Genomic DNA, 115,343 nt, shown 5'->3' with positions numbered 1-115,343 from the left:
AATCACGCTGACACTCTTTCTCCCCTATTACAAAGAGCTGATTAAAGAGTCATTTCTAGCCGTTAGTCGCATGGCCGGCAGGATGAATGACCCCACCGCATTGGAACAATTACTACGAGTCAATCTGCTGATTTTCAGTAAATTTTTAGTCACACTGACCCCAATTCCATTGATCAGTATATTGGCAACCTTAATTCCTGGGGGCTGGAATTTCACCCCAGTAAAATTGCTGCCTGATTTTAAAAAGCTCAGTCCGTTGGCGGGTATTAAAAAAATATTTTCCGCCAGCAATGGGACTGAAGTACTGAAGATGTTGGCAAAGTGCAGCATTGTGCTTTACACCCTGTATCTGGTGGTCAGAAACTCACTGGCTGATTTATTGCGTTTACAAGCATTCCCCTTGCAGGAAGCTATTACTGAAGGCTTCAGCCTCTATCACGGTATTTTGGTGTATTTCATTACTATTATTGTGATATTTGCCGCCATAGATATTCCACTAAGCACTTATCTCTTCACCAAGAAAATGAAGATGACCAAACAGGAGGTCAAACAAGAACATAAAAGTAATGATGGTAATCCAGAAATTAAAGCCAGGGTGCGTCAATTACAACGGCAATTTGCAATGGGGCAGATTAATAAATCAGTGCCTAATGCCGATGTTATTATTACCAACCCAACACATTTCTCTGTTGCATTAAAATACGCGCCAGAGAAGGCCAGCGCTCCCTATATTGTTGCGAAAGGAAAAGATGATATTGCTTTATATATCAGGAGCGTGGCTAAAAAAAACAATATTGAAATTGTTGAGTTCCCACCTTTAGCACGGGCTATTTACCATACCACCAAGGTCAACCAACAGGTTCCAGCCCAGCTCTATCGCGCCATCGCTCAAGTACTGACTTATGTTATGCAGGTCAAATCTTGGCGCTCTGGTCTGGCCAATAAACCGGTATTAAATACCCGCCTTGGTATTCCCAAAGAGATGCAAAAATTCCATGATGAAAAATAAATTAAATAATCTTGCACATATATTGAAAGAGATACACATCACTGTTCCAATATTATTACTTTGTGTATTGGCAATGGTCATTTTGCCTCTATCCCCGATTGTATTGGATATTTTATTTACCTTTAATATTGTTTTGGCTGTATTGGTATTATTGGTCAGCGTAAACAGTAAACGGCCGCTAGATTTTGCAATATTTCCGACCATCCTGCTAATTGCGACCTTAATGCGTTTAACATTGAATGTAGCCTCAACCCGCGTGGTGTTACTCAATGGTCACGAAGGGCCAGGTGCTGCCGGTAAAGTGATTGAAGCATTTGGTCAGGTAGTGATTGGCGGCAATTTTGTGGTCGGCTTTGTCGTCTTTATCATTTTAATGATCATCAATTTTGTGGTCGTGACCAAAGGCGCTGAACGAATTTCCGAGGTCTCCGCCCGCTTTACTTTGGATGCCTTGCCTGGAAAACAGATGGCTATTGATGCCGATCTTAATGCCGGGTTAATTAATCAAGAACAAGCGCGTCTACGCCGTAAAGAGGTCGCCAGTGAAGCCGATTTCTATGGTGCGATGGACGGGGCCTCCAAGTTTGTTCGCGGTGATGCCATTGCCGGGATTATGATCTTGGTGATCAATGTTATCGGCGGTATTTGTATTGGTATTTTTAAATACGATCTCAGTGCCAGCCAATCATTTCAGCAATATGTATTACTCACCATTGGTGATGGCTTAGTCGCACAAATTCCCTCGCTGTTATTAGCCACTGCCGCAGCCATTATTGTCACCCGCGTCAGTGATGGTGGCGATATGACTGATGAAATTAAAGATCAGTTGCTGGCAAAACCGACCATTTTATATGCAGCCGCATTTGTGATGTTCATTCTCGCCATTGTGCCGGGGATGCCCCATCTCGCCTTTCTCAGTTTCACCGGATTACTGTTGTTCGCCGCTAGGCAGCAAAGTAAAAAAATACAGCAAGCGGATGTTGAACCCGATCTTACAGCCCTCAACCAAGCCATTTCTGATGATAATTCACTAAATATCAATTGGGATAATATTCCAATTGTAGAGCCCATCGGCTTAAATTTGGGTTATAAATTGGTAACACTGGTCGATGAGTCAAAAGGCCGGCCTCTGACCCAACGCCTACGTGGTGTGCGGCAGATTATCTCGGAAACCTGCGGAATTTTATTACCCGAAGTTAAAGTGCGGGAAAATTTTCGGTTAAAACCGTCGCAATATAGTATCAATATTAATGGTGTCAAAGTCGCAGGGGGAGAAGTTCATATTGATAAACTGATGGCAATCCCGACCGCAGAACAATATGGGGAAGTAGATGGTATTCTGGCGACAGACCCAACCTATGGCCTGGCTGTAGTATGGATAGAGCCGCAAGATAAAACGAGTGCCCTAAACTTTGGTTATCAGATAGTAGATTGCGCCAGTGTGGTTGCTACCCATGTTAATAAAGTAGTACGTGACCATTTACCCGTGTTATTTAACTACGATGATATAACTCAATTACAACAACGCCTTGAATCATTATCACCACGATTGGCCGAAGATTTAACCACCGCGCTTAATTTCAGTTTGCTGTTGAAAGTGTATCGCCAGTTATTAACCGATAATGTTTCGCTAAAGGATATTGTTACCATCGCCACCGCATTATTGGACAGTGCCACCCTAACCAAAGATGCTCTTTTATTGACCTCTGATGTACGTTACGCATTACGAACTGGGATCGTCAATAGCATCAATGGCGATGATAAAAACCTGGCGGTTTATACCATCAATAACGAATTAGAGAATATGTTACTTGGTTCGCTTAATCAGGCACAGCAAGCAGGAAAAGTCGTATTGGATAATTTCCCTGTCGATCCGAATATCTTGGCCCAGCTACAGCAAAATATGCCCATCATTAAAGAACAGATGAAAGCGGAGAATCACCAACCGATTTTGTTAGTAACACCGCAGTTACGGCCAGTAATTGCGCGTTATGCTCGGTTATTCTGCAATGGGTTAAATGTATTGTCTTATAACGAAGTGCCCGATGATATGGCACTGAATGTGATTGGTACGCTGGAATAAAGCTGGGCATCCCGAATCACTGACCTAACTCAGTGATTCGGATTTCAATGCAGCTTGCAGCGGCCTCGAAGAGAAAAATAATAGCGAGCAGCTAACAACCCTGCAGCTTCAAGACGCAGGAGGTAATCAAAAGTTATTGGAGTTGCAGGTAGGCAGCAAACAAGCAAATCCCGATGAGCTTACTCAAGTAAGTGATTCGGGTGAGCGTGAGCAGCTAACAACCCTGCAGCTTCAAGAACGCAGGATTTAATTATCGATAAACGTCTGCTGCCACTCCATAATTGTTTTTGGTCTTTTCTCTTTATTTTCAGGCACATTAGTAAAATAGTGAACACGTAAGCTGCCATCTTTTTCTGGCGCGACAAAGGCGGCCCATATTTGGCCCGTACGGCTGTACATAATTATCGATGCCCGTTTATTTGCGGCACCTCTCACCCAGGTCGATAGTACTTTTGCACCTCGGTTATCCAGGTCATGGCTATAAATGTAGACGTTTGCCGACGCAACAAATTGCTCATAATTCTCGCCGACTAAATCACGGAATGATTTATCGACAGCGGCATCCGTAAAAATACCAATGGAGAGTAAACTTGGTGCCTCTCTGGGATCTTTCTCTGCCCTAACATATTGACCATCAATAAAAACATCTTTTGGCATCGAAATACGACACCCCCAGCTACCGTTGCTATGGACCTGAATGGAGCCATCTTTTGTTGGAATCAACAGTAACCGACAATTCGTTGTATTTTCAATGACATCAACTACGGCCAGCCCTTCAACTTTACGGGCCTCTGCTCGGAAATTACCCGCATTTTCACCCGACCAGGCACTACTATCAATACTGAATCCCCACTCTGTGACTCGATTAATTTTGATAATACCGCCACGGTCATTCCCTTTGGTGATATTCCACCATTGACCACTCCAGCCGAAATTTTTATCAATATCAGACATGGAAGCAATGCCCTGAAAATAAGCGCGTTGAATACAACTATCACTGGTACAGCTATTTAGGGCTTTTTCCCATGCTCGCCGCTGTTGGTAAACAGTTTCAGTATCATATTTCACTAGCATTGCCTGATAAATGTCACTGAATGTCTGATCCAGCCAATGTAAATCCTCATCACTACACACAGTGTACTCAACCGGTGTCGCGGCACGTTGGCAGTTAATGGCAAAAGCGGATGATGAGAGAATCATCATCAACAGAAAGAAAATACCGCGAAAATAAGCCATATTTATTATTTAACCTGATGAAAAGTATGTTTTTTATTATTTATGAGATGACATAAAGCATGCTCACTATATCTTTTTTATGATCAAAAATCTTTAATAGACAATAAAAAGCCACCAGTGTGGGCTCAACAATCAGCACAATCTGGTGGCTTATACTCTTTATTACGACAGTAATTTCTATTACTTAATTTTAATCTCTATTTTTGACACTATTAAGACACTTGAGCATTATCTGACAGATTAAAAACAGCAACGGCCTCAGTTAATTGACGGGCTTGTTCTTCGAGTGAAGCTGCGGCGGCGGCTGACTCCTGTACCAGAGAGGCATTTTGCTGTGTCACACCGTCCATTTCTGCCACTGCCTGACCAATTTGGCTTATTCCTCGGCTTTGCTCATCAGAAGCTGAGGCTATTTCGCCCATAATATCCGTCACATTGGTGACGGCCTGAACAATACTGTTCATCGTTTCTCCGGCTTCTGAGACTTGTTTAGATCCTATATTGACCCGAGATACCGATTCACTAATAAGCCCCTCAATCTCTTTGGCCGCCTGTGCACTACGTTGCGCCAAATTGCGAACTTCGCTGGCAACCACCGCAAAACCACGTCCCTGCTCGCCTGCACGTGCAGCTTCAACCGCGGCGTTTAATGCCAGAATATTCGTCTGAAAGGCAATGCTGTTTATCACGCCAATAATATCGGCAATACGCCGCGAACTGTCGGTAATACTGCTCATAGTGGCGACTACATCATTGACAATACGCCCGCCATTTTGTGCCGTAGTGGAAGCATTTTCCGCCAGCTTACTGGCCTGATGGGCATTTTCTGCATTCTGTTTTACCGTTGCATTCAGCTGTTCCATGCTGGCCGCAGTCTCTTCCAGCGCCGCAGCTTGTTGTTCTGTACGCGAAGAGAGGTCGGCATTCCCTGCTGCAATTTCCCCTGCGCCGGTATAAATCGCATCGGTGCTATTGCGAATGGTTGATACTGTATTCACCAGGCTATTTTGCATTTCACGCAAATAAGGGATTAACTGCCCAACACAGTTGCGGCCAAACTCAGCCATTGGGCGGCCTAATTGCCCCTCAGCTAAACGCTTAAAGTGCAATTTAATGGAATTAAGCGGGCGCACCAAGTAGGCAACGATGTAACGGTCAGTTAAGAATAAAATGATCACCCCCGCAATTAGGGCCGCCAGTAGTGCTCGTTGGCACCATTCGACTAATAACTGAACCCGCACACTTGCCGCTTCTGTTGCCTCATTAACGGTAGAGTTATATTTCTCCACCGCTGCACCAAACTCGCGACTTAATGGCGGATAAACGTTATTAAACAGCTTGTTATAATCTTCAACGCGATTTTCGGTCACCGCCTTAAACATTGGCTCAATCCCTTTACTCAACAATATTGACCAGCTCTCGATGGTTTTATCCGTCAATGGAGGGTCCATACCTTCATGAGATTGCAGCTTAAACTTCTCCAGTGCTTCTTGAGTAATTTTAAAGGCGACACCTGCCGACGCTAATTCACGATCAGCATCTGCAACCGCCCCATTTTGACGATAAGCTGCTGCACGACTCAAACGTGTTACCACGCGGAAATATTGGTCATTACCACGATTAATAATATTAATGTTTTTCTGTTGGCTAGAACTCTGCTGTAAGGAGTGAGTCAATTGGTTAAGTGAAAATAATGTAAAGGTGGAGACCGCCCCCCAGAGTAACAAAAATATAACAAGAATAGATAATAACGCCATCCTGATGGTGATATGTTTTAGAAAATTCACGGGAATACCCCTGTGTTTTATTTTTTTAGTTTATTTCCTTGAGATTTCAAGGTGTTTATCGCTGATAATTTCCGCAAGGAAAAAGGCTTATTATCAGGATTAGGCATCAAAATAGCATAAAACCAATACAAAAGATCAAGATGACCGATCAATAATAACTAACTGATTGATTTCATCTATTAAAATGTAAATAACGATCGCTAATTTTGATCGAAAAATGATTAGCAACCCTCAGTGTTTACCGCAGAATATGTATTTATTATGAATATAAATACAGCACCAGAATGTCTATTAAGTGTTGGGATAGTTAGCCTATTAATTAATTTATTTACAGATAGCTCATTAGCTCTTTTTACAACAACAGAATTAAATATCTTATTAAATAAGATTGGGCGCGATAAATAAAAAACTAACAAAAATTCATATCAAACCATCAGGTGCGATATACAGCAGAATTTATCTATTTATTCATGTTGATTCTTTTGCCATTTTTTAAGTCAAGAAATACAACCGGGGGAATAACCATTTTATGCATTGAGCGACGACTAGATGCATACCTGTAAGGCCAATGAGGAACATTGAGAAAGATTGAGAGTAAAGCAGACAAGCAATGCCCTGCCGCTCAGTGGTTTGCTAAATACTCCGGCGTCAGTAGCCGCGCCTCATCCAGCTTGCCATTCGCCGTGAGTGGCATTTCAGTTAATAGATACAATTGATGTGGCACCAGATAGTCTGGTAACCGGCAAGCCAGATCGCCCAAAATTCGGCAAGGCTCCGGTGAGCATGATAGTGAGCAAGAGCACGTCGCAAAAGCCAATAACGTCTTCCCCTGCTGGCGTACCATCACCCTCACTTGTGAAAGCAAAGGACATACCTGACTAAGCTGAGATTCAATCTCATTAATATCAATCAGATAACCATTAATATGCACTTCATCTGCGATTCGGCCCAAAAAGCGGAATTCTCCCGTAGCCCATTGGCAAGCTTTATCCCCAGTGCGATAAAGACGTACTTGCTGACCATCGGGCTGCTGCCAATCAATAAAGCGGCTGGCGGTGAGTTGTGGCTGATTAAGATAACCGCGAGCCAAGCCAATACCGGTTAAACACAGCTCGCCAGCAGTGCCTGTTGGGCACGGAGCGCCCAGTTCATCAAGTATCCAAGCCTGCATCTGGCTGATAGGATTACCAATATTGACTGTCTTATTTGGTTTCAAGCGGGCACAAAGTGCGGTTACCGTACATTCAGCCGGGCCATACATATTGTACAGTTCAACTCGTCCGGCCCAGCGTTCGGCCTCAGTTTGAGGGCAATCTTGCCCCCCAACTATCATCACCGACAGTTTTTGCAGATCATTGGGATTTAAGCCTGTCAGCCACGCGGTCGGTAGTAATAAATGAGTCGCTGACCTAGCCTCAGCCTGATGAATCATACTGACGTCGGCCAGCGCAGAGATTAAACACGCCCCGGCAATCAGTGGCAGCAAGGTGGCCATATTACCCGCATCAAATGCCAGCGACAGTGTGTTATAAACCCGACTCTCCGCACAAACACCAAGGCGCTGCTGATGATCCAGTAAAACATTCGCCAGCGCGCGGTGCTCAATCATGACGCCCTTTGGGATGCCAGTAGAACCAGAGGTATAGACCACCATGGCCAGCTGTTCTGGGCGACGAATGAATACCGGCGGCTGTTCGGCAGACCAAGAATGCATTGCCCGACGAAAAGAAAGGGCAGAAATATCGAAATAGCGGCAATTAGGCCAGAGTAACAATTGCTCAGCAGAGCCGCAGCCCAGAATGACCGCCAAACGAGCATCCGTCATACAGTGAGTCAGGCGAGCCAATGAAGCATGGCTATCTAAAGGAACATAGGCCGCGCCAGCTTTCCAGATTGCCAATATGGCAACCAATAGATAGGGATCAGCCGAGGTTAACACCCCAATCAAGGAGTGCGGGCCGATGCCCTGTTGATGCAGCCAACCGGCAATACGGTTGGCATCCTGATTAAGCTGAGCATAGGTGACGTATTCATCATTAATATAATGCTGAGCAGCAATATGCTCCGGTACCTGTAAGCACTGTGCTTCGATCAAATCGGTCACAGTGAGCGCTGTCAGGTTATTCATTCCAAATATCATCCATCAAGCATTATTTTTAATACATTAAGGTCAAATAACCTGTGAGCAGAAAATAATGCCCATTACGCCGACAGTGTCGCACCACCATCCACCACGATATCTTGCATCGTGATATGGCTAGCTAAATCTGACGCCAGAAATACGACGGTATTGGCAATCTCTTGCGGTGTGGCAATTTTACCCAGAGGGATCCCTAACTTATATTGCAGCGGGAAACCGGCAATCGTCTGTTGTTGGGCATCTTCACTGTGCCACATACCGCGCTGCATCGGGGTATCGGTGGAACCGGGTGAAACCAGATTGCACCGCACCCCATACGCCGCCAACTCTAACCCGACACAGTGGCTCAAGCTGGTTAATGCGGCTTTAGATGCGCAATAGGCAGACATTTTGATACGTGGTACATGGGCCGCATTGGAGCCAAGAGTGACTACCGCACCATATCGCTGCTGTTTGAACTGCGGGATTAATTGACGTAAAAGATAGAAAGCACCGGAAACATTCACATTAAAACATTGTTGCCAATCTTCCAGACTCAGCTCCTCGGTATCAGCCATGCGCAGGATGCCGGCACCATTGACCAAGATATCGAGACGTGGAACTTCACTCAGAAGATGCTGGCACACCAATTCTACTTGCTGCGGGTGACTGATATCCAGCAATGCAGTGGTAAATGGGTAGCCCTGAGCAGCCGAAGTAGGGTCAGCATGGAAGCTTTTATCCAGCCCCACGACGTCCGCTCCTAGTGCAAAAAACTGACAGGCAATCTGATAGCCAATCCCCTGCCCGGCCCCAGTCACCCAAACACGTTTACCGGTAAAATCCAGCTGCGCAACCAACGTGGCGGCTGGCATACTTTTAGCGGATGAAATCTGATTTGCCGCCATTATTCTGCCCCTGCCAAGGTCAAATTATCAGTCCGGGTCGCTCGCTGCTGTTCCAGCAGTTGCCACCAAGCATTCAAGCTCGGATTTTTGGCTAAATCGACAAAGCTCAGCTCAATTCCCTGCTGACGCCATTGTGTAGCCAGCGCCATGATATGCACTGAATTCAAACCATAATCGATGAGGTTTTCATCTGCATCGAACTCTTCAGCGCTTTCATCAATTAGAGCCAACAACTGCTGTTTGAGCTCTTCTTTAGTGAAATTAGCGGTTTGCTTATTCCCATGAGCCACAATCTCCTCGGTAAAAATAACCCGCCCACTGCGCGTTGCCACATACTTAAGCGCCATCAAATGCTCATCCAACGAGAAATCAGCAACCGCATCAGCAACCATAAATGGCTGAATATCTTGCATAAAAGCATCTGTAGCCGTTGTTAGGCACCCGATATGACCATAAATACCGCAGATGACCAACTGATCACGGCCCTTGTCCGTCATGATTTGGCGTAATGGCGAGCGGTAAAATGCACTGTATCGCCATTTGACCAGCACTTCGTCATCTTCATCTGGGGTCAGCTCTGATACCACTCGCTGTTTCGCCGGATGATTATTTAAACCCGCGCCCCACATATCATTAAGCAGCGCGCGATCTTCAGCACTTTGATGATTGGGTTGGGCGGTGTAGATAACTGGGACTCCCTGCTGTTTGCAATAATTTCGCAACGCAGCAATATTAGCGATAACCTGCTGTATCAACGGGTTATTCTCACCATAAAAGCTGACAAAATAGTCCTGCATATCGTGAATCAGTAACACTGCTCGGGCCGGGTTAAACTGCCAATTCACTTTATTGGCCGGAAATTGCCCCACGTTAGGGAGGTCATAAGCAGGGAGAACAGGGATAGCCATGATAAAATCCTTATTTGCTAAGCGTACTGAGGCGGTCTTGAATATCCTGACGTAGCCGCTTTTTATCTATCTTGCCGACTGGCGTAACAGGCAGACTGGCAACCATTTCAAAACGGTCGGGCAATTTGAAATCAGCCACTCCCATCTCACGCAGATATTTGCGTAATGTGACCGGTTTCAGACCGGCATCTGTGGTGACAATAAAAGCACAGCTTTTCTCCCCCATTATTTCATCTGGCATTGAAACCAACGCCGCGTGAATAATGCCGTCATGGGCCACCAGCAAGTTTTCAATCTCTTCCGCGGCAATCTTTTCACCACCCCGATTAATCTGATCTTTCTCTCGCCCGACGACCCGTAAATAGCCTTCTTCAGTCATCTGTACCAAATCGCCTGAGTAGTAAAAACCTTCGTTATCAAAGGCATTGGCGTTGTGGGTTGGGCTACGGTAATAGCCACGGAAGGTATAGGGGCCACGAGTGACCAACGCGCCAACTTCACCGACAGCGACAGCTACCCCGGCGCTATCAACCACTTTGATTTCATCATCTTCACTGATAGGGCGGCCTTGAGTGGTGAACACCAGGTGGTCACTGTCATCAAAGCGGGTGTAATTCACCAACCCTTCCGCCATGCCCAGCACCTGCTGTAATTGGCAACCCAGAATCTGTGGAATACGTCGCGCCAATGACTCACTGAGCTTCGCACCGCCGACCTGCAATACCTGCAAACTGGCCAAGTCATTAGCAAAATGCTCCGCAGCCTGTAACCACAGGGCCACCGCGGGCGGAACCAAAGAAGTGAAGGTAATTTGATGACGTTTAATCAGTGGGAAGCAGCTCATGGCACTTGGATCAGGCGCTAACACTACACAGCCGCCCGCATAGAAAATGCCTAAGGCTCCCGGTGAACTTAGCGGATAATTATGGGCTGCCGGTAAGGCACAGAGGTAGCGGGTGTGTTCATCGAGCTGACAGATTTCCGCACTGGCGCGCACACTGTAGTAATAGTCATTGTGAGTGCGGGGGATCAGTTTTGGCGTGCCGGTGCTGCCACCAGAAAGCTGGAAAAAAGCCACGCAGTCAGCCGCTGATGGATGAAACTCTGCGGCTTCATCATCTGATTCATCGGCATACAGCAGTGCTTCCAGCGATTGGGCATAATCGGTATTTCCCGCCACAATCACCACGTCCAGCATTGGCACTTTTTGTTGTAGCTGGGTGCAATAATCCCCCTCAGCAAACAGACTATGACCAGCATGAGCAATCAGCAGTCGCGGCTGAATCTGTTCAATATACGCATTTAATTCCAATCGGTTATGGCTGAACAGGGCATTAACTGGCGCAACACCCATTTTTAATAATGCGAAATAGACCAGATAAAACTCGGCACAATTGGGCAGTTGAACCAAAGCCGTATCGCCACACCGCAAGCCAAGCTTTGTCAGGCGAACAGCCAACCGCTGGGCGGCCTGCTCGAATTGTGCATAGCTGATATGGCGCTCACCACAAATGATTGCCGTCGCATCAGGCCGTATCTGGCATTGACGGGCTAAAATCTCGGTCATCGGCTGATCAGTCCAATAGCCTTTTTCGCGATAACGGCGGGCAAATTCATCTGGCCAGCGGGTAAATTCGATGCTCATGGCTGCTCTCCTGAAGGTCTAATCGCCAGAGCATTGAGCATGGTGCCCAATTTGGCTTCGGTTTCTGCCCATTCCAGCGCGGGCTGTGAAGCTGCAACAATGCCCGCACCGGCAAATAATCGAACCTGAGTCGGATGCACAGTGGCACAGCGGATGATAACCGCCCACTCGCCATTACCCTGCTCATCACACCAGCCGACAATCCCGCTGAATAAACCGCGATCAAAGGGCTCCAGTTGGTTGATTAACTGCCGGGCTTTTTGTGTGGGTAAACCACACAAAGCGGGAGTCGGATGCAACAAATTCGCCAGTTCCAACACCGGCATATCCGGGTTTTCCAACTCACCACTGATGGCGGAAGATAAGTGCCATAGTGCAGCAGTGTTAATCAATGAAGGTTGTGAGGGAATATTCAGAGTGCGGCAATGCGGTGCCAGCAAGCGGCGAATTTCATCGATAACCAGACGATGTTCATATTGGTCTTTCGCGGAATCCAATAGCGTCTGACTGATAGCCAAATCATCCTGCGGATCAACCTGACGTTTTGCCGACCCAGCTAATGGATTGGTATAGACGCCAGATTGATGCTTACGTACCAATAATTCAGGGCTAGCCCCAAGCAGTACCCCACCATCAGCCAAAGGCACCCGGAAGTGGTGTGCTGCGCTGTTTTGGACCAGTAAATGATTCATAACCTGATCACTATCAACCGGGCTATCAGTATCAATTTCCAGAATGCGCGAAAGCACAACTTTATGGATTGCTCCGCGCTGGCAAGCCGAAACCGCCTCAGCAACACACTGTTTAAATTGACTTTCATCCGGCAAACTGCGCACTGCACCTACAGCCACGGGGCTGCGATGTACAACTTGCGCTGCATCGACCAAAGCTTGTCGATCACAAAGCTGATAATGTTCTGGTACAAATAAACACGATGCCTGACTGGCATCAAAAGGAATTGCCCCAACAATGATAGGTTGTTGCTGCCCGGCATGACGTGCACGCTGAAATGCCTGTTTTAAGGTATTTTGCAGAGAATTATCATTACCAGCATGACCTTGTGCTGCTTGATGAATTCGCTCGAAGATACCCTGAGTTTTGATACTCTGGTGTCTTGAAGTGAATAAAAATGCTGAGGGTACGGCTGAAAACGGCGAATTAACGGGCATTTCTTCAGAGCTGCCATGTTCTTCAGAGTTGCTGTATCGCACAGAGACCTCCACTGCGATGTGAATAGTAATCTAAATAATAATTACTATCATTCCCTTTCGTGCGTGATAAATTACGACTAAGTATTCACATTGTCAATCAATGTAAAGATATTATTATTAACCATTACTAATATGTACCTAATAGATTTCAGAGTGCAGGAAGGCAGTAAAGGGGTTATCCCGACGAGTTTGAATCAATATGTGGCTCAAACAACAGGGGCAACCAGCACACCTGCAACTTGAAAAATGACGGGTACAAATAGGAAGAGAAAACGCCATTATGTCCCTTGGTATCCATCATATTCAGCACAAAAAATTCCGTTCAGTATTGACTGGCTTGGGGATTTTGAGCCTTATTTTCTGCTTATCCGGCTGTAAACCGGCTGAAGAAACAACAGGTAAGCAAGCCTCTCCATCAGACAGTGAAAACACATCTACATGGTCGCGTACCGTGGAAACGGCGAAAGGCCCGGTGACACTGACACATCAGCCAATGCGTATTGTGTCCACCAGCATTACCATCACCGGTACTTTGCTGGCGATCAATGCGCCGGTAATTGCTACTGGGGCGACGGTGCCCGACACCACAGTCGCCGATCATCAAGGTTTCTTTACCCAATGGTCAGATGTTGCACAAGCTAAAAAACTCGTTCCTATGTACCAGACAGAACCTAATGCCGAAGCTGTTGCGGGTATGAATCCAGATTTGATTATCATTTCTGCCACTGGCGGAGATTCGGCATTGAAGTTATATGAGCAATTGTCAGCAATCGCCCCCACTCTGGTGATTAATTACGATGACAAAAGCTGGCAAGAGTTGGCCATAGCACTGGGACAAGCAACCGGGCATGAAGCTGATGCCCAGCAAGTGATTGATAATTTCACTCGTCGGCTCAATGAGGTAAAGCAGAATATTACTCTGCCACCACAACCGACTTCAGCATTTGTCTATCAGGCTGCGGGCAGCACCGCCAATTTGTGGACCGAAAATTCCGCACAGGGAAAATTGTTGCAGGAGCTGGGCTTCACACTGGCAGAAGTTCCTGACGCAGTGAAGGGCAACACCAGTATGGGGCACCGCAAAGATATCATCCAACTGGGCGGAGAGAAGCTAGCCGAAGGTCTTAACGGCGAGACTATTTTGCTGTTTTCTGGTGATCAACCGGCGATAGATGCCTTGAAAAGTAATAAATTTTTAGCTCATATCCCAGCAATTGAACACAATCGAGTTTATGCTGCAGGCTATGATACATTCCGCCTAGATTATTATAGTGCGAGTAATTTGTTAGCGCGGATTGAGACGATGTTTAAGGCAAAGCCATAATCTTGGGTATGGGAGGACGAATTTGTCCTCCTTACTATTTGCAACTGGCATGAAATATTTTTATAACGATCGACATAACTCACCACACATATACCGAAGCAAAGATTTAAATACCAAAATATAAATAGCACTCGACATTTATATTTATTTGGCAATTGATAAACAACGAAAAATATAACCAAGAAATATCTTATATTATGGCAATTAAATATCATCAGCCTTTATTGCTATAAATAAAAGAAAGAAAACAGGGTATAGGATCACGTCACCACCACGTTATCTCTTATAGTTATTGATTTAATTCTTCGCCACGTATCTAATAAAACCTCACATTACCCCCCAGCCCTTTATACTGCGGCATTGCTGGCGATTACAGCCACTGCTATGGATCAGTGCTTGGCAGTTCACTGGGGTGTGATAGGCCGTCTTGCGGGATTCATCGGGTATAAATTTAATGTTTTATGTGGAACAGCTGAATGACTGCTGAAAATAAAAACGCAGCGCCTGCTGCAAGGAAGAGCTTTATCAAATATGGACTTTGGGCTGCGGGAGCTATTTTGGCTGTCTCTGCTATTGCATGGGGAATTCAACGAATTGGGTTCGCTGAACATTATATTCAGCCGCCAAGTCAACTCGTTTGGCATAATAATCTGAAAGTTGATTTACATCATCCTGACGTGCTCATCGAAAGCGAATCTCTGAGTAAATTACCCAATGACTTACTCACTATTCCCTTCTTGCGAGCCACTCTTACAGAAGATTTTGTCTTCTATTATGAGAATAATGCTGACCGCCTAGGTTTAATTGGCAGCTTGCGCAGAATTGCCTTCGAGCATGATTTAACTCTGCGTGACAATTTCCTGGAAATGCTGCTCGACCAGCCAGCCAATATAGCCCTTTGGCATGATGATCTTGGCAAGTTGAATCACTTTATGGCAGTGATCAAGCGCGGTGGCCTGACACGCCTGCTAGAACCCTTGGCGAAGGCCGCAGCAGAAGATACACAACTGGAAATCACCGACTTTTCACAACTGAAAGTCGGCAGTGAAGCGATTCCCGTTTACCAGTGGCATTATGGGGGCAATAAACAGCTATTTTTTGCCAGCCACGGCGATAACCTTTTGCTGTTTTCCGATATCGACATGCTGTATGACCAGGATTCTCCTTCCAAGGACTCTACTCAGATAACCAGCATATTATTGAGTGGTACGAATCCGTGGCCTGAAAGTTTTGGCCTGAAAAATCGTGCAGGGGCAAGTGAGGCGGGATCAGAATCCACTAAAAATACCTCGCCTTTAGCCCACCGAATTTCGGTCAGTGCGAACTATCTAGGCTTTGGTTACCAGCGTTTTATTCCGGCATTTGCCGGTGTACGTTTCGAGATGGGGCCGCAAGGTTGGCAAAGCTATTTGGCGCTGAATGATAAACAACAAGGAGAAAATAGCAGTTTTGATCTCTCTCCGGTTTGGCAAGCCATGCCAATGGGGGCCAGCCTCTGTGTGGCGCTGCCTGTATCGCAAAGTGTGCCAGAGTATTTGTTCCAACGTATTGATGCCATCGACAGCAAAAGCGCGGCAGACTTCCCATTGGCATTAAATAGGGCCAGCGGCTTATGTTGGTATGCTGACTCGCATCTGTATACACCGTTATTTGTCAGCCAGTTAGAACAAACGGCCAATGCGCAAACCGATGAAACTTTGGCAGGCATGTTTACCAAGGTGATCGGCGCCAGAGAAAAACAGCCTATTCCCGTGGAAGCTACCGCAAATCATCACGGACATCTGTGGCAACGAGAAGTCAGTTCCCGCTATGGTCAGTACCCTGCGAGTGATGCCAAAGATCAAGACAGTCTGCTGGGCAGCCAGTTCTTCCGTGTCAGTCTGGCACGACATGGTCAAATCCTGTTGTTCTCTCTGGATGACAAACTGGTGAATAAGGCGTTGCAAACGCTAGATAAAAACTTCCCCCCCATTGCAGATGTGTTGCCACAACAAGCCGTGGTGCCGGTTTACATGGCCCCCGAAGCGCTGTCTGAATTATTTAAGCAGGAAGTATTCGCCAGCCTGCCAAAGAATGTCGAACCCATATTTTATAACGCCGCACAAACTTTGTTGTTACCCAAATTAAGTGCATTAGCCGCACAACAACGTTATGCCTTAATTCTGCCTGCTGATACCGAGCTCAATGAGTCTTGGCAGTGGTTGCCACTGAAATGGCAGGAACTATGACCGTCAAACCCGCCACTTTTGGCCTGTTATGTTTGCTTGGAATCATGCTTTTTAGCCGAAGTAGCTTGGCTGATGAGCCGGTTTCGCCACTGACGTCTGAGCAATCCAGCCTATTTCGTTCATGGTTTGTACGTATCGCTGAAGAGCAGTTGCGCCAGGGGCCAAGCGCTCGCTGGTATCAACAGGACTGTGCCGGACTGGTACGTTTTGCGGCCAATGAGTCACTGAAAGTTCATGACAGCAAATGGCTGCGGGCGAATGGTTTATCCAACCGCTACCTTCCCCCTGAATTGGATATCAGCCCACAGCAGCGCCTGTTTGCTCAACGCTGGCAGCAAGGCGGCAATAAGCAAGGCCCCTACGTGGATGCCATCAAGCTGATCCAATTTAATAGCCAACTGATCGGCCGAGAACTCAATCAGGCGCAGCCGGGCGATCTATTGTTTTTTGATCAAGGCGATGATCAACATTTGATGATCTGGATGGGGCGCTATATCGCCTATCACACTGGCTCTTCGACTTCGACAGATAACGGAATGCGTGCAGTGAGCATGCAACAATTGATGAAATGGAAGGATACCCGATGGATACCCGACGAATCGAACCCCAACTTCATTGGCATTTATCGCTTAGGTTTCCTATCACGATGAAAATTCTTTCGCATATGTGCCAAAAATGGCTGCTGGGGATGGCGCTGTTCATTCCCTTCACTGTGGCTTACGCCGAAGGCGAACTTCCGGCGAGCAATTATAATGTTCCACAACAATCTTTCTTTTTGCTCTCTGATAGCAGCTTTGCCAGTGATGAAGTTGCCAAAGTACGGCTGGAAGCTCCGGGGCGTGATTTTCGTCGCTTTGACGCCGAGCAATATGGCGGCGCTGATATCCGCTTATATCGTATTGATAAGCCGATGGAGTTTTTGAAAAAACAGAAAAACCTTCATCGCATTATGATCGAAAGCCAATATAAGGGAGAAGGCTTATCCAACACACTCTCTTATCTTTGGGATAACTGGTACGGCAAATCGCGCCGTGTCATGCAGCGCGCTTTTTCTTTTGATACCCGGCAAGAAGTTACGGACGCGCTACCAGAGCTGAAAATGGGCAATGTGCTGAATTCACAGCCTAAATTCACTGTACAACCGCAGTTCGCTCCGCTGAAAAATCTGCCATTAATCAGCCAGTTCCGTTACCCCATTTGGGAAGCGAAACCTATCCAGCCCCCTGAGCACACTAACGTACAGGGCTCATCCAGCAATTTTGTGGAGCCGGTACCGGGCAATGTCTACATTCCGTTAGGCACCTTAAAACCGGGGCTATATTTAGTCGAGGCACTGATAGGCCAGCATCGGGCCACTACCGTGGTGTTTGTCTCCAATACTGTCGCCATGAATAAAATTTCGGGCAACGAACTGCTGGTGTGGACGGTGGGCCGCAATGACGGGCAGGCCGTCGCAGGGACGCGAATTCTGTGGAGTGATGGGCTAGGTGTGATGAGCAGCGGCCAGACGGATAAAAGTGGCTTGCTGAGTTTACGTCATATCTCACCCGAACGTTCGTATGTGATGGGGGAAGATAGTGAAGGTGGAGTGTTTGTCTCTGAAAACTTCTATTACGACAGTGAGATTTATGACACCAAACTGTATGCCTTTACCGATCGCCCACTCTACCGCCCGGGTGATTGGGTTCAGGTTAAACTCGTTGGGCGCGAATTCAAAAATGCACTGGATTCCGTCGCACTGAAATCAGGTTCGCTGAGCTTAACCGTTTTGGATGCCAATGGAGCGACATTGCAAACCTTGAATTTACCTATTGATGGTCAATCCGGGGCGCAAGGACGTTTTCAACTGCCAGAGAATGCAGTGGCAGGTGGCTACGAGTTACGGTCAATCTACAACGGTCAGGTTTACAGCAGCTCATTCCGTGTTGCCAGTTATATCAAGCCACATTTCGAAATTTCACTGGTCACCGCCAAACCGGATTTTCGTACCAATGAACCGGTGAATGGCGAACTTGTTTTGCTCTACCCCGATGGCAGGCCGGTGGCGAATGCAGATCTGGAGTTGAGCTTGTATAGTCAGCAACTTTCGATGGTCGGTAACGATCTGCAATATCAGGGGAAATTCCCTGTTGAGCTGAAAACAGCGCAATTGACCACCGACAGTAAAGGTCATGCCAAATTGGATCTGCCTGCAGCGGATAAACCGAGTCGCTATCTGCTGACTATTTTTGCCAGCGATGGAGCGGCTTATCGGGTCAAAACCACGCGGGAAATTCTGATTGAACGCGGCGTTTCGCGCTACACCCTGAGCACACCAAAGCGCTTTAGCCGCGTCAATGAAAAGGTGTCATTCAGCTATGTCAATCAACTCTCGGGAGGCGACCATCCGGCGATTTTTGAGTGGATGCGTCTGGAAGACCGTAAAGTTGAAAGCGCCCAGTTGCAGGTCGAAAACCACCCGTTTGCCATTACATTCCAGCAACCCGGCACCTACACCGTCACCTTGAAAAGTGAACAAGGCATGATCTTGGGGGCCATCAGCCACTTTGTCAGCGGCCCAGGTGGGAAAGCAGTGCCAGGGAGTGTCGAAATCGTGATGGACAAGTCGCAATATCAGTTAGGCGAAGTGGCTCAGGCGCTGATCACCTTCCCGGAGCCGGTGGAGCAAGCTTTGCTCACACTGGAGCGCGACAAAGTAGAGAACATTGCACTGCTCTCAACTGGCGCGGAGTGGATTAAAGCGCAGCGCTTAAGCGATACCCAATATTTAGCGCAAATCGCAGTACGGGATAGCTTTGCGCCGAATATGACCTTCTCCGTGCTGTACAGCAAAGGCGGGCAATATAGTTTCCAAAACGCCGGAATCAAGGTGGAGATACCGCGTATCGATATCACGGTTAAAACAGACAAAAATATTTATCGCCCCGGCGAAAACGTAAACGTCACCTTAGATACTCAGTTTGCCGGCAAGCCTCTGTCGGCTCATCTCACCGTCAGTGTCGTCGATGAGATGATTTATGCCTTGCAGCCAGAGATAGCGCCCACTATCGACCAATTCTTCTATCACCCACGACGCAACAATGTGCGTACCAGTACCAGCCTGTCGTTTATTGCTTACGACTTGGCGCTACCCGGCGTGCCACGAGCGCCCGGTGCAGCAAATCGCAGCGATCGCAGTGTCAAAGTGCTTGAACGTCCACGGCGTGAAGATGTTGATACTGCGGCATGGCAACCAGATATTGTCACTGATGCCAATGGTAAAGCGACATTCAGCTTCCGCATGCCAGACTCTTTGACTCGCTGGCGCATTACAGTGCGGGCGCAGAATGCACAGGGGCAAGTGGGTCAGAAGCAGCATTTTGTCCGGTCGGAAAAACCACTTTATCTGAAATGGAGTGGCGCGACACAGTTCCGTAAAGGCGACCATCCACTGCCGGGCGTGTTTATCTTCAATCAGAACCAACAAGCAGAACAGGTAGAGCTGCGTACCCAATATGGTGATAGCAGCATGAGCCAAACGGTATCACTGCATGAAGGGGTGAACTACATATCTCAGCCGGTCGCTGCGATGCAATCTGGCCGCTGGACATCCGAAGTGGTGAAAAACGGCGAGGTACAAGATAGCCTGAGTGTTGACCTGAATGTGCTCGACAGCACTTGGCCAGTGCCGCAACAGCAGGATATTCGACTGCAGGCGGGGAGCAATAAACTCAATCTGCCAGCCAATACTGATGACATTCGTCTGCGCCTCAATGGCGATGCGCAATCCATGTTCCGTAACAGTCTGGATGACCTGCTCAATGAGCCTTTCGGCGGAGTGATTAATACCGCCAGCCGTTTGTTGCCTCTCAGCTTGGCTTACAACATGTTGGCCAAAGAAGATGCGCAGCGGGGGAATGTTTTACGACAAATCATGCAGAACAACCGCCAGCGGTTAGTACAGATGGCCGGGCCGGGAGCCACTTTCACTTGGTGGGGTGAGGACGGTGATGGCGATGCCTTCTTGACCGCCTATGCCTACTATGCCGATTGGTATGCCAGCCAAGCATTGGGCATGACATTACCGGCAGAACACTGGCAGCGAATCTTGGAGCTGTATGCGAAGCAGGCTGAAGAGATGCCACTGCTCCATCGCGCTCTGCTACTGACATTCGCCCATGATATGCATCTGCCAGTCAGCAGCTTGCTACAAGGATTGGCGGATTCGTTCCCTCACGCGCAAGCCGAATCAGGGGCATCACTGTCCGAAACCGATAGCTTGGTGATGACCGCGCCTAATTCCAAATTAGGCCTAGCCGTGGCGCAGGCACTGACCTATTCGTTATTACAACAGATGCCCGGTTACACACTGTCAGAGCAAGAGTTGCAAGCATTGCGTCAAAGCCAAGAGTTTATCTCGTTCAGTGAACATCCGTTTGCTTATGCCGCAATATGGCGGACTCGCAGTGCCGATGCCCCGCAAGTGGCCTGGTTATTGCAGCAACTGATGCCAGCACAGCAAGGGCCGGAGCGGGCATTGGCCTTGACGTGGATCTATAACTCACTCGGTACCACCGTACCACCGGTTCATTTTAATCCGGGTGAAGGCTGGCGGCTGCAACAGGCCGCGACGGGGGAACGTTACTGGCAGTGGCAAGGGCAAGGCACGTTAGCGGCGGTTGAGTTACCCGCGGATCAGGCTGAGCCGCTTGAGGCCTCGCTGAGCTTTAACTTGCCACTAACTGCCGCCGCCGATAGCCATAAACAGCCATTAAAGGTGGAGATCCAGCATCGCTTATTGCAATTGATCCCTGGGGATAAGGCCTTTGAGTTTACGGTGAAACCAGTCGCTGCAGGAGAGGCACTTTCCAGCGATGCGCTGTATCTCGATGAGGTGACGTTAGTGAATAAGTCTGCGACACCTCAGCGCTACATGCTATTAGAAGTGCCTTTGCCTCCGGGGGCAGATATCGAACGTACCACTTGGGGTATACAAGTGGCGGGTCTGAGTGACAAGGGCGCAGTACCGATTGAGAAAGCGCACAATGAAATGGGTCAGCTCTCTTATGTGGTACCGGTTGATGAATTGATAGATTCCAAGGTTTATCAGCATTTGGTGCGCTTCTCACAGAAAGGGCAGTTTGTGCTGCCACCCATCCGTTATTCGCGCATGTATGCGCCACAAGACGCAGCAACAGAAAGTGGCAGCGCCTTAAATACTCTGGTGGTGAAGTAAATGTTCCGTTGGTGGTGGCTGTTGTTGTTGATACCCGTGACGGTCTTTGGCGCAGAGTCGAGATTACAGTTGGCCCTGCGCGATGGTCAGCAAGATACTCTGCTGACCTTAAGCCAGAACCGGCAGCTTTCACAGCAACCGCTACCGGCTGAACTGACCACGCCATTGGGGAGCATCTGGAAGCTATTTGTTTATGCGTATCTGGTGGATACTCAGCAACAAGAAGCTGAGTATCAGTGTAATGGGAGCCAGCCACAGGAAGAAGTTTACTGCTGTAAAGTGGGTCAGACCATCACCCGCGATCGGGCTTTGGTGCAATCCTGCGGGCTTTATTTCAGCCCCCAACGCCTGCATTTGGAGCCACAGCAGTGGTCCAACTATTGGCAACAGCAGCAAAGCCCTGAGTGGTTACGGGACTTAACACAGCTACAGCCGAGCACCCAAGTTCCGGTCACTCAGTTGCTGACGGTATTAGCCTCACTGCCCGCACAGCAGCAGGCACGTAATGTGTTGCTCGATGTACTACTGGCTGCTGGTGGCAACTTGGTTGGTGCGCTAGGCAGCCGGCTGCGAATCAAAACCTGGAGCTGGCTGGATGACCAAGACCCCACTCAGCGTCAGGGTGGGTTTGCTGGCTGGTTGAACGATGGCACCCCGGTTTGGGCGGGCGGAGCTGGCACCAGTAAAACCATCGTGCAAAATTATGCAGACATATTGAATTCAGTGTTACCGCTGGCCTCTCCTACAGACCGCAAAGTCTGCGTGGTCGTGAAGCTGTTTGACCGTTATCCCATCGCCAGTCTGCGCCGCTACAGCGAGCAATCCCCGGTCTCGGTGGGTGTTTTACAAGGAAAGTATGACGTTGAGTTTCGCAACGGCAACCACTTGGCCATTGAGAGCCGCGGTGAACTTTTTCTACAAAAAAATGGTGATGATTTCATCCTGACTGCGCGTCTGGATCGCGAAGAGTATGTGGCGCGCGTGCTGCAACGAGAAGCCGCAGCGCAGCCCACCGAAGCAGCAAAAGCGTTGGCGATAGCGATCCGCAGTTATCTATTACAAAATGCCAGCCGCTCCGGTGATTGCTTGCTAATGACCGACAGTAGCGCCAGCCAGCGAGTGGCTCCTACCCCCGCCTCACCGGCAACATTAGCCATCGCGGCCTGGACTGCCGATCTGGTGCTGGCGGGATCACCGGTCAACTATCATCTCAATCAAGCGGGCAATAACCGCTTGTCTTGGCAATTAGCTGTCTCTCAGGCCCAACAGGGACTGCGCTATGACGCCATCCTCGCACAGGCTTTTCCAAGGGCTAATTTGGGGCGTTGGGATAAGCCGGAAATATTGTGCCAGCCGCTGAAAGAGGCTGAAGTCTGGTTAGCTGCACAGCAGCGGCGTTGGCGCGAGAAACTGTACAGTGAGCCGGGCTATACACCACTACAGCAGTTTACAGTCTGCCGTTTACTCTCAGGTAAACCCCATGTTGATCGTATGTATGGCCGTATCTATGTACGGGATCTTTACTCATTGCAAGATCGGTTAGATCTGGCCCATGAATACTTACACTTGGCTTTTGCGGCTCATCCTAATGGTCAGGATGAAGCCTTTGTTGAGCAACTTGCCCGTCACCTTTTATTGGAATAAGACGATAGCGCTAGGATCGTCATCAAAGGACTCTATGTTTTTCAGGATTACACTATGATTACTCGCTTGCTATACAGGATGTGTTCGCTAGTGTTGCTGGTGCCCGCTATATCGGCGATGGCAGCGCAAAATGTGGTGATTGATACGCCGGTCGCCGGGTGGCATGACACTTCAGGTGAAGGGGCCAATTTTACCCAGCAGGTTAACTATCCGGCCGCGTCAGTGAATACGCCCGCCAACCAGTCGGCACAAGCGCTGATCAGTGGTCAGATAAAAGGTTTTCAAAAGCCCAAGGATGAAGCCAGACAAGAGCCGGGTAGGCTGATTGTTAATGGCGTCAGTATGCCGCTCAAAATTGAAGACGAGGGCGATTTTAAACGGCCTTATATCTTCTCCCAAGGCAGTAACAGTGTCGAAGTTCGTAGCCCTGATCGCACTGCGGCACATCGTACCCAGTTTTATGCTAAAAGAGGCAGCGGCGCTATCCCTGCGCGCCTACGGATTGTGCTGTCATGGGATACCGATAACACCGATCTCGACCTGCATGTGGTCACTCCCGATGGTCAGCATGCTTGGTATGGTGGCCGACAGTTGCAAAATGGTGGGGCGCTGGATATGGATGTCACCACTGGTTTTGGCCCGGAGATTTTCTCTTCGCCAGCACCGGATAGTGGGCAATATCTAGTGTACGTAAACTATTACGGTGGCCGTGGTAGCGACATTCTGACCACGGCGCAAATCACTATCGTGACTGAGGAAGGGACCAGCAATGAGAAGCAGGAGATGGTGATTGTACCGATGCGTAACCCCGGCGAACTGACGTTGGTAAAACAGTTTAGTTATTCAAATCGCAGGTAAAGTTCGGTGCGATACCGACACTCGGGGAGTGAACCTTCCCCGAGTCTATTTCGCCGCAATATTATGCAGCGGGCGGTTAACTCAGTCAGCTAACATAGCGCCCAGACCGCTACCCTGTAAGCTAGTCCGTGACGACCTCATCCGCACTATTGTCTTCCCCCTCGCCCCCCATAGTCGCCCTACGTAATGTACCGCCGCAGACGGCGATTATGCCGCCCAATACCGCTGCCGCCGCACCAAAAGTCAGAGCGCTGAGCGCCGGCGCCATGACTTTCGCTAGCACACCTAGCCCCAAGGCACCGAATGATTCACCGGCAACAAACTGCACATTCCACAAGCTATTTACCCGCCCCAGTAGAGCATCCGGCGTATGGGTTTGTACCAAGGTATATTGCAGTAATCCGCTAATCGAACCCAGATAGCCGTACAGCAATAAACCGGGCAGCGCCAGATAGAAATTATGGGTTAATCCTAAGGTGCCGATAGCTAAAAAGGCGGCAATCGAACTGTACATCAATACCACTCCGGGGCGTCGAACCTGATTCACCCAGCCACTGGTGAAAGCCCCAATCGTCGCGCCGAGTGGCACGACGGAATACATCAAACCAATCTGTGAAGCCCCAACATGATAGGTATTTTCCGCCAGTGCCGGGAACAGAATTCGAATCGCCCCAATCATACTGACCAACGTCCCCAGCAACACCACGGAACCCACCACTTTATGGCTAAAAACGAACGAAATCCCGGTGGCTAATGCCCGTAGCGGGTGCTCATGCTGGTGAGTTGCCGGTTTCATTGCAGGCAGTCTCAATAGCGGCAACAAGGTTAACATCGTCCCCACGGCGGCAATGCCATAGTTCCAACCCACTCCGCCATACACAATAACCAAGCCACCAATCGCTGGAGAGATAACCGAGCCAAAGCGCACGGTTAACATGCTTAATCCCCCTGCGGCGGCCAGATTCTCGCGTCCGACCAATGACGGTGTAGCCGCCATCAGCGCCGTCATGCCCAATGCACCAAAGAACCCATCCCAGGCGGCTAATACATACAGTACCCACAGCGAAGGGGTAGCGGAAAACGCATTGAAACTTAAGCCAATAAAACCTAAACCACAGGTAAAGCGCGCGAATAAAATCAGCTTACGTCGGTCAAGCCGGTCTGCCAGCACTCCTCCCAGCAGCAGGCCAATAAACATCCCTATGCCATCTAAAGTCACTGCCAGCCCGACCTGCAAGGTAGATCCGGTCATCATTTGTATCTGTACCGGCACCGCAACCGTCAGCATCCCAAGCCCTAATATCGAAATAAAGCGGGCAAAAAATACGGCACGAAAGTTAGCGTTAGTCTTTAACAGGCTGAAATCTAAAAGAATTGGCGATTTTGCCATGATTGTTTAATCCGTTAATGTTGGTAAGAATTACCTGCCATGGTTATGAAAAATAGAAAGTTGAAAATATTGCTGCCAGAAATAGGGTAAGTCAGCTGATTTTGCCGATGCATTCCCATAATAAGTCGTGTTAACATACATCAAACAAATAATAATGATAATCAAAACGATAACAATAATCATTTGTTAAAGAAGAGTTACAATGTCAGCCACTGATTCCCCAAATCCATCTTCATTGAAATCGCTGAAACCCGCCCCGCCCCACCGTGGGTTTTTACTGTTACTCAGCATTGTTGTCTTGCTACTGGTGATGGCCGCCAGCCTGATGCTCGGTGCCAAAGCCATCCCTTTTTCGGTGGTCTGGCAGAGTTTGTTGGGGGAGCACAACAGCGCCGACAGTATTTTAATTTTAGAATCACGTCTGCCTCGCACGCTAATTGGGGTGCTTGCCGGTGCCGCGTTGGGGCTATCGGGTGCAGTGATTCAAGCACTGACCCGCAACCCGCTGGCTGATCCTGGAATTCTGGGCGTTAATGCTGGAGCCAGCTTTGCCGTAGTGATAGGGATTACGGTGTTCGGCGTTCAGGCCATTCATGGCTATATGATCTCGGCGTTTATCGGTGCCATGGTCACCACGTTGGTGGTGTATTGGGTGGGTACCCTGGGAGGTGGGCGAGTGAATCCCCTGCGCCTCACACTTTCTGGCGTGGCTATCGCCGCGGTGTTACTGGGGATTACCACCGGCATCTCACTGACTCATCCGCAGGTCTACGACAAGGTGCGCTTCTGGCAAGCCGGTTCTCTGGATATTCGCAATATGTCGGTGGTGATGGCGGTAGCACCAGCAATTGCTATCGGCTGCGTGATAGCCTTGCTGCTGGCTCGCCCACTCAATGCCATGCATATGGGGGAAGATTTGGCCGCCGCCATTGGCGCGCGCATTGCACAAACCCAATTTTGGACGGTAGTCACCGTGACCTTACTCTGTGGCGCTGCTACCGCCGCCGTCGGCCCTATCGCCTTTGTTGGCCTGATGGTACCGCATATTGCTCGCTGGATTGTCGGGCCGAATCAATGTTGGATTCTACCTTTCACACTGGTAATGACGCCTATTCTGTTATTAGTCTCTGATATTGTGGGCCGTTTTTTGGTTCCCGGGGAATTACGGGTTTCCGTCGTCACCGCGTTTATTGGCGCACCTTTGTTGATCTGGCTGGTTCGAAGTAACCAAAGGATGACCGCACTATGAAACCAGCCACTTCACTTTGGCTATTCGGCCGCCCTGATGGCCCGATAAATCTGCGCATCCAGCCTCGTAATCTGATAGTGAGCAGTTTGCTGCTTCTGGCCTGCTTATTGGGTGCCCTACTGGCACTGATGATCGGCACTTTATCGTTATCTCCTCAACAGGTACTTGATGCTCTATTCGGCCACACCAGTGGCGCGGCGAATATTATTGTCAACCAATGGCGACTGCCCCGAGCGGTAATGGCGCTAATTTTCGGCGCGGCTCTGGGTATCAGTGGCGCAATATTTCAATCATTAGTGCGTAACCCTTTAGGCAGCCCCGATATCATCGGCTTTAATGCGGGAGCCTATACCGGCGCGCTGGTGGCAATCACCTTGTTTAACGGCAACTATTTTGAGATTGCCAGTAGCGCCCTTGGCGGCGGTTTGCTGTCTGCAATTGCGGTCTATTTGTTAGCTTATCGCCAAGGGGTTCAAGGTTTTCGGCTGATTATTGTGGGTATTGCCATTGGCGCGATGCTGACGGCATTCAATACCTGGCTGACCATCACTGCATCATTGGAGGCCGCCATGACAGCCGCCGCTTGGGGTGCCGGTTCGCTGAATGGGCTGACGTGGGCCAAAGGCCTGCCATCGGTAATATTTATCTTGATAGCCACCGTGGCTGCCATGTTGCTAAGTCGGCGTATGCCATTGTTGGAGATGGGCGATGATGCTGCCGGTGCCTTAGGTGTTCCGGTTGAGAAAACACGTCTGGGCTTGATGGCTATTGGGGTAATTTTGATGGCAGCGGTCACGGCGGCGGCCGGGCCAATTTCCTTTATCGCCTTAGCGGCACCACAGATTGCCAAGCGCCTGGCGGGCACCTCCTCCGTCACCTTAACCACTTCGGCGCTGATGGGGGCATTCTTATTAATTGCTGCTGATTTATGCTCCCAACATCTGTTCGCACCGAATCAGTTGCCGGTGGGCGTGGTCACCATCAGCATCGGCGGCCTGTATCTTATTTGGCTTTTAATCCGGGAGTCCGGACGTTCATGAGTATTGTTAACCCAGCCACCACACCGGCTGCTCGCTTGCAAGCCGAAGCACTGACATTGGGCTATGACGGCAAAATCATCAGTGAGAACTTGAGTGTCGCCATCCCTGATGGGGAGTTTACTGTCATCGTCGGCCCTAACGCCTGTGGGAAGTCGACACTGCTGCGCGCCTTGAGCCGGTTGCTAAAACCGCAGGCGGGTCAGGTGATATTAGATGGCAAGAATATAGCCAGCGTTGATACCCGGCAGGTAGCACGCCATTTAGGGTTATTGCCACAAAGTTCGCAAGCACCGGACGGTATTAGCGTGTTGGATTTAGTGGCGCGCGGCCGCTATCCGCATCAGAAATTATTACAGCAGTGGACACAAGCCGATAGACTGGCCGTGAGTAATGCCATGCAAGCCACCGGAGTCAGTGAGTTAGCTGACAGGCCGGTGGATGCACTATCTGGCGGGCAACGCCAGCGCGTCTGGATAGCCATGGTGCTGGCGCAGCAAACGCCATTATTGCTGTTGGATGAGCCAACCACTTATCTGGATATAGCTCATCAGATTGATTTACTTGAGCTATTTAGTGATCTCAATCAGCAGCATAATCATACGCTGGTTGCTGTTCTACATGATCTTAACCATGCCTGCCGCTACGCCACCCATATTATCGCCATGCGCGACGGACAGATTGTGACCCAAGGCAAGCCGCGAGAGGTGATCACCGCCGATCTAGTGGAACAGGTATTTGGTATGCCGTGTTTGATCATTGATGATCCGGTTTCCCATACGCCGCTGGTGATACCCAAGGGACGGTTTTAGGTTTTGGTTGATCGAGTGTTGGAGTAGGTTTCGGTTGTTTGAATAGGGGAGTGCTGGAGTAAGTTTCGGTTGATAATCGTTCAGTGATCAACTTATCTCTGTCACCTCAACCGAGCAGGAGGGCTCGCCGGCCCTCCTGCACCTGCGGCTTGCGCGAAATATTGCCCTACGGGTAAACCTCCTGCGTCTTTCGGGCTGACGAGCCAGCGCGATTTGCATCCATGCTCAAGCGCGCTTTTCGCGGGCGTCCATGCCCGCTCACTCTACCCTCTATCCTCGTCGGCAATATTCCTGATTGCGCTCAACGTCAAAAGAGAAATTCAACATCAAAACCATAGATTTGAGGTTTTGAGGTTTTGAGGTTTTGAGGTTAAAAGCATATTTGTATTGCCACAAAGTATTCACGGGTGAAAACATATTGATCCGCCGATGAATCCAAGATATCAGCCCTCTTTACGCCCATTTTTCTCAATGTCTTAGGATTGAGATCCACCAGATGAAGATCTTCGTAGGGTTTCACTGCGGAATGTGCCAAGCCCTCTAATTTACCCAAATCATAGGGCGTGCCGACAGAACTTGAGGGTAAGTCATGAAAGATAGTCTCCATCACCGCCACACTGGTACTCGCTCCACCGTAAAGAGTGGGTACACCATTACTCATCGGGCTAAATCGTGCTCCGCCTTTACCCGGATTAAACTGAGTAGCAGCGAATTCCGCTGAATGTATGCGATAGATAGGTTTTCCTGCAATCCATGTTGTGAAGTTCACTTGTAAATCGGCCTTAGGTGCAGGCAATTTCCTGACAACAACATCCCTGTCGTCTAAATCAACCATGAATCCCTCCATCCAGTTCAGCCTGCGCAGCTAGCACAACTTGCTTTGGCATTGTTGCCAGCACGTCTTTCGGCTTCTTCCCACCTAACCAACTGTTTTCAGAGCCAAACCAGATGGCTAATCCCCAAGGTGTTTTCTTCTCACCAAACAGGGAAATAACTTGTTTAACCACAGGGATAGGGCGAAAGCCTTCATCTAATGCATATTCAGGATATTTATCTTTTCCGTTCAACTGAAGCGCAAAAATACGCCCAGCAGACTTCCAACGATTCGGCCCTGCACTTGGATTGCTATTATTGAAACTCGCTTTTTCTGACAACTCACGCGCTGTCAGCCATATAGAATCTTCGAGTATACGAGCATTCAGCTGCTCACGGCGATGAGCATTACGCTCCGCTCGCACCTGCTTATCTGCACTATCAATAGCCTCATTAGCGGGTTTAACTGCTTGAGGGGGATGAGTCACTTTACCTTTTTTCACTGCAGGAACAAGCTCAGGCATCGATGCCAGCACTGCATTCATTGCAGCACTCATGGCTACCTCCATGGTTTTATGGAAGTCTGAACGACGGCCTTTAGCATTCCCCAGATCGATGACCAAGTATTCAGAATCTGCATGTGTATTTAAGCTATGCAGCTCGTTCCCACTCACAGTCTTGATTTCATAGGGGGGCTCTTTACGCCTGACGGTATTCACTCTAGTCGTCATCATTCACCTCGCCACACAAATGGATATATTGGTTATATCCATTATATATGGCATGGGTGATTTGTCATCTGACTTGATTGTAATTTAAGCTCTTGGGTATAACGGGGTGCCCCCCTTAACCGGTTGTGGCTCGCGAAGTTAAGTAAACTCAGATACTTTAACAACCGAACCAATCACTCAATAAATATAAACTGGAGATGCCAATAATCCCGCTATGACAACGACTTAATCTCCCTAAATATCTGCTGCAAAATCGGCCCTAAAACTTTTAATGTCTCTGGTGACATCATCGTAATATGTGAGCAATCCAAATTGTAAGTCCGCAGCTGCTTCACATAAGGCCGCCAAATTTCTTCGGGGGTTTCTCCGGCAGGTAAGGTTTGAGTCGCGACAAACAGTGTGGTTTCACCGTCATAAACTGGTGTTTTAGCACCCGATAACAACCCAACAGCATCGTCATAGTTAGCCTGGATTTGTGCAAACATCTCGCGCTTCTCTTCCAGCTCATCCCCGGCCGCCGCCATAAATAAAGCTCGCTCACGTTCAACTTCGTCCAGTGCCTCGGCCTCAATCGGGGCGTTCCAGTCCTGCGTTTCCGGTGGATAGGTATCCAATAACCCCAAGAAAGCCACTTCCTCACCCTGCGCCTGCAATTTTACCGCCAGGGCCTGTGCCACGGTGCCGCCCAGTGAATAACCCATAAGATGGTAAGGCCCTTGCGGCTGTACCTGGCGTAACGTTGCCAGATGATGGTCACACAGGCTATCCATATCCTGACAGGTAGCAATTGCCCCATGTGGGCGCGGTGATTGAATCCCCAATACTGGCCAACTACCCGGTAAATAACGTGGTAATAAACTGAACTGCCAGGCAAAACCTGAGGCCGGATGAAGACAAAATAGCGGATTCCCCTTGCCGCTACGTAGGGGAAGTATTTCGCTGAAACCCGCTTTAACCGCAGGTTGCTCGGATGGCGGTAAGCTCAATGCTGCCGCCAATGTTGCTACTGTCGAAGCCACCATCACCTGCCCTACTGCGACGGGCTGTTGCAGCTCACGGCGCAAATCAGCCGCTAGTCTCATTGCCAGCAAAGAGTGCCCGCCCAGTGCAAAGAAATCATCATCGGCACTGACTAACTCAATTCCCAGCAAATTGGCAAATAACCCGGCAATCAAGCTTTCCAACCCCACTTGTGGCGCGCGTCCTCCACTGCCCGCCTGATTAACTGGGGCGGGTAATGCCTTGCGATCCAGCTTGCCATTAGCACTCAGCGGGAAAGCATTCAGGCTGATGATGACGACCGGCACCATATGTGCGGGTAAACGCTCACTGAGCTGGTTACGCAAGGTTTCCATATCCATGTCTTCTGCCCCAGCCACCGGCACAATGTAGCCCACTAACTGGCGAGTATCAGCACCCGCTAAAGCCCCCTCTTCTCCGACCAAAGTGCGGGCATGCACCACCGCTTGCTGAACGTGCGGCAACTCCAACAGTGCAGACTCAATTTCACCTAATTCAATACGTTGACCTCGAATCTTCAATTGATCGTCGCTGCGCCCCAGATACTCGACCGTGCCATCCGGCAACCAGCGAGCAATATCACCGGTACGATACATGCGCTGCCCGCGATCATAAGGATCGGCGACAAAACGACTGGCCGTCAGATCTGGGCGAGCATAGTAGCCGTGCGCCAGTTGCACGCCACACAGGTAGAGATCGCCCGCTATGCCGACAGGAACTTGGCGCAGCATGCCATCAAGAATCCGCAGTTGAGTATTCCAGACCGGTTTGCCGATCGGCACGCTATTGCCGGTCACCCGCGCTAATGCATCGCCATACGCAGGCTGATAAGTGACATCGACCGCCGCTTCGGTGGGGCCATATAAGTTATGTAATGGCGCAGTGAAAATATGCTGGTATAGCTGCGAAAGCTCGCGTGATAATGCCTCGCCGCTACAGAATACCCGTCGCAGGCTATGGCAAGGTTGGTGCTGCTCATGCATTGCACTGACAAAAGCTGCCAGCATTGACGGCACAAAGTGGGCCGTCGTGACGCCATAATCCTCAATAATGGCGCGTAATGCATCTGGGTCACGATGTGCTTCTGGCGGAGCCATCACTAATCTGGCTCCGGTTATCATTGGCCAGAAAAACTCCCACACCGAGACATCGAAACTGCACGGTGTCTTTTGCAACACCACGTCATCACTGCCCAGCGGATATTCATTTTGCATCCATAACAGGCGGTTAACGATAGCCGCGTGTGAAACCACAACCCCTTTTGGCCGCCCGGTAGAACCCGAGGTATAGATCAGATAAGCCGGATGATCCGGAGTGATCACCACTGCGGGTAATTGGGCCATTTGATCCGATGATGGCAATTGATCCAGCAACAATAGGGGGGCCTGAGCGGTAAAACGCTCAGCCAACGAATTGATTGTGATAATCAACCGCGGTTTGGCATCACTTATCATATAAGCCAAACGATCGTCAGGATAACCGGTATCCAGCGGTAAATAGGCGGCACCGGCCGCCAGAATAGCCATCAGAGCCAAACTCAGGTTAACTGAGCGCGGCAATGCAACTGCCACCCGATCACCGGGTTGCACCCCCTGCTGCCGCAGGCAGGTTGCCAGAGCACTAACTCGCTGATTTACCTGCTGATAAGTCAGGCTTTCGTTAACATCAAGCAAGGCGAAAGCCTGTGGTGTCAGTTGTGACTGCTGGTTCATCAAATCACATAACGTGAGCGCCGGTAGAGCAACGGCAGTGTCATTGACTGATGCTAACAAGGCTTTCTCACCGGGCGTCAGTAAATCCAGTGCAGATAACGGCAACTCTGGCTGCCAGACCAGATATTCGAGCAACATCACCAGCCGCTGGGCTAAGCGCTGCGGATCAGTGACTGCATCACGGTATTCAAGTTGCAGATGTAACTTCTCACCCGGCAACACTAATAAGGTCAGTGGATAATGGGTATAGCCACGATTATTCAGTGCATCACAGCGCAGGCCGTGGAAAGATTGCTGATGCAATTGGTTGTTTTCGGGGTAGTTCTCGACCACCAGCAAGGTATCAAATAAAGTATTTGTCCCCGCCAGGCGCTGGATCTCGCCCAAACCAAGGCCATCGTGCTCCAGTAACTGGATCTGCTGTTGCTGTAAGGCCGCCAACTGCGCTAACAGTGGCAACTGCGGCTGTAATTTCACTCGCACCGGAATGGTATTGCTGAACAGTCCGACATGCTGTTCAATACCGTCGAGGTCACTGAAACGCCCAGAAACCGGCGAGCCGAAGACCACATCATCACGACCACTTAGCACCCCTAATAAGGTGGCCCAGACACCTTGCAATAAGGTGTTGAGCGTGATGCCCTCGCGCCGTTGCAGGGTGGTGAGAGCAGCTTCCAGTTCACTGTCCAGCTCAATAACCCATTCGTGTACCGGGCCAGCGGCGTTAGCTTCGGGATAGAGAATTGTTGGTGTGACGCCACGGATAGCGTGCTGCCAAACCTGCCTATCGGGTTGCAAATCGCGCGCCGTCATGCGGCGAATCAAGTCACCATAACTGACGCTAAGAGGCGGTAATACCTGGTCGTTACCATACAGATGCAGTAAATCATGTAGCAGGATCGCCGAGGACCAGCCATCACCCACCAGATGATGAGCAATGATCACCAAGGAGTGGCGCTCGGCACTGTAGCGGATTAAGGTGGCGATCAGTAAAGGTTGTAAGGTTCCCGCGGTGTCACTCACCAGATCCCGCGCCAGCCCTTCGCGCTCAATTTGCTGCGTTTTAGCTCTCTGTTCATCAGCGGTCAGTGCGCTGAGATCATATTGCTGCCACGGCCAGCGGCGCGCCTCATTCTGGATCTGCGGCAAGATCTGTAGCGGCTCATGGTGCAGCTCACTGTCAAAAATCGCCCCCAGTTGCGGATAGCGTTGCAGCAAACTTTCCAATGCATCGCGCAAGCGCTCGATATCTAGCTCACCTTGAAGATCAAATCGGCTAATGGCGTTGTAATTATTAGCTTCTTGCCCTAGCTGAGCATGGAACAGCAACCCTTGTTGCAACGGCAATACCGGTAAAATATCCACTATTGGGCCATATTTTTCACTGGCTGCCCGCCATAGCGCTTCAGGTAAAGCCGCTGCCAATGGGGTTGATATTTCAGCCGTTATTATTCCGGCTGATGTTATTCCAGATAATGGCTGTAACGCCGGTGCCATCCGGGCTGGGGTGCGCAGAGCAAAAATCTCGCGTGGCGCTAATCGGAAACCCGCGCGGCGCAAGCTGCTACCCAGTGCCATGGCTGAAATACTGTCGCCGCCGAGTTGGAAAAAGTCATCTTCCGCACCGATGCTGTCGACACGCAGCAAACTGGCAATAGCTTCGCATAACAGTGTTTCTTGTGGAGTTTGCGGCTGACGGCCACCAGCTTGGTGCCGGTGTTGTGGAGCAGGTAGCGCCTGACGATCAATCTTGCCGTTCACTGTCAGGGGCATTTCATCCAATACGATCAGGATGGCGGGCACCATATAATCCGGCAAGGTCACGGCCAGTTGACTCATCAAGCGGGTGTTGAGGTCGTCACTGGCGCGCAGCTGTGCATCTGGTACAGCACAGTAACCAATCAACCGGTGCGTCGCGCCAATAGCTTCAGCGATAACCACGGCGCTGCTGACTTCTGCCAAGGCCACCAGCGCATTTTCTATCTCGCCCAGTTCAACACGGAAACCACGCACTTTAATTTGGTGGTCAATGCGACCAACAAAATCCAACTGCCCGTGCGCAGTCCAGCGCATCAAATCACCGCTGCGATACATCACTTCGCCGTGACGGAATGGGTTCGCCACAAAACGCGCCGCCGTTAAATCAGGCCGATTTAAATAACCGCGAGCCAAGCCAGGCCCGGTAATATATAGCTCACCGACGACACCAACCGGTACTTTGGCAAGTTGACTGTCGAGCAAATAGACTTCGGTGTTTGCCACTGGGCGGCCAATAACCGGTTGCTCCGATACTTTAGTGTTAGCGCCAAGGGTATCAATGGTGTATTCCGACGGGCCGTAGAAGTTGACGACATTCAGCTCAGGATGCTGTTTCAGCAGATGCCATAACCGTGGCGTCGCCGCCTCGCCGCCAATCATAATGAATGCTGGTCGATGACGCACTTGCTCCAACAAACCACTGTCGATCATTTGCGTGAAGAATGACGGAGTAATATCCATAGTGTCGATCGGCACTTGATCCATCATCTGCACCAAGGCGTAGGCATCACGGCGCATCTCTTCATCAAAGATGACCATTTCGCAGCCCATCATCATCCAGAACAGCGGTTCCCAAGAGGAATCAAAGGAAAATGACGCGGTATGTCCAGCACGCATCCGCCGCGAGTTATGCTGCTTAAATTCCGCCATGGCCGGGCCATACAGATGAGTACGATGCGCCACGAGCAAGTTGACTAACCCACCGTGAGTGCTCATTACCCCTTTTGGTCGCCCGGTAGAGCCGGAGGTGTAAATCATGTAAGCCAGATGATCACTCTGCATTGGCTGCCGGCGTTCTGGATCACTGATGGATTGAGTTGGGAAAGCGGCGCATTCACGCCGGAAAGTATCATCATCCAGACAGACTAGCGGCATCCCACTCGTGGCCGTCAACGGTGATAATAGGTTTTCGGTTGATTGATGGGCCAAGAGCAAACACGGACTGGCGTCTTCACACATCAGCATCAGTCGGTCCATCGGGTAGTCCAGATCCAGGGGCATATAAGCTGCACCACTGGCCAAGACCGCCAAAATGGCAACCAGCGAATCCACCGTTCGCGGAATACCAATCGCCACCACATCTTCAGCGCCAATACCTCTGGCAATCAGTGCTCTTGCCAGTTGAGCAACACGGGCTGAAAGCTGACGATAAGTCAGGTTTTGCTCACCACAACTCACCGCGATGGCATCTTGTTGTGCACTGACTTGCTGCTGGAAGATATCCAACACCGAAACCACACCGGCGGGCAGTGTTAATGCCGGGCCATTAGCCCAACTATCAATCAATTGCAGCTCTTTTTCTGGTGTCAGAATGAGCTCACCAACAGTGATTTCGGGCTGAGTCGCCAACTGCTGTAACAAGAATTGTATGCGCGCGCCATGCTCAAGCAGGCTGGCGTCGTCATAGCGCTCAGCGTTCGCCAGTATTTCCAGCGTTAACTGACCATTATCGAGGTAAATATCAATTTCTAAATCATCGACTGGGCCAGAGGCAAGAGTGTGGGTAATGCCGGTTATCTCACCAAAATTAAGGGCAAAATCGAACATTTTAAAATTCAGTACCGGGCCATACAGCGCCCGTTGGGAGCCCACCATCCCCAAATCACGTCGTAGTTGCTCCGCTTCATAGCGCTGATACTTGCGCACTGTTTTCAGCTCGTTAGCTACCGCCCGCGCCACATCAAGAATGTGCATTTCACGTTGTAAAGTTACCTGCAATGGCAGGACATTCACCACCGGTCCAGTGGCTGACAACGCCGCCGATCCCATGCGCCGCATAAACGGGCACCCCACTGATAGGCGCATTTCGCCACTCATACGGGCAAAATAAATCAGCAATAGCGCCATGGTCATATCCGCAGCGACAAAACGTTGCTCAGCACCCTGCTGTGTTAAGCGGCCAAACAACACCGGGTCGATAGCAATGCGCTGACGCAATACGCGATTATCAGTTTGCTCTACTCGAATAGGGGAATTTATTGATGAGAGCGAAATGGCAGCGGGTAAATCCGCAGTATGTTGTTGCCAAAATTGCTTATCACGCTGTTGGATTTCTGAGCCGGCATAAGCCAAATATTCACTGACTACATCACTAAATGGAGTAAACGGCGATTCCCCAATAGGTTTTTGTTGCAATAGCGCGGTGTAAATATCGGCAATACGGCGGGTAATTGCGGTGAAACTGAAGCCATCGAGCAATAAATGATGATAACGTTGATACCAGAACCAGACGGATTTTCCTTGCTCGTCCGGTACCCGGATAACCCAGTGCCGAAACAACAGATCCTCGCTATCCGCCGGTAAGTCTGCCGCGGTATCGTCCTGCATTAGTGTCAGTGCTACCAAACGCCCATCGGCGCGAGAGCTCAAATCCAGCCATGTAAGTTCTGGCATGTCTGCTGCATCGAGCTGTAGCGGGATACGCTGTATCGGGCCATCGTGACTATCATAAAAACGGGCATGCAGGGTATCAGCCTCAGCTAATCCTTGTCTGACGGCGGCGCTAAATAGTATTCGGTCCAATGGACCTGCCAGTTCAATGTAATGCGCCACGGTAAACAGGTTCTTTTGATGACTTAGCTGGTCGGCAAACCAGATCCCGGGTTGTGCTGCAATCAGGGGTAATTCAATAGCCGCAGCATCCGCGAAAATGGGGGTTGAATCCTTTGACACGATGGGTATTCCTTTTTTTGGCAACAAACGACTTATTGCGGCACCCGCGCCGACAATAATTCTCACCTACGACAGTTCGATAATTCCTTTCACCTACGACCGGCGTTATCGCTGGCCAGCCTCTGCTCGAATCAAGCTGGCCGGGCGCATGTCGGTCCAATTAGCCTCAAGATATTTCACACAGTCGGCTCTGGTTTGTGGGCCATAAACCGGTTCCCATCCGGCCGGGATCGCTGTAATTTGCGGCCATAAACTGTATTGCTGCTGCTCATTGATCAGTACCAAAAAGGGCAGATTTTCGTTATCAAACGGATTGACTTGCGTTTCATTGCTCATGGTTATGACTTCCTTGTTTTGAATCAGTAGAACCTAATAAACATTGCAGTCCATCAATCAAACCGCCGCGCCAACATAAGGCATCGTGCCCGCCCGCATAAATGCGGTAGTGCAGCCGATGCCCGGCTTGGCGCAGTGCCTCACTCATGGCTTCATTGACTTGATAAATCACATCTTCACGGCGACCGGCTTCCATAAAAATATCCAATGGATGGTTAGCACCCAGACCTTGATAAACCTGCTCCGTCAGCCAGCCCTGACGTTTGGCTGTTCCCGCCGTCAACGCCTTGAAATTGTCGACATCTGGCCACCAAAAAGAGCCAGACTGGCTCAGCACACAACCAAAACGTTGCGGCCAATGTAATCCGGCGTATAACGAAGCCAATCCCCCAAAACTTTGCCCAGCCACTACAGTACGCGAGGCCTTATCAGTGAAGGGTTGCAGCAAGGCAACTTGTGGCAATAATTCAGTTTGCAGTGCCTGCCAAAAATCTTGATTGCAGGGCAGCTCTTCCGAGCGATGCGGCTGGTCAATAATATCGATCAACACATAAACACTGGCTGGCAAACGACCGGCGGCAGTTTCATTGTCCAACACCCCCAAGATTGTCTGCCCCTGCGCCCAATACTGACCATCAAGCAAGATAGCCAGAGGCCGCTCGGCCTTATCCTCAGCACTAACGCATTGATTATCAAGGGTGTGGTAAATCCACACTTTGCGGCTGTTACCTAACAGTGGGCTGCTCCAGGTGATAAGTTGCAGTCGTTTTGGGTCGATGGGCAGTTTTTGTCCGGCATCAATCGGCTGCCAGGCAGCTTGCGGCAAGGCATCCGCTAAGTGCACTCCAGACAGCGGCATCCCCCGGTAGCTGCAATGCGCCGCCGTATGATTCAATGGGTCGTTTTCGGCCAAGTCCAGCAATGAAATCCACCAATTCCGCTGTGCCTGACGCCGCTCTTGTGGCGTGCCCTCGGGTAAATTTAAGCACTGCTCTGCGGTAACAGGAATAAAGCAATAACTGCCACGAAAATCAGACTCTACCTCGGCTTGCCAATACCACACGTCAGTCTGGCCCAAGCGCTGGAGGGTTTCCGGATTCACACTATGGTGGTCTGTCACACCATTGACGTCGATATAGACCCGGCTATAAACCGAGTCGTGCGCCTTGCCCTGCCGATCGCGCCAGAGAAAAGTCAGTTTTACTTTGCCAGCGGCTACCGGCTCCACCAACGGTGTTCCCCACTGCGCTATGTGCTGCCACCATGAATCACTGCCAGCCAAAGTGTCTGCTAACAAGCTCTGACTATCCGGATACTCATTTGTCCTGCTCACACTCAATCCTCTTAATTTTATTGCTCGAGTCTATTGACCACTCATCGTGCAAATTCATGTCCGGTAGCGGCTTGATAGAAAGTTAAATATATTCGTGATTCTTATGTGAATACAAATAGTATTGAGAACTATTATTATTTGCAATAACATAGTGCGCGTTCTCTCTAAGGTATCACCCCATTATCGCAATATTGGTATGGGTGCATTGTGGTGTCGCAACTGAGTGAATGGATAAACTTTTTCTTATAAGTCATTAAATCATACCGGGCAATAACAGAACCCGGATGGCATCAAAGCCCCACTTTATGGGCTTTAAATATTTTTATTATGTTTTAGGTAGGGATAAATCATGTTTGATATTTCTGGCAAGAAAATGTCAAGGACATTGCCATTCCGGGCAGGCTATACATCAAAAACCTTATTATTCACCTCAGCATTAATATTAATACCGACGCTCCCGGCTTTTGCTGCCACCACAGCCAAAGACGCGGCAGCGGCAAAAGAAGACAAATTAGTGGTTGTTGCCAAAGCGGGCAGCGGACAACAAGATGATGGCTTCGTCGCTAAAAATAGTTCAACCGGCACCAAAACCGATACCCCACTGATCCGCACTCCGCAATCCGTTGCCGTTATTACCAGCCAACAAATGCAAGATCAGGGCGCAACCTCAGTGGCTCAGGCATTGCGCTATACCGCAGGTGTGGTACCTGAATATCGTGGCGGCTCTAACATGAATGACGAAGTTATCATTCGTGGTTTCGGCTATGCACCGCGCTTTCTTGATGGCTTAAGTTATAACTCTCTGGGTGGCGCTCGTCGTGGTGGTCAAATTGATCCCTGGCTGCTGGAGCGAGTTGAAGTCATTCGTGGCCCCGCATCCGTGCTGTACGGCCAGGTCAACCCAGGTGGCCTGATCAATATGGTCAGCAAGCGCCCGACCGCAGAAAGTATTCATAAGGTACAGGTCGGTGCCGGTAATAATAGCCTGGCAGAAGCCGCCTTCGACTTCGGCGGTGTATTGGATGATGAAGGGAAAGTTCTCTATCGCCTGAATGGGATTGGCAGAAAACAGGACGATGCGGTTAATAGCTATAAACAAGAGCGTTTGGCTATTGCACCGGCATTAACTTTTATCCCGAACGAAGACACAACCTTTACCCTACTGACCAGTTATCAGAAAGAGCCCAAAGCCGGCTCGCGTAACTTCTTGCCAGCAACCGGCACCGTGTTTGGTACTGCGTACGGCAAAATCCCTTACGATTTTAACGTCAGCGACCCTTCATTTGATCAGTCTGAACGCGAGCAAACTTCTGTCGGCTATGCACTTGAGCACTACATCAATGACACGTTTAAATTCCGTCAGAACCTGCGCTACAGCTACAACAAGCAAGACTATAAATACTTAGTCTTTATGAATTTACTGGCCGATAACCGCACCATGACTCGCCGTCCACAAATTGAGCGCCAAACAACGGCTGAGTTTGCCGTTGATAACCAGCTGCAAGCCGATTTCTGGACCGGCCAATTGAACCACACGGTATTGACCGGGTTGGATTACAAACGTACTCGTATTGATAGCCAATTCTTTATGGGCACAGTGCAGACAAAATATAATCTGGACTGGGTGTCACCGGTTTATGGCCTGAATATTAAAGACAGTGATTTATCACTTAATAGCAGTGATCTGACCAAGCTCGATCAGGTGGGTATCTATTTACAAGATCAGATTGAACTGGATAAGTGGAACTTCCTGTTATCCGGGCGTTATGACTGGTCGCAGTTGAAAACTCTGAGCCGCAAAACCGTCACGCAAGATCAACAAGATGACCATGCTTTCACCGGCCGCGCTGGGGTGCTCTATGCCTTTGATTCCGGTATTTCTCCGTACGTCAGTTACAGCACCTCATTTGAACCTAGCACCGCCAAAGGCGCACCGGGTACCGGGGCATTGGATCCAGTAACCGCACGTCAGGTCGAGATTGGTCTCAAATACCAACCACCGGGCAGCAGTACTCTGTTGACCACCGCCTTGTATGATTTACGCCAGAAAAATATCAGCCAATACGATCAGGCGCTGGCCTACAACGTCCCCATTGGTGAAGTGCAATCCCAGGGGATCGAAACTCAGTTAAACAGTGAGATTAACGACAATATCAACCTGATTGCCGCTTATACCTACGCCAAAGGGAAAGTTCGCGAAACCAAGACACCGGCGGAATTAGGCAAAATGCCAGCCCGTACACCTAACCATTCCGCCTCATTATGGGGAATGTATACCTTCGATAAAGGTGTCGTCGATGGTTTATCCACCGGTGTTGGCGTGCGCTATATCGGCACCAGTTGGGGTGATGCGAAAAACAGCTTTAAAGTCCCGGCGGTAACGCTGTATGACTGGATGATGCGCTATGAACTGGGGCAAGCTTTGCCTGCAATGAAAGGCACCAGTTTGCAAGTTAACGTCAACAATGTGTTTAACAAAGAATATGTTGCCAGTTGCGCACAAACAGCGGCCTGTTTCTACGGTAGTGGCCGTGTAGCTACCGCGACAGTCAGCTATTCCTGGTAAGGTTAACGGATATTTAACTCTCCGCGCCGGTGTAAACTGGCGCGTTTTTTACTGCAAAATTATTTAAAGATACGTAAATTTTCACCCTTGGCCGACTCTCTTTTGGCACTTAGTTTAATGATAAAGTGAATAAATTCAGCCAACTAACGTTTCAGTAACCTTTCATTTCATTCAGTGCAACTGGACAAAACCATTCTAAAAACAGGGGGATAGTCCTATACTCGCTGACAGCATTATTTAATGCCGTCACTTATTCAGGGTAACCATGCCAGCTTTTAAGGGAATACCACAGCTTATGCACCGGATGCGCGCCAGTAAAATGCGCCTGTGCGGTATGCTGCTGGTTGCCTGCTGGCTGATCCTCAATGCACAATTGGCCATCGCCGGTCATCAATGCGATATAACCCCGACCGCCTCACCGGTATTTACCCAGCATCAAGGGCATTTACAGCCGGATAATGTGCAACACTCAATGCACGCCATGCCATCAATGATGGATATGTCGCATGGTCAGGCGCAAAACTCGCTGTGTGATAAACACTGCCTGCCAGATTCTATTCAATCTGATAGCGGGATGCTGGTGCTGGCAGCATTGCCGACCCACACCGAATTAGTGTTGGCGGATGTACAACAGACGCCACGTGTTCATCATTTTGACTGGCACAGCCCGCCCATTGTCGGCCCCCCCACTGAAATCGCCTTCTGCCGATTTAGAGAATAGATCCAGACATTTTTAACCACGTTATTCACGCCATTTTGTCGTGTTGTGTTTACTTTATGTTTTGGAGCTATTCCTATGAGTACCTTATCTCACGCTGTCTCCGCTACTGCGGGCATTATGCTCTGCGCTGCGGCGCTGTTCTCGACCCCTGTTTTCGCAGCCTCTACTCCTATGGCTGACAGCATGCCAATGTCCCATGACCACGGGGCGATGATGGCCGATACTGCAACTGCCAACAATGCTGCAACTGACAACCACAGTTACCACTCTCGCGGGCAAATAAAAGCCTGGAATGCCGCCAGTGTTTCCATCGCCCACAGTGCAATTGCGGCCCTGAACTGGCCCCCCATGACCATGACTTTCGACCTGCCGGATAATCTGGTGGCCGCCCCTCTTCCTGTGGGTGCCCAGGTCACATTCAGCTTCCGCCAGACCGAACAAGGCTATCAGCTCACCGCCATTTCAGCCCAGCAACCGTAAGGCGGGAGCCAAAATGAACCCTCAATTTAATCACCCTCAGCAGGTGCGGCCTTCGGCTACCTTGCGTTTGAGATTCGCCAGTCTATTGATGGCGGCAGCATTTAGTCTGCCCGCCATTGGCTATGCCGCCGATATCACACTGGAGCAGGCGCTGGTTTCCGCCGAGCGCTACTCTGCTGAATTATCGGCTAATCAGCATCAAGTCAATGCCTTAGAGAACATGGCAAGCTCTGCCACCCAACTACCGGACCCCAAACTGAAATTTGGCATTGAAAACCTGCCGGTAGGTGGCAACAATGCCCGCCGTTTTACCCGTGAGGGGATGACGATGCAGCGGGTGGGTATCATGCAGGATTATGTCAGCAGTGATAAACGCCAGAGAAAAGCCGATACCCTGAGTGCTGAAGCCCGTAAAACAGCGGCGGGCAGTGAAACCATTCGTACCCGACTACAAAAAGAGACGGCGCAAGCCTGGCTGGATCTGGCGCTGACCGAGCAAGCAGTGAGTGATGCCAAAATCTTGGTGCAGGAGAGTGAAAAACAGGTCGGGCTGCAACGTGCCGGCGTTGCCAGCGGCGGTACTTTACCCAGTAACGTGTTGGATGCACGTCTGACACTCTCTGCCATGCAAGACAGGCTAACCACCGCGCAACGCGATGTGGCTTTGGCGCAGACCCAACTGACTCAGTTGACCGGTATTGAGGTCCAGCACATCAATGGCCCACTGCCCTCTTTCACCCGCCTACCGGCTGATATCACTGTCTTGCGTGATGCCATCAAGCAGCATCCAGAAATCTTACTCGCCAGCCGTGAGGCCGAAGTCGCCAAAGCGCGCTCGGCACAATCGGCTATTGCCGCCACCCCCGATGTCGGCATTGAAGTCTATTACGCCAAACGTGCGGACGAATATGAAGATATGGCTGGCGTGATGATTACTGTCGATCTGCCGCTGTTCCGCTCACAGCGCCAGGATAAAGACTATGCCGCCGATGTCTCGCGCACGATGGAAGCCAATGACCAGCTGACATTACTGACCCGCGACCATCGGGCACAGCTCGACACTCTGCTGGCGCAGTATCAGGCCACGCAACAACTATGGCAGCGGCAGACTAATGAGGTTTTACCGCTGCAAAAACAACGTGTTGATTTGATGATGGCGCAGTACCAAGCCAATAAAAGCGATTTGAGCTCAGTGCTGGAAGCACGGCGCGCCCTACTCGACAGCCAGCTAAATACCAGCAATGCCGCCCGTGAATTGGCCCGCACCTGGGCCGCCATCCGTTATCTGACCCCGCAGGAGAGCGTGCGATGAAAAAGTTATTTAGTCTGACCTTAGTCGCGGTTGCCGTGATTAGCGGCCTCACTGGCTATCTATTAGGCAGGCCTGCGCCCCATGCCACATCTGCGCTTGCCACTGACGCCCCCGCGGAAAACAGCCGCAAAGTGCTCTACTGGTATGATCCGATGTCCCCCGGCCAACGTTTTGATAAACCAGGAAAATCGCCCTTTATGGATATGGAACTGGTGCCGCGCTATGCCGGTGAAACCGAAGAAGATGGCGGCGTGACGATCAGCGCCCGTCAGCAGCAAAACTTGGGGGTGCGAACCGCCCCGGCAGAGATGCGCGCACTCAACTATCGCCTTGCTGGCTACGGCACAGTGGCGACGGACGAACGTGGTGTGCAGGTTATCGCGGCGCGGGCCAACGGTATCATCGAGCAACTCTATGTTCGAGCCGACCAGCAACCGGTCACGAAAAACCAGCCATTGGCTCAGCTATGGGTGCCCGATTGGAGTGCCGCTCAGCAAGAATATCTGGCCATTCGGCAATTAGGCGACAGCTCATTAACCGCCGCCGCCCGTCAACGGCTACAACTGCAATTTATGCCAGAAGAGGTGATTCGTAGTGTAGAGAAAAGCGGCCAACCACAAACTCGAGTGACATTGCGCTCCCCTGCCGATGGTTATGTGAGTAAGTTGGATATTCGTGCAGGCGCACAAGTGACAGCGACCCAATCACTGTTTGAATTAGCCAGTCTCGATCCGGTGTGGATCGTCGTGGATTATCCACAGTCACAGGCCAGTTTAGTCTCTATTGGCAGTGAAATTTCCGCCACCACCGCCAGTTGGCCGGGGGAAACTTTCCACGGTAAAGTCAGTGAATTATTACCCAATATGGATCTCGCCACCCGCACGCTGAAAGCAAGGATCGTACTCGAGAACCCGCAACATAAGTTGAAACCGGGTATGTACCTGAATGTGCAATCGGCACAATCAGATAACCTTGAGTCAGTGCTGGCTATTCCGCAGGAAGCTTTGCTGATGACAGGCAACCGCAACCGCGTGTTGCTGGCGCAAGGAAATGGTCACTTTAAGCCAGTGGAGGTCAGTGCCGGACAAACTCAAGATGGCTGGGTTGAGATCAAATCCGGGCTGAGCAGTGGCCAACAGGTGGTGACGTCTGGGCAATTCTTGATTGATTCGGAAGCCAGTTTGCAAAGTGCTCTGCCACAAATGGATGACTTGCCAGAAACCCCAGATCCGGTCATGGATAACAGCACAGCGACCCCCGTCGATATCTATTCGGTACAAGGGGAAGTCAACGCCATTAACGGCTCCACCATTACCTTATCTCATGGCCCAATTGCGGCATTGAAATGGGGAGCGATGACCATGGACTTCCTCCTGCCTCCGGGCGATTTATCACCAGAGATTAGGGTTGGCAGTCAGGTTAATTTCACCTTTACCTTAAATGATGAAGGGGCACAGATCCGCCACATCAAGCCAGTAAAAACCAATAACAGCACGGATATTCATGGGAGCCACTTATGATTGCTGCCATTATCCGCTGGTCATTACGTAACCGGCTGTTGGTGCTATTGGGGGCAGTGATGATGGCGGCATGGGGGATTTGGTCCCTGCAACAGACACCGCTGGATGCCCTGCCGGATCTGTCAGATACACAGGTGATCATTCGCGTCAGTTATCCCGGCAAAGCACCACAAGTGGTGGAAGATCAGGTGACTTACCCGCTAACCACCACCATGCTGTCAGTGCCCGGAGCCAAAACGGTGCGCGGCTTTTCTATGTTCGGCGACGCCTATGTCTATGTATTGTTTGATGATGGGACCGATCCTTACTGGGCGCGCTCACGAGTGCTGGAATACCTTAGCCAAGTACAATCCACGCTACCAGCCGAAGCCAAGGCCTCACTGGGGCCGGATGCCACTGGCGTCGGCTGGATCTATGAATATGCCTTAATTGATCGCACCGGCAAACACAGTCTGGCGGACTTGCGCGCACTACAGGATTGGACACTGAAATTTGAGCTAAAAACCGTGCCAAATGTCTCTGAAGTGGCCAGTGTGGGCGGTATGGTGCGCCAGTATCAGGTGGTGCTTGACCCCGAACGGATGCGAGCGCTGAATCTCTCCCATCAGCAAATAGCCAGCGCCATTAGCGACAGCAACCAAGAAGCTGGGGGTTCAGTATTAGAGATGGGGGCCGCCGAATACATGGTGCGAGCCAGTGGCTACCTGAAAACTCTGGATGACTTCAGGAATATTGTGATAACTGCCCGTGATGGTATTCCGATTTTACTGTCCGATGTTGCCAGCGTGCGTATGGGGCCAGAGATGCGGCGCGGCGTGGCAGAGCTGAATGGCGAAGGCGAAGTGGCGGGCGGCATCATTGTGATGCGCTATGGCAAAAACGCACTGGAAACTATCAATGGCGTGAAAGAGAAACTGCAACAGATTCAGCGCAGTTTGCCCGCTGGGGTAGAAATCGTGCCGGTTTATGACCGCTCACAACTGATAACTCAGGCCATCGATAGCTTGTCGTTTAAATTATTGGAAGAATTTTTAGTCGTCGCCGTCATCTGCTCACTGTTTTTGTTCCACTTCCGCTCGGCGTTGGTGGCCATAATCACCCTGCCATTGGGGATCCTCGGTGCCTTTATTGTGATGCACTATCAGGGGGTTAATGCCAATATCATGTCCCTGGGGGGGATTGCCATTGCTATCGGTGCCATGGTCGATGCGGCGATCGTCATGATCGAAAACATGCACAAAGTATTGGAGCAATGGCGACGGGATCACCCCGGACAAACACCCGTCAGTCAGGATTATTGGCGCATTTCAGAACAGGCGGCAACCGAAGTTGGCCCAGCGCTATTTTGCAGTTTATTGATAATTACCTTGTCATTTATTCCGGTATTTACCTTACAGGCACAGGAGGGGCGCATGTTTTCCCCACTGGCCTTTACCAAAACCTATGCCATGGCGGTTTCTGCCGGTTTAGCCATCACACTGGTGCCGGTGTTAATGGGCTATTTTATTCGCGGAAAGATCCCTGATGAAAATGCCAACCCTATTAACCGTGGTTTGATTGCCCTTTATCATCCGGTGTTAACCGCCGTGCTGGCGCGGCCAAAAACCACCTTGGCGATTGCGGGCATATTGTTACTCGCGACGCTCTATCCGCTCAGCCGTCTGGGTAGCGAATTTATGCCCGCGCTGGATGAAGGCGATTTGCTGTATATGCCCTCGACCTTGCCGGGGATTTCCGTGCGGGAAGCTAGCCATTTACTGCAACAAACCGACCGCCTGATCAAAACTGTGCCGGAAGTGGATACGGTATTTGGCAAAGCTGGGCGTGCAGAGACAGCCACTGATCCCGCCCCACTCACCATGATCGAAACCACCATTCGTTTTAAGCCCAAAGAGCAGTGGCGGCCCGGCATGACCATGGATAAATTGATCGAGGAACTGGATGCAACCGTTAATATTCCCGGAATTGCTAATCTGTGGGTACCGCCAATCCGTAATCGATTGGACATGCTATCTACCGGGATTAAAAGTCCGGTAGGGATCAAGGTCAATGGTAAGAATGTGCAGCAGATTGAGCAGGTTGCACAACAAATTGAGCAAGTGGTGCGCAAAGTACCGGGCGTAACCTCGGCTCTCTCTGAGCGCTTGGCCGATGGGCGCTATGTGGATATTGATATTGATCGCCAGCGGGCTGCCCGTTATGGCGTTTCAGTCAAAGAGTTGCAATCACTGGTGGAAACGGTGATTGGCGGGCAAAACATCGGTGAAACCATTGAAGGGCGTGAGCGTTATCCCATCAACTTGCGTTACCCGCGAGAAATACGTGATTCACTACAGAAATTACGTGATTTACCGGTCGTGACTGCCAGTGGTGGGCAAGTGGCATTATCAGAACTGGCAGATATCAAGGTAGCTGAAGGCCCGCCAATGCTAAAAAGTGAAAATGCCCGTCTATCGGACTGGGTTTATGTTGATTTACGTGGGCGGGATTTGAAATCAGCCGTCACCGATATGCAACAGGCTGTCGCGCAACAAGTGAAGCTGCCAGAGGGAGTGTCACTCAGTTGGTCTGGGCAGTTTGAATATCTGGAGCGGGCCACCGCGAAACTGAAAATTGTGCTGCCGGTGACTCTGATGATTATTTTCGTGCTGCTGTATGTCACTTTCAGCAGTGTCCGCGATGCCGCCCTGATCATGGCAACGCTACCCTTTGCCTTAATTGGCGGGGTGTGGCTGCTTTATGGTTTGGGATATAACTTTTCAGTAGCTGCGGCGGTGGGCTTTATCGCTTTGGCGGGGGTCGCAGCAGAGTTTGGCGTGATTATGGTGCTGTATCTTAATCAGGCGGTGAAAAAAAATCAGCGGCCAGGAATGGCGATGACGGCCAGTGAGATGAGCGCGGCTATTCATGAAGGTGCGGTACTGCGCGTGCGGCCAAAAGCCATGACTGTCGCCACTATTATGGCTGGCTTGCTTCCCATTATGTGGGGAGGAGGAACCGGTTCAGAAGTCATGCAACGTATTGCTGCGCCAATGATCGGCGGGATGGTCAGTGCACCGCTGCTTTCGATGCTGGTTATTCCGGCGGTGTATATGTTGCTGCATAAAAAGGACCGCCAACAGCAGTAAAGATCTCAATAAGCATCATCTAGCCCTCAGTTCTGCCAGGCAGGACTGGGGGTTATCTATTTAGAACCTCATAACTTCTCAGCGTCCCGGTACAACGAAAGGTCAAATTAATCCGATACGCACCCGCCCCGGGAGAAAAACCCGGTTTTATGGGCAATACACCATGATAATTCAGACGAGACGGCCCGCCCCACACCACAACATCCCCTTCGGTCAGTAAAACTCGTTGGCATTTTGCCTCACGAGACAATCCACCAAACTGAAATATTGCGGGTAATCCTAACGAGACCGAAACAATGGGTTGGCGTAAATCCAGCTCGTCTTTATCTTGATGCAATGACAACTTAGCGCCGACTTCGTAACGGTTTATCAAGCACGCGTCGGGTTGAAAATGTGCAAAACCCGCATCGCGCGCAGCAGAAATAGCTAGCGCCATAAAACGGGGTGGTATAGCGGGCCAAGGATTTGTTGTTAATGGGTCAATTGGACTGTAGCGATAACCCTGTGCATCGCTGACCCAGCCCACCGAGCCGCAATTACTCATGGCAACCGACATTCGATAACCACCGGGGGTAATTAAATGCCGAAAAACAGCAAGTTCGGTAATTGCCGTAACTTCTGCTAACAATAGCGGCGCTTGCTCCTGCGCATAATGATGCAAAACCATTGCCCCCGGAGCCAACTCTTCAGTCCAAGGTTCGCCCGGTAACTGGGAAAACAGATCCATAGTCATAATGGCCCCACTCCAATTCAAGGTATTGCATAATTAAGGCTATTACAGTTTACCTCAATGCTCATAAGGTAGATATGCAACAACAGATTCGCCAACCATGCCACTTAATTAATAACAAAAATCATATTTAACATATTAAAATTAAAAAATATAAAAAAACATGAAAAATACAGAAGAGTAGTAAAAAGTCATCAATGATGATAAAGGATATAATATACAAATAAGAAATAGTGATAACTAAAAATAACAAATATTATATTTACGACCAATACCATCTTGTTAATTAAAATGGCATCATGCAGAATATGCCGAGTTACCATTACAGAAGATTGAGAATTAAAAAAGACAAATCAATAATAAATTAATAATCTTAATCTTGTTATCACATAGTAAAAACCAAATTCCCGATACAAAATATCAAAGAGAAATATTCATTCAGGATAAACTTAACTTACCCACGGCAAGATAAAATCTTAACGTACTCAAAGAATAAATAAACACCTTATACAGGATAGGTAGCAGTCAATATGGAGACAAATGAGATTGTGTTTAAATTAGAAGGAACGGTGCTATTTTCCCCCACACAACGTTGTTTAAATGGTCCTGATGGTTCAGTTGTCATATTGACTGAGAATAACCTGCGATTCTTGCAACTATTGCTTAATGGGGTAACTGAGAAAGAACAAATTATTAATCAGGTATGGAAAGAACAACGTGGGGCAGTTAGCGAAAGCAGCTACTACGGGCAACTCTATATGCTGCGTAAAGCATTTATTCAAGTCGGGCTTAAAGAGTCTCTTATCCATACTATTCCACGCAAAGGTGTGCGCTATACTGGCTCTGTTAGCCAGGTAGCAGTGGGTGAAAAACCACAAAACTTACAAGACGGTGGTGATCCTGGCTCAATAACAACTATGCCCGAACAACCGCAGGCAAATTCTCTTCCTCTACCGGCAAATAGTATGGTGACAGTGGCGACTCATACTCACACCAAGCAAAGTTTCTTGCAAAGTCATCGTTGGAAAAAATTGATCTCTTTACTCGCCCTCTTTTCTTTCTGCTGGCTCTCATTCCTCTCAGTCTTAGTCATTATTATCTTATTCAATGGAGATAAGCCTAATTATTAATACTCTCATTGAAACAAGCATGATTTTAAAAGATTAAATGATGATGATAAAAATGAATTTCGTAAAAAAAAACCGTTAAATAGCTACCACTACGAACGAGGCGAATATAAAACATATCTATTCGGGTAGTAGCGACATACCTAATCAGAACTTAATATAACGGGAAATTCCCAACATATTTAACAAGGAAAATAAGTCATGATGTTCTCAATCACCAAAGGCTGTGCAACTGTTCAACGTAAATCTCAAGAGTTTCTAAAAAACCAACGAGGCTCTATTATTGAATACGTGATGATTATTGCAATGGCGGGTATCTTTATCGGAATAGCAAAACCAGAACTAACCAAGATTGTAACTGCCACTATCGATAAGATTGTAGCTCTATTCCCTTAATGTTTTTATAATTTATTACATGGCAACTCATTGTTGCCATGTTTTATATTAGGAAAGTGATGGGTATAATTAAATTATTCTTATTAATACTATTAGTATTACAACTACTCTTAATTTGCTATACAGACATTCGCTATAGAGTTATTAGTAACATACATAACATGGCTATAGCCATCAATACATTAACTTTAGGTTTTGCTTTACATAATACATTTAGCGTTATTATTCCACTCATAGCCTTACTGGTTGGTTATGTTATTTTTAATTTCAAGCTTATCGGCGGAGGTGATGTAAAGTTCATAGTCGCTTTGTTATTTTCCCTCAGCCCAGGACAATCACTGGATTTTATTATTTATACTGCAATTATGGGTGGCGTCGTCATGATTATAGGTATGATAATTAATAAAAAAGATATTCAACAGAGAGGTGTCCCTTATGCTGTTGCTATTTCCAGTGGTTTTTTATTATCTCTATTTAACTAGTTGTGAAGTAAGCTATTTCAGCATAGCGAGAGGTGATTACTATGAATCGTAAATTTCTTTTATTATTTTCAATTCTTATTATTGCCATAGGAATTACCGGTATATCGGTAGATTTTGGAGATAATAAAAAAGAAACAAGCAAGTTAGTCATACAAAAGAAAGAAAAAGAAGTCATCATTTCACTAGTACAAGCAGCGCGTGATTTATCTGCAGGAACTCTATTAGAAAAAACTGATTATACTATAAAAAAAATAGCAGTTCCGGAATCAAGCGATCTAATAAAACATGCAATATCTGAAGCAACCAATATTAATAGTCACTTACTGAAAAACAATATTGTTATTGGATCTTATATTACTAAAGAGATGTTAGTGTCACCTGATAGTGATGAATTCATCCATTTGAGCTTACAAAAAGATCAGGTTATTTATAAATTCAGTATCTGGCAGCAAGATGAATATTTGTTAAACACATTAAAAATTGGTGATGATATTTCATTACAATTAAGAATTCTTGAAACTGATAAAAATAAAGGCGTGAGAAGCGAAATAACCATTAATACAAAGAACATGAATAATAACAGCAACTATTCATTAAATGAAATTATATCTAATATGAAAGTAGTAAGAATAAAAAAGCACTCTGCGGAGGAATTATCAGAAAAAAACAACAAAAATCAAAAGACTAATGAAACGTCAAAAGGTTATATTTCCGTCATAATAAAAACTAAAGATCTTGACCTAATACGTTTAGTAGAAAAATCAGGTGATATATTTTTAATACCAAGCTATAACATCGAAGATAACACCAAACATAGTAATTTATATGAAATTATCCCTAAACTTCGTACAACAAGAGAACTAAGAGGATGAAAAAAAACAGATTAGTCTATATAAGTTGGCATTTTTTATTCGCCACTATAGCTTGCTTGATAACCACGCAGGGAGCAAATGCTAAACCAGTGTATCTATCTGCTGGTGAGTCATACATTATTAATACGCAAGATGAAATAAATACAGTTTTTGTTTCTGCCGCGACCATCGCTGACTATGAACTTATTGGTAAAAATAGCGTTATTGTATACGCTAAAAATGAAGGGATGGCAGAGTTAACTTTGTTCAATCATGACCATAAAGCAATCACTAAATCCGTTGTAATGGTTAATAATATTATTACTGTAGCACATAAAAGAATACAGGCTGAATATCCAGGCAGCGATATAGATATTAATAAAATAGGCAACAGTTACATTCTGACTGGAACCGCAGAATCTGAAGAGGCTAAAGATACCATTGCTAGCATTATTGGTGAAGCTATGGGGAGTAAAAAAATAAATAGCAACAACCAACCCTTTGATAGTAGTAACTATGCAGGAATTATCAATAAAATTAAATTATCCCAGTCTAATCAGGTGAATGTGAAATTGACAATTGCAGAAGTCACCAAAGATTTCACTGAAAATATAGGGATAAACTGGAGCACTATCGGTGAATCTGTCGGTTCTTTTCAATTATTTAAATTTAATGCAAAAGGCATTAGTACATTAGTTCATGCTATTAACGATGATGCTATTGCTCGCGTCTTAGCCGAGCCTAACCTCTCGGTATTATCAGGTGAAAACGCATCCTTTCTCGTGGGCGGTGAAATACCCATTGTCAATACGACGCAAAATAGTACAGGGGTTAATTATAAAGAATTTGGGATCAAATTAAATATCGGTGCCAAAGTTAATGATAAAAAACGTATCCGTATCACTTTAAATGAAGAAGTTAGCAGCATAGGTAAGACATTCAATGTTAATGGTGGAGACTCTTATCCTTCCATAAGAACACGTAAAGCTGCAACAACACTAGAATTAGGGGATGGCGAAAGTTTTATATTGGGTGGCCTCATCAGTAGGAACGAAAGAGAATCACTTAAAAAAATACCATTAATGGGTGATATCCCGTTATTAGGCGCATTTTTTCGTAATGCGCAAACCGAGCAAAGTCAAACTGAACTGGTGGTCATCGCCACGGTAAATTTGGTCAATCCCGTTGCTGAAAAAGAAGTCGAATTGCCTGATTTTATGCATACCTCAACACTTGAACGATTTTTTAACTTTACACACATACTGGAAATAAAAAGACAGAAAGTTGCCAGGGAATTTTTACGTAAAGGAGGATTTATTAAATGAAGTTATTAATAATAGGTAGCATAATAGTTTTCTCAAGTACAACTCATGCAGCGCTAACAATCCAACCGAGTGATAATGAGCGATCATATATTCTAGTAAATAACTCACATTCAAAAATAAATACTTTATTAAAACACAAAAATAGCATTTGTGACATAAAACAGAAAGTCTGTAATTATAGTGTTAATGATTATCGTCATTTTAAAGACAGTGAAATGGGATGCGCTGTAAATAATAATAGGAAAAAATCCATTAAAGACGGTGGCATATGCAATTAATCCTAAACAAAGATTTAATAAACAAGAAAGACGGTAAAACAAAAAACACCATTGCAATTATATCTCAACGTGCATGGCTAATAGAAAAAGTATCTGAAAAAATACGGCTAGCTGACTTTAATAGTATTAAAGAGATCGATAAAGATATATTTATTACACTATCAGTTAATTTACCTGAACAAACTATCGGTATGATTATTGATATCGGAAATAATGATAATATAGAGAAAATACTAAGCTTAATAAAGAGTCATACACCGCGAGATTGTTGGTGTTTATTAGTTGGAGATATTGATTCAATTAGTATTGCACAACAGTTCACAGAGCGAGGGATATTATATCTAAATATACAATCACAATCATCAGAGATAACACAACTGTTACTTAAAGGTATTCAGATAGAATTAGAACGAAAAGCTTTTTTTATTAGTGTCCTTGGATGTAAAGGGGGTATTGGTACTACACTGCTTAGCTATCATTTAGCTAATGAGATTAATCAAATAAAAAAATCCCCCACTCTATTGTTACAAGGTAATCAGGGTTCTCAGGATCTTGACCTCATGACCGAAAAAAAGATGAATGCAGAGCTAACCGAGTATCAGAAAAATTTTGACCTCATGTTCTGTAAAGAGAAAAGATTCAGCGAGCTTGATGCCCGAACAAATAAAAAGCACAACTTTATTGTATTCGATCAATCTGTTCATAATGCATCAAAAGAAAATATAACAGAATATATTGAACAATCAAATTGCATCATTATATTACTTGATAATAGTATGATATCAGTTCGTGTAGCTAAAGAGTTTATTAGCATATATGACCGTTTCAAACGAGATAATAGGAAAGTAATTCGATTAATAGTGTGTCTAAACGAAAGCAGGCCAGTGACAAAGAATATGTTAGATACTGCTGACATACAGTTATTATTAGATCGCCCTATCGATATACATATACCTTATATACATAAAACAAAAAGTTCACTAAGTGACCAAAATTACTTTGGTAGAAGAAAAATAAAAATAAACACCTTGGCTAAAAATACATTAGGTATAAAAGTTGATTCCTCAATACGAAGTCAAGAATGGAAAGATAAAATAATATTATCACTAAAAGGTATTAAATAAATCATGAAAGTATCATTAACTATTCAAGAGTTAATCCGTGAAAAAATGCTGGCTAATATTGATATAGATGAAGTAGAGCATCTTGTTGATGACTACAATAAACTTAGTAACCTATTAACTCAGACATTTTATGAATTATTTAATGATAATGAATACCAGATAACCACTCAGGATCAGAAAAAAATCATTGCAATGATTGCTGATGAAATTACTGGCTTTGGGCCGTTAAGGGAGCTGATGGAGGATGATTCTATCAGTGACATTATGGTGAATGGCCCAGATAAAATATTTATTGAACGTTATGGATTGATATCCTTAACTGATAGCCGTTTTATTAATAACACTCAGCTGACGGATATTGCCAAGCGTTTAATGCAAAAAGTCAATCGTCGAATTGATGAAGGCCGCCCCTTGGCGGATGCTCGCTTAGTTGATGGTAGCCGGATCAATATAGCAATGAGCCCTATTGCTCTGGATGGTACAGCACTTTCTATCCGCAAGTTCAGCAATAACAAGCGGAAATTAGAAGACTTAGTTGATATGGGTGCAATGAGCAGTGATATGGCTAATTTTCTGATCATTGCTGCCGGTTGTCGGGTCAATATCGTCATCTCTGGCGGTACTGGCTCAGGAAAGACCACACTCCTTAACGCCCTATCAAGATATATATCTAAAAATGAAAGAGTGATTACCTTAGAAGATGCAGCAGAGTTAAACCTAGAGCAGCCCCACGTAGTGAGGATGGAAACACGACTAGCAGGACTGGAAAATACCGGACAAATCAGTATGCGAGATTTAGTCATAAACTCACTAAGAATGCGGCCGGATAGAATTATTATCGGCGAGTGCCGAGGTGAAGAAACTTTTGAGATGCTTCAGGCAATGAATACGGGTCACAATGGCTCGATGTCAACCCTGCATGCAAACTCCCCCCGGGATGCTATTGCCCGTTTGGAAAGTATGATCATGATGGGGCCAGTTAATATGCCGTTATTTACTATTCGGCGAAATATAGCGTCGGCGATCAATATTATTATACAAGTTTCACGAATGAGTGATGGCACCAGGAAAGTTCGACATATTAGTGAAATCATGGGAATGGAAGGTGATAACATCATATTACAGGATGTTTTTTCATTTAAACCAGATACAGGGCGCGACGAACAGGGTAAGATTCAAGGTGAGTTTATTAATCATGGATTACTGAGTCGCTCCTCCGTTAGAATAAATGCGAGTATCTATAACTTATCAGATGAATTAAATAGCATATTTTCTGTGGCGGAATAATGATTTACTATACAATAATTTTTTCTGGCATTTTATTGCTATTATTAACTAATTTAAAATGGATTAAAATAAAAAAGTCCATTATTAATACAAAAAAAACCAGCATCAAGAAAACCGAAAAAAAATATTTCCTTATTTTATCATATAGAAAAATATATATAGAGTGGATGCAGTACTTACACAATATAGTTAAAGATAAAAATAAACCTCATATATTTATTCCTATAGCCTATGCAATATTAATTTATACAATCAACTTTTTCACTCTTAAATTAAATGTTGCTATTATTTTTATTTTTATATCTGTAAGTATCATATATCTACAAATAACTCTATCAAGGAAGAGACATTACTCTCTTTTTAAAAAAGATTTTCCAGAAGTTCTCTTAATGATAAATATGGCATCAAGTAGTGGGGCTAGTATTAATCATATATTAGAACGCTGTGGACAAGAAGTTAGCGGGCCATTAGGCAATGAGCTTATTCTTATTTGTCGTAGGTTGAATCTCGGTGAGTCACCAGAAACTGTTTTTTATGATGCCTATCAACGCTTTAATTATCCTGAGTTTTATTTTCTCACCATGATTATTTTACTTAATATCCAACAAGGTGGACAATTAAGAGAATTAACTAGCAGATTATCCCAGGTAATATCAAAAAATAAAACGACTGAGCAGAAAAAATCTGTACTCACGGCTCAAACTCGGATGTCAGTAAATATTATATCTGCCATGCCGTTTGTATTCTCTTTTTTACTCTATTTTATTGATTCTAGTAGCATAGAGTCAATTTGGGATCACTCAACAGGAAGAATCATCTTTTACTATATAATTATTAGTGAAGCCATTGGAATTTTTATAATAAGAAAAATGCTAAGGAAGACACTATGAAAATATTTTTTATTTTGTTAATTATTTTAGGAATTTATTTTTTTTCCAGAATAAAATCAAGGGAAAACAAAATATCCATATATAATAGAGTAAATAACAACGATAAGTCACAAGAAAAGAGAGAAAATAAAAATGAAATAAACAATCAACACAAAGAAATTTCTCAATTTATAAAAATGCCATTAATTCTTGATAATAGCATTTATTCTAAATCACTTATTTTATTTGCTAGTTCTATCATTACAGCCATGTTGTTATTAACAAATATAATAGCTATTAATCTTAATACCTTCTTTACTATTGGATTAATAACTTTATTAGCTACTCTATATCTTCCGAAAATTATTATGAAGGATATTATCACCAGAAGAACTGAGTCTGTACTTAAATCACTGCCTTTCTTTATTGATATTACTGCAGCCTGTGTTCAATCTGGTATGACAATTGATAATTCACTAAGTTATGCAGCAAAAAAGTTTAAATTGATAAATTCAGATTTAAGTCTGATCATGCTTAAGATGATAAAGCGAGCTGAAATAAACGGGCTAGAGTTAGCAATTAAAGAGCTTCATCAGTCTTCTAGTGCAGTAGAAATAAGAATGTTTTGTAGTGCTCTTCAATACAGTATTAGTTTTGGCTCAAGTGTTTATGATCAGTTGATCAACTTATCTCAAGACATAAGAGAAATACAATTATTAGTAACAGAGGAGAAAATTAGTAAGTTATCAGCAAAGCTAACCTTTCCACTATTTCTCTTTATATTAATTCCATTTGTCGTTTTAGTTATATCACCTAGTATATTGGAGATACTCGCATATGTACAAGAAATTTAATACGGCCATTATTGTTTCAATTTTCACACTGCTAATAAATGGTTGCTCTTGGAGCGATAATATGAGTAAGAATGAATTTACTTATCGTGAAAGTATTTTGACTAAAGCAAATAATTATAGCGGGTTAATTACCTTATACCGTAATAAATTAAAAATAACAGAAGATGATGATATCAGATTAAAATTAGCAAATGCTTATTATATGTCCGGCGATAGTAAATCTTCTCTATATTATCTCAAACCAATAGCGCATAAGCAGAGTGACTCTATCCATTTATTGCAAGCCAAGAGTCTTATCAACGAAAATAATAATGCTGAAGCTCACATTGTTGTAAATAAACTATTGGCAAGTTCACCCAATAATGCTGAGGCTCATAATATGGATGGCATTATATTAGCAAGTAATGGTGAAATAGCTAAAGCTGAAAGTGCCATTGAGAAATCAAGAGCTCTATTTATTTCAGATGAGACAGCGATGAATAATCTTGCTGTTATCGCCATACTCGACAATCGTTATACGGATGCAGTAAGAATATTATTACCAAACTACCTTGCAGGTAAAAGAAACAGTCTAATGTTACATAATTTAGTATTTTCATTAATTAAATTAGATGATAAACAATATGCAAAAAAAATAATCATTGCTGAAAAAATGACTAAAAATGCAGATGAGCTGATATTAGCGTTAAGCCAAGTTAATAATCCTTATCAAGATAAAATTTCTGGCAGGCTAGAATAATGAGTAAAATAACTCGCTCTTTTATTCACTCAAGAAAAGGCTCAATTACTATAGAATTTTCAATAGTGTTTTTTTTATTTATAGTGACGCTATTGTTTAGTGCGGAGATTACTCGCCTATTTTATACCTCTGCCAGTTTAGATTTAGCTATTTCCGAAGCTGTAAAGTCAGCTAAAAATAAACAGAGAAATGACAGTGACAGTTATAATACCGTATTGAAAAAAACATTGTTATCACAGCAGGGAGTATTAGGTACTTTTATCACCGATGATAACTCAGTAAAAACAAGCGTTAAATTCAGTCTAAGTATAGATGACATTATCAATAATAATATGTCAGATGATAATAAATCACCATTGGCAAAATATACTGTCAGCTATTTATATCGTCCCGTTTTTTTCCCTATTCCATCAATTTGGGCTAATAGTCTATTATTACGAGAGGTTATTTTTGCACAAGAAATATAAATCAAAGAATATCATTATAAATACCTGTGGTGCAATGATAATTGAGTTCTCCTTGGTTTTTTTAATCATTGCACTTTTTATAAAGTCAATGATATCCATAGCCGAACATTACTCAACCATAGGAAAATTAGATCGTATTTCATATTCATTAGCAGGAATAATTAGAGAGAGATCACAGTTATATCATAGTGATAATATATTAACTCAGCAACAAGTTAATCAATTAAAAGATCTTGCTGAAAGCATGCTATTAAACTCCAATATTCCCAGTCATGATTTGGCACTAAGAGTAGAAACAATACATTTTAAGCAACCCCAGTTACCTGATATTGAAAATAGGGTAAGTGATGATATCAAAACCTTATCATTTAGTGTGGGTTCCTGTGAGCCAGACTCTCCCCTGAGAGGGTTAACACATTTATCATCCTTTAGTAATGCAGGAAGATGGATCCCCCTTTATCAAGTCACATTATGCTTTCCCGCTGCATCTTGGTACAGCACGCTATTAAACCAAAATGGACCAGCTATTGCCATAAAGTCATCTTCTATCACTGTGGAACGGTTATTAAATAATATTTCACACACAACAGAATAGTAAAGGCTATTTATGCTAAAAAAAAACACACTCTATATAAAGTTAAATACATTTTTTATTTTTATAAAAAATGAAAATGGCGCTATATTATTGTCATTTATTTTTTTTCTGCCTGTTATTATAGGATTATTTTTTTTATCTTTTGAAATTTCTCATTTTATACAAAAAAAGGCTCGACTCTCGGATGCTATTGAACAGGCAACATTAGCACTGACCATTGACAATGATGAACCACCTGATGGCGATAATATAAAAAAAGAAGAAAATAGAAATTTTGTCATAGCTTATGCAAAAGCATATTTACCCAATGAGACATTTTCAAAACCAGCAATAAATATAACCAGTCATTCAGACCATATTAAGTACCAGGTAGACATGACGATACATTACCCTACCAAAATATTAAATAAAATATTTCAGAAAGTCTCTTCTGAAGTTAGCATCAATGATAATTCTCGGGCCATAAAGTATATTGCTAAGGCTGCAGAACCAACCGATGTGGTATTTGTCACTGATTATTCAGGCTCTATGAAATTTAAATTCTATGATTCCAACAATGAACAAGTAAAAATAGAGGCTTTAAGAAAAGTATTTAATAATTTGTATAAAAAAATACAAAAAAACGACAATATTAATATCATTGGTTTTGTCCCGTTCTCATGGGGAACTAAGATATCTACTAGCCATATTGTTAATGACGAGGAAGTCGAAAAATATTGCCACTTCCCATTCGTTCCAAATGCAGCAACTCCCAATTTTGATTACTTAAAAAAATACACACTTTCTAGATTAAAACAATTTCCAGGGTTAGAAAATCTTGATAGTGTTGACAATATAAAATATGGTGAATGTCTAGATAAAGATCACAAAAAAATTAAAAATGAAATTAACGAAATATTAAAAGGAAACGTAGAAAAAAAGATATCTGAATACCTTGATACGTCATGTAAAATTAGTGAATCCCAAATTATACGTGAAGTTATTGAGAGTAATATTGATTACACTGCAACGATTAAATCAATAGGACTCGTTAATAAACCCGACCAGCTAATGAATATTAAACTCTCGGATTTACTTAATGGCGGCATATGTTTGAAAGGGTCTAGTGCCATTACTTTTGGCCATGAGATTACAAGCCTGTCACAAATATCTGATGTGTTAAACGCCGCCCCTTTAGGGGGGACATTAGTAAGTTCAGGCATTTTGGCTGCAAATAATATATTTCAGAATACCTACAGTAGCAGGGATAAATTAATGATTATCCTTTCTGATGGTAACGATAGTAATGATGATGAAGACAGATCCTCAAAAAAAGCTAGAAATGAAAATTACTTTTATATTACTCAGAAGCTCATTAATATGGGAATGTGTGAGAGAATTAAAGATAATAATATTAAAATGGTATTTATTGCTATTGGATATATACCAAAAGAAGATATAGATTGGAAAAAGTGCGTCGGAGAAAAGAATTTTTACTTAGCTAAAAATGTCTCTGAACTGAAGCTAAGTATTAACCAGGCATTAGCCAGGATTGATACTGAAGTGGGCCGTAATATACCGAAGAACTGATATCAGGCGCGGTAATCTCCACCGCGCCTGCCATTGACTATTTTGCGGCACCAGCCGCTTCCATACCGACTAACCCAACTTTGAGATAACCCGACTTACGCAGTGCATCCATCACACTCATCAAGGTTTCATAATCCACCACTTTATCTGCCTGGAAGAAAATAGTGGTTTCTTTATTAGCTTGGGTCACTTTATCCAGTGCGGCCGCCAATGTATCGCGGTCAACCTGCTGGTCACCGACATAAAGTTGGTTATCCGCTTTAACGGTCAGAAATACCGGTTTTTCTGGCCGTGGCTGCGGTACTGCTGAAGATGCCGGTAAATCGACTTTGATATCAACAGTGGCCAATGGTGCAGCCACCATAAAGATAATCAGTAATACCAGCATGACATCAATAAAGGGTGTCACGTTAATTTCGTGCAGTTCACCACTTTCATCGAGGTTATCGTTCATCCGCATAGCCATAAATCACCCCGCACGCAATTGGTGAGGCAGCTTAGGTGACTTTGCTTCAGCGCTGCTATTCAAATCAAGGTCACGGCTCAGCAGTAACAAAACCTGCGCGGCAACATCCCCAACCTGTGCACGGTAAGAGCCAATCAGACGAGCGAAAATATTATAGATAACCACAGCTGGAATTGCAGCGACCAAGCCCAGAGCTGTCGCCAGCAAAGCTTCGGCGATGCCCGGCGCAACAACCGCCAAATTGGTGGTCTGTGAGTGAGCAATGCCGATGAAGCTGTTCATGATGCCCCAAACCGTACCGAACAACCCGACAAAGGGTGAGATTGCGCCAATTGTTGCCAGGAAGCCGTTGCCTTTCCCCATTTGGCGACCAATTGCCGCCACTCGGCGCTCTAAACGGAAAGCGGTACGCTCTTTAATGCCGTTATTGTCGTTTGATTCTGCCGATAGCAGGCGCTCGTTTTGCGCTTCACGCAGTAATAGGCCGCTGATACTGTCGGTGGAGAAGGCCTCTGCCCGCTCAGATGCAGTATCAAGATCCGTTACCGCACCGATAACTTCATGCTCTTGCTGTAAGCGACGACGGGCGCGGAATAATTCAGTACCCTTGGAGAACAAAATGGTCCAGGTCACGATGGATGCCAATACCAGACCAATCATGACACCTTTAACCACCGCGTCAGCATGCTGATACATACCCCAGACCGAGAGGTCCATCGCCAGACCTTGCGGTGCTGGAGCCATCAACGGCTGAACCATCGGCGCAGGTGCGGTTGTTTCTGCATTGGCCGGTGTGGCTGCTACCGGAGTAATTTCCGGCGTTGGTAACGGTGTTGATGTTGCAGTTGTTGGTGTCGCAACAGATGCAGCAACTGCGCCACTGTTGCCAGGCGCGGCGAATGCATGGCCAGCTAAACCTGCCACCAGCAATAATGCCATCGCGCCTTTCATCACTCGGCCTTGCACGAATGATTTATCTTTAATCTCTTTGCCAGCTGTTTTCACGCTGTGCCTCCACCCAATATGCATATCAATTTAAGGACGAAATCAGCTGCCGATCATATCAAACAAATGGGGGATTGATAGTAATTATCATTAGTATTTGAGCCTATTTTTTGAGAAAAAATAAGAATTCCCCTGATATCAGGGACAACGCAGCGTGACAATCGGATAACTATTCTTGGCTGTACAGCTTGAGTGACATGGAATGTAAAGTTTGAGGCGGTTACTCTCTAATTATTATTCCTTAATAAATACCCTATTTCGCCACTTACACAGTATTTTTCCATGATAAACCCACAGAAAACAGCGGGTCACCCTCTTGAGTTTTTTTCATGGTGAAAGCCGCTCTCACAGCACAATCATCATGCTAACGTAAGGAATACATCCCAATAATGAATGCTGTCCAAAGAATAATGGACTCAGATTATAAAAAGGTGACAACGCAATCATGTCTGCAAATAAACCTACGACAGAAAAACTGGAAACAACCTTAGTTAGCGCGGGCAGAAGTAAGAGATTTACCCAAGGCTCGGTTAATACCGTTATCCAACGGGCATCTTCGCTGGTTTTTGACTCAGTGAAAGCAAAAAAGCATGCCACCATTAATCGCGGAAATGGCGAGCTATTCTATGGCCGTAGAGGCACGCTGACCCACTTTTCCTTGCAGGAAGCAATGACGGAATTGGAGGGTGGTGCCGGTTGTGTGCTTTATCCTTGTGGGGCCGCTGCCATTAGCAATGCCATTTTGTCATTTGTCTCAACCGGTGATCATGTGCTGATGACCGGTTCTGCTTATGAACCCGCACAAAGTTTTTGCGATAAAATTTTATCGCGCATGAATGTGACCACCACCTATTTTGATCCGATGATAGGGGCCGAAATAGCCGCGCTGATTACCCCGCAAACTAAAGTGGTGTTTCTTGAATCACCCGGCTCTATCACCATGGAAGTGCAAGATATTCCAGCGATTGTGAAAGCCATCCGTGCTGTGTCTCCCGAGATGATTATCATGATGGATAATACTTGGGCAGCCGGTGTGCTGTTTAAAGCATTGGATTTTGACATTGATATCTCCATCCAATCAGGTACTAAATATATTATTGGCCATTCCGATGCGATGCTGGGGATTGCAGTTGCCAATGCCCGATGTTGGGAGCAGCTGCGGGAAGACTCTTATCTGATGGGGCAAATGGTTGATGCTGACACCGCCTATCTTGCCAGCCGTGGTTTACGCACTCTCAGTGTGCGGTTAAAACAACATGAAAAAAGCAGTATTGAAATAGCGAACTGGCTGGCTCAACGCCCAGAAGTAGCTGCGGTCTATCATCCGGCGCTACCTGGCTGCAAGGGCCATGAGTTTTACCAGCGGGACTTCACGGGCTGTAATGGTTTATTTTCTTTTGAGTTAAAAGAAGAGCTCACTCAGCAGCAGTTAGAAGCTTATCTTGACCACTTTACCCACTTCAGCATGGCTTTCTCATGGGGCGGTTTTGAGTCTTTAATCCTGGGTTATCAGCCAAAGGATATCCGTGCAATCCGCAAGTTCGAAGCAGAGGGAATAAAAGGCACTCTGTTCCGTCTTCACATCGGCCTGGAAAATGTGCAAGACTTGCAGAACGATTTGGTGGCAGGATTTGAGCGCATTAAAGCAGTTGGATAATCGCTACTGCACAACCTGATTTGTTAATGCGCGGTGATAATGGCCGCGCATTAATCCTCTCTTACACAAATAGTATCAACGACACGTATATATCCGCCCAAAAATTTAATTATTGAGGATAAGATCAATGTGGATCTGCGCCATTACGGATACACTGTGTAAGACCTCACAACGATATCCTCACACGATAGGCAAACAGGAACAGAAATGGATGTATTACGCGAAATCCTTCATGCCTTATGGCAGCAGGATTTTAGTAAACTTGCCGACCCGAATGTGATTTGGGTCATTTATGGCATTCTCTTTACCACCCTCTTTTTAGAAAATGGTTTACTGCCGGCTTCTTTCCTCCCTGGTGATAGCTTGTTGCTATTGGCGGGTGCATTAATTGCCAAGGGTGTCATGGGATTCTTACCCACAATGATAATTTTGACCGTTGCCGCCAGCCTGGGTTGTTGGTTAAGTTACCTGCAGGGGCTGTGGCTCGGTGATACCAAAATAGTAAAAAGGTGGCTGTTGCAGCTACCCGTTCATTATCGACAGCGTGCACATAATTTGTTTGTTCGCCATGGTTTAGCGGCCTTGATTATCGGCCGGTTCTTGGCTTTTGTGCGGACTTTACTGCCAACACTGGCGGGTATTTCAGGTCTGAACAGCACACGTTTTCAATTCTTTAACTGGCTCAGTGGGCTGCTGTGGGTAGGCAGTGTCGTGGGGCTGGGCTTTGCTCTTAGCCATATTCCATTGGTTAAGCATTATGAAAATCAGGTCATGACGGCGCTGATGATTCTGCCGATTGTCTTACTCCTGATGGGGTTGGTCGGCACACTGGTTTTGGTTTGGTGTAAACGTAAGAGTGTCACTGAGTAGCGGCCCAGATCTGGGTTTACTCGCTAAACGGCGCGCTATGCGCCGTTTTTTTGTCAGCGTAAAAGCGGGCGCTACATCAACTAGCGCGCAGCTTGGCAAGCTCTTCACTGGGCGTCACGCCAAAATAGCGTTTAAACTCACGGCTAAACTGCGAGGCGCTTTCATACCCCACTTTATTGGCTGCGGTGCTGGCTTTTAGCCCATCGTGCAGCATCATCATTCTGGCACGGTGCAGTCGGTAAGATTTCAGATATTGCAGGGGCGAGGTGTTAGTCACGGCTTTAAAATTATGATGAAACGCCGAGACACTCATATTCACATCTGCGGCTAATTGTTCCACATTCAGGTTATCGGCAAACTGATTTTCGATACGCCGCAGTGTCTTGGTAATTTGATTGAAGTGCCCATGGCGGTTAACCAATGCTTGCAACGCCCCACCACACTGACCACACAGCACATAGTAGATAATTTCCCGCACAATTTGTGGGCCAAGTACTCTGGCATCACGCGGATTAGACATCACATCCAGCAGGCGCTCAGTGGCGCACAGCATCTCTTCAGTTAATGCCGATGAGTTGACGCCGGATGTATTACCGAAAGGTTTATCCAGCTCATCATCACCAATATCTATAATTAGATCCTGTAGCATCTGGTTATCTATATGAATATAAATTCCAGCCAGCGGTATTTCAGGGCTAGCAAAGGTTTCACATTCAAAGGGCAGAGGCACGGTCAGAATAAGGTAGTTTTTCGGGTCGTACTGAAACACTTTACTGCCCAAATAACCGACTTTATGCCCCTGAAATATAATCACCACACTGGGGGTGTACATTACAGGTGTGCGCGGCTGATGCACCGTGGAGTACAGAATCTTCACCTTGGGTACAGCGGAAGGGGTTAAGCCATTGCCCTGCGCCAGACCAGCAATTTTTCCAGCCATCTGTGCCTGAATATCAGTAACCTCAACCATGGTGCCTCACCTGCTTCTGTTATCTAAAACAATCTGACATAAATTGTGCAGTATTTCGGGCATTTTCTACAGTGATTTGGAGAAATAGGCAAGAGCTAGGCAGAAATGTGCATTGAGGTATAGCATCAGGTTACCGACAATGGCTACCAATAAAATTAGCAGCGTCATCATTGCTGTTTGTTCATCACCCAAAAGCTGGAAGACAAATCATCATGCAAAATTTTACCCTTCATACCCCAACAAAAATCCTGTTTGGTACTGGTCAGATAGCGCAACTAAGTAAAGTGATTCCTGCCGATGCGCGTATTTTAATCACCTACGGTGGCGGTAGCATCAAACAAAATGGCGTGCTTGACCAAGTTCATCAGGCACTAAAAGGCTTTGATTTTATTGAGTTTGGCGGTATTGAACCAAATCCAACCTACGAAACCCTGATGAAAGCCATTGAGGTTTGCCGCAAAGAGAAAATTAACTTCCTGCTCGCTGTTGGTGGCGGTTCAGTGTTGGATGGCACCAAATTCATTGCCGCTGGCGTCAATTATCCACAAGACCCATGGCATATTCTGGAAACCATGGGCCGCGATATTACTGAAGCCATCCCTATGGGCTCAGTGCTGACCTTACCTGCTACTGGCTCTGAAGCTAACAATGGCGCAGTTATCAGCCGCCGTAGTACCGGCGATAAACAGCATTTCTTCTCCCCACATGTGCAACCGCTGTTTGCTGTGCTGGACCCTGAAGTCACTTATACCTTGCCACCGCGTCAGGTCGCCAACGGTGTGGTCGATGCTTTTGTTCATACTATTGAGCAATATCTGACTTACCCAGTGGATGCAAAAGTACAGGATCGTTTCGCTGAAGGTCTGCTGTTAACACTGATCGAAGACGGCCCAAAAGCCTTGAGTGACCCGAAAAATTACAATGTGCGTGCCAATATCATGTGGAGCGCCACCATGGCATTAAACGGCCTGATTGGTGCTGGTGTCCCGCAAGACTGGGCAACACATATGCTGGGCCACGAACTGACTGCACGTCATGGGTTGGATCATGCCCAAACATTGGCGGTGGTATTGCCTGCACTGTTGGTCGCCAAGAAACAGCAAAAACACGCTAAATTACTGCAATATGCAGAGCGCGTCTGGGGTCTGCGTGAAGGGACTGAAGAACAGCGTATCGATGCCGCGATTGAAGCAACCCGTCATTTCTTTGAAACCATGGGTGTGGCAACTCGCCTGTCCGCTTACAAACTGGATGGCAGCTCCATTCCAGATCTTATCAAAAAATTGGAAGAGCACGGCATGACGGCGCTGGGTGAACACGGCGATATCACTTTAGCCGATAGCAAACGTATCTACGAAGCTGCGGTCTAATAAACACAGCTATAGCGACTAAACTTATCACATTGGTTATATAAATAGGCTGGTACAGCCCAAATCTATACCCAACGAAAATGGCGTTGCAGGGAGCGGGCTTCTTGCAACGTCAAGCACTAAGGGTATTCAGCTAAGGAGATAAACATGGCAACACAACCCATTATCAAACTGCACGATGGAAATCTGATGCCACAACTCGGCCTTGGCGTTTGGCAAGCAAGTATTGAAGAAACACAGCTTGCTGTCAGCAAAGCGCTGGAAGTGGGCTATCGTTCGATCGATACGGCGGCTATTTATAAGAATGAAGTCGGTGTTGGTCAGGCGCTGAAAACCGCTAATATTCCCCGTGATGAGGTATTCATTACCACAAAACTGTGGAATGACAGCCAGCGTAATCCAAAACAAGCTCTGGAAGAGAGTCTGGAAAAGCTTCAGCTCGATTATGTAGATCTCTATTTGATCCATTGGCCAGATCCTACACAGGATCGTTATGTCAGTGCCTGGCGTGAGCTTATCACCTTGAAAGAACAAGGTTTGATCCGTAGCGTAGGGGTTTGTAACTTCACAATTCCTCATCTGCAACGGCTAATTGATGAAACCGGCATTGCCCCGACCGTCAATCAGATTGAGCTACATCCGCTGCTACAGCAGCGCCAAATTCATGCCTGGAATGCTACACATCATATTGCTACCGAATCCTGGAGCCCACTGGCACAGGGTGGCAAAGGTGTGTTTGATCAGGCTGTTATTCGTCAACTCGCCCAGAAATACAACAAAACGCCGGCACAGATAGTCATCCGTTGGCATCTGGACAGTGGGCTGATTGTTATCCCTAAATCAGTCACTCCCGCGCGCATCAGAGAAAACTTTGAAGTGTTTGATTTTAAACTGCACAAAGATGAACTGACGGCAATTTCGAAGTTGGATAGCGGTAAACGGCTGGGGCCAGACCCGGATGTTTTCGGGTCTGACAGCTGATTCAGCTTAGTGATGCTTAGTCTTGCCTCTGGCGGTACCAGCAGGTTTATTTACCGGCGCTCTGTTTGCGCCGGTTTTGTTTGCACCCGTTTTATTTGCGCCAGTCTTGTTTGCACCAGTATGGTTTGTACCGGTTGGTTTAACTGACGGTTTAGCCGCAGACGCGCTATTGGCTGCCAGCGGTGTTTTAGCCGCAACTCGCCCAGTAGGCTGGCGTTGACGAGTGATTGAGGTGTGTTTGGTCAGCGCCGGGGTATGCTGGCGGAATGCGCGCCGTGCTTCACGCTGCTCTTCGAGAGTTGGAGCCGGAACCAAACATTCACGGCGGCTACCAATCAAATGTTGCAGTCCCATATCCTCTAATGCCGCACGAATCATCGGCCAGTTAGCCGGATCATGATAACGCAGCAATGCTTTATGTAACCGCCGTTGGCGATCACCTTTAGGAACAACCACATCCTCACTCTTGTAATCCACTTTCCCCAGCGGGTTCTTACCGGTGTAATACATGGTGGTGGAGTTTGCCAGCGGTGATGGATAGAAGTTCTGCACCTGATCCAAGCGGAAGCGGTTTTTCTTCAACCAAAGTGCCAAATTAACCATATCTTTATCTTCAGTCCCCGGATGGGCGGAGATGAAATACGGGATCAGATACTGCTCTTTACCGGCCTGCTTAGAGTAGGTATCAAACAGCTCTTTAAAACGCTGATAGCTTCCCATTCCCGGCTTCATCATCTTGGAAAGTGGCCCTTCCTCGGTATGCTCCGGCGCTATTTTCAAGTAACCGCCCACATGGTGGCTGGCTAATTCCTTGATATAGCGCGGATCTTCCACCGCCAGATCATAACGAACCCCAGACGCAATCAGGATCTTTTTGATCCCTTTCAAATCGCGGGCGCGTCGATACAGAGAGATGGTCGGCTGATGGTTAGTGTCCATATGTGGGCAGATTTCAGGATACACACAAGAGGCGCGGCGGCAGGTTTGCTCGGCACGTGGCGACTGGCAACGCAGCATATACATGTTTGCCGTTGGGCCACCAAGATCAGAGATAATACCGGTAAAACCGGGTACTTTGTCACGAATTTCTTCGATTTCACGAATAATGGAATCTTCGGAACGGCTCTGAATAATGCGCCCTTCGTGTTCGGTAATCGAACAGAATGAGCAGCCGCCATAGCAACCACGCATGATATTGATCGAGAAACGAATCATGTCGTAGGCTGGAATCGGTGACTTGCCATAAGCCGGATGCGGTACTCGCTGATAAGGCAGCGCAAAAACACTGTCCATCTCTTCGGTGCTGAGCGGAATCGCCGGTGGGTTGATCCAAATATAGCGATCGCCATGTTTTTGCATCAAAGCCCGCGCACAGCCGGGGTTGGTTTCATGATGTAAAATCCGCGACGTATGGGCATACAACACTTTGTCTGCTTTCACTTTTTCATAGGATGGCAGCAAGACATAGGTCTTCTCCCACGGCTTTGGTTTCGCCGCCCGCACCGTCACCGGCTTGGCTTCGGGTTCCGGCACAGTATCCGTGGCACAGGGTAAATCATCGCCATAAGGATTAGGAATAGCTTCAATACGGCCCGGTTTATCCAGACGGGTAGAATCTACCCCACTCCAGCCCGGCAATGCACTTTTGCGCATCACGACGGTATTACGCACATCCTGAATATCTGCAATTTTCTCACCATTAGCCAAGCGGTGCGCCACTTCAACCAGCGGCCGCTCACCATTGCCATACACCAGCATGTCAGCTTTCGCATCCACGATAACCGAGCGGCGCACAGTATCTGACCAATAATCATAATGAGCAATACGGCGTAAACTGGCTTCAATACCGCCGAGCAATACCGGCACATGGCTATAGGCTTCTTTGCAGCGCTGGCTATACACCAAGGTGGCACGATCTGGCCGCTTACCACTTTGATTATCCGGCGTATAAGCATCGTCATGGCGTAATTTGCGGTCAGCGGTATAGCGGTTAATCATCGAGTCCATATTACCCGCAGTGACTCCGAAGAACAGATTCGGCTCACCCAAGCGCATGAAATCGTTTTTATTTGTCCAATCTGGCTGAGCAATAATTCCCACGCGGAAGCCTTGAGCTTCTAACATGCGGCCAACAATGGCCATGCCAAAACTGGGATGATCCACATAAGCATCCCCAGTGATCACAATGATGTCACAGCTATCCCAGCCTAATATGTCCATTTCTTCGCGAGACATCGGTAAAAATGGCGCAGTGCCATAGCATTCAGCCCAATAAGGCTGATAAGAAAACAGGTCACGCTCTGGCTGGATCAGGCTGGTACTCATGGCAACACTCTTTGATTGGGGAAAGTTGAGGTGGTTCGGGTTAAGAAATCATCACCGGGCGGCGATTATACGCATTTATCCATGAAAAGAGGAAGGATATCTATTTTGCATGAGGGAATAAGGAGCAGTGATTCAGTTCGGTTGATATAAGATTGTCGCTAATCTTATATCAACCGAAACCCGATCCGGTTAAGGGCAGTAAAACTTTAACAACCGAACTTGCCCGCCCAAACCTTAACCAACCGTCGGTGCTGCCTGTGTCACCAACTGCCCTGCTGAACCACGGTCTGCCATCTCAAGGGTCTGGCTGTGGAACAAGAACGGGAAATGCGCGGAAGAAACCTGATTGAAATACACCAGTAACTCCACATCGCCATCAACCCAAACCGTGTCTTTCCAGCCGCGATCTTCCGCCATTGCTGGCGCGCCATTCACATTCTTCACTAGGAATGAAACGCCCTGAATATGGAATGCTTGTGGCATATCTGCATGCAACGTCCAGCGCTCCCAAGTACCTTGTTGGGCTTGAGCATCAACCCGGCTCATATCCCAGATAGCCCCATTAATACCTGGCAAGTCATCGCCCAAGCGGAACTCACGGGAACGCACCACACTGCCGTCCAAAATCTGGTCGGACAGCAGACGCATTGGCAGATTATCAGTCACCAACGGTAATAAACCGGTCGGTTTTAGTGTCAGCACCAAGGTGGAAATCAAAATGCTTGATGGCTCAAATAGCCCACGCAGACGGTCCATAATCCCGGCGGATTCGCCAGCGGTAATCGACACCTCGCTGCCTTGCGACATATCAATCACCACTTCACGTCGCTCACCCGGCGCGAGTGACAGTTGCTGTACGGCAACCGGAGCCGGTAAGAAACCCTGATCGCTGGCAACAACATGAAGTGGACGCCCATCACTGAGTTGCAAGGTATAGCGACGAGCATTGGAAGCATTCAATAAACGTAAACGCACCCAACCACGAGAAACCTCAACAAACGGGCTTTGCACACCATTAACCAGCAATGTATCCCCAATAAAACCGCCTTTCGCCGGTGGGTCATATTGCGGGACACCGAAGTTATCCAGCCGTTTATCCTGAATAATAATCGGGAAGTCATCCACCCCATAGTGACTCGGCAGCGGCATTGCTTTGCTGACTTCATCTTCCACCAGCCACATACCGGCCAACCCGTTATAGACATGGGGGGCCATGCGGTTCGGGGTATTAGCATGATACCAACAGGTTGCGGCGGGTTGTCGCACCGGTAATACCGGCGACCAATCACTCCCTGGGGAAATCATACGCGCAGCACCGCCCATCAAGGTGCCGGGCACTTGCAACCCACTGATCGTCATGGAGACCGGCTCAGTCAAACGGTTACTGTAAATGAGTTTAACGTCATCACCGCTGAAAACCCGGACTGTCGGCCCCAGATACATCCCGTTGATACCCCATACAGCGGCTTTTTGCCCACCACTGAATGCCCAATGTGCCCGTTGTAAAGTCAAAAACAGCGGTTGACCACGACGAGATTCCAGTATGGGAGGAACAGGTAAAGAGGGTTGTTGGGTACTATTAGCCTGTGCCCTCAATGGCAACGAGCCCGCGCCTAGCGCTAAACCCGTAGCCTGAATGAACTGGCGACGACTGAGTGACATATCTTCTCCGTGAAAACCACAATCAAACTTACTGCAAAATTTTGCCTGACTGCGAATAACGCTGAAGGACGGCAAAACGCTCACGACCAGAGTCGTTTAAATGAAAACTCACAATTTACTTCAAGCCAAATAATCAGCGCAGAATAACGAATTTATCTACACCAATAGATTATTTTTTAGCTGCGGCCTCTTGGGCTATTTCTGCATCGAGTTGCTCAATTTTAGCCAGCATCAAATTGCGGCAATGCTCTGACAACTCGCGCACGCGATCTTTGCCATAGCCGCTGGTATCAACTGGCGGCATGATTTCTACGATGACTTTGCCATTCGACCAACGGTTTAAGTTGATATGGTTAGTACTGGAAACACAGATTGGCACAATCGGCACTCCAGCGGCGATAGCGGCATGGAAAGCGCCGGTCTTAAACGGCAATAAGCCACGGCCACGGCTGCGAGTCCCTTCTGGGAACATCCAGATAGAAACATTTCTTTTTTTAACCTGTTCAACAACTTGGGCAATAGTGCCATGCGCTTTAGCACGGTTATCACGATCAATCAGCAGGTTACCGGTCAGCCAATATAATGGGCCAAATAAAGGTACCCACAGTAAGCTCTTTTTGCCCACCGTGACGGTACCTGACTGAACCACATTCGACATCGTGACCATATCGTAATTATTCTGATGGTTAGCGATGTAAATGCAAGTTCCGTAATTCGCTGTTTCTGGGGGAATTCGCTGCTCAACGGTAATCCCAAACAGTACTGACATCCGGCCAAAGAGATGGGCAAACGTCGCCAGATTACGTGGGTTTCGTGGGCTAAACAGGCAATAAATTGAGCCAAAGACACACACTAGAAAACAATATAAAACAGCCAGCACAGTGCGCAAAATTAATAGCATAACAACCTCTTAAACACTTACTTATAGACACGTAATCGGCGCTAGTATAACGGCTTCCAGGCAAAACACCGCGCAGATTCCTAACCATAATGATGTTACGCGACAGCGCACGCAAATTGCGCACGCCGCCTGTTACATTGACTCGCTGTGATTCTAATTACGTTGAATATTACTCTTCACTGTCTGTGGGTATTGCCCGTGCAGGCGCATCAACATCAACACGATCAATACGTTGCAAACCACGAGGTAGCGGTGAACCTTTCCGGCCGCGTTCAGCACGGAATTTCTGCAAATCCTCTGGTCGCAAGGTTAGCTTACGTTTACCGAAGTGAAGTGTAACCGACGTTTGCGGCGGCAAAACAAATAGCCACACCAGACGATCTTTGCCCGCTGCGGCATCTGCCGCCGGGATTGAGACTATCTTATTACCCTTACCTTTTGATAACTCAGGCAGATCTGCAACTGGGAACATCAGCATACGACCAGCGGCGGTGATGGATAACAGCATGTCATCCGGCCCATAAATTTCCAATGGCGGTAATACTTTGGCATTTTCCGGCAAAGTAATCATCGTCTTACCGGCACGGTTCTTGGCAACCAAATCATTGAAAGTACATACAAAGCCATAACCGGCATCTGATGCCATCAATAATTTCTGGCTATCTGGTGCCATCAATACCTGTTCAATGGTTGCACCCGGCGGCGGTGTGAGCTTCCCGGTCAACGGTTCACCTTGCCCGCGTGCTGATGGCAGTGTCAGTGGGTCTAAGGCGTAACTGCGGCCGGTTGAATCAATAAAGACCACCGGTTGGTTACTCTTGCCCCGCGCTGCGGCGCGGAAACTGTCACCCGCTTTATAACTTAAGCCAGACGGATCAATATCATGGCCTTTGGCACTGCGCACCCAACCCATTTCAGACAACACAATGGTTACCGGCTCAGAAGGCACAATATCATGCTCACTCATGGCCTTAGCTTCACCACGTTCAGTCAACGGTGAACGACGATCATCACCATAGGCTGCGGCATCTGCCTGAATTTCTTTCTTAATCAAGGTATTCAGTTTGCGTTCGGATGCCAGTAATGCCTGTAATTGATCACGTTCTTTGGCTAACTCATCTTGCTCACCACGGATCTTCATCTCTTCCAGTTTGGCTAAATGGCGGAGTTTCAGTTCGAGGATCGCTTCAGCCTGAGTTTCAGAAATCGCGAAGTGCTGCATCAGCAGCGGTTTTGGCTCATCTTCAGTACGAATGATATGAATAACTTCGTCGATATTCAGGAAGGCAATTAATAAACCTTCTAAAATATGCAGCCGTTTCAGCACCTTTTCCAGACGATAATTCAGGCGGTTACGTACTGTTTGACGACGGAATACTAACCATTCGGTCAGGATCTCCAGCAACCCTTTGACTGATGGACGATGATCCAGGCCGATCATGTTCATGTTAATACGGTAACTTCTTTCCAGATCCGTGGTGGCGAACAGATGGTTCATCACTTGATCCAGATCGACGCGATTAGTACGCGGAACAATTACCAGACGTGTTGGGTTTTCATGATCAGATTCATCACGTAAATCTTCAACCATCGGTAATTTTTTGGCGCGCATTTGGCTGGCAATCTGTTCCAGCACTTTGGCACCCGAAACCTGATGAGGTAAGGCGGTGATGACCGCGCTGCCATCTTCTTTCTTCCACAATGCCCGCATACGCACGGAGCCACGGCCATTCTGGTAAATCTTACGAATTTCATCACGCGGAGTAATGATTTCTGCTTCAGTTGGGAAATCAGGCCCTTGCACGAATTCCAGTAACTCATCCAGAGAGGTCGCTGGTTTATCAATAAGCGCAATCACCGCTTGTGCAATTTCGCGCACATTATGCGGTGGAATATCGGTTGCCATGCCGACAGCAATACCGGTCGTCCCATTGAGCAAAATGTTTGGCAGGCGCGCAGGTAGCATTTTCGGCTCCTGCATGGTTCCGTCAAAGTTCGGCACCCAGTCAACCGTGCCCTGCCCCAACTCGCCCAGCAAAACTTCAGCATATTTGGATAAACGAGATTCGGTATAACGCATTGCGGCGAAGGATTTAGGATCATCCGGTGCCCCCCAGTTCCCTTGACCATCAACCAATGGATAGCGATAAGAGAATGGCTGCGCCATCAATACCATAGCTTCATAACAAGCACTGTCGCCGTGTGGATGATATTTACCCAACACGTCACCCACGGTACGCGCAGATTTTTTAAATTTTGCGCTATTGTTTAGCCCCAGTTCGGACATTGCGTAGACAATGCGCCGTTGCACCGGTTTCAAACCATCGCCGATAAACGGCAACGCCCGATCCATGATGACGTACATGGAATAGTTCAGATAGGCGTTTTCAGTAAAGGTGTGCAGCGGTAAGCGTTCTGCACCGTCATGAGTCAAATCACTCATTACTCAATTATCCTCAGACTCTGGTGGCAATCACTGTTCGTCAAGATAGACACCGCAAGTTCATTGTAGATTTCTGCCCGCGATAGTACCTCATCTGCGGGGTTACTGTCACAACCCACAGATAATCTCAATCTTTCATCTCTGTAACATTGCCCCGCCTTTCTATCACCGGGGTAACAAAACGATATCATCATGTAGCCTACCGCTGCTTTTCCATTCATATACTGGCTATGCGCTGGACTTCCTTCCACTTTTTCACTTTCTCGATACGGTTGTCGGAACCACAGCGTGCCAATCAACACACAGAGACAATATCGTTTCGCTTGCAGTCGAAGTAGGAGAATACCCATGGCATCACCCAATATTTTGCTGTTACGCATCGATAACCGGCTGGTTCACGGCCAGGTTGGCGTGGCATGGTCCTCATCCCTGGGGGCAAACCTGTTATTAGTCGCCGACGACGGTGTCGCACAGGACAAACTTCAACAGCAAATAATGTCGATGACAGCTGAGTCTATGGGGCTGGGGATCCGTTTCTTCTCCATCCAAAAAACCATTGATGTCATTGGTAAAGCTTCTGCTGAACAGAAAATTTTTATCGTCTGCCGCACACCGGACGAAGCTCGCCGCTTGGTCGAAGGCGGGGTACCTATTCGCGATGTGAATGTCGGGAATATGCACTTTTCAGAAGGCAAACGCCCACTGACCAAAAAAGTGTATGTCGATGATAACGATCTGGCCAACCTGCATGCAATTCAACAGCATAACGTAAATGTCTTTATTCAGGACACACCGAGCGACGGCAAAGATAAAGTCCAGTAAATAGCCGCCGCATCAGGGTATAGCAATACGGTATGACGAAAACCGACAGTACCCTGCCCTACAACGCCTTTGGTGACGGAATTATTTATGCATGAAATAACAATGATGCAAGGTATTGGGCTGGCAATTATGGCCCTGATTGTCGGGATCGATTTCTGGCTGGAAGCGCTGTATATCTTCCGCCCGTTAATCGTCTGTACCTTAACGGGTGCTATTCTCGGTGATATCCAAACAGGTTTGATTACCGGTGCTTTAACTGAACTGGCCTTTACTGGCCTGACGCCAATTGGGGGTACTCAACCGCCAAACCCGGTGTTGGCGGGGATTATGACCACCGTTATCGCCCACAGTACCGGGGTTGATGCGAAAACAGCAATCGGACTCGGTCTGCCCTTTAGCTTCCTCATGCAATACATCATTCTGTTCTATTACTCAGCATTCTCCTTCTTTATGCAGAAAGCAGATTTGTATGCAGAAGAAGCGGATGGCGCGGCTCTCGGGCGGCTAAATTTGTTGTTAACCGCGATAGTGGCGGTGACTTACGCCGCCGTAACCTTCCTTTGTGCCTATGTCTCTCAGGGGGCGATGCAAAGTCTGGTGCGCTCAATGCCGGTGTGGTTAACCCACGGATTTGAAGTGGCGGGCGGCATCTTACCTGCAGTTGGTTTCGGCTTACTGTTGAAAGTTATGATGAAAACGCCGTTCACCCCTTTCTTTATCATTGGTTTCCTGTTTGTCACCTTTATACCGGTACAAAATCTGTTACCTGTCGCGCTACTGGGGACGGCTTTCGCTGTCTACGAATATTACAACCAACAGAAGAAAGCCGCCGCTGCTGCTGCACCTGAGGAGATGAATGATGGAATCTAACACCTTGCCCACTACCACAGATGCCAGCGCAGAACCGACCACCAAGTTGACACGCCGAGATATCACGCGGTTAGGTTTCCGTTCGGCACTGTTACAGGCCGGTTTTAACTACGAGCGGATGCAAGCCACCGGTTTTGCCAGCGCCCAAGTCCCACTGTTGAAGAAGATTTATGGCAATGACAAAGCTGCTCTGTCTGCTGCCATGAAAGACAATCTGGAGTTTATCAATACCAACACCAATGCCGTTGGTTTCCTGATGGGGTTACTGATTTCACTGGAGGAACGTCATGAAAGTCGCGACCTGATTAAGGGGCTGAAAGTGGCACTGTTCGGGCCACTGGCGGGTATTGGCGATGCTATTTTCTGGTTCACTCTGCTGCCGATTGTCGCCGGGGTTTGTGCCTCTTTTGCCAGTCAGGGCAGTGTGTTAGGGCCAATTATCTTCTTCGTTGTCTATCTGGCGCTATTTTTACTGCGCGTGGTGTGGACTCATCTGGGTTACACCTTGGGGGTAAAAGCCATTGATAAACTGCGGGCCAGTTCGGGGGCTATTTCCAGAGCAGCGACCATCCTCGGTGTGACCGTCGTTGGTGGGCTGATTGCTTCATATGTTCATATTACCGTAGCGGCGAAAGTCGCGGTGACGGCTGGTCATGAAGTCTCTATTCAAGAAGCTTTCTTTGACAAAGTCTTCCCTAATCTGCTGCCCATGGTTTACACCTTGCTGATGTATTACTTGCTGCGGGCCAAGAAAGTCAGCCCGGTAACACTCATTCTGGTGACATTTGTGTTGTCTATTGCCTTGTCATGGCTCGGCGTGTTGTAGCCCCCATCAGTATCAATCTTTAATGCGCTGGTAACTTGCCAGCGCTCAAGGACTTTCTATGATCAGCATAATCATCACCGGCCACGGGCGCTTTGCCAGTGGGTTATATAACGCCCTAGAGCAAATCATTGGCCCCCAACAACAAATTATTGCTATCGATTTTCCGGTCGGCATGAATACTCAACAGTTAGACCAAGCATTACAACAAGCACTGGATGCATTACCTGTGGAGCAGGGAGTCGTGTTCTTCACCGATTTACTGGGTGGTTCCCCTTTTCGCAGCGCTGTCCAATTGAGTGTGCAGCAACCTCAGTTTGAAGTTATTGCTGGCACCAATATGCAGATGCTGGCAGAAACAGTGTTAGATAGAGATGAAATCCCCACTGCGAGCGAGTTTGCCCAGCAAGCACTGGCTGCCGGGAGCAGAGGAATCGTTCATTTTGTGCTTGAGAGTGACACACCAGATAATGAGAGCAATGAGGAACCGGAAGGAATCTAGGAGTAACCCTCTGATATGTTGTGATTTCCCATTTTAAAGAAGGGCACTTCGCCCTTCTGCTCCATGAAAGCTGCAATAATCGAACCTGCAATATCCCTCTATAAACTCAGCCACTTTATTTGATGCGCCACTCTTAAGATTTCACCGCGATTAATGCAGTATTCAACTGTTGCACAGCCTGCTGCGGTGTCTGCTCTGGATGGGTAAAAAAGTAGTTCAGGACGTGGAAAAAAATCTCTTTAGTTTGGGCATCTGTCGCCATTGAATGCGCCATGCTCGGCAATAATTTGTCTGAGGCCTCCGCCTGACGGAATGCTTTGCCGGACTGTTGCGCACAGGAGTCAAAATCTTGCAAAGAAACATCCATACGGGCGGGGATCGAACCTTTTAATTTATTAAAAGTGACCTGAAACTGCTTATCCATCAAGACGTCAGCTAAATGGCGCTGCCCGGATACCATGACCGGATTACCATTCTGCTGCAAAATAGCAAAGCTGTCGGTGTTATAGATGAAGTAGCCCTGAGTCCCGGGAGCCAAGGCACACAGAAACTCTTTGCCGGGGTGGTCACCATCTTGCATCATCTCCCCTTTGGCCCAGTCGCCCATAATCATCATGGCTGCTTTGCCACTGCGCAGCATTTCTACCGATTCATGCCATGGCCGATTGGCAGCATCTGGATCGATATAACTTTTAATTTGGCGAAACTTTTCCAGCACCTGCACCATCTTCTCACTCGTGATAGCACTGCTGCGTTGCTCCATAAATACCTGACGGTAGAACTCCCCGCCCTCCATGCCTAGTAGGAGATTTTCAAACACCGTGGCGTCCTGCCATGCTTGCCCACCATGTGCTAAGGGGATGTAGCCAGCGGCTTGTAATTTGTCAGCGGCGGCAAAAAACTCATCCCATGTGGTGGGCACCGCGAGTTTCAATTTGGCGAAGGGTTTGGGGTTAATCCACATCCAATTGATACGATGTATATTTACCGGCACAGCAACATATTCACCACGGTATTTAATATTAGCCTCAATCGCCGGGGGTAAAACTTTATCCCATTCAACAGTTTGCTCCGGTGTATAAGGGCTGGAGAGAAAGCCTAATCTGGCCCACTCCTCTATGGCCTTACCTTCAAGCAGCGCTGCTCCGGGCGGATTGCCAGCAATAGCGCGAGTTTGCAGTACACTGTATGCGCTCTCTCCCGCGCCACCTGCAACAGCAAAATCTTGCCAGTTGTCTCCTTTTTCGGCCAATGCCTGTTTGACCGATTCAAGTGCGGCTTGCTCACTGGACGAGGTCCAATAATGCAGAACTTCAACGTTAGTGGCAGTGGCATGGGTCGCGACCGACAACAAGAAAATAAGAGATAGCGCCTTCAACATAGGTAATAGACTCAGTTATAACGTTGTAAACGGACTTCCACTATCAGGCCACTGCCGGGATGATTGCGTAATGTCACCTCGCCACCATGTGCTCTGGCAATGCTGCGCGAAATGGCAAGCCCCAACCCGCTGCCACGGTTATCTTGCTGTAAACGGTAGTAAGGTTTAAACACTTTCTCCCACTGATCCTCCGGGATCCCCGGACCAAAATCACGGATAAACAACATGATATAATCCCGATGATCTGACAAAGTTATCTCTACCTGCTGACCATAATTCAACCCATTTTCGACGATATTATTCAGCAGGCGCTTAATCGCCAGTGGGCGACCAAAAATGGGGCTGGCTTTGCCAGAAACACTGACATTGAGATAGGCATCCATCATTTTTCTTAGCAAATTCATGATATCGATGGATTCAAGATTCTCATGTAAATCAGTGTCTTTCATACTCTGTAGCGCGCCTTTAACCATCATTTCCAGGTCAGCAACATCCTGCTCGAACTTTTTCCCCAATCTTTCATCTTCCAGCATTTCTACCCGCAAGCGCAGCCGAGTAAGCGGCGTTTTCAAGTCATGGCTGATCGCGGTAAACAGCATCTCCCGATTATGCAGATAAGCCCTTAGGCGGCTTTGCATTTGATTGAAAGAACGGGTTGCCGTCACTAACTCTGCACTGCCTTCCTCCGGCAATGGCTCGCTGTCCAATGAGCTGTTAAGTTCAAGCGCACCATGGGCTAACCGCGCCAAAGGTTTCAGTTCACGGCGAATCAGCCACCAAGTGAAAAGTAGCACCAACAGCAAGCTACACAGCGTAAAACCAACCTGACGTAAGCTAAATAGCGGGCTTTCTAACTGATCGTAAGGGGGCGGCAGAGGAGCGGCGAGAAATAGCCATTCATTGGCATTTAGTTGTAATTGAATAACCAATACCGGCGCATCTTTATGGGAGGTGGTGATGCCAAAACGCGCCCATGCCGGAGGCAGATTTTCCACCAGAACCCCGGCATTAAATACTTTAAGTTGATCCGCGGGGGTCAGAGAGATGATTGCCGCTTGTCGCTCTCCTAATTGTGTCCGCAGTTCCTGTTTTGCCTGTGAGACTATCGTTCTGGCGGTTTGGCTATCCAGCAGTTGTACTTCGTCCAATACATGATTATTGATTGAAATAAAAAACTGAGAACCCCCGAGTGCCAGTTGCTGCTGCAATACCAAATGGCGGTAATTGTGCGGCAGAGAAGACATAAAGTTGTAGCTGGTCAGCATCCCTTGCACCAACCCTTTAATGGTACTTTCCAGGCTAGCCTGATTACGCAGACTGAACTGACGATACCAAATGGATCCGGAAATACTTTCAGCTAACAGCAGTGCAATCACCAACATGCATAGCATGCGGCTCAGTAGTGAACGAGGCCAAAGTGGCCGGAACATATCTTGTAGCCAGCGAACATAACGACCCGCATCAATATTCACGAGTCACATCGCAACACAGCATGTAACCCTGATTGCGCAGGGTGCGCAGTAGCAGGCGCTGGCTATCTTGCAGGCGCTGACGTAACCGGCTGATTTGTACATCAATCCCACGCTCTAAAGGGTTATTTTCCCGCCGACGAGTGATTTCAGAAATCTGGTCCCTATCGAGGATCTGGTTAGGATGACGTAAAAATAGCGAGAGCAACGTAAATTCAATTCCGGATAGCGGTTCACTCTGTTTATGTGGATCAATAAGCTCTCGCCGGACTAAATCCAGTTTCCAGCCGTTAAAACACAAAAAACGTGCTTCAGTACCGGGGCTTTGCACGATTTGATTGCGACGTAATAACGCCTTAACTCGCGCCAACAACTCACGAGCACTGAAGGGTTTAGCCAGATAGTCATCAGCTCCCAGCTCCAACCCAATTACTTTGTCACTTTCATCAGACGCCGCAGTCAGCATGATGATCGGCACCGCCGATACTTGCCGCGCTTTACGGCAAAGCGTGAAGCCGTCATCCCCCGGCAGCATGACATCCAAAATCACTAAATCCACAGACTCTTGCTTCAACGTGGTCAGCAAGTGTTCACCGTCAGGTAGCGAAAGCACACGAAAATTCGCCTTGGTGAAGTATTCCGTCAGCAAGCTGCGGATCTCTTCGTCATCATCAATTACAAGCAAAGTATGAGGGGACATAATGGCGCAGACCTGAATAAACGAGCGTCGCTGATAGGCAAGCAGTGTACCGCTATAACTCTGTTGGCAGCTATATGCTGCGCGGTATTAACTGCATTCTGAGAGCAGCTTCAAAACTATTGATCTGCGGTTTCGGTTATATAAAATTCAATGCGCGTTGCTTCGCACATTTGCGGCTAAAACGATTCAACCAAAGAGCTTTGTTGCTTTTTAAGCAACAGTGTTATGCATTATTGTGCATTTTTCTCTGGTACTGAAACCGTTAGCATACTCAGCATTCTGAGTTAGGTAGTTTCAAAACTCCCGCGTCAAAAGGATTATATTAATGAGTAACGTACTAATTATTAATGCAATGAAAGAGTTTGCGCATTCCAAAGGTCTGCTAAATCTCACTCTCACTAATGTAGCTGCTGATTTTCTTCAGGAAAACGGCCATCAGGTTAAAATCACGACTGTTGACCAAGGTTATGATATTGAAAGTGAAATTGAAAACTATCTGTGGGCTGATACGGTTATTTATCAAATGCCGGGTTGGTGGATGGGTGAACCTTGGATTTTGAAAAAATATATTGATGAAGTCTTCACCTATGGCCATGGTCGCTTGTACCAAAGCGATGGTCGTACCCGCTCCGATGCCACCAAAGGTTACGGCTCCGGCGGTTTGATTCAGGGTAAAACCTATATGCTTTCAGTGACCTGGAATGCCCCTGTAGAAGCCTTTACTGATCCAAAGCAGTTCTTCGAAGGTGTCGGTGTTGATGGCGTTTATCTGCATTTCCATAAAGCCAATCAATTCCTTGGCATGAAGCCATTGCCAACATTTATGTGTAATGATGTGATTAAACAACCTGATATTGAAGGTGATATTAGCCGTTATCGTCAGCATCTGGCTGAAAACTTTAACAATCAGGCGGTTTGATTTCACACCACCACAAGCTGCGTTATCACATAAGTTGGGACAATAATGATTACTGTTTTTGCCGAGATAAAAGTTAAACCGGGCCGCCGCCAGGCGGTATTGCAGGCCATTGAGAAGCTACAACCTGCCGTGCTGGCAGAAGAGGGCTGCGGTGGCTACGCCCCAATGATTGATGTGCCGACCCAGCTTGACTGGCAAAAGAAGTCGCCAGATTCTATCTTCATGATGGAAAAGTGGCAGAGTGTTCAGCATCTGGAGCAACATTTGCAGATGGAACATATGCATCAGCATCGTGAAGTAGTTAAAGACGATGTGCTGGATGTCGTGATTTATATTCTAGATAACGCTTAGTCTGCTTTGTTGAAGTTGCAGTACCTGCGCTGCAACTTCACTTAATTGAGCGAGGGCGAGATTACAGCGGGTTAGCGGCTATCTTTAAGCCAATGGCTCGTCTTGATCTGCTCACTGACATAATCCAGAAAACAGGTAATTCGCGCCGCAAGCTGGGTATTACGATAGTAAACCGCATTGATTGGCTGCCAAGTTTCCAGAATTTGATCGGCCATGACCTCGACTAAACGCCCGGTCAATTGATCTTCTCGGGTCATAAAATCAGATAACTCGACTATTCCCTCGCCCTGCAAAGCCAGTAAGCGCAGTGTTTCACCACTGGATGCCGCTAAATTAGGCGTGATTGACGAACGCCCGCCCGGCAAGTGGGGCAGTGACCACTGGTTAAGAAACTCCGGCTGAGTAAACCCAAGCAAGCTGTGATTTGCCAGTTCATCAATGGTATGAGGGGTGCCGTGGCGTTGTAGATAATCAGGGCTGGCAAGGATGCGTACGCGGCTGGCTCCGAGCAAACGGGCATGGATAGTCGAGTCACGCAGCGCGCCGATACGAATAGCGATATCGGTGCGTTGTTCGAGTAAATCGATATTGAGGTCGTCGGTATTCAGCTCAAGAATAATTTGCGGGTATAACGCGCGAAAACCGCTGATCATCGGCACAATCACATGCTGCATAAAAGGTGCCGCCGCATTGACACGCAGCCGCCCGGCAGGTTTTAAGCGCCGCAGGGCAATTTGTTCTTCGGCATCATCCACAGCACCCAAAATCTGCCGCGCATGGCTGAGGAACAACTCTCCCTCTTCTGTTAGCTCTAATCGCCGGGTGGTACGGCGCAACAATGTTGTAGCGAGCTTTTGTTCCAGCCGGCTCAAGGCGCGGCTGATACCCGATGTTGTCTGGCTGCGCTGTTCCGCAGCCGCCGTAATTGAGCCGCAGTCAACGACCGAGGTAAAAGCCTGCAACTCTTCTAACGTCACTTTCATCGATCAAACCTCGATTTCAGCGGTATCCCCTTTCTCTTGCAGCCAATTGCGGCGATCTTCGGAGCGTTTTTTCGCCAATAGCATATCCATCATTGCCATGGTCTTATCAATATCATCATCACCGATAGTCAACTGCACTAAGCGGCGAGTGTTCGGGTCCAAGGTGGTTTCACGTAACTGCAACGGGTTCATTTCGCCCAGCCCTTTAAAGCGCTGCACATTTGGCTTACCGCGCTTGCGTTTTAGTTGCTCCAGAACACCGGCTTTCTCTTCTTCATCCAGGGCATAAAACACTTCTTTGCCCAAATCGATGCGGTATAACGGCGGCATTGCTACATAAACGTGGCCATTGCGCACCAGAGCACGGAAGTGGCGCACAAACAGCGCGCACAGCAGCGTCGCAATGTGTAAGCCATCGGAGTCCGCATCCGCAAGGATACAAATTTTACCGTAACGTAATTGGCTTAAATCTTCGCTGTCGGGATCAATACCAATAGCGACTGAAATATCATGAACTTCCTGTGAGGCGAGGACTTCATCTGAAGAGACTTCCCAAGTATTCAGGATTTTCCCTTTTAGCGGCATGATCGCTTGATATTCACGGTCGCGCGCCTGCTTGGCAGAACCGCCTGCGGAGTCCCCTTCCACCAGAAACAGCTCCGTCATGCTCAAGTCTTGCGAAGTACAATCAGCCAGCTTGCCGGGTAATGCCGGGCCGCTAGTCAGTTTCTTACGCACCACTTTTTTGGCGGCCCGCATGCGGCGTTGGGCGCTGGAAATAGCCAGCTCAGCCAACTGTTCTGCGGCTTGCACGTTCTGATTCAGCCACAGGCTAAAAGCATCTTTTACCACGCCAGACACAAAAGCCGCGCACTGACGTGAGGAGAGTCGCTCTTTGGTCTGGCCGGCAAATTGTGGGTCCTGCATTTTTACTGACAATACGTAAGCACAGCGCTCCCAGATATCGTCCGCCGAGAGTTTGACGCCGCGTGGCAAGATATTGCGGTATTCACAAAACTCGCGCATGGCATCAAGCAAGCCCTGACGTAAACCATTAACGTGGGTGCCGCCCTGCATAGTTGGAATCAGGTTAACGTAACTTTCAGTCAGCAGCTCGCCGCCTTCCGGTAACCATAATAGCGCCCAGTCGATAGCTTCGGTATCACCGGCAAAAGAGCCAACAAACGGCACTTCTGGCAGTGTAATCAAGCCATTCACCGCTTCCATCAGATAGTCGGTCAGGCCATCGGCATAGCACCAACGCTGCTCGGTATTATTCACCTGATCTTTAAAGACGATTTCTACGCCCGGGCACAGTACTGCTTTAGCTTTCAGCAAATGCGACAAGCGGGACACAGAGAAACGCGGGCTGTCGAAGAAAGAAACATCTGGCCAGAAATGCACGCTGGTGCCGGTATTACGTTTACCGCAGGTGCCAATGACCTGTAAATCCTGCACTTTATCGCCATTTTCAAAAGCGATACTGTAGATTTGGCTATCACGACGTACGGTAACTTCTACCCGCTTGGATAAGGCATTAACAACTGAAATACCGACGCCGTGTAAACCACCAGAAAACTGATAGTTTTTATTAGAGAATTTGCCGCCTGCATGTAAACGACACAAAATCAGTTCAACCGCAGGAACACCTTCTTCTGGATGGATATCAACCGGCATCCCACGGCCATCATCAATCACCTCAAGTGATTGATCGGCATGCAAGATCACGTCAATGCGGCGAGCATGTCCTGCCAGAGCCTCATCGACGCTGTTATCAATCACCTCTTGACCAAGGTGGTTTGGTCGCGTGGTATCCGTGTACATTCCCGGACGACGACGCACTGGTTCTAAACCGCTGAGTACTTCAATGGCATCAGCGTTATAGCTGGATTCAGTCATGGTTTGATTAATATTCGGCTAATGGTTGGAAGGCTAGACATGCCCGACAGACCATCATGGCCTGCGGTACAATACCCACTGTTTGGGTGGAGCTTAAACCACCAGATATCAAGCGGTTGCTAGCCCTAAAAAAGTCACAATCGGGGAGAAATAATGATCAAAGCCAACAAAGGCGTGATTCCCACCTGATTCTACTGTTTGCCGACAAGGGGTGTAATAGGCAACCGCTTGACGGTAGTCGAGGATCTCATCCCCGGTTTGCTGCAATAACCAGAGTAAATCCGGTGATGCCAGCTTTTCAATCTGCATGGCTTTCAGATCATAAATATGTCGAGACTCTAACACATATTGTTGCCCGGTGTAGGGGTTCTCATTCTCGCCCAGATAATCGTTGAGCAGCTCAAATGGACGCACTGCCGGGTTAACAACCACCGCAGGAATACTAAAACGCTGGGAAAGCCAGGTGGCAAAATAACCGCCAAGGGAGGAGCCAACAATACCAATAGATTGCCCGGCTTTATCCATCACAATGCTCTCCAGCATTTCTGCTGCCTCCGCCGGATAAGGCGGTAATTGTGGGGTCAGCATCTCAATGTGAGGATGGTGCTCCTGCAACCAGCTTTTAAACGTGGTGGCTTTCGCTGAGCGGGGGGAGCTATTAAAGCCGTGAATATATAGAAGCGTACTCATCAATAACCATCCGAGTCCATGTCCGGGCAGAACTCATCACTGGCTAACCGACGAACCTCAGTTTCAAGTATTCCATCAGGCAGTAAATCGAGATAGCGCCATCCCGGGGCCACAGTATCAAGCGTAAAATTAGTACAGTGTGGTTTGAACTGCACACAAGTAGAAGGGCTGGCGAGCAAGCGCTTACCATACCAATCGAGATCCAAGTCCTGATGAATATGGCCGCACAGCAAAGTGGTAACTCGCGGATAGCGCGTCAGCACCGCCGCGAGCATATGGGCATTACGCAGGCTGTGCTGATCGAGCCAGGTACAACCAGACGGCATTGGATGATGGTGCAATAATACCAAGGTATAGCGTTCTGGATGTGCCACCAGACAACGCTCCATCCACTCCAACTGATAGTCACTCAGTTCACCGTAAGGAACACCAAAAACTTGGCTGTCTAATAGCAGAATTTGCCAATGCTCACCGACCAGAACATGCTTTGAAGGCGCAATACTCGCATCCGCCAAGGCATCAACCATAGCGGGTTGAAAATCATGATTACCGGGGAGCCATACACAAGGTGCAGGCAAGCGTGAGATGCCCTTCGCAAAATTCTGATAAGCAGCAACAGAATGATCCTGAGCCAAATCACCGGTCGCAACAATGAGATCAAATGGGCGCTGTTCAGCAATAATCGCATCCAACACAGCGCGATAGCTGCGGGATGTGTTTACACCCAGCAAGGTCTCATGTTCCCCCGCAAAGAGGTGGGTATCTGTTATTTGTAAAATTCTGGCCTTGGCCCCACTTGCCATAGGCAGTTTAAACAGGCTTTCCAAATGGTGTCCTTGTTTTTGCACCCTTCCCAACCAGATTTATCAGGTATCTTTACCCTCTGTCGGTCAGGCTATAAGTCTGTCTAACAAACCGGAACTGCCACTGCTCCATGCGCCAAACAATAGCGCAACCAGTCAGCAAGAAACTGGTTAATTTGATGCTTTTCGTCCCGCTGATGCAACTTTTTATTCGGATAATCATAACTTGCTTTGAAGCGGGAGATCTGCTGACTGGCACACACTTCCGCGACCTGCGCATCATGATAGAGCCGCACCACCATAGAAGGCAGGCTCCAGTGACTGACAGCGGGTTCAGTCTGAACTATCTCAACGACAGAAGTGTAGCGGGTCGATTCAATAATTGTCAGTTGATAACTGGCGCCATTAACCTGATAAGCCACGCTTTCACCCACTTCATCGACGCGCGGTATCAAACGACGCAATTGCGCGAAATTAGTTTCGCATACTCGCATCATTTCAGGAAAATCAGGGGTGTAGCGCTTAACCATTATTATGCTCGCTTTTTTTACGACTGCCATTCTTCTCTCAGGGACTGATGGTGCAACGCCAACCATTGTAATGCAATGATCGAAGCTGCGTTATCAATAGCACCTTCTTCAACCCAACGACAAGCCTGCTCGCGGCTGACAACATGAACCCGAATATCTTCATTTTCATCCGCCAGCCCATGAATACCACTCGCGGTAGTTGCATCGACTTCACCCACCATAATGGATAAACGCTCACTGGTCCCACCAGGACTGGCCAGATAACTGAGCACCGGCTTACAGCGGCCAATATGAATTCCCGCCTCTTCCTCAGCCTCACGACGCGCCACGTCTTCGACACTTTCGCCGTCTTCAATCATCCCGGCTATCATCTCTAATAACCAAGGTGATGGGCTGCTGTCAATGGCGGCAATCCGCAACTGTTCTATCAGCACGACTTCATCTCGCACCGGGTCATAAGCTAATAACACCGCAGCATGACCGCGCTCAAAAATTTCGCGTTTAACCTCCCCACTCATTTCGCCATTAAACAGACGATGGCGAAACCGGTACAAATTCAGTGAAAAAAAGCCACGGTACAGTGTTTCACGTGCAATAATTTCCACATCATTCTTGTCGAAGGTCACCGGTGAGGGCTTTGCTGAAGATGGTGCTGATGTCATTGGATGCTCTCCTTACTTAAGTATCTAGCCTGAATTGTGATTTTTGATGACACCTAAATGACATCATACAAGGCCGATAACGGTGCAATCATACTTTTATTAGTCATGCTTTTTTATTAAAAGTATCACCACGTCATGGACTTCACGCCATATCCTGACAGACTTAACGCAGGCTACAAGATTTTAAAATAACAGGCATCATTAGTTGATAAAAATCGGCTAGTAGATAGAAATGAGTTTGCGAGCTGAGATTGGCGGTTTTATCGCGGTGGCTTGATAAGCGATAGTTTGATAATAGATTATTTGATAAACATAGCGCGAGACAGATTAGTTGTCTGAATACTCATTTAGGTTTGTGATAGATTTAAGTAAATTTAGGCGAGATGGCACAATCAGCCACCTTATCCCATTGGCAGACTCTGATAGAATCGGCAACAATTCGTCTATCGACAGCTACCATAGTAATATTGCCGCACAACTGCTGCACAACAAGGACTGCAAATGAAGAAACTGCTCCCCCTTCTTATCGGGCTGAGTCTGGCTGGTTTCAGTACCATGAGCCAGGCAGAGAACTTGCTGCAAGTTTATAAGCAAGCCAGGGATAGTAACCCGGATTTACGCAAATCAGCGGCTGACCGCGATGCTGCATATGAAAAGATTAATGAAGCTCGCAGCCCGCTGTTACCACAGCTTGGTTTAGGCGCAGGTTATACCCATACCAATGGTTTCCGTGATGCTTCTGATAGCCCTGATAGCAATGCGACGTCAGGCTCACTGCAACTGACCCAAACTATTTTCGACATGTCCAAATGGCGTGCGCTGACCTTACAAGAAAAAGCCGCAGGTATTCAGGATGTTACGTTCCAGACCAGTGAACAACAACTGATTCTGGACACAGCAACAGCTTATTTTGCCGTCCTGAACGCCATTGATACTCTGTCTTATACTGAAGCACAGAAGCAGTCTGTCTATCGCCAGTTAGACCAAACAACCCAGCGTTTTAATGTGGGTTTAGTCGCCATCACTGACGTACAGAACGCCCGTGCCAGCTACGATACAGTATTAGCGGATGAAGTAACTGCCCGTAATAACCTGGATAATGCGCTGGAAAATCTGCGCCAGATTACCGGTGTTTATTACCCTGAGCTGGCATCACTGAATGTGGACCGTTTGAAAACTGAACGCCCGCAAGCCGTCAATAACCTGTTGAAAGATGCTGAAAAACGTAACCTTTCGTTGCTTTCTGCCCGTTTGAGCCAAGATTTGGCGCGTGAGCAGATTAAATCAGCAGAAACTGGTTATATGCCAACTATCGATTTGACTGCATCATCTTCAATCACCAATACCCGTTACAGCGGTGGTACACCAAGCACTCAACAGGTGAACAATGATGCGGGTCAGAACAAAATTGGCGTGCAACTGAGCTTACCGTTGTACAGCGGTGGGGCGACCAATTCTGCGGTAAAACAAGCACAGTATAATTTTGTTGGGGCCAGTGAGCAGCTAGAAAGTGCCCACCGTAGTGTGGTGCAAACCGTACGTTCCTCATTCAATAACATCTCAGCCTCAATCAGCAGTATTAAGGCTTATGAGCAGGTCGTCATTTCTAACCAAAGCTCATTGGATGCAATGGAAGCCGGTTACCAAGTGGGGACTCGTACCATTCTGGATGTGTTGACTGCAACAACCAACTTGTATCAGTCGAAGCAGCAACTCGCCAATGCGCGTTATACCTATTTGATTAATCAGTTAAATATCAAATCTGCATTGGGTACGCTGAACATGAACGACCTAATGGCGCTGAATGGTGTACTGGATAAACCAGTCCCAACTTCAGCCACCAGCCTGGCGCCGGATAATGCTAACCAGAATGCTTATGCTGATGGTACTGGCACTCAGTCAGCACCACGTGCCACTACAGTGAGTCAGCCGACTACCGCAGCGACACGTAACGGTAATCCATTCCGTAACTGATTTTTAGTGATTTAAACTCTCCGGGCGCAGTCTCAAAAAGCTGCGCCCGACTTATTTTCCCCGATTCCATCATGCTGCTACCCAGCATTTTTCAGCAATGAAAAAAGCGCGGTAACCCCCAGCTTTTCGTATAACTTTGTAAAGTCTCCTCCTCACTGTCCCTCACGCTTTAATTTCATACACATTTCCCCTATTCTTAGGGCACTTACTGGGAATGGGCATTGAACGCCCGGAAATGAGACAAATAATGATGAAACGGACTCAAAACATCAATCAAGAGACTTTCCGTAAATCCTGGCGCAGTTACCGCCTTGCGCCAGTAGCTTTAGCCGTCAGTGCCGTATTTATGCTGGCTGGCTGCGAAAAAACCGATGAAACCGTCTCTTTGTACCAAAATGCTGACGATTGCTCTCAAGCAAATCCATCAAAGAGCGCGGAATGCACCACCGCTTACAATACCGCGTTGCAGGAAGCGGCTAAAACAGCCCCTAAATATGCGACTCGTGAAGACTGTGTTGCTGAATTTGGTGAGTCACAATGTACTCAGGCTCCAGCTCAAGCGGGCATGGTGCCTACATCGTCATCTTCTTCTGAAACCACAGCAGCAGCACCACAGCAAAGTGGCAGTATGTGGATGCCATTAATGGCCGGTTATATGATGGGCCGGATGATGGGCGGCGGAGCAAGCCAGCCATTATTCACCTCTAAAGCCCCAAATAGCCCAGCCAATGGCAAGTTTGTCGATGCGACCGGTAAAAACTTTGGTTCAGCGACCACTGGCCGCACCATGACGGTACCGAGAACCGCCATGGCACCGAAACCTGCTGTGACAAATACCATCACCCGCGGTGGTTTTGGTGAGTCAGTAGCTAAGCAATCTTCTATGCAACGCAGTGCAGCAACATCATCTAAAACCAGCACGCGCAGCATGGGTGGCTAAGGTCTGATTAATGAAACGTTTAGCGATTAGCGAACGCCCGGACTGGCGCGAAAAAGCCACCGAATTCGGTTTCCGTTTCCACACCATGTATGGCGAGCCGTACTGGTGTGAAGATGCCTATTACGAATTCACTCTGGCACAAATTGAAGAGCTGGAAGATACCACCGCAGAATTGCATCAAATGTGCCTGCAGGTGGTTGAGAAAGTGGTCAATAGCGACCAACTGATGGCAAAATTCCGCATTCCTAAGCATTGCTGGGATTTTGTCCGCAGCTCGTGGCGAACCAACCAGCCATCGCTCTATTCCCGGCTTGATCTGGCCTATGACGGTGTGAACCCAGCAAAATTACTGGAAAACAATGCGGATACCCCAACCTCATTGTATGAAGCCGCCTTTTTCCAATGGTTATGGTTGGAAGACCAGATCAACGCAGGCAATTTAAGTCAGGATTCTGACCAGTACAACAGCATGCAAGAAAAGCTGATTGAGCGTTTTGCTGACTTGCGTGATAACCATGGTTTTAGTCTGCTGCATCTGGCCTGCTGTCAGGACAGTGAAGAAGATCGCGGCACCGTGCAATATCTGCAAGATTGCGCACTGGAAGCCGGTCTGCCGACTGAATTCATGTTTATGGAAGAGATCGGTTTAGGAGAAAAAGGGCAATTTACCGACCTGGATAATCAGGTTATCAGTAATTTGTTCAAGCTTTATCCGTGGGAGTTTATGTTCCGCGAAATGTTCTCCACAAAGTTGGAAGATGCCGGCGTACGTTGGCTGGAACCAGCATGGAAGAGCATTATATCCAATAAAGCATTGCTCCCTTTGCTGTGGGAAATGTTCCCTAATCACCCTAATCTGTTACCTGCTTATTTTGCTGAAGATGACCATCCTGCGATGGATCATTATGTCACCAAGCCGCTATTCTCGCGGGAAGGTGCCAATATTCAGATAGTAGAAAACGGCAAAGAAGTGGCACGGGTTGATGGGCCATACGGCGAGGAAGGCATGATTGTTCAGCAATTCCATCCATTGCCTAAGTTTGGCGACAGCTATACGTTGATTGGCAGTTGGCTGGTTAACGATCAACCCTGTGGTATTGGTTTGCGTGAAGATCGCGAACTGATCACCCAAGATCTATCGCGTTTTTACCCCCATATCATTTTAGGGTAAAAGCACGCCATTAAAGTAAGGGAAAGCTTCGGCTTTCCCTTAACATTTCTAGCACGTTGCTTTTATTGTTCGGTGACTGGTGGGATTACTGCCCCAATAGCTCAACGTAGCACTCGAGGGGACCGATAGCTAGGCAGCAAGAGAGTGAATCCCGCTGAGCTGACTCAAGTCAGGGATTCGGGTGAAAGAGCGTAGCTAACAACGCTATAACGTCAAGGGCGCAGGGTATTTAGCCGACTTGTACCGACAACATACTCAACGACCCCATCTCAATCCCATCTGTCGGAATAGAAATCGGCTCTTTACCATCCCAGCTTCCCAAGACATATAACAGTGGCAAATAATGCTCGGGTGACGGATTAGATAACGCGGCCCCTTCATGCTGCATAAAGTTGACCAATGGGTGATTATCACCTTGATAACTCAGGTTATCTCGTACAAATTGGTTGAAGGACTCTGCCCATGGATACGGGCTACTTTCCCCTTGCCATCTGACCATACGCAAGTTGTGCACCACGTTACCGCTGGCGACAATCATCACGCCCTGCTCACGTAGCACCGCCAGTTTACGGCCTAATTCATAGTGATATTCTGCCGGTTGCGTGCCATCGATACTCAGTTGCACAACAGGAATATCAGCCTCAGGATACATCTTAATCAATACCCCCCAGCTCCCGTGGTCCAATCCCCATTCGCTGGTATCGGCTCGCACGGCAATCGGTGCCAGCAATTGCTGAATTTGCGCCGCCAGTGCCGGGGAACCCGGTGCCGGATACTCGGTATCAAACAGTGCCTGTGGGAACCCACCAAAGTCGTGAATAGTCCGCGGTTTCTCCATAGCGGTTACTGCGGTTCCAGGAGTATACCAGTGGGCAGAGATCGCCAAAATCGCCTTAGGGCGTGGTAATGACTCACCCAGCGCACGCCATGCCTGAGTATAACTGTTTTCTTCCAGCACGTTCATCGGGCTACCGTGGCCGAGAAACAGTGCAGGCATACGAGAGGTGTTCATAAAAAATCCTTACTGTTAATAAAAAGGGTGGCGTTAAACCATAAGCAGTAGATTACGCGCTTTTTTTTCATTACACAGCCGGATAACAATGATGAAGATATTCAATAAATTTGAATGGATAAAATAGGAGGGAAAATACGTTGAAGATACTTTAGTGATGGAAAATAACCGGGCGGCGACCTATTCAAGAGAATAGTGGCAACCCGGCCTGTAAACCACTTTATCGGCTGGCAATATCAGCAGATATCGCCATCAGAAATCAGCTGGCTTTTTTGGCTTGGGACTGAAGATACTCAGCTAAGTCATCAATTGTCACGACTGGCATATCATGCAATTTGGCGAACTCAATCACTTCTGGCGCATGTGCCATGCTGCCATCATCATTGGTCAGTTCACACAATACACCGGCAGGTTTGAAGCCAGCCAGTGTGGCTAAATCGATGGATGCTTCGGTGTGACCACGGCGAGATAATACGCCACCCGGTTGACCGCGTAATGGGAATACGTGGCCTGGACGATTAAGGTCAGCAGGTTTAGCGTTATCAGCAATTGCAGCACGGATAGTCGTCAGACGGTCAGCAGCAGAAACCCCAGTTGTCACGCCTTTAGCCGCTTCAATTGTCACGGTAAATGCAGTTTGGAACTGGCTGGAGTTATGGGAAACCATCATTGGCAAATCAAGCTGTTGGCGGCGTTCGTCAGTGATACACAGACACACAATGCCACTGCCGTGGCGGATAGTCAGTGCCATTTGCTCAACAGTCATTGCTTCAGCGGCAAAAACCATATCGCCTTCGTTTTCACGACTTTCGTCATCCAACACCATAACACCACGGCCATTACGCAGAGCGTCGATAGCACGTTCTACACGCTCAACAGGCGTGCCAAAATCTGATAAAAGGGTCTGATTCATGGTAAGAAACCTCATTAAAATTATGGATTACCAGAATCAGGGCGGTCTTGAGGAGTAATTGGCCAATTTTTCTATATCAATTTCTCTATATCAATAGAAATAGCCGAAATAACGCAAGCGAGCCATAGGCCCGGCAAATACCGTTACTCTCTCCCATCCGGACTATAACCGTCGGCCCCGGAATTACACCGGGTCTGCTGACCTCTACCCCGCTCTCTTTAACCAGAGAAACAGCGTGAGCGCTCGCGGGCTTTTGCACCACGACACAGGAATGCCGCAACACAATTTACCGCCGGTGGGGACTTGCACCCCGCCCTGAGAATAAGCTCTATGACTATAGCGCTATTGATTCGTTGGAGCAATTACCAAAATGGTGATGTGCGGAGGTTTATACAATTAGCATCAGGCATTACACTAGAGGAGGTAACTACACATCTAATTAGGGAAACACCATGATTGACCCGAAAAAAATTGAACAAATCGCCCGCCAGGTGCATGAGTCTATGCCGAAAGGTATTCGCGAATTCGGGGACGATGTCGAAAAGAAAATCCGGATGGTGCTGCAATCGCAGTTAACCCGCCTGGATTTGGTTAATCGTGAAGAGTTCGACGTGCAAACTCAGGTATTGCTGCGCACCAGAGAAAAGCTGGCTTTATTGGAACAACGGATGGGCGAGCTGGAAGCCAAATTCAACAGTGCGCCAGTTGCTGTTGATACTCCTCAAGCTGTCGACGACAAAACGGGCGAGTAATATGCCCCGTTATGACTAGGGCGCCCTGTGGCGCCCTTTGTTTAGTGCTGTATCACTGATACCCGCGTTCGCGACATTAATATCCATAACAGCGCAAACATCAGTAAGGCGTATAAGCTTTTCCAGCCAATCATGACCAGTAATACACAGCACAGAATACTGCCAATTACTGACATCACCCGCGAGCGCCCACTTAGCAAGCGAATCCCTGCCAACATGCACAACAAATAGATCAGTACGAAAATACCGTTGGCATAAACAATGAGTATATCCAAGGGCAAAGATAGCCAGTAAATCAGCAGCGTGAAGGCCAGGCAGCTACCGACTACCGCGGTGAGAGCATTCACCGGTGTTTTCCCGGCAGAGAGCTGCGCCAACTTACTTTGCGGGCGAACCTGAGCTTGCGACCACACCATGCGAGCAAAGCTTTGGGTATAAATATTCACACTGGCAAAGCAGGCTAAATAACCAATGATGCAGGCGACCCACAGCGCATGCGCACCAAACAATTGAACCACAATCCCCGGTAATGAAGCTGCAGCGGCTTGTTGCTCGCCATAGGCATGGAAATGCAGCACAGCCACGGTACATCCCCAGTAAACGGCACCAGCAACCAGTAGCCCAACCATGAGGGCGCGGGGGAAATCACGTTCAGGATGACGAAATTCTGTTGCCAGATGCGCGAAAGCTTCCAACCCAACAAAGCACCAGAACATCACAGCCAGCGCACTGAACATATTGGGTGGGGAAATATCGTGTAATGCCGGCCAAGGTATCTGTGATGGGTGAATATCCCCCTGCCACCAAATTGCCACCACCAGCGCGATCACCAGCAAGGCAATCAAAGTTTGCACATTGGCACTGGAGCCAGCACTACGGGTTCCCAACAACCAGATGACCAGCAAAGTCACCAATTGCACCATCAAGAGCCCGGTGTCACTCCAGCCAAATGTCGCTTGCCAAAAACCGGCAGCAATTTGTAGAGCAGCCGGTAACCCCACCGGGATCACCGATAAAAATAGCCAGCCGGTCACTTTCCCAAGCTTAGGTCCAAAGGCCATAGTGACGAAATGTGCAGCGCCACCCGCACTGGGGAAGTGACGGCCTAAAGCGGCAAAAGCGATAGCAATAGGGAAAACCAGCACAATCAACACCGGCCAGGCCCACAGACTGTCGTCACCTGCCAGCATTGCCGCCAACGCGGGGACGGCAAAGACACCGGTTCCCAGCAGTGAGGTGGATAGCAACCCGACGCCTTGTGCCAGGCTTAACTCCTGTTTTAGTCCCACTTCACCGCCTTTTTCTATACCTAATCTATAATACCCAAAGTCATTGGAGTGGCAGGTAGGCAGCAAGCAAACACATCCCGATGAGCTTACTCAAGTAAGTGATTCGGGTAAGTACGCGCAGCTAACACCCCTGCAACTTCAAGGCCGAAGGGTATTTAGCCGCGGCCATTCTTGATTGACTGAATAATATTGGTGGTAGAAACACCATCTTCAAAATTCAGCACTTTAACTTCACCACCTGCGGCCCAAACTTCTGCGCTACCGGCGATTTCATCAGGTTTATAATCGCCGCCTTTCACCAGCAGATCCGGCAAAATATCAGCAATCAAGCGCTGTGGAGTGTCTTCTTCAAATGGCACCACCCAATCTACCGCTTCCAATGCACCCAAGACAATCATGCGCTGATCCAGCGGATTTACTGGGCGTTTTTCGCCTTTTAATCGTTTGGTCGATGCATCACTGTTAACTGCGACAATCAGGCGATCACCCAACTTGCGGGCATTGGCCAAGTAGGAAACATGACCGGCATGCAGAATGTCAAAGATACCGTTGGTCATCACCACTTTTTCACCGCGCTGACGGGCCTGCATCACCGCTTTTTTCAGCTGCTGCTCATCCATCACGCCGAAACCGGTCTCAGCACGGCCACGGATAGCATTTTCCAGCTCAATTGGCGACACCGTTGAGGTACCCAATTTACCGACCACAACGCCAGCTGCGGCATTCGCCAAGAAGCATGATTCTTCGAGAGTATTTCCCGCCGCCAATGCCGCCGCCAGCACACCAATCACCGTGTCGCCAGCCCCGGTCACATCAAAGACTTCCTGTGCCTGAGTGGGCAAATGTAATGGCGGTTTGCCCGGCTGAAGCAGGGTCATCCCCTGTTCAGAGCGAGTTACTAGCAAGGCTGAAAGTTCAAAGTCAGCTACCAACTGCATACCCCGGCTAACCAACTCTTCTTCATTTTTACAGTGACCCACCACTGCCTCAAACTCAGATAGATTCGGTGTCAGCAAGGTTGCGCCGCGGTAACGCTCAAAATCGCTACCTTTAGGATCGATAAGAACTGGAACTTTTGCTTTGCGGGCCAACTGGATCATTGTCTGCACGCTGTTGAGCGCGCCTTTGGCATAGTCGGACAGTACCAACGCGCCAATTTGCGGCAGCGCTTGTTGAATGCGCTCAAAGATAGGTTGCGGATCGACACCATCAAAACCTTCTTCAAAATCCAGACGGATCAGCTGTTGGTTGCGGGACAGTACCCGTAATTTGGTAATGGTCGGGTGCGTCGGTACCGAAACAAAATCACAGCGCACCTGAACTTCATTCAGTTTGCTGGTCAGTGCTCGTGCGGCATCATCAATACCGGTTAAACCGACTAAGCGAGAAATAGCGCCAAGGGAGGCGATGTTCATCGCCACGTTCGCAGCACCACCAGGGCGTTCTTCGATGGTATCCACTTTCACGACCGGCACCGGTGCTTCTGGTGAAATTCGGCTGGTTGGGCCATACCAATAACGGTCTAACATGACATCACCAACGACTAATACACCGGCGCGGCGAAAATCAGGCAGCGTGACTTTCATACGTTAGCCCCCCAAAGTGAGCTGTTATTAACCCCGAAAACACACATCCCTTCGCTCCAATTTTGTATTTGTTATACCCAATAGATTTTAAGTTGCAGCCAACGCTCTGCGACTCGAAAGATGACCGGTATAGATGGTGCTGGATAATATCACAGACACCTTATATCCCATTAATAACTGGAATTTATACGCTCGTTGGCGCAGCAACCAGCCATTTACGCCAACTGGCGGCCACTTGTTCTCTTTCTGTGATAAAGCTATCAACCGGGACTTTGCTTGACTGCTCCTGCAATGCCAGATGATGAATTTCATCACGCATGGTGACATAAGCGCGCGTCAATGCCGCAGCCTCCTCGGGCTCCATAATGTCGTAATTGGCCATTAGCTCAAAAATTCGCACATTATCAGACCAACGGGTCAGACGTGGTTCAGTAGCGGCATAGCGCAGTACCAGATATTGCGCGATGAACTCAATATCGGTGATCCCACCTTCATCTGCTTTGATATCAAAGATATCGCGCTGTTTACTGCCCAAATGGGTGCGCATTTTCTCGCGCATTTCGCGCACTTCCTGCTGTAATTGTGCCGCTTCACGAGGGCGGCAAAGGATTTGCTGGCGGATAGCATCAAATTGTTGGTGCAGCGCCGGGTCGCCATAAACAATGCGGGCACGAACCAGTGCCTGATGCTCCCAAGTCCAAGCTTCATTCTGCTGGTAATCAGCGAAAGCCTCGACGGTGCTGACCAACATGCCCGCTTCACCGGATGGCCGTAACCGTGCATCGACCTCATACAAAATGCCCGATGAGGTGCGGGTACTGAATAAATGCATCACGCGCTGCGCCAGCCGCAAATAGAACTGGCAGCCATCAATACTGCGCTCACCGTCAGTCATCACATCTAGCGGGCAATCGAGCAGAAATACTAAATCCAGATCTGAGCTATAGCCCAGTTCCCAACCGCCCAGCTTGCCATAACCAATCACGGCAAAACCGCGGCCTTCGCGCTGCTGTAAATGGCTTGGTTGACCATAGCGAGCCACCATCTGCCCCCAAGCTTGCTGGATAACGGCATCAATAATGGCTTCAGCCAGATAGGTTAAGTGATCGCTCACTTTCATTACCGGCAGTGCCTCGGTGATATCACCGGCAGCAATACGCAATTGTTGGGCCTGCTTAAACTGGCGCAAAGCCTCCAGTTGCTGCTCTTCGTCATCTTCTGGCACCCGCAGCAAATATTGGCGCAATTCATCGCGGTAAGCACCGGGTTCCAATGGCTGATAAAACGACTGCGGGTCAAGTAACTCATCTAATAACAACGGGTAACGCGCCAATTGGCTGGCAACCATCGGAGAGGCCGAACACAGGCGAATAACATGTTTTAGTGCCGCATGGTACTCCACCAGCAATTCCAGATAAGTGGTGCGAGTAACAATACTTAGCAGCAATTGAATCAAGCGACTCAGCGCAACATTGGCATCTGGACGCGGACAAACTTCAGCAAACAGCCTTGGCATCAGTTGGTCCAATACCTCACGACCGCGCGGGCCAATGGTGCGTTTATCAACGTCGTGGCGGAAATCATTCACAGTGGCCAGTAACTGACGACGAGCGGCTTCGTCTAAGTGCGGCGTCAGTGGCGCTAAATCCTCTTCTTCCAGCGCATCCTGCCACAAGCTTTTATACAAGCCATGGCAAGGATCTTCGCCGATATCAGGGGTATCGTCGCCAATCAAGTCATCAAAAACTACCCGTACGGCCTGCATATGCTGTTCTAAAGCACTATTCATCGCCGCCCAATCGGCATACCCCATGCCCCAAGCCAATCTGGCCTGATTCAGTGCATCGCTGGGTAAGGTCTGGGTTTGCTCATCACCAATGGCTTGCAGTAGATTCTCTAAACGGCGCAAAAACAGGTAGCTGCCACTGAGAGAGCTCACCTGTGCTTCGGGCAGCAAACCTAGTTCTGCCACGGCCTGCAAGGTCGGCAACAAAGCTCGCTGTTGTAACCGAGGTTCACGACCCCCACGAATAAGCTGAAAAACTTGCGTGATAAATTCTATTTCACGAATCCCGCCCGCACCCAGCTTAATATTATCTTTCAAGCCGCGACGCCGAACTTCACGAGCAATCATCCCTTTCATATTACGCAGCGATTGGATCACACTGAAATCAATGTAACGACGGAAGACAAAAGGCCGCAAAGTCTGGCGCAACTCTTTGCTGTAGTGGTCTTCAGCCCCGCCCATTAGGCGAGCCTTAACCATGGCATAACGTTCCCAGTCGCGCCCCTGCTCTTGGTAATAATCCTCCAGCGCCGCAAAACTCAAAACCAATGGGCCACTATCACCAAATGGACGTAACCGCATATCCACCCGGTACACAAAACCGTCTATCGTTTGCTGGTCCAGTGCCTTAATAAGCCGCTGCCCTAAGCGCGTGAAAAACTGGGCATTATCGAATTGGCGACGTCCGCCTTGGGTCTGGCCGTTCTCCGGATAAACAAAAATCAGATCAATATCTGACGAGAAATTAAGCTCGCCACCACCTAATTTCCCCATGCCCAGAATCAACAGCGGCTGCGGCTCGCCTTGGCTATTACTCGGGGTGCCAAACTCCCGACAACAAGCCTGATATAGCCAATCACGCGCGGCAATAATCAAGCTTTCAGCCAGCCAACTTAGCTGCTGCAAAGTGTCCGTCGTGCTGCTGGTTTGCAGCGCCTGTGACCAAGCGATACGCACCATAATCCGGCGACGAAACAGCCGTAAAGCCGCTAATAGCGCGGCTTCGTCTGACACGTCAGCCAGTGCCTGGCTTAGCCATTGGGGATAAAATTGCCACTCATCGGGTTGCGGCGGTTGCTGATGCAACTCGTCCAGCCATTCAGGGTGAATCAGTAACATGTCACTGACAAAATCACTCAGCGCTAATACCGCAATATCTTCTTCACGTAAGCTCGGTGGAGCCGGTAACTCACCAAAGCGCTGTTGTACATTCTGCGCCTGATGCTGTAATTCCGAAGAGAGTGGCAACATATCAAATTCCCTTAACGAGCAGAGCCATTACGCCAAAAAGCGGGCTGAGATAAGGCTTCCTTGCGGGCGGTATCACGCCAGTGGCCCTGACGTTCCATAATGGCCAACTGCAAACCAAACCAGCCATCAATGTATGGATGCCATTCATTCTGTGGATAGAAGCCAGAAAGCAATTGGAAAGACATAATCTGCCGGTTTAAGCGCGGAAGCTGTGCCAGATAGCCATCGTCATCCAGATTGTGAGCAAAGGCCTCTTTCAAGTCAGCGGCACTGCGGCTCAGCATAATGTCGCAGAAACGCTTAAATGAACCGTCAAACTTGGCCTGCGCTTTGGCATCCATAAATGGCCGCCAGCCAGAGGTAACCAGCCACGATGTGAGCGCTAACTTACATTTCAGGTAATCGACGCTGTAGCAGAGTAACTCGGCATTGACATTTTTCGGCTCTAACTGTGGCTCCAACGCAATCAACAAAGCCCGTAATTCGGTGCTGGCTTTGCGTGGCACCAACCCACCGAAGATAGCCAATGACTGGCGTATCAGCGCTAATGCTTCAATAATCATAGCCTTGGCTGCAGGCTCGCCGCGCAACCATAACTCTTCGTGGTATTGCCAGTGATCCAGCGCCATTTCCAGCCCGGCGACCATTCCCTGCTCAACAGTCGATTTTGGCGCTGGCTGCAAGACTAATAATGGGCGCAATTCTCGTGGTGGATTGCCTTGCGCTAAATGATAACCACGAGCTGCTTTGCTCAAATTACCCTGACGTAAACCGCCGATTTGTGCCAATTCAGCCGCCAGTGCCAGCAAATCTGCCTGATTGCCTTGTTTCAGCTCCAGCTCAATTTCACTCAGTGGCTCCGACAGTTCGACAGTTTTATCTGCACTGTTAGACGAAATAGTTCCTTGGTCGAGAGCAAGCTCTATCTCACTCTCACCGTAAGTAATTACCCACTTCTCACGCGTGAAATCCGTGCGGAACAGAGGATGTAATTCAGCTTGTAGTGCTTCAATATCCCAACCTTCAGGCCAGATATCGGCAGGGAAACGCGCCAAATCTAATTTGTCGCTATCAATATCGACATTATATTCAGGCCGCTGATGCAAACCGCCGACCACTTTACCGCCGGTCTTCACCGTCATTTCATAACGGCCATCATAACCACGAATGCGTAAGCCAATATCATTCTGGCGCAGCCGGTTATCCGCCGTTTCAAAGTAGATATTGGTCAAGGTTTGCGGAGCTGAATGCTGGCTCTGCCAAGAGGTGATTCGCTCCGGCAAAGCGGCAATGGCCGCAGGAGTAGCAATAAATTTTAATTCTATTTCAACGGTCATAATTTCATTCACACCGGTATGTTGCGAGATTACGGGCATTATGCCTCTTTCGCAGTGATTTGCCTGTTTTACACAGATAAACCCGCGCGGCAGCCCCAAGTCAAACCCTATTTTAACCTGTTTTGGCAGGTCTACCCTAAGGCTTCATAAGACAAATTTTCACCGCAGTAAAAATGAGCAATAAAATGGCTAAAGCCGCGCTGGCTATGAGAGTAAGATAGTTCTCATTCCGGTTTATGCGTTGCGTCGGCAAACTGAACACACTACTATCGTCACATATATTCACTCATAAATGACTCTCTAATGCAGAAATTACGCCTAATTTGCCTCGCCGTGCTAAGTCTCACTCTTTCTCTGAGCGCTTATGCAGAAGAAAAACGCTACATCTCTGATGAGCTGGATACCTACGTTCATAGCGGCCCCGGTAACCAATACCGTATTGTCGGCACGCTAAAAGGTGGGGATGAAGTTACCCTGATAAGCGTTAATGACGAGACAAATTATGGTCAAATCCGCGACAGTAAGGGTAAAACAACGTGGATCCCGCTGGATCAACTGAGTGAAACACCCAGTTTGCGTGTTCGGGTGCCAGACCTTGAACAGCAGGTCAAAACACTGACCGACAAGCTGGCTAATATCGATAATAGCTGGAATCAGCGCACCGCAGAAATGCAGCAAAAAGTGGCAGCCAGCGACAGCGTTATCTCCGAATTACAAAAAGAGAATGAGTCCCTGAAAAATCAGTTAGTGGTGGCTCAGAAGAAAGTCAGCGCAGTGAATCTGCAATTGGATGACAAGCAGCGCACCATTATTTTGCAATGGTTTATGTACGGCGGGGGTGTTGCAGGTATTGGCTTGCTGTTGGGCCTGATACTGCCGCATCTGATCCCAAGTCGTAAAAAGAATAATCGCTGGATGAACTGATACCCACGTTACGCAAAGAATTTATATCGGCTGCCCATTGGGCAGCCTTTTGCTCAGTCTGTTCTCATCCCCAACTATACTGAACTGATTGCTGGTAATTTTGGCGGCCAGTTATAGAATCGTCGTCATCTCCGCTTTATCTCCAGCGCTATAACACCAAGAACGAAGGGTATAACCCAAAGTCATTGATGTTATAGATAGGCAGCAAACGAATGAATCCCGATGAGCTTACATGAGTAAGTGATTCGGGTGAACGAGAGCAGCTAACAACGCTATAACATCAAGAACGAAGGGTTAGTTAATATGGAAATCTACCTGGTCGGCGGCGCCGTCCGCGACAGCTTATTAAACCTGCCAGTTACCGAACAGGATTGGGTCGTTGTGGGGGCTACTCCAGAACAATTGCTGGCACAAGGCTACCAACAAGTTGGTAAAGATTTCCCGGTATTTCTTCATCCTGTTAGCCATGAAGAATATGCGCTGGCTCGTACCGAACGTAAATCAGGCCAAGGTTATACGGGCTTTACTTGCTACGCCGCACCCGATGTAACGCTGGAAGAGGATTTACTGCGCCGTGATTTAACCATCAATGCGATTGCCCGCAGCAGTAATGGCGAGCTATTCGATCCTTACCATGGCCAACAAGACCTAGCAAACCGAGTGTTACGCCACGTCTCTGACGCTTTTGGTGAAGATCCACTCCGTGTGCTGCGTGTCGCGCGTTTCGCCGCTCGTTTTACTCACCTCGGTTTTACTATCGCCCCAGAGACTCAATCATTGATGGCAGCAATGGCCGAAAGCGGTGAGCTTTCTGCTTTAACGCCAGAACGGGTCTGGAAAGAAACCGAGAAAGCGCTGAAAACACAAAGCCCGCAGATCTATTTTCAGGTGCTACGTGATTGTGGCGCATTGGCGGTGCTATTCCCAGAGATTGAGCGCTTGTTTGGTGTTCCGGCCCCGGAAAAATGGCATCCGGAAATTGATACTGGCATTCACACACTGATGACACTGGCCATTGCTGCTCAGCTCAGCCCTGAAGTTGACGTGCGCTTTGCCGCCCTTTGCCATGATTTGGGTAAAGGCCTGACACCAAAAGAGTTTTGGCCTCATCACCACGGCCACGGCCCGGCGGGAGTCAAATTAGTCGAGCAATTATGCCAGCGCTTACGAGTGCCGAATCCAGTGCGAGATTTAGCAAAATTGGTGGCGGAATATCATGACCTTATCCATACGGTGAATAAGCTCCGCCCTGAAACTCTACTTAAGCTATTTGATTCTATTGATGTGTGGCGCAAACCAGAGCGCCTTGAGCAGATGATTATGACCAGCGAAGCAGATGCCCGAGGCCGCACCGGTTTTGAAGAAAATCCTTATCCACAAGGCGATTATTTGCGAGCAGCATTCCATATTGCAAACAGTGTCTCGGTGCAGGAAGTCGTGGCCAGTGGGCTACAAGGCTTGGCAATCCGCGACGAACTAAAGCGCCGCCGTCAATTGGCGCTGGCCCAATGGAAACTCACTCAAGAAGTGATTCCGCAATAAATCACTATCATACTGACACAAAAAAGCCCTGATTATTCAGGGCTTTTTTATAGCACTCGATGACTAAACCACTACATAAAGACCCAATACACCGCCGCCGCAACAACAAAACGATAAATGGCGAAAGGCACAAAAGAGATGCGCTTAATCAGTGACAAGAAGGTTTTGATAGCAATCAGTGCAACGATAAATGCGGTGATAAACCCAACAGCAAACATCGGCACGTCGCCCAACGTCAGGAAATGCAGGCTTTTGTATAAATCTAATGCGCTGGCCCCAAGCATCATTGGAACTGCCAGAATAAAGGAGAATTCAGAGGCGGCGTAGCGGTTCACCCCGACCAACATCCCACCAGAAATGGTGGCTCCCGAGCGAGAGAAACCCGGCCACAATGCCAGGCATTGGAAGCAACCAATAGCAAAGGCTTGGCGGTAAGTAATATCATCCAGCCCAATAGCTTTAGGATTTTTAGGTTTAAACCACTCTGCGGCCAACAATAGCAAGCCGCCAGCCACTAATGCATACATGACACTGTGCGGGTTAAATAACGACTTGATGACATCGTGGAACACTAATCCCAAGCCAACTGCCGGGATCATCGCCAGTAAAATATGGCCCAATGTCAGGTGACCGCTGGTTTTCCCCTCGTGAGGGACTTTACCAAAATGGATGCCAATCAGGCCGAATAAGCGCCGCCAGAACACCACCACCACAGCCAAAATCGACCCTAACTGAATGATAACTTCAAAGGTTTTTGCTTTATCGCCAGTAAAGCCTAATAGCTCACCAACAATAATCATATGCCCAGTAGATGACACTGGCAGAAACTCGGTAAGCCCTTCCACCACACCCAAAACAAAAGCCACAAACAGCGAATACATATCCGTCATCTACGATACCCATGCCAAGTAATAGAGATCACAAAAAAACGGCAGTGCTGAAAACTGTATCGATAGTGGTTAAAACAATATCGATAGTTAACAAAACAATGCCGTTTAAATTCAATATTAATTAATTTATCACGTCATACGATGCAATCAGACCACATTATCGGTTCAGGGTTGCACTTTTATGTCACTACAGCGAAAAATTATGCCATCAATATCACAATGAATCAGTTAGGCCGCAAACCGCGCTCAATCACTACGCCAACATTCCTCGCCTGGGCGACAGCTCCCGGCTTGCTGACTTTAATCCGCACCCAAGGTGAGTTAAAGCGCTGTAATAATAGCTCGGCAATCTCTTCAGCTACCCGTTCTACCAAAGCAAAACGCTGCGACTCGACGTGTTTTATGACGGCATCACTGATATCAGCATAGCTCAGGCAATCCTTTACATCATCACTGACGGCTGCCTTACGGTTATCCCAGCCCATTTCGATATCGAACACCAGCTTTTGCTGAATGGTCTGTTCCCAGTCATAAACACCGATGGTGGTTATGACACTAAGTTCCTCAATAAATACGATGTCCATCACGTCATTCTCTGTTTTTGCGCCTGCCGGATACCACTTCCAGCCGAATATGCGTATTATCCACTGATGTTGCGATTAAAACGATCATTATTCAACAGGGCGGTGTTATGAGTGCTATCGCGCTTGGCATGATTATCTTCGCGTATTTGTGTGGCTCTATTTCCAGTGCAATCCTGGTATGTCGGGTTGCCAAGCTGCCAGATCCGCGTGTGCATGGCTCCGGTAATCCCGGTGCCACCAACGTACTGCGCATCGGTGGCCGTGCCGCAGCGGCAACAGTACTGATTTTCGATGTGTTGAAAGGTATGTTGCCGGTTTGGATAGCTTATCTGTTGCACGTCTCGCCACTCTATCTTGGTCTGACCGCCATTGCAGCCTGCCTTGGCCACATTTACCCGGTATTTTTCCACTTTAAAGGCGGTAAGGGTGTCGCCACTGCGTTCGGTGCCATCGCCCCTATTGGCTGGGATCTCACCGGCTTGATGACCGGTACTTGGCTGCTGACCGTGTTACTGAGTGGTTATTCATCTTTAGGGGCTATTATCAGTGCCCTGATAGCGCCCTTCTATGTCTGGTGGTTCAAACCTCAATTTACCTTCCCGGTCGCCATGCTTTCCTGCCTGATTTTGATGCGTCACCACGATAATATCCAACGTTTATGGCGCGGCAAAGAAAGTAAAATCTGGGATAAACTCAGAAAGAAAAAACAGAAAACCCCAGCCGAAGAAGCCGCAGAGTTGGAAGAAAAAGAAGATTAATTTTATTGGATGGGCCTCGCAGCCCCGCCAAACTCAGAATGACTAAGCGGGAGCGAGGCAAGGCGCAAGACATTGAGGGCGCGGAGCATACATCAGTATGTGAGCATCCCGAAATGACGCGGCAACACAGCCGCAGCCCCGCTTAGCCTTTCTGATTAGACTTTCGGTAACTCACTCAAAGGCCAGCGCGGCCTTACCGACACCGCCAACTCGCTATTCACACCACTTTTCAGCCGAATCAAACCCGCATAGGCGATCATCGCCCCATTATCGGTGCAAAATTCTGGTCGGGCATAAAATACTTCGCCGCCGCGTTTTTGCATCATTTCTGCTAGTTTTGAGCGCAGGGTGCGGTTAGCACTCACACCGCCAGCAATAACCAAGCGCTTAAAGCCGGTTTGATCCAATGCTCGTTTGGATTTGATTGCCAAGGTATCAACCACTGCATCTTCAAAGGCGCGGGCAATATCGGCACGTGTTTGGTCATCATCGCCATTGGCGCGAATAGTATTCGCTGCAAAAGTTTTCAGACCAGAAAAACTAAAATCCAGCCCTGGGCGATCAGTCATTGGACGAGGGAAAGTAAATCTCCCCGCGGTACCCTGCTGCGCCATACGCGACAACATGGGCCCACCAGGATAATCCAGCCCTAACAATTTAGCTGTTTTATCAAAGGCTTCCCCAGCGGCATCATCAACAGACTCACCGAGCAATAGATATTCACCAATACCCGTCACACTGATTAACTGTGTGTGACCACCAGAGACCAGCAGTGCAACAAACGGGAACTCGGGTACGTTATCTTCCAGCATTGGAGCCAACAAGTGGCCTTCCATATGATGAACCGGCACTGCGGGAACACCCCAGGCAAAGGCGAGTGCGCGGCCGACAGTGGCTCCAACCAACAATGCACCGACTAACCCCGGGCCTGCGGTATACGCCACACCATCAATGTCTTTGGCGCTCAGATTAGCTTCTTTCAATGCAGCCTGAATCAATGGCACAGTTTTGCGCACATGATCACGGGAAGCCAGTTCAGGCACTACGCCACCATAATCAGCATGCAATTTAACCTGACTGTACAGTTGGTTAGCTAATAGACCGGTTTCATCGTCATACACTGCAATTCCGGTTTCATCGCAGGATGTTTCTATACCCAAAACTCGCATTACATTTCCCATCATTCACGTGCGGCCGATAGTTTAGCATAACCCAGCTGCTCGTCATGATTTCTGATCCGAAATTGAACGCAAAAGCGCCATTTTGGCGCATCAATAACGTGAATGTTGTTGATAATTGTCGCATTTGAAAAGAATGTTGATAAATTCGCTCAATGGCCCTGTTTAGTATATAATCAGCGGCCGTCGCACTCTCGGCACCAACTTTCTTGTAAAGAACGGGGGCGACATCACAGGGGCGTGCCTGTTTCAATTTGCTGTGGTGCTTTACAAAGCAGCATCCATTGAAGTAAAATTCCGCACCATTTTGAGAAGGCTGGCGATTGGCCAGCAGCAAACCGATTTCTATTGAGGTGAGAGGCACATGCCGGTAATTAAAGTACGTGAAAACGAGCCGTTCGACGTAGCTCTTCGTCGTTTCAAACGTTCCTGCGAAAAAGCAGGTGTTTTAGCTGAAGTTCGTCGTCGTGAATTCTATGAAAAACCGACTACCGAACGTAAACGTGCTAAAGCTTCTGCTGTAAAACGTCACGCGAAGAAATTGGCTCGCGAAAACGCACGCCGCACTCGTCTGTATTAATTCTTCGGGGGTAACCCCACCGCGTAGTTTTTTATGTTCTAAGAACGCGCAGATCGAGTAGTTGCATACGAAGGCCGTGCTTTCCGAAAGGAATGCGCGGCTTGTTCTCGTTTATGGACTGACCGAATAGGGGCTTATGGCTGGACGAATTCCACGGGTATTTATCAATGACTTGCTGGCTCGTACCGACATCGTCGATCTGATCGATGCTCGGGTAAAGCTAAAGAAGCAAGGCAAAAATTATCACGCGTGCTGTCCGTTCCATCATGAGAAAACTCCCTCATTCACCGTTAATGGCGAAAAGCAGTTTTATCACTGTTTCGGCTGTGGTGCTCATGGTAATGCTGTTGATTTCTTGATGAATTACGATCGACTTGAATTTGTCGAGAGTATCGAGGAATTAGCCACTATGCACGGGCTGGAAGTGCCTTACGAGGCAGGAACCGGCACCACACAGATTGAGCGTCATCAACGACAAAGTCTTTATCAACTGATGGAAAGCCTGAGTGCATTCTATCAACAGTCACTCAAAGGCCAGACAGCCAATCAGGCGCGCGAATATCTTAAACGTCGCGGTTTGAGTGAAGAAATCATCCAACATTTTGCTATCGGTTTTGCCCCTCCTGGTTGGGACAATGCCTTAAAACGTTTTGGTCGTGATGGTGAGAGCCGCACTGCGCTGAACGATGCTGGGATGTTGGTGACTAATGATACAGGGCGAACTTACGATCGTTTTCGTGAGCGCGTCATGTTCCCTATCCGCGATAAACGCGGGCGGGTTATCGCCTTTGGTGGGCGAATTCTGGGTGACGGAGTGCCGAAATACCTCAACTCCCCAGAAACAGAAATTTTTCATAAGGGCCGCCAGTTATACGGCTTGTATGAAGCGCAAGTGAACCACCCTAACCCAACCCGGCTACTCGTGGTTGAAGGTTATATGGATGTGGTGGCACTGGCGCAATTTGGTATCGATTATGCTGTTGCCTCACTGGGTACAGCCACGACCGCGGAGCATATTCAATTATTATTCCGCGCGACTGATAACGTAATTTGTTGTTATGACGGAGATCGGGCCGGTAGAGATGCAGCCTGGCGTGCGTTAGAGACGGCACTGCCCTATCTAAATGATGGACGTCAGCTACGCTTTATGTTTTTGCCCGATGGCGAAGACCCGGACACTCTGGTACGTAAAGAAGGGAAAGATGCATTCGAACGGCGGATGGAGGAGGCGCAGCCACTCTCAACTTTCTTGTTCGAAACATTGATGCCGCAGGTTGATTTGAGCAGTCCAGACGGGCGCGCCAAATTAAGCACGCTGGCACTCCCTTTGATAAGCCAAGTACCAGGTGAAACTTTGCGTCTTTACCTACGCCAACAGCTAGGTAACAAGTTAGGTTTGCTCGATGACAGCCAGCTTGACAAGCTGATGCCGAAACAGGCTGAAAACATAAATAGCTACCAGCCGCCCCAGCTAAAACGCACAACCATGCGTATACTTATAGGGCTACTGGTACAAAACCCACAACTGGCTACACTTATCCCCTCATTGCAGGGTGTTGAGCAAGCCAAGTTAGCCGGTTTACCGTTATTTATTGAGTTGGTTGAGACTTGCTTAGCCCAACCGGGGCTGACAACCGGTCAGTTATTGGAACTGTATCGTGATAATAAATTCAGCCAACAGCTTGAAACTCTCGCAACATGGAACCACATGATTGTTGAGGACATGGTCGAACAGACTTTTGTCGACACGCTAACCAGCCTGTATGACTCCATATTGGAGCAACGTCAGGAAACACTAATAGCGCGTGATCGTACACATGGATTAAACGCCGAAGAACGTAAAGAGCTTTGGTCTTTGAATCTGGCTTTAGCCAGAAAAAAATGAAATACCTAACGGCTTAAGTGCCGATAAATGTGGGGGCGAATCCCCACAATATGCCGTCATAGCGGGCAGCGGCGACAAAAAAAACAGCCCCAAATGCTATTGTTGGCGGTTTCGCCGACCGACACCAACCCAAATACTCTGAAGTGTGGATACCGTCTTATGGAGCAAAACCCGCAGTCACAGCTGAAGCTACTTGTCACCCGTGGTAAGGAGCAAGGCTATCTGACCTATGCTGAGGTCAATGACCATCTGCCGGAAGATATCGTCGATTCCGATCAGATCGAAGACATCATCCAGATGATTAATGACATGGGCATACAGGTGCTGGAAGAAGCGCCTGATGCCGATGATTTAATGCTGGCCGAGAACACCACTGATACCGACGATGACGCGGCTGAAGCTGCTGCACAGGTGTTGTCCAGTGTTGAATCCGAAATCGGGCGTACAACCGACCCGGTGCGTATGTATATGCGCGAAATGGGTACCGTTGAGCTATTGACGCGTGAAGGCGAGATTGATATTGCCAAACGTATCGAAGACGGTATCAATCAGGTGCAGTGTTCTGTTGCTGAATACCCTGAAGCAATTACTTATCTGCTGGAACAATATGATCGCGTCGAAGCGGGTGAATCCCGTTTATCTGACCTGATCACCGGCTTTGTTGATCCAAATGCCGAAGAAGATATTGCACCGACAGCAACTCACGTTGGTTCTGAATTATCCACCGAAGAGATGGATGATGACGACGACGAAGATGAAGAAGACGAAGAAGAAGAAGACGACAACAGCATCGATCCAGAGCTGGCACGTCAGAAATTCAGCGAATTGCGTGAGCAGTATGAAAACGCACGCATGGAAATCAAGAAAAACGGCCGCAGCCATGCTAATGCTGCTGCTGAGATTCTGAAGCTTTCTGAAGTGTTCAAGCAGTTCCGCCTGGTACCGAAGCAGTTCGACTATCTGGTCAATAACATGCGTGCCATGATGGACCGCGTTCGTACTCAAGAACGTATCATCATGAAGCTGTGTGTTGAACAGTGCAAAATGCCGAAGAAAAACTTCGTGACTCTGTTTGCTAGCAATGAAACCAGCGATACCTGGTTTGCGGCTGCAATTGCCATGGGTAAACCATGGTCTGAAAAACTGAAAGATGTGTCGGATGATGTTCAACGTAGCTTGCAGAAACTGCGTCAGATCGAAGAAGAAACCGGTCTGACAATTGAGCAAGTGAAAGACATCAACCGCCGTATGTCTATCGGTGAAGCGAAAGCGCGTCGTGCCAAGAAAGAAATGGTTGAGGCTAACCTGCGTCTGGTTATCTCTATTGCGAAAAAATACACCAACCGTGGTCTGCAATTCCTTGATTTAATTCAGGAAGGCAACATCGGTTTGATGAAAGCAGTAGATAAATTCGAATACCGTCGCGGTTATAAGTTCTCAACTTATGCCACTTGGTGGATTCGTCAGGCAATCACCCGCTCTATCGCGGATCAGGCACGCACCATCCGTATTCCGGTGCATATGATTGAGACTATTAACAAACTCAACCGTATTTCACGCCAGATGCTGCAAGAGATGGGCCGTGAGCCAACGCCAGAAGAGCTGGCTGAACGTATGCTGATGCCGGAAGACAAGATTCGTAAAGTGCTGAAGATTGCGAAAGAGCCAATCTCAATGGAAACCCCAATTGGTGATGACGAAGATTCACATCTGGGCGATTTCATTGAAGATACCACTCTGGAGCTGCCGCTGGACTCTGCAACCTCTGAGAGCCTGCGTTCTGCCACTCACGACGTGTTAGCTGGCCTGACAGCGCGTGAAGCGAAAGTTCTGCGTATGCGCTTCGGTATCGATATGAACACTGACCACACATTGGAAGAAGTGGGCAAACAGTTCGACGTAACCCGTGAACGTATCCGTCAGATCGAAGCGAAGGCATTGCGTAAACTGCGCCATCCGAGCCGTTCTGAAGTGCTACGCAGCTTCCTTGACGATTAATCGTCAGTTGCAGTGACAAGCACACAAAAAACCCCGGCATGCCGGGGTTTTTCTTTTTAGCCAAGTAGCCAATATTTAGCTGATATCTGCGCCACCAACCTGCTATGCCCGTAAAAAACCTTAATTTTGTGCATAAAACACCCATCTGATTCTTCAGCTCTAGACCGCAGGATAAAAACTACCGTATAATCAGCGCCCAAGTCTGGCCCCTTAGCTCAGTTGGTTAGAGCACGCGACTCATAATCGCTTGGTCACTGGTTCAAGTCCAGTAGGGGCCACCAAATTTTAGCTGTTAAATCAGTATATTAAGCCAACTTTCGAGTTGGCTTTTTTATTGACTGAAATGGCGATGGCGATAAAATGGCGATGGATATTATGGTGATCGATTCTTAGGGCGAAAAAAAACCTGCTTTCGCAGGCTTATTCTATATCCACAACACACCTTGATTCGTTCGACTTGGATGTGGTGGAGCTGGTTTTGTTTCCCCCGGCGACACAATGATTCTGTCTACCGTTTCGTGCGTGGCAAAAGTACAACTGCAATTTATATTCTGGCACTGGTGATAACGTTCTTTCGTTTTTTCACTCAGGTAACGGCTAGACCGAGCATGTGCAGCGGTCTTACAAAGCGGGCAATGCATCATACTCGTATCCCCTCCTCTCTCTGCTTATGCAAATATGATAGCACTACAAACACACAAAAATTAGCTTTAAGTGAATTAATTTATTAAAGATTCACTAATTGAGCAAATCACTCAGCATCATACGTCACATCTGACAACAACACTTCGAGGGACAGTTGCGTGGTGTAGCCGCTACTACTCAGGCTGTGCGATACCTTACTGATTATCCAGCTTTGTTGGTCTATCACTGATTTAAAGCCGCTGACAGCAATCGGCGTTTCAGGAAACAAATCGGCGCGCCCCATAGCGAGGGTGATACTGAATTCAGCAACACCCCGCTGTAACTTCTCCCATTTAGATTGAGCAGCACGCATAGCCGCTTTTTGCGTGGCGTAAACCGTCGTGATAGCAAAAACGTTATCCTCTGACCCCACCAGATAATCCCCTTGCTTTTCCTCCACCGGTTTTTTTACTGTCGCCGCTTTGGTGCGGGTTGGTTTGGCTTTCGGGTGTTCCAGTGCGCGGAGCTGTTTAAACTTCGGCTTACGTTGCAGCTTAACCTTTTTCGGCTTGGCCGG

91 protein-coding genes, 1 tRNA gene, 1 pseudogene and 1 riboswitch (1 of these 94 running past the window's edge) are annotated in these 115,343 nt (G+C 47.7%); of the genes and pseudogenes, 52 read left to right on the top strand and 41 right to left on the bottom strand.

Going from position 1 to position 115,343, the window contains the following annotated elements; genetic code table 11:
• Window positions 1-1,009: the 3' portion of a flagellar biosynthesis protein FlhB gene (gene flhB, locus FTA96_RS17645; RefSeq protein WP_145574441.1), read on the top strand. Its footprint begins 125 nt before the window's first position; the window shows 1,009 of its 1,134 coding nt (coding positions 126-1,134); the start codon falls outside the window, past its left edge; its stop codon occupies window positions 1,007-1,009.
• Window positions 996-3,092, top strand: coding sequence for a flagellar biosynthesis protein FlhA (locus tag FTA96_RS17640; protein WP_145574438.1), 2,097 nt, complete (start codon window positions 996-998; stop codon window positions 3,090-3,092). The genes flhB and FTA96_RS17640 overlap by 14 nt, the downstream gene beginning before the upstream one ends.
• 246 nt (window positions 3,093-3,338) lie before the next feature.
• On the opposite strand, the gene FTA96_RS17635 is transcribed toward FTA96_RS17640, so the two are convergent.
• The 7 genes from FTA96_RS17635 to FTA96_RS17605 all read right to left on the bottom strand — a co-directional run bounded on the left by FTA96_RS17635 (window position 3,339) and on the right by FTA96_RS17605 (window position 12,864).
• On the bottom strand, window positions 3,339-4,328 hold the full coding sequence (locus tag FTA96_RS17635) for a lysozyme inhibitor LprI family protein (protein ID WP_375541933.1): 990 nt from the start codon (window positions 4,326-4,328) through the stop codon (window positions 3,339-3,341).
• Between the two features lie 212 nt (window positions 4,329-4,540).
• The gene (locus tag FTA96_RS17630; protein ID WP_050123447.1) at window positions 4,541-6,115 is read right to left on the bottom strand and encodes a methyl-accepting chemotaxis protein; all 1,575 of its coding nucleotides are present in this window, start codon (window positions 6,113-6,115) and stop codon (window positions 4,541-4,543) included.
• Window positions 6,116-6,737: 622 nt separating this feature from the next.
• Window positions 6,738-8,243 carry an amino acid adenylation domain-containing protein gene (locus tag FTA96_RS17625; RefSeq protein WP_145530878.1) on the bottom strand — a complete coding sequence of 502 codons (1,506 nt, stop codon included), beginning with the start codon at window positions 8,241-8,243 and terminating at the stop codon, window positions 6,738-6,740.
• 74 nt (window positions 8,244-8,317) lie between these two features.
• Complete coding sequence (gene dhbA, locus FTA96_RS17620) at window positions 8,318-9,094, bottom strand: 2,3-dihydro-2,3-dihydroxybenzoate dehydrogenase (protein ID WP_301280299.1); 777 nt, start codon at window positions 9,092-9,094, stop codon at window positions 8,318-8,320.
• Between the two features lie 47 nt (window positions 9,095-9,141).
• The gene (locus tag FTA96_RS17615; protein WP_145574436.1) at window positions 9,142-10,050 is read right to left on the bottom strand and encodes an isochorismatase; all 909 of its coding nucleotides are present in this window, start codon (window positions 10,048-10,050) and stop codon (window positions 9,142-9,144) included.
• Window positions 10,051-10,060: 10 nt separating this feature from the next.
• A complete protein-coding gene (locus tag FTA96_RS17610) occupies window positions 10,061-11,695 on the bottom strand; it encodes a (2,3-dihydroxybenzoyl)adenylate synthase (RefSeq protein ID WP_050145382.1) in 1,635 nt (544 codons plus the stop codon).
• On the bottom strand, window positions 11,692-12,864 hold the full coding sequence (locus tag FTA96_RS17605; protein WP_050108727.1) for an isochorismate synthase: 1,173 nt from the start codon (window positions 12,862-12,864) through the stop codon (window positions 11,692-11,694). Before FTA96_RS17605 ends, FTA96_RS17610 begins: the two co-directional genes overlap by 4 nt.
• Before the next feature lie 322 nt (window positions 12,865-13,186).
• Between FTA96_RS17605 and fepB the strand changes: the two genes are divergently transcribed.
• The 6 genes from fepB to FTA96_RS17575 all read left to right on the top strand — a co-directional run bounded on the left by fepB (window position 13,187) and on the right by FTA96_RS17575 (window position 24,175).
• The gene (gene fepB, locus FTA96_RS17600; protein ID WP_050108524.1) at window positions 13,187-14,230 is read left to right on the top strand and encodes a Fe2+-enterobactin ABC transporter substrate-binding protein; all 1,044 of its coding nucleotides are present in this window, start codon (window positions 13,187-13,189) and stop codon (window positions 14,228-14,230) included.
• A gap of 476 nt (window positions 14,231-14,706) precedes the next feature.
• Window positions 14,707-16,458 (top strand): DUF2138 domain-containing protein, encoded by a 1,752-nt coding sequence (locus FTA96_RS17595; protein WP_134957227.1) that lies wholly within the window; start codon window positions 14,707-14,709, stop codon window positions 16,456-16,458.
• 44 nt (window positions 16,459-16,502) lie between these two features.
• Complete coding sequence (locus FTA96_RS17590; protein ID WP_050108728.1) at window positions 16,503-17,108, top strand: DUF1175 domain-containing protein; 606 nt, start codon at window positions 16,503-16,505, stop codon at window positions 17,106-17,108.
• On the top strand, window positions 17,042-21,673 hold the full coding sequence (locus FTA96_RS17585) for an alpha-2-macroglobulin family protein (protein WP_186372890.1): 4,632 nt from the start codon (window positions 17,042-17,044) through the stop codon (window positions 21,671-21,673). The genes FTA96_RS17590 and FTA96_RS17585 overlap by 67 nt, the downstream gene beginning before the upstream one ends.
• A complete protein-coding gene (locus tag FTA96_RS17580; RefSeq protein ID WP_145574432.1) occupies window positions 21,674-23,317 on the top strand; it encodes a DUF2300 domain-containing protein in 1,644 nt (547 codons plus the stop codon).
• A 54-nt stretch (window positions 23,318-23,371) separates the two neighbouring features.
• On the top strand, window positions 23,372-24,175 hold the full coding sequence (locus FTA96_RS17575) for a YfaP family protein (protein WP_145574430.1): 804 nt from the start codon (window positions 23,372-23,374) through the stop codon (window positions 24,173-24,175).
• A 121-nt stretch (window positions 24,176-24,296) separates the two neighbouring features.
• Here FTA96_RS17575 and entS read toward each other — a convergent pair whose 3' ends face one another.
• Complete coding sequence (gene entS / locus FTA96_RS17570; protein WP_145574428.1) at window positions 24,297-25,565, bottom strand: enterobactin transporter EntS; 1,269 nt, start codon at window positions 25,563-25,565, stop codon at window positions 24,297-24,299.
• Window positions 25,566-25,767: 202 nt separating this feature from the next.
• Here entS and fepD point away from each other — a divergent pair, with 202 nt between their 5' ends.
• Genes fepD through FTA96_RS17555 form a run of 3 tightly spaced genes read left to right on the top strand, consistent with a single transcriptional unit; the run spans window position 25,768 to window position 28,663 of the window.
• On the top strand, window positions 25,768-26,814 hold the full coding sequence (gene fepD / locus FTA96_RS17565; protein ID WP_145574426.1) for a Fe(3+)-siderophore ABC transporter permease: 1,047 nt from the start codon (window positions 25,768-25,770) through the stop codon (window positions 26,812-26,814).
• Window positions 26,811-27,854 (top strand): iron-enterobactin ABC transporter permease, encoded by a 1,044-nt coding sequence (gene fepG, locus FTA96_RS17560; RefSeq protein ID WP_134957231.1) that lies wholly within the window; start codon window positions 26,811-26,813, stop codon window positions 27,852-27,854. Before fepD ends, fepG begins: the two co-directional genes overlap by 4 nt.
• Entirely contained in the window at window positions 27,851-28,663 is an 813-nt protein-coding gene (locus FTA96_RS17555) for an ABC transporter ATP-binding protein (RefSeq protein ID WP_050108535.1), read from the top strand. Before fepG ends, FTA96_RS17555 begins: the two co-directional genes overlap by 4 nt.
• A gap of 370 nt (window positions 28,664-29,033) precedes the next feature.
• On the opposite strand, the gene FTA96_RS17545 is transcribed toward FTA96_RS17555, so the two are convergent.
• The 5 genes from FTA96_RS17545 to fes all read right to left on the bottom strand — a co-directional run bounded on the left by FTA96_RS17545 (window position 29,034) and on the right by fes (window position 39,318).
• A complete protein-coding gene (locus FTA96_RS17545) occupies window positions 29,034-29,498 on the bottom strand; it encodes an RES family NAD+ phosphorylase (protein WP_235896007.1) in 465 nt (154 codons plus the stop codon).
• Window positions 29,491-30,210, bottom strand: a complete 720-nt coding sequence (locus FTA96_RS17540; RefSeq protein ID WP_235897518.1) for an integrase — start codon at window positions 30,208-30,210, stop codon at window positions 29,491-29,493. Before FTA96_RS17540 ends, FTA96_RS17545 begins: the two co-directional genes overlap by 8 nt.
• A gap of 209 nt (window positions 30,211-30,419) precedes the next feature.
• On the bottom strand, window positions 30,420-37,649 hold the full coding sequence (locus tag FTA96_RS17535) for a non-ribosomal peptide synthetase (protein WP_145574424.1): 7,230 nt from the start codon (window positions 37,647-37,649) through the stop codon (window positions 30,420-30,422).
• Window positions 37,650-37,754: 105 nt separating this feature from the next.
• Entirely contained in the window at window positions 37,755-37,985 is a 231-nt protein-coding gene (locus FTA96_RS17530) for an MbtH family protein (protein ID WP_050134247.1), read from the bottom strand.
• On the bottom strand, window positions 37,975-39,318 hold the full coding sequence (fes, locus tag FTA96_RS17525; protein WP_145574422.1) for an enterochelin esterase: 1,344 nt from the start codon (window positions 39,316-39,318) through the stop codon (window positions 37,975-37,977). The genes FTA96_RS17530 and fes overlap by 11 nt, the downstream gene beginning before the upstream one ends.
• A 349-nt stretch (window positions 39,319-39,667) precedes the next feature.
• Here fes and FTA96_RS17520 point away from each other — a divergent pair, with 349 nt between their 5' ends.
• From FTA96_RS17520 to FTA96_RS17495, 6 genes are all read left to right on the top strand, one after another.
• Entirely contained in the window at window positions 39,668-41,884 is a 2,217-nt protein-coding gene (locus FTA96_RS17520; protein ID WP_050134243.1) for a TonB-dependent siderophore receptor, read from the top strand.
• A 295-nt stretch (window positions 41,885-42,179) separates the two neighbouring features.
• Entirely contained in the window at window positions 42,180-42,605 is a 426-nt protein-coding gene (locus FTA96_RS17515; protein WP_050134241.1) for a hypothetical protein, read from the top strand.
• 75 nt (window positions 42,606-42,680) lie between these two features.
• Complete coding sequence (locus FTA96_RS17510) at window positions 42,681-43,085, top strand: copper-binding protein (RefSeq protein ID WP_050123410.1); 405 nt, start codon at window positions 42,681-42,683, stop codon at window positions 43,083-43,085.
• Between the two features lie 13 nt (window positions 43,086-43,098).
• Window positions 43,099-44,397 carry a TolC family protein gene (locus tag FTA96_RS17505; protein WP_050108547.1) on the top strand — a complete coding sequence of 433 codons (1,299 nt, stop codon included), beginning with the start codon at window positions 43,099-43,101 and terminating at the stop codon, window positions 44,395-44,397.
• The gene (locus FTA96_RS17500) at window positions 44,394-45,917 is read left to right on the top strand and encodes an efflux RND transporter periplasmic adaptor subunit (RefSeq protein WP_145574420.1); all 1,524 of its coding nucleotides are present in this window, start codon (window positions 44,394-44,396) and stop codon (window positions 45,915-45,917) included. Before FTA96_RS17505 ends, FTA96_RS17500 begins: the two co-directional genes overlap by 4 nt.
• Window positions 45,914-49,045 (top strand): efflux RND transporter permease subunit, encoded by a 3,132-nt coding sequence (locus FTA96_RS17495; protein WP_145574418.1) that lies wholly within the window; start codon window positions 45,914-45,916, stop codon window positions 49,043-49,045. The genes FTA96_RS17500 and FTA96_RS17495 overlap by 4 nt, the downstream gene beginning before the upstream one ends.
• A 52-nt stretch (window positions 49,046-49,097) precedes the next feature.
• Here FTA96_RS17495 and alkB read toward each other — a convergent pair whose 3' ends face one another.
• Window positions 49,098-49,778 (bottom strand): DNA oxidative demethylase AlkB, encoded by a 681-nt coding sequence (gene alkB / locus FTA96_RS17490; protein ID WP_134957235.1) that lies wholly within the window; start codon window positions 49,776-49,778, stop codon window positions 49,098-49,100.
• 527 nt (window positions 49,779-50,305) lie between these two features.
• Between alkB and FTA96_RS17485 the strand changes: the two genes are divergently transcribed.
• From FTA96_RS17485 to FTA96_RS17420, 14 genes are all read left to right on the top strand, one after another.
• A complete protein-coding gene (locus FTA96_RS17485) occupies window positions 50,306-50,905 on the top strand; it encodes a winged helix-turn-helix domain-containing protein (protein WP_050150772.1) in 600 nt (199 codons plus the stop codon).
• Window positions 50,906-51,103: 198 nt separating this feature from the next.
• On the top strand, window positions 51,104-51,298 hold the full coding sequence (locus FTA96_RS17480) for a pilus assembly protein (RefSeq protein WP_145538425.1): 195 nt from the start codon (window positions 51,104-51,106) through the stop codon (window positions 51,296-51,298).
• A gap of 59 nt (window positions 51,299-51,357) precedes the next feature.
• Complete coding sequence (locus tag FTA96_RS17475; protein WP_145574416.1) at window positions 51,358-51,780, top strand: A24 family peptidase; 423 nt, start codon at window positions 51,358-51,360, stop codon at window positions 51,778-51,780.
• Between the two features lie 41 nt (window positions 51,781-51,821).
• A complete protein-coding gene (locus FTA96_RS17470) occupies window positions 51,822-52,652 on the top strand; it encodes a CpaB family protein (protein WP_145574414.1) in 831 nt (276 codons plus the stop codon).
• Window positions 52,649-53,956, top strand: a complete 1,308-nt coding sequence (locus FTA96_RS17465) for a type II and III secretion system protein family protein (RefSeq protein WP_145574412.1) — start codon at window positions 52,649-52,651, stop codon at window positions 53,954-53,956. The genes FTA96_RS17470 and FTA96_RS17465 overlap by 4 nt, the downstream gene beginning before the upstream one ends.
• Entirely contained in the window at window positions 53,953-54,234 is a 282-nt protein-coding gene (locus FTA96_RS17460) for a hypothetical protein (protein ID WP_145574411.1), read from the top strand. The genes FTA96_RS17465 and FTA96_RS17460 overlap by 4 nt, the downstream gene beginning before the upstream one ends.
• Window positions 54,225-55,358, top strand: a complete 1,134-nt coding sequence (locus FTA96_RS17455) for a pilus assembly protein CpaE (protein ID WP_050134231.1) — start codon at window positions 54,225-54,227, stop codon at window positions 55,356-55,358. The genes FTA96_RS17460 and FTA96_RS17455 overlap by 10 nt, the downstream gene beginning before the upstream one ends.
• Window positions 55,359-55,361: 3 nt before the next feature.
• Window positions 55,362-56,645, top strand: coding sequence for a CpaF family protein (locus tag FTA96_RS17450; protein WP_050123381.1), 1,284 nt, complete (start codon window positions 55,362-55,364; stop codon window positions 56,643-56,645).
• On the top strand, window positions 56,645-57,535 hold the full coding sequence (locus FTA96_RS17445) for a type II secretion system F family protein (RefSeq protein WP_145538419.1): 891 nt from the start codon (window positions 56,645-56,647) through the stop codon (window positions 57,533-57,535). The genes FTA96_RS17450 and FTA96_RS17445 overlap by 1 nt, the downstream gene beginning before the upstream one ends.
• Window positions 57,532-58,368 carry a type II secretion system F family protein gene (locus FTA96_RS17440; protein ID WP_050145745.1) on the top strand — a complete coding sequence of 279 codons (837 nt, stop codon included), beginning with the start codon at window positions 57,532-57,534 and terminating at the stop codon, window positions 58,366-58,368. Before FTA96_RS17445 ends, FTA96_RS17440 begins: the two co-directional genes overlap by 4 nt.
• Window positions 58,352-59,107 carry a tetratricopeptide repeat protein gene (locus FTA96_RS17435; protein WP_050145746.1) on the top strand — a complete coding sequence of 252 codons (756 nt, stop codon included), beginning with the start codon at window positions 58,352-58,354 and terminating at the stop codon, window positions 59,105-59,107. Before FTA96_RS17440 ends, FTA96_RS17435 begins: the two co-directional genes overlap by 17 nt.
• Window positions 59,107-59,574 carry a TadE/TadG family type IV pilus assembly protein gene (locus tag FTA96_RS23565; RefSeq protein ID WP_050145747.1) on the top strand — a complete coding sequence of 156 codons (468 nt, stop codon included), beginning with the start codon at window positions 59,107-59,109 and terminating at the stop codon, window positions 59,572-59,574. The genes FTA96_RS17435 and FTA96_RS23565 overlap by 1 nt, the downstream gene beginning before the upstream one ends.
• On the top strand, window positions 59,558-60,169 hold the full coding sequence (gene tadF, locus FTA96_RS17425; protein ID WP_235897516.1) for a tight adherence pilus pseudopilin TadF: 612 nt from the start codon (window positions 59,558-59,560) through the stop codon (window positions 60,167-60,169). The genes FTA96_RS23565 and tadF overlap by 17 nt, the downstream gene beginning before the upstream one ends.
• Before the next feature lie 12 nt (window positions 60,170-60,181).
• A complete protein-coding gene (locus tag FTA96_RS17420) occupies window positions 60,182-61,738 on the top strand; it encodes a pilus assembly protein (RefSeq protein WP_145574410.1) in 1,557 nt (518 codons plus the stop codon).
• A gap of 37 nt (window positions 61,739-61,775) precedes the next feature.
• Here FTA96_RS17420 and exbD read toward each other — a convergent pair whose 3' ends face one another.
• Both exbD and exbB read right to left on the bottom strand, forming a co-directional pair.
• Complete coding sequence (exbD, locus tag FTA96_RS17415; protein WP_050108580.1) at window positions 61,776-62,204, bottom strand: TonB system transport protein ExbD; 429 nt, start codon at window positions 62,202-62,204, stop codon at window positions 61,776-61,778.
• A gap of 3 nt (window positions 62,205-62,207) precedes the next feature.
• Entirely contained in the window at window positions 62,208-63,209 is a 1,002-nt protein-coding gene (gene exbB, locus FTA96_RS17410; RefSeq protein WP_072078639.1) for a tol-pal system-associated acyl-CoA thioesterase, read from the bottom strand.
• Between the two features lie 445 nt (window positions 63,210-63,654).
• On the opposite strand from exbB, the gene metC reads away from it, so the two are divergent.
• Together metC and FTA96_RS17400 are read left to right on the top strand one after the other, a co-directional pair.
• Entirely contained in the window at window positions 63,655-64,866 is a 1,212-nt protein-coding gene (gene metC, locus FTA96_RS17405; protein WP_050134218.1) for a cystathionine beta-lyase, read from the top strand.
• Between the two features lie 207 nt (window positions 64,867-65,073).
• Complete coding sequence (locus FTA96_RS17400) at window positions 65,074-65,736, top strand: DedA family protein (RefSeq protein ID WP_050108584.1); 663 nt, start codon at window positions 65,074-65,076, stop codon at window positions 65,734-65,736.
• A gap of 76 nt (window positions 65,737-65,812) precedes the next feature.
• On the opposite strand, the gene FTA96_RS17395 is transcribed toward FTA96_RS17400, so the two are convergent.
• A complete protein-coding gene (locus FTA96_RS17395; RefSeq protein ID WP_050108586.1) occupies window positions 65,813-66,706 on the bottom strand; it encodes an AraC family transcriptional regulator in 894 nt (297 codons plus the stop codon).
• A gap of 212 nt (window positions 66,707-66,918) precedes the next feature.
• Between FTA96_RS17395 and yqhD the strand changes: the two genes are divergently transcribed.
• Together yqhD and dkgA are read left to right on the top strand one after the other, a co-directional pair.
• Complete coding sequence (yqhD, locus tag FTA96_RS17390) at window positions 66,919-68,076, top strand: alcohol dehydrogenase (RefSeq protein WP_050123365.1); 1,158 nt, start codon at window positions 66,919-66,921, stop codon at window positions 68,074-68,076.
• Window positions 68,077-68,223: 147 nt separating this feature from the next.
• Window positions 68,224-69,057, top strand: coding sequence for a 2,5-didehydrogluconate reductase DkgA (gene dkgA / locus FTA96_RS17385; protein WP_050108591.1), 834 nt, complete (start codon window positions 68,224-68,226; stop codon window positions 69,055-69,057).
• A gap of 6 nt (window positions 69,058-69,063) precedes the next feature.
• Here dkgA and FTA96_RS17380 read toward each other — a convergent pair whose 3' ends face one another.
• From FTA96_RS17380 to parC, 4 genes are all read right to left on the bottom strand, one after another.
• Window positions 69,064-71,382: a YgiQ family radical SAM protein gene (locus FTA96_RS17380; RefSeq protein ID WP_050123364.1), complete on the bottom strand. Its 2,319-nt coding sequence runs from the start codon at window positions 71,380-71,382 to the stop codon at window positions 69,064-69,066.
• A 234-nt stretch (window positions 71,383-71,616) separates the two neighbouring features.
• On the bottom strand, window positions 71,617-73,044 hold the full coding sequence (gene ftsP, locus FTA96_RS17375; protein WP_050123363.1) for a cell division protein FtsP: 1,428 nt from the start codon (window positions 73,042-73,044) through the stop codon (window positions 71,617-71,619).
• Between the two features lie 169 nt (window positions 73,045-73,213).
• Entirely contained in the window at window positions 73,214-73,945 is a 732-nt protein-coding gene (locus FTA96_RS17370) for a 1-acylglycerol-3-phosphate O-acyltransferase (RefSeq protein WP_145574408.1), read from the bottom strand.
• Window positions 73,946-74,114: 169 nt separating this feature from the next.
• Window positions 74,115-76,388, bottom strand: a complete 2,274-nt coding sequence (parC, locus tag FTA96_RS17365; RefSeq protein WP_050108598.1) for a DNA topoisomerase IV subunit A — start codon at window positions 76,386-76,388, stop codon at window positions 74,115-74,117.
• A 348-nt stretch (window positions 76,389-76,736) separates the two neighbouring features.
• Here parC and agaB point away from each other — a divergent pair, with 348 nt between their 5' ends.
• The 4 genes from agaB (at window position 76,737) to agaF (ending at window position 79,405) form a co-directional block, all read left to right on the top strand.
• Complete coding sequence (gene agaB, locus FTA96_RS17360; protein ID WP_004390117.1) at window positions 76,737-77,210, top strand: PTS galactosamine transporter subunit IIB; 474 nt, start codon at window positions 76,737-76,739, stop codon at window positions 77,208-77,210.
• Window positions 77,211-77,297: 87 nt separating this feature from the next.
• The gene (agaC, locus tag FTA96_RS17355; protein WP_050108601.1) at window positions 77,298-78,080 is read left to right on the top strand and encodes a PTS galactosamine transporter subunit IIC; all 783 of its coding nucleotides are present in this window, start codon (window positions 77,298-77,300) and stop codon (window positions 78,078-78,080) included.
• Window positions 78,070-78,906 (top strand): PTS galactosamine transporter subunit IID, encoded by an 837-nt coding sequence (gene agaD, locus FTA96_RS17350; protein WP_050108603.1) that lies wholly within the window; start codon window positions 78,070-78,072, stop codon window positions 78,904-78,906. Before agaC ends, agaD begins: the two co-directional genes overlap by 11 nt.
• A gap of 58 nt (window positions 78,907-78,964) precedes the next feature.
• Window positions 78,965-79,405 carry a PTS galactosamine/N-acetylgalactosamine transporter subunit IIA gene (gene agaF, locus FTA96_RS17345; protein ID WP_145574407.1) on the top strand — a complete coding sequence of 147 codons (441 nt, stop codon included), beginning with the start codon at window positions 78,965-78,967 and terminating at the stop codon, window positions 79,403-79,405.
• A gap of 133 nt (window positions 79,406-79,538) precedes the next feature.
• Here agaF and FTA96_RS17340 read toward each other — a convergent pair whose 3' ends face one another.
• The 3 genes from FTA96_RS17340 to FTA96_RS17330 are packed head-to-tail and all read right to left on the bottom strand — an operon-like array spanning window position 79,539 to window position 82,955.
• On the bottom strand, window positions 79,539-80,786 hold the full coding sequence (locus FTA96_RS17340) for an ABC transporter substrate-binding protein (protein WP_145574405.1): 1,248 nt from the start codon (window positions 80,784-80,786) through the stop codon (window positions 79,539-79,541).
• Between the two features lie 11 nt (window positions 80,787-80,797).
• Window positions 80,798-82,258 (bottom strand): ATP-binding protein, encoded by a 1,461-nt coding sequence (locus FTA96_RS17335; RefSeq protein ID WP_235897514.1) that lies wholly within the window; start codon window positions 82,256-82,258, stop codon window positions 80,798-80,800.
• The gene (locus FTA96_RS17330) at window positions 82,248-82,955 is read right to left on the bottom strand and encodes a response regulator (protein WP_050108609.1); all 708 of its coding nucleotides are present in this window, start codon (window positions 82,953-82,955) and stop codon (window positions 82,248-82,250) included. Before FTA96_RS17330 ends, FTA96_RS17335 begins: the two co-directional genes overlap by 11 nt.
• 325 nt (window positions 82,956-83,280) lie before the next feature.
• Here FTA96_RS17330 and FTA96_RS17325 point away from each other — a divergent pair, with 325 nt between their 5' ends.
• Both FTA96_RS17325 and FTA96_RS17320 read left to right on the top strand, forming a co-directional pair.
• Window positions 83,281-83,874, top strand: a complete 594-nt coding sequence (locus FTA96_RS17325; RefSeq protein ID WP_050108611.1) for an NAD(P)H-dependent oxidoreductase — start codon at window positions 83,281-83,283, stop codon at window positions 83,872-83,874.
• 45 nt (window positions 83,875-83,919) lie between these two features.
• Entirely contained in the window at window positions 83,920-84,225 is a 306-nt protein-coding gene (locus FTA96_RS17320; RefSeq protein ID WP_050108613.1) for a putative quinol monooxygenase, read from the top strand.
• Between the two features lie 71 nt (window positions 84,226-84,296).
• Here the strand turns inward: FTA96_RS17320 and FTA96_RS17315 are convergent, their stop codons facing one another.
• The 6 genes from FTA96_RS17315 to nudF all read right to left on the bottom strand — a co-directional run bounded on the left by FTA96_RS17315 (window position 84,297) and on the right by nudF (window position 89,792).
• Entirely contained in the window at window positions 84,297-85,208 is a 912-nt protein-coding gene (locus FTA96_RS17315) for a LysR family transcriptional regulator (RefSeq protein WP_050108615.1), read from the bottom strand.
• A gap of 3 nt (window positions 85,209-85,211) precedes the next feature.
• On the bottom strand, window positions 85,212-87,107 hold the full coding sequence (gene parE / locus FTA96_RS17310) for a DNA topoisomerase IV subunit B (protein ID WP_050077094.1): 1,896 nt from the start codon (window positions 87,105-87,107) through the stop codon (window positions 85,212-85,214).
• 108 nt (window positions 87,108-87,215) lie between these two features.
• The gene (gene yqiA / locus FTA96_RS17305; RefSeq protein ID WP_050108617.1) at window positions 87,216-87,797 is read right to left on the bottom strand and encodes an esterase YqiA; all 582 of its coding nucleotides are present in this window, start codon (window positions 87,795-87,797) and stop codon (window positions 87,216-87,218) included.
• A complete protein-coding gene (gene cpdA, locus FTA96_RS17300) occupies window positions 87,797-88,624 on the bottom strand; it encodes a 3',5'-cyclic-AMP phosphodiesterase (RefSeq protein ID WP_050108619.1) in 828 nt (275 codons plus the stop codon). Before cpdA ends, yqiA begins: the two co-directional genes overlap by 1 nt.
• An 80-nt stretch (window positions 88,625-88,704) precedes the next feature.
• A complete protein-coding gene (locus FTA96_RS17295) occupies window positions 88,705-89,130 on the bottom strand; it encodes a DUF1249 family protein (protein WP_050108621.1) in 426 nt (141 codons plus the stop codon).
• A gap of 17 nt (window positions 89,131-89,147) precedes the next feature.
• Window positions 89,148-89,792, bottom strand: coding sequence for an ADP-ribose diphosphatase (gene nudF, locus FTA96_RS17290; protein WP_050108623.1), 645 nt, complete (start codon window positions 89,790-89,792; stop codon window positions 89,148-89,150).
• A gap of 501 nt (window positions 89,793-90,293) precedes the next feature.
• On the opposite strand from nudF, the gene tolC reads away from it, so the two are divergent.
• From tolC to FTA96_RS17275, 3 genes are all read left to right on the top strand, one after another.
• Window positions 90,294-91,766 carry an outer membrane channel protein TolC gene (tolC, locus tag FTA96_RS17285; protein ID WP_050108624.1) on the top strand — a complete coding sequence of 491 codons (1,473 nt, stop codon included), beginning with the start codon at window positions 90,294-90,296 and terminating at the stop codon, window positions 91,764-91,766.
• Window positions 91,767-92,016: 250 nt separating this feature from the next.
• Window positions 92,017-92,706, top strand: a complete 690-nt coding sequence (locus FTA96_RS17280; RefSeq protein ID WP_050108739.1) for a DUF1190 family protein — start codon at window positions 92,017-92,019, stop codon at window positions 92,704-92,706.
• Between the two features lie 10 nt (window positions 92,707-92,716).
• Window positions 92,717-93,877 carry a glutathionylspermidine synthase family protein gene (locus FTA96_RS17275; RefSeq protein WP_050108630.1) on the top strand — a complete coding sequence of 387 codons (1,161 nt, stop codon included), beginning with the start codon at window positions 92,717-92,719 and terminating at the stop codon, window positions 93,875-93,877.
• 229 nt (window positions 93,878-94,106) lie between these two features.
• Here the strand turns inward: FTA96_RS17275 and ygiD are convergent, their stop codons facing one another.
• Both ygiD and ribB read right to left on the bottom strand, forming a co-directional pair.
• Window positions 94,107-94,889, bottom strand: a complete 783-nt coding sequence (gene ygiD, locus FTA96_RS17270) for a 4,5-DOPA-extradiol-dioxygenase (protein WP_145505099.1) — start codon at window positions 94,887-94,889, stop codon at window positions 94,107-94,109.
• A 259-nt stretch (window positions 94,890-95,148) separates the two neighbouring features.
• Window positions 95,149-95,802, bottom strand: coding sequence for a 3,4-dihydroxy-2-butanone-4-phosphate synthase (gene ribB / locus FTA96_RS17265; RefSeq protein WP_050108635.1), 654 nt, complete (start codon window positions 95,800-95,802; stop codon window positions 95,149-95,151).
• 141 nt (window positions 95,803-95,943) lie between these two features.
• Window positions 95,944-96,129, bottom strand: a riboswitch (FMN riboswitch).
• Window positions 96,130-96,254: 125 nt separating this feature from the next.
• Between ribB and ubiK the strand changes: the two genes are divergently transcribed.
• Window positions 96,255-96,554: a ubiquinone biosynthesis accessory factor UbiK gene (ubiK, locus tag FTA96_RS17260; RefSeq protein WP_050123354.1), complete on the top strand. Its 300-nt coding sequence runs from the start codon at window positions 96,255-96,257 to the stop codon at window positions 96,552-96,554.
• Between the two features lie 41 nt (window positions 96,555-96,595).
• On the opposite strand, the gene yjeH is transcribed toward ubiK, so the two are convergent.
• The 4 genes from yjeH to FTA96_RS17240 form a co-directional block, all read right to left on the bottom strand.
• On the bottom strand, window positions 96,596-97,843 hold the full coding sequence (gene yjeH / locus FTA96_RS17255; RefSeq protein ID WP_050145763.1) for an L-methionine/branched-chain amino acid transporter: 1,248 nt from the start codon (window positions 97,841-97,843) through the stop codon (window positions 96,596-96,598).
• Window positions 97,844-97,998: 155 nt separating this feature from the next.
• The gene (gene hldE, locus FTA96_RS17250) at window positions 97,999-99,429 is read right to left on the bottom strand and encodes a bifunctional D-glycero-beta-D-manno-heptose-7-phosphate kinase/D-glycero-beta-D-manno-heptose 1-phosphate adenylyltransferase HldE (RefSeq protein WP_050108641.1); all 1,431 of its coding nucleotides are present in this window, start codon (window positions 99,427-99,429) and stop codon (window positions 97,999-98,001) included.
• A gap of 184 nt (window positions 99,430-99,613) precedes the next feature.
• Window positions 99,614-102,466: a bifunctional [glutamate--ammonia ligase]-adenylyl-L-tyrosine phosphorylase/[glutamate--ammonia-ligase] adenylyltransferase gene (gene glnE / locus FTA96_RS17245; RefSeq protein WP_145574403.1), complete on the bottom strand. Its 2,853-nt coding sequence runs from the start codon at window positions 102,464-102,466 to the stop codon at window positions 99,614-99,616.
• Window positions 102,467-102,477: 11 nt separating this feature from the next.
• On the bottom strand, window positions 102,478-103,803 hold the full coding sequence (locus FTA96_RS17240) for a CYTH domain-containing protein (protein ID WP_050108741.1): 1,326 nt from the start codon (window positions 103,801-103,803) through the stop codon (window positions 102,478-102,480).
• A gap of 303 nt (window positions 103,804-104,106) precedes the next feature.
• Between FTA96_RS17240 and FTA96_RS17235 the strand changes: the two genes are divergently transcribed.
• Together FTA96_RS17235 and FTA96_RS17230 are read left to right on the top strand one after the other, a co-directional pair.
• On the top strand, window positions 104,107-104,727 hold the full coding sequence (locus FTA96_RS17235; protein WP_050108646.1) for a TIGR04211 family SH3 domain-containing protein: 621 nt from the start codon (window positions 104,107-104,109) through the stop codon (window positions 104,725-104,727).
• Between the two features lie 303 nt (window positions 104,728-105,030).
• Window positions 105,031-106,269, top strand: coding sequence for a multifunctional CCA addition/repair protein (locus FTA96_RS17230; protein ID WP_145574401.1), 1,239 nt, complete (start codon window positions 105,031-105,033; stop codon window positions 106,267-106,269).
• 71 nt (window positions 106,270-106,340) lie between these two features.
• Here the strand turns inward: FTA96_RS17230 and bacA are convergent, their stop codons facing one another.
• Window positions 106,341-107,159, bottom strand: coding sequence for an undecaprenyl-diphosphate phosphatase (bacA, locus tag FTA96_RS17225; protein ID WP_050108649.1), 819 nt, complete (start codon window positions 107,157-107,159; stop codon window positions 106,341-106,343).
• A gap of 224 nt (window positions 107,160-107,383) precedes the next feature.
• A complete protein-coding gene (folB, locus tag FTA96_RS17220) occupies window positions 107,384-107,743 on the bottom strand; it encodes a bifunctional dihydroneopterin aldolase/7,8-dihydroneopterin epimerase (RefSeq protein ID WP_050123350.1) in 360 nt (119 codons plus the stop codon).
• A 107-nt stretch (window positions 107,744-107,850) separates the two neighbouring features.
• Here folB and plsY point away from each other — a divergent pair, with 107 nt between their 5' ends.
• Window positions 107,851-108,501, top strand: a complete 651-nt coding sequence (gene plsY / locus FTA96_RS17215) for a glycerol-3-phosphate 1-O-acyltransferase PlsY (RefSeq protein WP_050108652.1) — start codon at window positions 107,851-107,853, stop codon at window positions 108,499-108,501.
• A gap of 155 nt (window positions 108,502-108,656) precedes the next feature.
• Here the strand turns inward: plsY and tsaD are convergent, their stop codons facing one another.
• Window positions 108,657-109,670 (bottom strand): tRNA (adenosine(37)-N6)-threonylcarbamoyltransferase complex transferase subunit TsaD, encoded by a 1,014-nt coding sequence (gene tsaD / locus FTA96_RS17210; RefSeq protein ID WP_050108653.1) that lies wholly within the window; start codon window positions 109,668-109,670, stop codon window positions 108,657-108,659.
• Between the two features lie 373 nt (window positions 109,671-110,043).
• Between tsaD and rpsU the strand changes: the two genes are divergently transcribed.
• The 4 genes from rpsU to FTA96_RS17190 all read left to right on the top strand — a co-directional run bounded on the left by rpsU (window position 110,044) and on the right by FTA96_RS17190 (window position 114,423).
• The gene (gene rpsU / locus FTA96_RS17205) at window positions 110,044-110,259 is read left to right on the top strand and encodes a 30S ribosomal protein S21 (protein ID WP_001144069.1); all 216 of its coding nucleotides are present in this window, start codon (window positions 110,044-110,046) and stop codon (window positions 110,257-110,259) included.
• A gap of 136 nt (window positions 110,260-110,395) precedes the next feature.
• Window positions 110,396-112,144, top strand: a complete 1,749-nt coding sequence (gene dnaG, locus FTA96_RS17200; protein ID WP_050108655.1) for a DNA primase — start codon at window positions 110,396-110,398, stop codon at window positions 112,142-112,144.
• 159 nt (window positions 112,145-112,303) lie between these two features.
• Window positions 112,304-114,142, top strand: a complete 1,839-nt coding sequence (gene rpoD, locus FTA96_RS17195; protein WP_050108657.1) for an RNA polymerase sigma factor RpoD — start codon at window positions 112,304-112,306, stop codon at window positions 114,140-114,142.
• Between the two features lie 204 nt (window positions 114,143-114,346).
• A tRNA-Ile gene (locus FTA96_RS17190) sits at window positions 114,347-114,423 on the top strand.
• A 144-nt stretch (window positions 114,424-114,567) separates the two neighbouring features.
• Here the strand turns inward: FTA96_RS17190 and FTA96_RS17185 are convergent.
• Together FTA96_RS17185 and FTA96_RS17180 are read right to left on the bottom strand one after the other, a co-directional pair.
• Window positions 114,568-114,786 (bottom strand): DNA-binding transcriptional regulator, encoded by a 219-nt coding sequence (locus FTA96_RS17185; protein WP_072076720.1) that lies wholly within the window; start codon window positions 114,784-114,786, stop codon window positions 114,568-114,570.
• Between the two features lie 107 nt (window positions 114,787-114,893).
• A pseudogene (locus FTA96_RS17180) lies at window positions 114,894-115,343 on the bottom strand (contractile injection system protein, VgrG/Pvc8 family); the annotation flags it as partial.

Origin of the sequence: Yersinia alsatica (assembly GCF_902170305.1) — a bacterium.
GTDB lineage: Bacteria > Pseudomonadota > Gammaproteobacteria > Enterobacterales > Enterobacteriaceae > Yersinia > Yersinia alsatica.
Note: the sequence above shows the minus strand (reverse complement) of the source record. Positions and strands in the feature narration are given on the sequence as shown.

Bases quoted from the DNA above. Each gene is read 5' to 3' on its own strand.
- FTA96_RS17640 (WP_145574438.1), top strand. From the start codon at position 996: ATGATGAAAAATAAATTAAATAATCTTGCACATATATTGAAAGAGATA.
- FTA96_RS17635 (WP_375541933.1), bottom strand. From the start codon at position 4,328: ATGGCTTATTTTCGCGGTATTTTCTTTCTGTTGATGATGATTCTCTCA.
- FTA96_RS17625 (WP_145530878.1), bottom strand. From the start codon at position 8,243: ATGAATAACCTGACAGCGCTCACTGTGACCGATTTGATCGAAGCACAG.
- FTA96_RS17615 (WP_145574436.1), bottom strand. From the start codon at position 10,050: ATGGCTATCCCTGTTCTCCCTGCTTATGACCTCCCTAACGTGGGGCAA.
- FTA96_RS17610 (WP_050145382.1), bottom strand. From the start codon at position 11,695: ATGAGCATCGAATTTACCCGCTGGCCAGATGAATTTGCCCGCCGTTAT.
- FTA96_RS17605 (WP_050108727.1), bottom strand. From the start codon at position 12,864: ATGCCCGTTAATTCGCCGTTTTCAGCCGTACCCTCAGCATTTTTATTC.
- fepB (WP_050108524.1), top strand. From the start codon at position 13,187: ATGTCCCTTGGTATCCATCATATTCAGCACAAAAAATTCCGTTCAGTA.
- FTA96_RS17595 (WP_134957227.1), top strand. From the start codon at position 14,707: ATGACTGCTGAAAATAAAAACGCAGCGCCTGCTGCAAGGAAGAGCTTT.
- FTA96_RS17590 (WP_050108728.1), top strand. From the start codon at position 16,503: ATGCTTTTTAGCCGAAGTAGCTTGGCTGATGAGCCGGTTTCGCCACTG.
- FTA96_RS17585 (WP_186372890.1), top strand. From the start codon at position 17,042: ATGGATACCCGACGAATCGAACCCCAACTTCATTGGCATTTATCGCTT.
- FTA96_RS17580 (WP_145574432.1), top strand. From the start codon at position 21,674: ATGTTCCGTTGGTGGTGGCTGTTGTTGTTGATACCCGTGACGGTCTTT.
- FTA96_RS17575 (WP_145574430.1), top strand. From the start codon at position 23,372: ATGATTACTCGCTTGCTATACAGGATGTGTTCGCTAGTGTTGCTGGTG.
- entS (WP_145574428.1), bottom strand. From the start codon at position 25,565: ATGGCAAAATCGCCAATTCTTTTAGATTTCAGCCTGTTAAAGACTAAC.
- fepD (WP_145574426.1), top strand. From the start codon at position 25,768: ATGTCAGCCACTGATTCCCCAAATCCATCTTCATTGAAATCGCTGAAA.
- fepG (WP_134957231.1), top strand. From the start codon at position 26,811: ATGAAACCAGCCACTTCACTTTGGCTATTCGGCCGCCCTGATGGCCCG.
- FTA96_RS17555 (WP_050108535.1), top strand. From the start codon at position 27,851: ATGAGTATTGTTAACCCAGCCACCACACCGGCTGCTCGCTTGCAAGCC.
- FTA96_RS17545 (WP_235896007.1), bottom strand. From the start codon at position 29,498: ATGGTTGATTTAGACGACAGGGATGTTGTTGTCAGGAAATTGCCTGCA.
- FTA96_RS17540 (WP_235897518.1), bottom strand. From the start codon at position 30,210: ATGATGACGACTAGAGTGAATACCGTCAGGCGTAAAGAGCCCCCCTAT.
- FTA96_RS17530 (WP_050134247.1), bottom strand. From the start codon at position 37,985: ATGAGCAATGAAACGCAAGTCAATCCGTTTGATAACGAAAATCTGCCC.
- FTA96_RS17520 (WP_050134243.1), top strand. From the start codon at position 39,668: ATGTTTGATATTTCTGGCAAGAAAATGTCAAGGACATTGCCATTCCGG.
- FTA96_RS17515 (WP_050134241.1), top strand. From the start codon at position 42,180: ATGCACCGGATGCGCGCCAGTAAAATGCGCCTGTGCGGTATGCTGCTG.
- FTA96_RS17510 (WP_050123410.1), top strand. From the start codon at position 42,681: ATGAGTACCTTATCTCACGCTGTCTCCGCTACTGCGGGCATTATGCTC.
- FTA96_RS17505 (WP_050108547.1), top strand. From the start codon at position 43,099: ATGAACCCTCAATTTAATCACCCTCAGCAGGTGCGGCCTTCGGCTACC.
- FTA96_RS17500 (WP_145574420.1), top strand. From the start codon at position 44,394: ATGAAAAAGTTATTTAGTCTGACCTTAGTCGCGGTTGCCGTGATTAGC.
- FTA96_RS17495 (WP_145574418.1), top strand. From the start codon at position 45,914: ATGATTGCTGCCATTATCCGCTGGTCATTACGTAACCGGCTGTTGGTG.
- alkB (WP_134957235.1), bottom strand. From the start codon at position 49,778: ATGACTATGGATCTGTTTTCCCAGTTACCGGGCGAACCTTGGACTGAA.
- FTA96_RS17485 (WP_050150772.1), top strand. From the start codon at position 50,306: ATGGAGACAAATGAGATTGTGTTTAAATTAGAAGGAACGGTGCTATTT.
- FTA96_RS17480 (WP_145538425.1), top strand. From the start codon at position 51,104: ATGATGTTCTCAATCACCAAAGGCTGTGCAACTGTTCAACGTAAATCT.
- FTA96_RS17475 (WP_145574416.1), top strand. From the start codon at position 51,358: ATGGGTATAATTAAATTATTCTTATTAATACTATTAGTATTACAACTA.
- FTA96_RS17470 (WP_145574414.1), top strand. From the start codon at position 51,822: ATGAATCGTAAATTTCTTTTATTATTTTCAATTCTTATTATTGCCATA.
- FTA96_RS17465 (WP_145574412.1), top strand. From the start codon at position 52,649: ATGAAAAAAAACAGATTAGTCTATATAAGTTGGCATTTTTTATTCGCC.
- FTA96_RS17460 (WP_145574411.1), top strand. From the start codon at position 53,953: ATGAAGTTATTAATAATAGGTAGCATAATAGTTTTCTCAAGTACAACT.
- FTA96_RS17455 (WP_050134231.1), top strand. From the start codon at position 54,225: ATGCAATTAATCCTAAACAAAGATTTAATAAACAAGAAAGACGGTAAA.
- FTA96_RS17450 (WP_050123381.1), top strand. From the start codon at position 55,362: ATGAAAGTATCATTAACTATTCAAGAGTTAATCCGTGAAAAAATGCTG.
- FTA96_RS17445 (WP_145538419.1), top strand. From the start codon at position 56,645: ATGATTTACTATACAATAATTTTTTCTGGCATTTTATTGCTATTATTA.
- FTA96_RS17440 (WP_050145745.1), top strand. From the start codon at position 57,532: ATGAAAATATTTTTTATTTTGTTAATTATTTTAGGAATTTATTTTTTT.
- FTA96_RS17435 (WP_050145746.1), top strand. From the start codon at position 58,352: ATGTACAAGAAATTTAATACGGCCATTATTGTTTCAATTTTCACACTG.
- FTA96_RS23565 (WP_050145747.1), top strand. From the start codon at position 59,107: ATGAGTAAAATAACTCGCTCTTTTATTCACTCAAGAAAAGGCTCAATT.
- FTA96_RS17420 (WP_145574410.1), top strand. From the start codon at position 60,182: ATGCTAAAAAAAAACACACTCTATATAAAGTTAAATACATTTTTTATT.
- exbD (WP_050108580.1), bottom strand. From the start codon at position 62,204: ATGGCTATGCGGATGAACGATAACCTCGATGAAAGTGGTGAACTGCAC.
- metC (WP_050134218.1), top strand. From the start codon at position 63,655: ATGTCTGCAAATAAACCTACGACAGAAAAACTGGAAACAACCTTAGTT.
- FTA96_RS17400 (WP_050108584.1), top strand. From the start codon at position 65,074: ATGGATGTATTACGCGAAATCCTTCATGCCTTATGGCAGCAGGATTTT.
- FTA96_RS17395 (WP_050108586.1), bottom strand. From the start codon at position 66,706: ATGGTTGAGGTTACTGATATTCAGGCACAGATGGCTGGAAAAATTGCT.
- yqhD (WP_050123365.1), top strand. From the start codon at position 66,919: ATGCAAAATTTTACCCTTCATACCCCAACAAAAATCCTGTTTGGTACT.
- dkgA (WP_050108591.1), top strand. From the start codon at position 68,224: ATGGCAACACAACCCATTATCAAACTGCACGATGGAAATCTGATGCCA.
- FTA96_RS17380 (WP_050123364.1), bottom strand. From the start codon at position 71,382: ATGAGTACCAGCCTGATCCAGCCAGAGCGTGACCTGTTTTCTTATCAG.
- ftsP (WP_050123363.1), bottom strand. From the start codon at position 73,044: ATGTCACTCAGTCGTCGCCAGTTCATTCAGGCTACGGGTTTAGCGCTA.
- FTA96_RS17370 (WP_145574408.1), bottom strand. From the start codon at position 73,945: ATGCTATTAATTTTGCGCACTGTGCTGGCTGTTTTATATTGTTTTCTA.
- parC (WP_050108598.1), bottom strand. From the start codon at position 76,388: ATGAGTGATTTGACTCATGACGGTGCAGAACGCTTACCGCTGCACACC.
- agaB (WP_004390117.1), top strand. From the start codon at position 76,737: ATGGCATCACCCAATATTTTGCTGTTACGCATCGATAACCGGCTGGTT.
- agaC (WP_050108601.1), top strand. From the start codon at position 77,298: ATGCATGAAATAACAATGATGCAAGGTATTGGGCTGGCAATTATGGCC.
- agaD (WP_050108603.1), top strand. From the start codon at position 78,070: ATGGAATCTAACACCTTGCCCACTACCACAGATGCCAGCGCAGAACCG.
- agaF (WP_145574407.1), top strand. From the start codon at position 78,965: ATGATCAGCATAATCATCACCGGCCACGGGCGCTTTGCCAGTGGGTTA.
- FTA96_RS17340 (WP_145574405.1), bottom strand. From the start codon at position 80,786: ATGTTGAAGGCGCTATCTCTTATTTTCTTGTTGTCGGTCGCGACCCAT.
- FTA96_RS17330 (WP_050108609.1), bottom strand. From the start codon at position 82,955: ATGTCCCCTCATACTTTGCTTGTAATTGATGATGACGAAGAGATCCGC.
- FTA96_RS17325 (WP_050108611.1), top strand. From the start codon at position 83,281: ATGAGTAACGTACTAATTATTAATGCAATGAAAGAGTTTGCGCATTCC.
- FTA96_RS17320 (WP_050108613.1), top strand. From the start codon at position 83,920: ATGATTACTGTTTTTGCCGAGATAAAAGTTAAACCGGGCCGCCGCCAG.
- FTA96_RS17315 (WP_050108615.1), bottom strand. From the start codon at position 85,208: ATGAAAGTGACGTTAGAAGAGTTGCAGGCTTTTACCTCGGTCGTTGAC.
- parE (WP_050077094.1), bottom strand. From the start codon at position 87,107: ATGACTGAATCCAGCTATAACGCTGATGCCATTGAAGTACTCAGCGGT.
- yqiA (WP_050108617.1), bottom strand. From the start codon at position 87,797: ATGAGTACGCTTCTATATATTCACGGCTTTAATAGCTCCCCCCGCTCA.
- FTA96_RS17295 (WP_050108621.1), bottom strand. From the start codon at position 89,130: ATGGTTAAGCGCTACACCCCTGATTTTCCTGAAATGATGCGAGTATGC.
- nudF (WP_050108623.1), bottom strand. From the start codon at position 89,792: ATGACATCAGCACCATCTTCAGCAAAGCCCTCACCGGTGACCTTCGAC.
- tolC (WP_050108624.1), top strand. From the start codon at position 90,294: ATGAAGAAACTGCTCCCCCTTCTTATCGGGCTGAGTCTGGCTGGTTTC.
- FTA96_RS17280 (WP_050108739.1), top strand. From the start codon at position 92,017: ATGAAACGGACTCAAAACATCAATCAAGAGACTTTCCGTAAATCCTGG.
- FTA96_RS17275 (WP_050108630.1), top strand. From the start codon at position 92,717: ATGAAACGTTTAGCGATTAGCGAACGCCCGGACTGGCGCGAAAAAGCC.
- ygiD (WP_145505099.1), bottom strand. From the start codon at position 94,889: ATGAACACCTCTCGTATGCCTGCACTGTTTCTCGGCCACGGTAGCCCG.
- ribB (WP_050108635.1), bottom strand. From the start codon at position 95,802: ATGAATCAGACCCTTTTATCAGATTTTGGCACGCCTGTTGAGCGTGTA.
- ubiK (WP_050123354.1), top strand. From the start codon at position 96,255: ATGATTGACCCGAAAAAAATTGAACAAATCGCCCGCCAGGTGCATGAG.
- hldE (WP_050108641.1), bottom strand. From the start codon at position 99,429: ATGAAAGTCACGCTGCCTGATTTTCGCCGCGCCGGTGTATTAGTCGTT.
- glnE (WP_145574403.1), bottom strand. From the start codon at position 102,466: ATGTTGCCACTCTCTTCGGAATTACAGCATCAGGCGCAGAATGTACAA.
- FTA96_RS17240 (WP_050108741.1), bottom strand. From the start codon at position 103,803: ATGACCGTTGAAATAGAATTAAAATTTATTGCTACTCCTGCGGCCATT.
- FTA96_RS17235 (WP_050108646.1), top strand. From the start codon at position 104,107: ATGCAGAAATTACGCCTAATTTGCCTCGCCGTGCTAAGTCTCACTCTT.
- FTA96_RS17230 (WP_145574401.1), top strand. From the start codon at position 105,031: ATGGAAATCTACCTGGTCGGCGGCGCCGTCCGCGACAGCTTATTAAAC.
- bacA (WP_050108649.1), bottom strand. From the start codon at position 107,159: ATGACGGATATGTATTCGCTGTTTGTGGCTTTTGTTTTGGGTGTGGTG.
- folB (WP_050123350.1), bottom strand. From the start codon at position 107,743: ATGGACATCGTATTTATTGAGGAACTTAGTGTCATAACCACCATCGGT.
- plsY (WP_050108652.1), top strand. From the start codon at position 107,851: ATGAGTGCTATCGCGCTTGGCATGATTATCTTCGCGTATTTGTGTGGC.
- tsaD (WP_050108653.1), bottom strand. From the start codon at position 109,670: ATGCGAGTTTTGGGTATAGAAACATCCTGCGATGAAACCGGAATTGCA.
- rpsU (WP_001144069.1), top strand. From the start codon at position 110,044: ATGCCGGTAATTAAAGTACGTGAAAACGAGCCGTTCGACGTAGCTCTT.
- dnaG (WP_050108655.1), top strand. From the start codon at position 110,396: ATGGCTGGACGAATTCCACGGGTATTTATCAATGACTTGCTGGCTCGT.
- rpoD (WP_050108657.1), top strand. From the start codon at position 112,304: ATGGAGCAAAACCCGCAGTCACAGCTGAAGCTACTTGTCACCCGTGGT.
- FTA96_RS17185 (WP_072076720.1), bottom strand. From the start codon at position 114,786: ATGATGCATTGCCCGCTTTGTAAGACCGCTGCACATGCTCGGTCTAGC.